Annotated in this window: 92 protein-coding genes, 13 tRNA genes, 1 other RNA gene, 1 pseudogene and 1 riboswitch; of the genes and pseudogenes, 49 read left to right on the top strand and 58 right to left on the bottom strand. The window is 72.2% G+C overall.

The features are described from left to right. On the bottom strand, positions 1 to 2,065 hold a 2,065-nt coding region (locus ABZ937_RS32790), incomplete at its 3' end, for a PAS domain-containing protein (RefSeq protein WP_361697112.1). Between the two features lie 233 nt (positions 2,066 to 2,298). Then, entirely contained in the window at positions 2,299 to 2,769 is a 471-nt protein-coding gene (locus ABZ937_RS32785; protein ID WP_361697110.1) for an SSI family serine proteinase inhibitor, read from the bottom strand. A 169-nt stretch (positions 2,770 to 2,938) separates the two neighbouring features. On the opposite strand from ABZ937_RS32785, the gene ABZ937_RS32780 reads away from it, so the two are divergent. Continuing rightward, positions 2,939 to 3,029, top strand: a tRNA-Ser gene (locus tag ABZ937_RS32780). 205 nt (positions 3,030 to 3,234) lie between these two features. Further along, positions 3,235 to 3,307 (top strand) — tRNA-Arg (locus ABZ937_RS32775). Between the two features lie 99 nt (positions 3,308 to 3,406). Here ABZ937_RS32775 and ABZ937_RS32770 read toward each other — a convergent pair. Then, a complete protein-coding gene (locus tag ABZ937_RS32770) occupies positions 3,407 to 3,655 on the bottom strand; it encodes a hypothetical protein (protein WP_361697108.1) in 249 nt (82 codons plus the stop codon). A 358-nt stretch (positions 3,656 to 4,013) separates the two neighbouring features. On the opposite strand from ABZ937_RS32770, the gene ABZ937_RS32765 reads away from it, so the two are divergent. Next, complete coding sequence (locus ABZ937_RS32765; protein ID WP_361697106.1) at positions 4,014 to 5,294, top strand: hypothetical protein; 1,281 nt, start codon at positions 4,014 to 4,016, stop codon at positions 5,292 to 5,294. Between the two features lie 4 nt (positions 5,295 to 5,298). On the opposite strand, the gene ABZ937_RS32760 is transcribed toward ABZ937_RS32765, so the two are convergent. After that, positions 5,299 to 5,790: a helix-turn-helix domain-containing protein gene (locus ABZ937_RS32760; RefSeq protein WP_361697104.1), complete on the bottom strand. Its 492-nt coding sequence runs from the start codon at positions 5,788 to 5,790 to the stop codon at positions 5,299 to 5,301. Positions 5,791 to 5,880: 90 nt separating this feature from the next. Here ABZ937_RS32760 and ABZ937_RS32755 point away from each other — a divergent pair, with 90 nt between their 5' ends. The 8 genes from ABZ937_RS32755 to ABZ937_RS32720 all read left to right on the top strand — a co-directional run bounded on the left by ABZ937_RS32755 (position 5,881) and on the right by ABZ937_RS32720 (position 15,371). Beyond that, positions 5,881 to 6,246: an HGxxPAAW family protein gene (locus ABZ937_RS32755; protein WP_361697102.1), complete on the top strand. Its 366-nt coding sequence runs from the start codon at positions 5,881 to 5,883 to the stop codon at positions 6,244 to 6,246. A gap of 88 nt (positions 6,247 to 6,334) precedes the next feature. Further along, positions 6,335 to 7,207: a DUF2797 domain-containing protein gene (locus tag ABZ937_RS32750; protein WP_361697100.1), complete on the top strand. Its 873-nt coding sequence runs from the start codon at positions 6,335 to 6,337 to the stop codon at positions 7,205 to 7,207. A gap of 95 nt (positions 7,208 to 7,302) precedes the next feature. Then, entirely contained in the window at positions 7,303 to 8,043 is a 741-nt protein-coding gene (locus ABZ937_RS32745; protein ID WP_361697098.1) for a response regulator transcription factor, read from the top strand. Next, positions 8,040 to 9,659 (top strand): HAMP domain-containing sensor histidine kinase, encoded by a 1,620-nt coding sequence (locus tag ABZ937_RS32740; RefSeq protein WP_361697096.1) that lies wholly within the window; start codon positions 8,040 to 8,042, stop codon positions 9,657 to 9,659. The genes ABZ937_RS32745 and ABZ937_RS32740 overlap by 4 nt, the downstream gene beginning before the upstream one ends. Positions 9,660 to 9,673: 14 nt before the next feature. Next, positions 9,674 to 10,987, top strand: a complete 1,314-nt coding sequence (locus ABZ937_RS32735) for a bifunctional glycosyltransferase family 2/GtrA family protein (RefSeq protein ID WP_361697094.1) — start codon at positions 9,674 to 9,676, stop codon at positions 10,985 to 10,987. Further along, positions 10,984 to 13,113, top strand: coding sequence for a glycosyltransferase family 39 protein (locus tag ABZ937_RS32730; protein ID WP_361697092.1), 2,130 nt, complete (start codon positions 10,984 to 10,986; stop codon positions 13,111 to 13,113). The genes ABZ937_RS32735 and ABZ937_RS32730 overlap by 4 nt, the downstream gene beginning before the upstream one ends. 49 nt (positions 13,114 to 13,162) lie before the next feature. Then, positions 13,163 to 14,560, top strand: coding sequence for an MFS transporter (locus ABZ937_RS32725; RefSeq protein WP_361697090.1), 1,398 nt, complete (start codon positions 13,163 to 13,165; stop codon positions 14,558 to 14,560). Positions 14,561 to 14,612: 52 nt separating this feature from the next. Continuing rightward, on the top strand, positions 14,613 to 15,371 hold the full coding sequence (locus tag ABZ937_RS32720) for a TetR/AcrR family transcriptional regulator (RefSeq protein ID WP_361697088.1): 759 nt from the start codon (positions 14,613 to 14,615) through the stop codon (positions 15,369 to 15,371). Here ABZ937_RS32720 and ABZ937_RS32715 read toward each other — a convergent pair whose 3' ends face one another. The 4 genes from ABZ937_RS32715 to ABZ937_RS32700 all read right to left on the bottom strand — a co-directional run bounded on the left by ABZ937_RS32715 (position 15,372) and on the right by ABZ937_RS32700 (position 19,863). After that, complete coding sequence (locus ABZ937_RS32715) at positions 15,372 to 15,845, bottom strand: PPOX class F420-dependent oxidoreductase (protein WP_361697086.1); 474 nt, start codon at positions 15,843 to 15,845, stop codon at positions 15,372 to 15,374. Between the two features lie 49 nt (positions 15,846 to 15,894). After that, positions 15,895 to 16,716 (bottom strand): YceI family protein, encoded by an 822-nt coding sequence (locus ABZ937_RS32710; protein WP_361697084.1) that lies wholly within the window; start codon positions 16,714 to 16,716, stop codon positions 15,895 to 15,897. A gap of 104 nt (positions 16,717 to 16,820) precedes the next feature. Next, positions 16,821 to 19,355, bottom strand: a complete 2,535-nt coding sequence (locus ABZ937_RS32705) for an MFS transporter (RefSeq protein WP_361697082.1) — start codon at positions 19,353 to 19,355, stop codon at positions 16,821 to 16,823. Between the two features lie 13 nt (positions 19,356 to 19,368). After that, complete coding sequence (locus ABZ937_RS32700; protein ID WP_361697080.1) at positions 19,369 to 19,863, bottom strand: MarR family transcriptional regulator; 495 nt, start codon at positions 19,861 to 19,863, stop codon at positions 19,369 to 19,371. A gap of 207 nt (positions 19,864 to 20,070) precedes the next feature. On the opposite strand from ABZ937_RS32700, the gene ABZ937_RS32695 reads away from it, so the two are divergent. Further along, complete coding sequence (locus tag ABZ937_RS32695) at positions 20,071 to 20,265, top strand: hypothetical protein (RefSeq protein WP_361697078.1); 195 nt, start codon at positions 20,071 to 20,073, stop codon at positions 20,263 to 20,265. Positions 20,266 to 20,268: 3 nt separating this feature from the next. Here ABZ937_RS32695 and ABZ937_RS32690 read toward each other — a convergent pair whose 3' ends face one another. The 9 genes from ABZ937_RS32690 to ABZ937_RS32650 form a co-directional block, all read right to left on the bottom strand. Further along, complete coding sequence (locus ABZ937_RS32690; protein ID WP_361697076.1) at positions 20,269 to 21,030, bottom strand: hypothetical protein; 762 nt, start codon at positions 21,028 to 21,030, stop codon at positions 20,269 to 20,271. 70 nt (positions 21,031 to 21,100) lie between these two features. Next, the gene (locus ABZ937_RS32685) at positions 21,101 to 22,042 is read right to left on the bottom strand and encodes an RNA polymerase sigma factor SigF (RefSeq protein WP_361697074.1); all 942 of its coding nucleotides are present in this window, start codon (positions 22,040 to 22,042) and stop codon (positions 21,101 to 21,103) included. Positions 22,043 to 22,388: 346 nt separating this feature from the next. Then, positions 22,389 to 23,225: an RNA polymerase sigma factor SigF gene (locus ABZ937_RS32680; RefSeq protein WP_361697124.1), complete on the bottom strand. Its 837-nt coding sequence runs from the start codon at positions 23,223 to 23,225 to the stop codon at positions 22,389 to 22,391. A 176-nt stretch (positions 23,226 to 23,401) separates the two neighbouring features. After that, positions 23,402 to 23,695, bottom strand: a complete 294-nt coding sequence (locus tag ABZ937_RS32675) for a Dabb family protein (RefSeq protein WP_361697072.1) — start codon at positions 23,693 to 23,695, stop codon at positions 23,402 to 23,404. Positions 23,696 to 23,705: 10 nt separating this feature from the next. Further along, the gene (locus ABZ937_RS32670) at positions 23,706 to 23,885 is read right to left on the bottom strand and encodes a hypothetical protein (protein ID WP_031164587.1); all 180 of its coding nucleotides are present in this window, start codon (positions 23,883 to 23,885) and stop codon (positions 23,706 to 23,708) included. 189 nt (positions 23,886 to 24,074) lie between these two features. Beyond that, positions 24,075 to 24,159: transfer RNA gene (locus tag ABZ937_RS32665), tRNA-Ser, on the bottom strand. Between the two features lie 45 nt (positions 24,160 to 24,204). Further along, the gene (gene tadA, locus ABZ937_RS32660; RefSeq protein WP_361697070.1) at positions 24,205 to 24,636 is read right to left on the bottom strand and encodes a tRNA adenosine(34) deaminase TadA; all 432 of its coding nucleotides are present in this window, start codon (positions 24,634 to 24,636) and stop codon (positions 24,205 to 24,207) included. Between the two features lie 59 nt (positions 24,637 to 24,695). Further along, the gene (locus tag ABZ937_RS32655; RefSeq protein WP_361697122.1) at positions 24,696 to 25,223 is read right to left on the bottom strand and encodes a hypothetical protein; all 528 of its coding nucleotides are present in this window, start codon (positions 25,221 to 25,223) and stop codon (positions 24,696 to 24,698) included. Between the two features lie 303 nt (positions 25,224 to 25,526). Next, positions 25,527 to 25,772 carry a hypothetical protein gene (locus ABZ937_RS32650; RefSeq protein ID WP_361697068.1) on the bottom strand — a complete coding sequence of 82 codons (246 nt, stop codon included), beginning with the start codon at positions 25,770 to 25,772 and terminating at the stop codon, positions 25,527 to 25,529. A gap of 95 nt (positions 25,773 to 25,867) precedes the next feature. Between ABZ937_RS32650 and upp the strand changes: the two genes are divergently transcribed. Beyond that, positions 25,868 to 26,503: a uracil phosphoribosyltransferase gene (upp, locus tag ABZ937_RS32645; RefSeq protein WP_361697065.1), complete on the top strand. Its 636-nt coding sequence runs from the start codon at positions 25,868 to 25,870 to the stop codon at positions 26,501 to 26,503. A gap of 28 nt (positions 26,504 to 26,531) precedes the next feature. Here the strand turns inward: upp and ABZ937_RS32640 are convergent, their stop codons facing one another. The 7 genes from ABZ937_RS32640 to ABZ937_RS32610 form a co-directional block, all read right to left on the bottom strand. Beyond that, complete coding sequence (locus tag ABZ937_RS32640; protein ID WP_361697120.1) at positions 26,532 to 27,143, bottom strand: LytR C-terminal domain-containing protein; 612 nt, start codon at positions 27,141 to 27,143, stop codon at positions 26,532 to 26,534. Between the two features lie 122 nt (positions 27,144 to 27,265). Continuing rightward, positions 27,266 to 27,562, bottom strand: a complete 297-nt coding sequence (locus ABZ937_RS32635; protein ID WP_004943146.1) for a type II toxin-antitoxin system VapB family antitoxin — start codon at positions 27,560 to 27,562, stop codon at positions 27,266 to 27,268. Positions 27,563 to 27,720: 158 nt separating this feature from the next. Continuing rightward, the gene (locus ABZ937_RS32630; RefSeq protein ID WP_361697063.1) at positions 27,721 to 27,846 is read right to left on the bottom strand and encodes a hypothetical protein; all 126 of its coding nucleotides are present in this window, start codon (positions 27,844 to 27,846) and stop codon (positions 27,721 to 27,723) included. A 53-nt stretch (positions 27,847 to 27,899) separates the two neighbouring features. After that, on the bottom strand, positions 27,900 to 28,223 hold the full coding sequence (locus tag ABZ937_RS32625) for a hypothetical protein (RefSeq protein WP_361697061.1): 324 nt from the start codon (positions 28,221 to 28,223) through the stop codon (positions 27,900 to 27,902). A 94-nt stretch (positions 28,224 to 28,317) separates the two neighbouring features. Further along, positions 28,318 to 29,013, bottom strand: coding sequence for an HdeD family acid-resistance protein (locus ABZ937_RS32620; protein WP_361697059.1), 696 nt, complete (start codon positions 29,011 to 29,013; stop codon positions 28,318 to 28,320). A 90-nt stretch (positions 29,014 to 29,103) separates the two neighbouring features. Next, positions 29,104 to 29,679, bottom strand: a complete 576-nt coding sequence (locus ABZ937_RS32615) for an HhH-GPD-type base excision DNA repair protein (RefSeq protein ID WP_361697057.1) — start codon at positions 29,677 to 29,679, stop codon at positions 29,104 to 29,106. Between the two features lie 63 nt (positions 29,680 to 29,742). Further along, entirely contained in the window at positions 29,743 to 30,465 is a 723-nt protein-coding gene (locus ABZ937_RS32610; protein ID WP_361697055.1) for a siderophore-interacting protein, read from the bottom strand. A 78-nt stretch (positions 30,466 to 30,543) separates the two neighbouring features. Between ABZ937_RS32610 and ABZ937_RS32605 the strand changes: the two genes are divergently transcribed. The 4 genes and pseudogenes from ABZ937_RS32605 (at position 30,544) to ABZ937_RS32590 (ending at position 35,266) form a co-directional block, all read left to right on the top strand. Continuing rightward, positions 30,544 to 32,673 carry a penicillin acylase family protein gene (locus tag ABZ937_RS32605; RefSeq protein WP_361697053.1) on the top strand — a complete coding sequence of 710 codons (2,130 nt, stop codon included), beginning with the start codon at positions 30,544 to 30,546 and terminating at the stop codon, positions 32,671 to 32,673. Beyond that, a complete protein-coding gene (locus ABZ937_RS32600; RefSeq protein WP_361697051.1) occupies positions 32,666 to 33,253 on the top strand; it encodes a GNAT family N-acetyltransferase in 588 nt (195 codons plus the stop codon). The genes ABZ937_RS32605 and ABZ937_RS32600 overlap by 8 nt, the downstream gene beginning before the upstream one ends. A gap of 10 nt (positions 33,254 to 33,263) precedes the next feature. Continuing rightward, a pseudogene (locus ABZ937_RS32595) lies at positions 33,264 to 33,377 on the top strand (SDR family oxidoreductase); the annotation flags it as partial. Positions 33,378 to 33,511: 134 nt separating this feature from the next. Next, positions 33,512 to 35,266, top strand: coding sequence for a copper resistance protein CopC (locus tag ABZ937_RS32590; protein ID WP_361697118.1), 1,755 nt, complete (start codon positions 33,512 to 33,514; stop codon positions 35,264 to 35,266). A 429-nt stretch (positions 35,267 to 35,695) separates the two neighbouring features. Here the strand turns inward: ABZ937_RS32590 and ABZ937_RS32585 are convergent, their stop codons facing one another. After that, the gene (locus tag ABZ937_RS32585; protein WP_361697049.1) at positions 35,696 to 35,917 is read right to left on the bottom strand and encodes a hypothetical protein; all 222 of its coding nucleotides are present in this window, start codon (positions 35,915 to 35,917) and stop codon (positions 35,696 to 35,698) included. A 425-nt stretch (positions 35,918 to 36,342) separates the two neighbouring features. Continuing rightward, positions 36,343 to 36,430: transfer RNA gene (locus ABZ937_RS32580), tRNA-Ser, on the bottom strand. A 96-nt stretch (positions 36,431 to 36,526) separates the two neighbouring features. Here ABZ937_RS32580 and ffs point away from each other — a divergent pair. From ffs to ABZ937_RS32550, 6 genes are all read left to right on the top strand, one after another. Then, an RNA gene (gene ffs, locus ABZ937_RS32575) (signal recognition particle sRNA small type) lies at positions 36,527 to 36,625 on the top strand. A 54-nt stretch (positions 36,626 to 36,679) separates the two neighbouring features. Continuing rightward, positions 36,680 to 39,016, top strand: coding sequence for a DNA polymerase III subunit gamma and tau (locus ABZ937_RS32570; protein ID WP_361697047.1), 2,337 nt, complete (start codon positions 36,680 to 36,682; stop codon positions 39,014 to 39,016). A gap of 185 nt (positions 39,017 to 39,201) precedes the next feature. Further along, the gene (gene purD, locus ABZ937_RS32565; protein WP_361697045.1) at positions 39,202 to 40,461 is read left to right on the top strand and encodes a phosphoribosylamine--glycine ligase; all 1,260 of its coding nucleotides are present in this window, start codon (positions 39,202 to 39,204) and stop codon (positions 40,459 to 40,461) included. A gap of 290 nt (positions 40,462 to 40,751) precedes the next feature. Next, positions 40,752 to 43,091: a hypothetical protein gene (locus tag ABZ937_RS32560; protein ID WP_361697043.1), complete on the top strand. Its 2,340-nt coding sequence runs from the start codon at positions 40,752 to 40,754 to the stop codon at positions 43,089 to 43,091. A 208-nt stretch (positions 43,092 to 43,299) separates the two neighbouring features. Continuing rightward, positions 43,300 to 44,766: a N,N-dimethylformamidase beta subunit family domain-containing protein gene (locus ABZ937_RS32555; RefSeq protein WP_361697041.1), complete on the top strand. Its 1,467-nt coding sequence runs from the start codon at positions 43,300 to 43,302 to the stop codon at positions 44,764 to 44,766. 71 nt (positions 44,767 to 44,837) lie between these two features. Next, entirely contained in the window at positions 44,838 to 45,737 is a 900-nt protein-coding gene (locus ABZ937_RS32550; RefSeq protein WP_361697039.1) for a phosphoribosylaminoimidazolesuccinocarboxamide synthase, read from the top strand. 67 nt (positions 45,738 to 45,804) lie between these two features. On the opposite strand, the gene ABZ937_RS32545 is transcribed toward ABZ937_RS32550, so the two are convergent. From ABZ937_RS32545 to ABZ937_RS32510, 8 genes are all read right to left on the bottom strand, one after another. After that, a tRNA-Gly gene (locus ABZ937_RS32545) sits at positions 45,805 to 45,880 on the bottom strand. Positions 45,881 to 45,903: 23 nt separating this feature from the next. After that, positions 45,904 to 46,518 carry a response regulator transcription factor gene (locus tag ABZ937_RS32540; protein ID WP_361697037.1) on the bottom strand — a complete coding sequence of 205 codons (615 nt, stop codon included), beginning with the start codon at positions 46,516 to 46,518 and terminating at the stop codon, positions 45,904 to 45,906. Beyond that, positions 46,515 to 47,792 (bottom strand): histidine kinase, encoded by a 1,278-nt coding sequence (locus tag ABZ937_RS32535; RefSeq protein ID WP_361697035.1) that lies wholly within the window; start codon positions 47,790 to 47,792, stop codon positions 46,515 to 46,517. The genes ABZ937_RS32540 and ABZ937_RS32535 overlap by 4 nt, the downstream gene beginning before the upstream one ends. After that, positions 47,774 to 48,553 carry an ABC transporter permease gene (locus ABZ937_RS32530; RefSeq protein WP_361697033.1) on the bottom strand — a complete coding sequence of 260 codons (780 nt, stop codon included), beginning with the start codon at positions 48,551 to 48,553 and terminating at the stop codon, positions 47,774 to 47,776. The genes ABZ937_RS32535 and ABZ937_RS32530 overlap by 19 nt, the downstream gene beginning before the upstream one ends. Then, entirely contained in the window at positions 48,550 to 49,488 is a 939-nt protein-coding gene (locus tag ABZ937_RS32525; RefSeq protein ID WP_361697031.1) for an ABC transporter ATP-binding protein, read from the bottom strand. The genes ABZ937_RS32530 and ABZ937_RS32525 overlap by 4 nt, the downstream gene beginning before the upstream one ends. Positions 49,489 to 49,663: 175 nt before the next feature. Beyond that, positions 49,664 to 49,736: transfer RNA gene (locus tag ABZ937_RS32520), tRNA-Gly, on the bottom strand. Positions 49,737 to 49,816: 80 nt separating this feature from the next. After that, positions 49,817 to 49,888 (bottom strand) — tRNA-Gly (locus tag ABZ937_RS32515). Positions 49,889 to 50,053: 165 nt separating this feature from the next. Continuing rightward, positions 50,054 to 50,371 (bottom strand): Lsr2 family protein, encoded by a 318-nt coding sequence (locus ABZ937_RS32510; RefSeq protein ID WP_014673610.1) that lies wholly within the window; start codon positions 50,369 to 50,371, stop codon positions 50,054 to 50,056. A 310-nt stretch (positions 50,372 to 50,681) separates the two neighbouring features. Here ABZ937_RS32510 and purS point away from each other — a divergent pair, with 310 nt between their 5' ends. From purS to purM, 8 genes are all read left to right on the top strand, one after another. Further along, the gene (purS, locus tag ABZ937_RS32505) at positions 50,682 to 50,945 is read left to right on the top strand and encodes a phosphoribosylformylglycinamidine synthase subunit PurS (RefSeq protein WP_361697029.1); all 264 of its coding nucleotides are present in this window, start codon (positions 50,682 to 50,684) and stop codon (positions 50,943 to 50,945) included. Continuing rightward, positions 50,942 to 51,622 (top strand): phosphoribosylformylglycinamidine synthase subunit PurQ, encoded by a 681-nt coding sequence (purQ, locus tag ABZ937_RS32500; RefSeq protein ID WP_361697027.1) that lies wholly within the window; start codon positions 50,942 to 50,944, stop codon positions 51,620 to 51,622. The genes purS and purQ overlap by 4 nt, the downstream gene beginning before the upstream one ends. Beyond that, a complete protein-coding gene (gene purL, locus ABZ937_RS32495) occupies positions 51,619 to 53,877 on the top strand; it encodes a phosphoribosylformylglycinamidine synthase subunit PurL (protein ID WP_361697025.1) in 2,259 nt (752 codons plus the stop codon). Before purQ ends, purL begins: the two co-directional genes overlap by 4 nt. 214 nt (positions 53,878 to 54,091) lie before the next feature. Further along, positions 54,092 to 54,850 (top strand): sterol carrier family protein, encoded by a 759-nt coding sequence (locus ABZ937_RS32490; RefSeq protein WP_361697023.1) that lies wholly within the window; start codon positions 54,092 to 54,094, stop codon positions 54,848 to 54,850. A 45-nt stretch (positions 54,851 to 54,895) separates the two neighbouring features. Next, positions 54,896 to 55,342 carry an META domain-containing protein gene (locus ABZ937_RS32485; protein ID WP_361697021.1) on the top strand — a complete coding sequence of 149 codons (447 nt, stop codon included), beginning with the start codon at positions 54,896 to 54,898 and terminating at the stop codon, positions 55,340 to 55,342. Between the two features lie 17 nt (positions 55,343 to 55,359). After that, positions 55,360 to 55,482, top strand: coding sequence for a hypothetical protein (locus tag ABZ937_RS32480; RefSeq protein WP_361697019.1), 123 nt, complete (start codon positions 55,360 to 55,362; stop codon positions 55,480 to 55,482). A gap of 61 nt (positions 55,483 to 55,543) precedes the next feature. Beyond that, entirely contained in the window at positions 55,544 to 57,073 is a 1,530-nt protein-coding gene (gene purF / locus ABZ937_RS32475; protein ID WP_361697017.1) for an amidophosphoribosyltransferase, read from the top strand. Between the two features lie 34 nt (positions 57,074 to 57,107). Next, positions 57,108 to 58,175 carry a phosphoribosylformylglycinamidine cyclo-ligase gene (purM, locus tag ABZ937_RS32470; RefSeq protein WP_361697015.1) on the top strand — a complete coding sequence of 356 codons (1,068 nt, stop codon included), beginning with the start codon at positions 57,108 to 57,110 and terminating at the stop codon, positions 58,173 to 58,175. A 78-nt stretch (positions 58,176 to 58,253) separates the two neighbouring features. On the opposite strand, the gene ABZ937_RS32465 is transcribed toward purM, so the two are convergent. Both ABZ937_RS32465 and ABZ937_RS32460 read right to left on the bottom strand, forming a co-directional pair. After that, complete coding sequence (locus tag ABZ937_RS32465; RefSeq protein ID WP_361697013.1) at positions 58,254 to 58,511, bottom strand: DUF3073 domain-containing protein; 258 nt, start codon at positions 58,509 to 58,511, stop codon at positions 58,254 to 58,256. Between the two features lie 288 nt (positions 58,512 to 58,799). Then, positions 58,800 to 59,906, bottom strand: coding sequence for a Glu/Leu/Phe/Val dehydrogenase dimerization domain-containing protein (locus ABZ937_RS32460; RefSeq protein WP_361697011.1), 1,107 nt, complete (start codon positions 59,904 to 59,906; stop codon positions 58,800 to 58,802). 200 nt (positions 59,907 to 60,106) lie between these two features. Here ABZ937_RS32460 and ABZ937_RS32455 point away from each other — a divergent pair, with 200 nt between their 5' ends. Further along, on the top strand, positions 60,107 to 60,949 hold the full coding sequence (locus ABZ937_RS32455) for a hypothetical protein (protein WP_361697009.1): 843 nt from the start codon (positions 60,107 to 60,109) through the stop codon (positions 60,947 to 60,949). A gap of 518 nt (positions 60,950 to 61,467) precedes the next feature. Further along, a complete protein-coding gene (bldC, locus tag ABZ937_RS32450) occupies positions 61,468 to 61,674 on the top strand; it encodes a developmental transcriptional regulator BldC (protein ID WP_003949541.1) in 207 nt (68 codons plus the stop codon). A 431-nt stretch (positions 61,675 to 62,105) separates the two neighbouring features. Here the strand turns inward: bldC and ABZ937_RS32445 are convergent, their stop codons facing one another. From ABZ937_RS32445 to ABZ937_RS32400, 10 genes are all read right to left on the bottom strand, one after another. Then, positions 62,106 to 62,297 (bottom strand): DUF6274 family protein, encoded by a 192-nt coding sequence (locus ABZ937_RS32445; RefSeq protein ID WP_361697007.1) that lies wholly within the window; start codon positions 62,295 to 62,297, stop codon positions 62,106 to 62,108. A 300-nt stretch (positions 62,298 to 62,597) separates the two neighbouring features. Next, positions 62,598 to 62,672, bottom strand: a tRNA-Asp gene (locus ABZ937_RS32440). 94 nt (positions 62,673 to 62,766) lie between these two features. Further along, the gene (gene hrpA, locus ABZ937_RS32435; RefSeq protein ID WP_361697005.1) at positions 62,767 to 66,711 is read right to left on the bottom strand and encodes an ATP-dependent RNA helicase HrpA; all 3,945 of its coding nucleotides are present in this window, start codon (positions 66,709 to 66,711) and stop codon (positions 62,767 to 62,769) included. A 68-nt stretch (positions 66,712 to 66,779) separates the two neighbouring features. Continuing rightward, on the bottom strand, positions 66,780 to 67,091 hold the full coding sequence (locus tag ABZ937_RS32430) for a hypothetical protein (RefSeq protein WP_361697003.1): 312 nt from the start codon (positions 67,089 to 67,091) through the stop codon (positions 66,780 to 66,782). 72 nt (positions 67,092 to 67,163) lie between these two features. Beyond that, the gene (locus tag ABZ937_RS32425) at positions 67,164 to 68,786 is read right to left on the bottom strand and encodes a carboxypeptidase-like regulatory domain-containing protein (RefSeq protein ID WP_361697001.1); all 1,623 of its coding nucleotides are present in this window, start codon (positions 68,784 to 68,786) and stop codon (positions 67,164 to 67,166) included. Between the two features lie 131 nt (positions 68,787 to 68,917). Next, positions 68,918 to 69,604: a histone deacetylase gene (locus ABZ937_RS32420; protein WP_361696999.1), complete on the bottom strand. Its 687-nt coding sequence runs from the start codon at positions 69,602 to 69,604 to the stop codon at positions 68,918 to 68,920. Positions 69,605 to 69,702: 98 nt separating this feature from the next. Continuing rightward, positions 69,703 to 69,776 (bottom strand) — tRNA-Phe (locus ABZ937_RS32415). A 24-nt stretch (positions 69,777 to 69,800) separates the two neighbouring features. After that, positions 69,801 to 69,875: transfer RNA gene (locus ABZ937_RS32410), tRNA-Asp, on the bottom strand. Between the two features lie 36 nt (positions 69,876 to 69,911). Next, positions 69,912 to 69,984, bottom strand: a tRNA-Glu gene (locus ABZ937_RS32405). A gap of 80 nt (positions 69,985 to 70,064) precedes the next feature. Beyond that, positions 70,065 to 71,648: a metallophosphoesterase gene (locus ABZ937_RS32400; RefSeq protein ID WP_361696997.1), complete on the bottom strand. Its 1,584-nt coding sequence runs from the start codon at positions 71,646 to 71,648 to the stop codon at positions 70,065 to 70,067. 83 nt (positions 71,649 to 71,731) lie between these two features. Here ABZ937_RS32400 and ABZ937_RS32395 point away from each other — a divergent pair, with 83 nt between their 5' ends. From ABZ937_RS32395 to ABZ937_RS32375, 5 genes are all read left to right on the top strand, one after another. Then, positions 71,732 to 72,082, top strand: a complete 351-nt coding sequence (locus ABZ937_RS32395) for a metallopeptidase family protein (protein WP_240869980.1) — start codon at positions 71,732 to 71,734, stop codon at positions 72,080 to 72,082. Positions 72,083 to 72,232: 150 nt separating this feature from the next. Further along, positions 72,233 to 72,775, top strand: a complete 543-nt coding sequence (locus tag ABZ937_RS32390) for a hypothetical protein (RefSeq protein ID WP_361696995.1) — start codon at positions 72,233 to 72,235, stop codon at positions 72,773 to 72,775. Between the two features lie 247 nt (positions 72,776 to 73,022). Further along, positions 73,023 to 75,191, top strand: a complete 2,169-nt coding sequence (locus ABZ937_RS32385; protein ID WP_361696993.1) for a DEAD/DEAH box helicase — start codon at positions 73,023 to 73,025, stop codon at positions 75,189 to 75,191. Between the two features lie 106 nt (positions 75,192 to 75,297). Beyond that, positions 75,298 to 76,809, top strand: a complete 1,512-nt coding sequence (locus ABZ937_RS32380; RefSeq protein ID WP_361696991.1) for an amino acid permease — start codon at positions 75,298 to 75,300, stop codon at positions 76,807 to 76,809. 99 nt (positions 76,810 to 76,908) lie between these two features. Then, positions 76,909 to 76,981: transfer RNA gene (locus ABZ937_RS32375), tRNA-Lys, on the top strand. 106 nt (positions 76,982 to 77,087) lie between these two features. Here ABZ937_RS32375 and ABZ937_RS32370 read toward each other — a convergent pair. Both ABZ937_RS32370 and ABZ937_RS32365 read right to left on the bottom strand, forming a co-directional pair. Further along, positions 77,088 to 77,666 (bottom strand): TetR family transcriptional regulator, encoded by a 579-nt coding sequence (locus ABZ937_RS32370; protein ID WP_361696989.1) that lies wholly within the window; start codon positions 77,664 to 77,666, stop codon positions 77,088 to 77,090. 76 nt (positions 77,667 to 77,742) lie between these two features. Continuing rightward, positions 77,743 to 78,405: a TetR/AcrR family transcriptional regulator gene (locus tag ABZ937_RS32365; RefSeq protein WP_361696987.1), complete on the bottom strand. Its 663-nt coding sequence runs from the start codon at positions 78,403 to 78,405 to the stop codon at positions 77,743 to 77,745. Between the two features lie 123 nt (positions 78,406 to 78,528). Here ABZ937_RS32365 and ABZ937_RS32360 point away from each other — a divergent pair, with 123 nt between their 5' ends. Both ABZ937_RS32360 and ABZ937_RS32355 read left to right on the top strand, forming a co-directional pair. After that, the gene (locus tag ABZ937_RS32360) at positions 78,529 to 79,143 is read left to right on the top strand and encodes an NAD(P)H-dependent oxidoreductase (protein ID WP_361696985.1); all 615 of its coding nucleotides are present in this window, start codon (positions 78,529 to 78,531) and stop codon (positions 79,141 to 79,143) included. Positions 79,144 to 79,154: 11 nt separating this feature from the next. Beyond that, positions 79,155 to 80,687 (top strand): DHA2 family efflux MFS transporter permease subunit, encoded by a 1,533-nt coding sequence (locus ABZ937_RS32355; protein WP_361696983.1) that lies wholly within the window; start codon positions 79,155 to 79,157, stop codon positions 80,685 to 80,687. On the opposite strand, the gene ribA is transcribed toward ABZ937_RS32355, so the two are convergent. Next, complete coding sequence (gene ribA / locus ABZ937_RS32350) at positions 80,684 to 81,310, bottom strand: GTP cyclohydrolase II (RefSeq protein ID WP_361696981.1); 627 nt, start codon at positions 81,308 to 81,310, stop codon at positions 80,684 to 80,686. The two genes, ABZ937_RS32355 and ribA, sit on opposite strands and share 4 nt — an antisense overlap. Positions 81,311 to 81,408: 98 nt before the next feature. After that, on the bottom strand, positions 81,409 to 81,921 hold the full coding sequence (locus ABZ937_RS32345) for a MarR family transcriptional regulator (protein WP_361696979.1): 513 nt from the start codon (positions 81,919 to 81,921) through the stop codon (positions 81,409 to 81,411). A gap of 64 nt (positions 81,922 to 81,985) precedes the next feature. Here ABZ937_RS32345 and ABZ937_RS32340 point away from each other — a divergent pair, with 64 nt between their 5' ends. Then, positions 81,986 to 83,119 carry a dihydrofolate reductase family protein gene (locus ABZ937_RS32340; RefSeq protein ID WP_361696977.1) on the top strand — a complete coding sequence of 378 codons (1,134 nt, stop codon included), beginning with the start codon at positions 81,986 to 81,988 and terminating at the stop codon, positions 83,117 to 83,119. Between the two features lie 49 nt (positions 83,120 to 83,168). Here the strand turns inward: ABZ937_RS32340 and ABZ937_RS32335 are convergent. Continuing rightward, a tRNA-Met gene (locus ABZ937_RS32335) sits at positions 83,169 to 83,242 on the bottom strand. 310 nt (positions 83,243 to 83,552) lie between these two features. Continuing rightward, a riboswitch (cyclic di-AMP (ydaO/yuaA leader) is annotated at positions 83,553 to 83,721 on the top strand. Positions 83,722 to 83,728: 7 nt separating this feature from the next. Between ABZ937_RS32335 and ABZ937_RS32330 the strand changes: the two genes are divergently transcribed. Both ABZ937_RS32330 and ABZ937_RS32325 read left to right on the top strand, forming a co-directional pair. Further along, complete coding sequence (locus tag ABZ937_RS32330) at positions 83,729 to 84,793, top strand: M23 family metallopeptidase (RefSeq protein ID WP_361696974.1); 1,065 nt, start codon at positions 83,729 to 83,731, stop codon at positions 84,791 to 84,793. A 73-nt stretch (positions 84,794 to 84,866) separates the two neighbouring features. Beyond that, positions 84,867 to 85,811: an aldo/keto reductase gene (locus ABZ937_RS32325; protein ID WP_361696972.1), complete on the top strand. Its 945-nt coding sequence runs from the start codon at positions 84,867 to 84,869 to the stop codon at positions 85,809 to 85,811. A 17-nt stretch (positions 85,812 to 85,828) separates the two neighbouring features. Here the strand turns inward: ABZ937_RS32325 and ABZ937_RS32320 are convergent, their stop codons facing one another. From ABZ937_RS32320 to ABZ937_RS32305, 4 genes are all read right to left on the bottom strand, one after another. Further along, positions 85,829 to 87,133 carry a PrsW family intramembrane metalloprotease gene (locus ABZ937_RS32320; RefSeq protein WP_361696970.1) on the bottom strand — a complete coding sequence of 435 codons (1,305 nt, stop codon included), beginning with the start codon at positions 87,131 to 87,133 and terminating at the stop codon, positions 85,829 to 85,831. A gap of 42 nt (positions 87,134 to 87,175) precedes the next feature. After that, a complete protein-coding gene (gene trmB, locus ABZ937_RS32315) occupies positions 87,176 to 88,003 on the bottom strand; it encodes a tRNA (guanosine(46)-N7)-methyltransferase TrmB (protein ID WP_361696968.1) in 828 nt (275 codons plus the stop codon). Positions 88,004 to 88,057: 54 nt separating this feature from the next. Further along, the gene (lhgO, locus tag ABZ937_RS32310; protein ID WP_361697116.1) at positions 88,058 to 89,275 is read right to left on the bottom strand and encodes an L-2-hydroxyglutarate oxidase; all 1,218 of its coding nucleotides are present in this window, start codon (positions 89,273 to 89,275) and stop codon (positions 88,058 to 88,060) included. Positions 89,276 to 89,431: 156 nt separating this feature from the next. Further along, positions 89,432 to 90,856 (bottom strand): MFS transporter, encoded by a 1,425-nt coding sequence (locus tag ABZ937_RS32305; RefSeq protein ID WP_361696966.1) that lies wholly within the window; start codon positions 90,854 to 90,856, stop codon positions 89,432 to 89,434. A 723-nt stretch (positions 90,857 to 91,579) separates the two neighbouring features. Between ABZ937_RS32305 and ABZ937_RS32300 the strand changes: the two genes are divergently transcribed. Then, positions 91,580 to 93,655 carry an asparagine synthase-related protein gene (locus ABZ937_RS32300; RefSeq protein WP_361696964.1) on the top strand — a complete coding sequence of 692 codons (2,076 nt, stop codon included), beginning with the start codon at positions 91,580 to 91,582 and terminating at the stop codon, positions 93,653 to 93,655. Positions 93,656 to 93,820: 165 nt separating this feature from the next. Then, positions 93,821 to 97,150 carry a BTAD domain-containing putative transcriptional regulator gene (locus ABZ937_RS32295; RefSeq protein WP_361696962.1) on the top strand — a complete coding sequence of 1,110 codons (3,330 nt, stop codon included), beginning with the start codon at positions 93,821 to 93,823 and terminating at the stop codon, positions 97,148 to 97,150. On the opposite strand, the gene ABZ937_RS32290 is transcribed toward ABZ937_RS32295, so the two are convergent. Together ABZ937_RS32290 and ABZ937_RS32285 are read right to left on the bottom strand one after the other, a co-directional pair. After that, the gene (locus ABZ937_RS32290; protein WP_361696960.1) at positions 97,137 to 99,026 is read right to left on the bottom strand and encodes a sigma-70 family RNA polymerase sigma factor; all 1,890 of its coding nucleotides are present in this window, start codon (positions 99,024 to 99,026) and stop codon (positions 97,137 to 97,139) included. The genes ABZ937_RS32295 and ABZ937_RS32290 overlap by 14 nt on opposite strands. A gap of 264 nt (positions 99,027 to 99,290) precedes the next feature. Beyond that, a complete protein-coding gene (locus tag ABZ937_RS32285) occupies positions 99,291 to 100,037 on the bottom strand; it encodes a helix-turn-helix domain-containing protein (protein WP_361696958.1) in 747 nt (248 codons plus the stop codon). A 373-nt stretch (positions 100,038 to 100,410) separates the two neighbouring features. Here ABZ937_RS32285 and ABZ937_RS32280 point away from each other — a divergent pair, with 373 nt between their 5' ends. The 3 genes from ABZ937_RS32280 (at position 100,411) to ABZ937_RS32270 (ending at position 104,446) form a co-directional block, all read left to right on the top strand. Then, a complete protein-coding gene (locus ABZ937_RS32280; protein WP_361696956.1) occupies positions 100,411 to 101,793 on the top strand; it encodes an NAD(P)/FAD-dependent oxidoreductase in 1,383 nt (460 codons plus the stop codon). Between the two features lie 131 nt (positions 101,794 to 101,924). Beyond that, complete coding sequence (locus ABZ937_RS32275) at positions 101,925 to 103,577, top strand: ATP-binding SpoIIE family protein phosphatase (RefSeq protein ID WP_361696954.1); 1,653 nt, start codon at positions 101,925 to 101,927, stop codon at positions 103,575 to 103,577. Positions 103,578 to 103,642: 65 nt separating this feature from the next. Next, positions 103,643 to 104,446, top strand: coding sequence for a methyltransferase domain-containing protein (locus ABZ937_RS32270; RefSeq protein ID WP_361696952.1), 804 nt, complete (start codon positions 103,643 to 103,645; stop codon positions 104,444 to 104,446). 14 nt (positions 104,447 to 104,460) lie between these two features. On the opposite strand, the gene ABZ937_RS32265 is transcribed toward ABZ937_RS32270, so the two are convergent. After that, on the bottom strand, positions 104,461 to 105,726 hold the full coding sequence (locus tag ABZ937_RS32265) for an MFS transporter (RefSeq protein WP_361697114.1): 1,266 nt from the start codon (positions 105,724 to 105,726) through the stop codon (positions 104,461 to 104,463). 134 nt (positions 105,727 to 105,860) lie between these two features. Here ABZ937_RS32265 and ABZ937_RS32260 point away from each other — a divergent pair, with 134 nt between their 5' ends. After that, on the top strand, positions 105,861 to 106,409 hold the full coding sequence (locus ABZ937_RS32260; protein ID WP_361696950.1) for a MarR family transcriptional regulator: 549 nt from the start codon (positions 105,861 to 105,863) through the stop codon (positions 106,407 to 106,409). Positions 106,410 to 106,777: the final 368 nt, after the last annotated feature.

Raw genomic sequence — 106,777 nt, 5'->3', positions numbered from 1 at the left:
CATCAGGCGGCGCATGTCGGCCGCGTCGGCTGGCTGCATCAGGCTCAGCAGCCGCTCCTTGTCGTCCTCGGGCAGTTCGGAGAGCAGGTCGGCCGGGCCGCCCACGGCGCCGCCCGGTCCCGCCGGACGCGTTCTCCGCGGCCTCGGCCGGAACCGCGGCAGCCTCCTCGGCGGGCGCGCCGGCCCGCCGCCGGCGCCGGCCGGTCGGCATGGGCGCCTCACTCTCGCCGGAGTCGCCCGCGCCGGGCACCTCACTCTCCAGGAAGGCGTCCGTGGAGGCCCGCCGGGCCCGCCGCCGGCCGCCGGCCTGCTCGGCCGCGCCGGAGTCGTCCGCGGCGGCCTCACCGGCGTCCGGGGCCTGCGGGGCGCCGGCGAGGGCGGGAAGCTGCGAGGCGACCGCGCCCGCTCCGCCGCCGAGCGGCACTTCGAGGACGTACGCGCTGCCGCTCATGCCCGGCACCTCGTGCGTCTGCAGCACGCCCCCGTGGGCCCGCACGATCCCGCGCACGATCGGCTCGTGCACCGGGTCTCCCCCGGCGTACGGCCCGCGTACCTCGATCCGGGCGACCTCGCCGCGCTGGGCGGCGGCGACCACGACGGTGTTGTCCAGGTAACCGCCCGCCGAGACGGGCGTGTTGCCGGTGGCGTCGACCCCGGCGACGTCCGCCACGAGATGCGCGAGCGCGGTGGCGAGCCGCTGCGGGTCGACCTCGGCCTCGATGGGCGGCGCGTGCACGGCGAACTGCACGCGCCCCGGCCCGATCAGCTCGACGGCCCCGTCCACACCGGCGGCGACGACGGCGTCCAGCATCACCTTCGTACGGGTGATGTCCTCGCTGCCCGCGTCCAGCCGCTGGTAGCCGAGGACGTTGTCGATGAGGGTGGTGATCCGCGCGTACCCGGCGGACAGGTGGTGCAGGACCTGGTTGGCCTCGGGCCACAGCTGCCCGGCGTCGTCCGCCGCCAGCGCGGACAGCTCGCGGCGCAGCTCGTCCAGCGGCCCGCGCAGCGACTGCCCGAGCAGGGTCAGCAGCTGCTCGTGCCGCCCGGCGAGGGCCTCGTACCGGTCCTTCTCCCGCTCGGCGAGCGCGGCGTACCGCTCCTCGCCGGCCGCCAGCTCCTCCGCCTGCTTCTCGCGGAGCTCCTCCAGCTCGGTGACGTGCTGCTGGCGCAGCGCGGTCAGGTCGGAGGCGTGCTCCTCGGAGAGCCGCTCCAGCTCCTCGGCGTGCGCCTTCTCCAGCGCCTCCTTCTCCTCGACCAGGGAGTCGAACGGCCGCCGGTCGGTGAAGGTCATCACGGCGCCGACGAGCTGGTCCCCGTCGCGCACCGGCGCGGTGGTCAGGTCGACCGAGACCTTCTCGTCGCCCTTGGACCACAGCACCTGCCCGCGCACCCGGTGCTTGCGCCCGGAGCGCAGGGTGTCGGCGAGCGGCGACTCCTCGTACGGGAACGGCGAACCGTCGGCCCGTGAGTGCAGCACCAGCGTGTGCAGCTCCTTGCCGCCCAGCTCACCGGCCCGGTACCCCAGTATCTGGGCGGCGGCCGGGTTGACGAGGACGATCCGCCCGTCGGTGTCGGTGCCCACGACACCCTCGGCCGCGGCCCGCAGGATCATCTCGGTCTGCCGCTGCGAGCGGGCCAGCTCCGCCTCGGTGTCGACGGTCCCGGACAGGTCCCGGACCACGAGCATCAGCAGCTCGTCACCGGTGTAGCCGTAACCGTCGTACGCCTGCTGCCCGTTCTCCAGGTTCGCGCTGGTGACCTCGACCGGGAACTCGCTCCCGTCGGTCCGCCGCGCGACCATCCGGGTCGGCTTGGTCCGCCCGGTGGGATCCATGTGGTCGGGCCGTCGCATGGACCCGGGGATCAGTCTGGAGTCGAACTGGGGCAGCAGATCGAGCAGCCCACGCCCCACGAGAGCCGTGCCGGGCGCCTCGAAGGCCTCCAGCGCGATGGTGTTGGCGTTGACGACGGTTCCGTTGGCGTTGACCAGGACCAACGCGTCCGGCAGAGCGTCGAGTATGGCTGCGAGGCGAGCAGCGCCTCGGGATGGCCTGCTGCTCACGAGACGCCTTCCTCCCTGTTACCGCACCTTGCCGACCGCTCGGGCCATCTTGCCAACCGGCCCGCGACGTGTCACGCGAGGGAGTCTAAGGGCACGGGTTGCGCTCGCGACGCCGGATGAGAGGGAGGTCCCACGAGGAAGTGACGCCGAACGCGTGACCGCATGCCCCGGCTCCCCGATACCTCCGCCGGACCTTTACGGAACCAGTGCGTCCGCCACGATCCCGCTGCCGCCTACGCCGACCCGTCCAGCTTCGGCAGCAGAGGCACCATCCGGTCCCACCGTCCGACCGCGCACCCGTCGCTGCGGTCGTACGAGGCGTCGACCGGGCGCCCGGCCCAGGTGCCGGTGACCCGGGCGGTGGCCGGGCCGCCGTAGAGCATGGTGCAGGTGGTGCCGGGGGCCGCCGGCGCGAAGGGATCCCGGCCCCACCGCGTGTGCGAGTCGAGCGCCCGGCAGGCCCCGGCGGCATCCCAGTGCCGGCCGGCACTGGGATGGCAGTACACCTCGTACGTCCCGTCCAGCTCCGCTCCGGCGTGCCGGACCACGACGGTGAGGTGATCACCCCGATCCTCGGGCCGGACGGGCGGCGGCAGGGCGCCGGCCGCGGCGGCGGGCACGGCGGAGAGCGGGGCGAGGGAGCCGGCGGCGGCGAGGGACGCCACGAGGAGGCGCCATCCGGCGCCGGGCAGGACAGAGACCATGCCCGGTCCAACGCGGAACCCCCCGAGACGTTGCGCGCCCCGCCGGACGGCGAAGCCCTTTGCCCTGTGACCCGCCTGCCTAGTACCGTGGGGGGCGATTGGTGACAGGGCACCCGCCTGTGTCATCATCTGCACGCACCACTCGCGCGCTCGCGTGAGCGGTTGTGCTGGAGGCGTCGCCTAGTCCGGTCTATGGCGCCGCACTGCTAATGCGGTTTGGGCCTTAAAGCCCATCGAGGGTTCAAATCCCTCCGCCTCCGCACCGATCCCGAAGCCCCGGTCCCCAGGACCGGGGCTTCGGCGTTCCCCGGACCTCGGTGCGTTCCACCCCCGCCTTCGGCGTTTTCGCAGGTCACAAGGGGTGTGCGGATCGGATTTCACATGACGGCGGCAGTCATGTAATGTTCTTCCTGTCGCCGCGAGCGGGCCGAAAGGGCCGGGAGCGGGGGCAAAACAAAAGAACAAGCACTCGTAGCTTAACGGATAGAGCATCTGACTACGGATCAGAAGGTTGCAGGTTCGAATCCTGCCGAGTGCACACCGAGCAAAGACCCCGCACCTATCAAGGTGCGGGGTCTTTGGCATCCACTCCTGACATGAACACAAGCAGCCCCTGAGGGCCGGCTACCGGACGCGGCTAATAACCATGGCCACAGTCGGAGCCGATGTCGGTGTACTGGGCGCCGGGGTTCCCCTCGCCGTTCAGCAGGTTGCCGGCGAGGCCGTTGAGAACGCCCACTTCACCGAGGATGTCGATGTTCATGTCGTGGGACTTGCACCCGCCGCCACCCATCACCGCTGCCTGGGCGGGGGAGGCACCCGAGCCTATGTAGCTGAGACCGGCGACGATCGCGGCCGCGACAGCGGCCTTCTGCACCTTGCGCATTTCTCCTCCTCGGGTCGGCTGAGCGCACTGTCATAAGATCCACTTCGCGCTCATTTCGGAGGTTAGTGCCGCATTCCCGGCAGCGCTCATCGTGGGCGCCATCCGGGGGCCCCGCGGCGCAATCGGGCTACGGAGACCGGCTCGGACCCCCCTGGCCGGAGGCGCCGCGCCGCCGTGGACGCGTTGCGGGGGGCCCGGGGCGGAGCGAGACTGGGCTGGCGGCTGCGTCCCAGGGGGCGCCGGGCGCATGGACCCGGTCCGGGGCCCGCGTCCTCCTCCTCGACCTCCCTCAGCGTGTTTCACCGCAGGGACGCCTTCTCTCCGCCGCTTCCGCTACCCATGGACGGAGGGCGCCTTCATGCAGCGTGCCCGTGCCCCTTGGCGAACTCTGAAAGCATCCGCCCTGGCCTGGCTGGGGGCCCTCACCGTGCTGGCCGCGCCGTCGGCCGCCGCGGACGCTCCCGTGCGGTCCGGTACGAGCGCGGCGGCGCCCGAGGTCTCCTGCGCGTGGCCGGCCGTGGTCAGGCCCGGCAGGCTGAACATCGCCTTCCCCGAGACCAACGCGACGTACTGGATGACGCCCTACCGGCTGGGCCGGGGAGAGAGCATCGTGGCGGAGGGGACGTACCCGTCCGCGCGGTTCACCTCGCTCACGGCCTACGACGCCACGGGCTCGCCCGTCGACTCCCTCGCCGACCACCAGATCGCGCCGGATCCGGGCAGCAGGAATCCGTTCGCCGTCGCGGACGCGGGGACGAACCCGGCGCAGCACCGCTACCGGGTCACGCTCAAGACCGGCGTCGCGGCCGGCTCCGGCGGCAACACGCTGGCCGCCACCGCCAGGAGCGCCGGCTCCGGAACCGGGTGGCTGGTGCTGAGGATCTACGTGCCGGACAAGGACTCCGACCCGACGGGCGGCGTCCCGCTGCCCACGCTGACCAGGCAGCGGCAGGGCAGCAGCGCCGGGGCCATGGCGACCTGCCCCCGGGCCGACGCGGCCAAGGGTCCCGCGGGCCCGGTCGCCACCGCGCTGCGGGACGTGGTGAAGAAGTACGCGCCCGCCGGGGGATTCGAGGGATGCGGGACGTCGACGGCGAGCGCGCCGGGCTTCGCGCTGCCCAACAAGGTCGGCGGGCTGTTCCCCAACCCGTACAACAAGTACCTGTGCACGGAGCTGAAGCACGCGTCGGGCCGCGTCGCCGTCATCCGCGGCAAGGCGCCCACCTTCCCCGACACCACCAACGGCCAGTCCGTGCTCACCGCGACGCAGGTCAGGTACTGGTCCCTCTGTCAGAACCAGGTCCAACTCCCGTACCCCGTCAGCTCCTGCGCGGCCGACTTCCAGACCGCCCGGGACAGGGACGGCCGCTACACCTACGTGGTGTCCACGGCACAGGACCGTCCCGCGAACGCCACGACGAAGGACGGGGTGACATGGATCGACTGGGGTCCCACCGACGTCACCAGCGTGCTCATCCTGCGCAACATGCTTCCGGCGCAGGACTTCACGCACGCGGTCCAGGACGTCAGGAAGGGTGACGACCCGGCGAAGGCGATGGGCGACTACTACCCGACCATCGCCTACTGCACCAAGGACGCCTTCGCCAAGGGCGGCCCGGACGCCTGCTCGGGCGGCTGAGCGTTCAGCACTCCTCGTCCGGGTCGTTCCGGTTCAGCTTCTCCAGGTACTCGTGGGCCAGGCCGGTGGCGCGGGTGAACCAGTCGGTGATGACCGCCAGTTCCTCCGGGGAGTAGTCGGAGAACAGGGCCGTCAGGCGCCGGTAGTGACCCGCGTACACCGCCTCCACGCGGGTGACGGCGGCCGGTACGGCGGCCACGCGGACCCGGCGGCGGTCCGTGGGGTCGGGGCGGCGGGTGACGTAGCCGGCGCGTTCGAGACGGTTGAGGATGCCGGTCACCGCGCCCGTGGTGACATGGGCGCGGGCCGCGAGGTCGCCGGCCGTCAGCAGCTCGTCGCCCGCCTCCAGGACGAAGGCGAAACAGGTCAGGTCGGTGACGTTCAGGCCCAGTCGCCGGGCCAGCTCCTGCTGTCCGATCAGGTGGGCGGCGATGAGGTGGTCCATCGCCGACAGCGCCTGGGCCGGAGTGGCGGGCGGGCGCGGCGTGCCGTGCATCTTTCGGAATCCCTTAGCTCGTGAGATATTCGGGTGGTAAATTTCTTACCCCGTGAGGGAACTAGGGTTTCGTCCCCTGGAGGCGGCACCATGAGTCTGTACGACGAGGGTCACACGATCGCCGGCTGGACCGGCTTCGGCATCGCGGCCGTGGGCAGTGGCGTGGTGGGGCTGGGGGTGTGCGCGGCCTCGCTGCCGCTGGTCGTCGGCGGGCTGGCGGTCGTGGCGGTGAGCGTCCTGGTGACCTGGGTCCTGCATCTGTCCGGCTGGGGCAAGCCGCCCGGGGTACGGCCGCGCGACCAGTGGGGCATGCGGATCCGCGACGCCCGGGCCCGGGAGGGGCACACCGGGTGCGTCAGCTGCCGGCTGGCGGGCCGGGGGCGGCGGATGGGGGTGCCGGTCCCGGTGCCGGGGGCGGTTCCTGCCGAGTCGATCCCGCTGTCCCCTGTCGAGTGAACGAGCTTTCTTCAACGGCTGCACCAAGCCCGGGTGCGAACCCTTCCCGCATCCCCACTGTCAGACCCGCCCCGTACCCTCACGAGTGATGGCTCAGGTATGGAAGTGCTCCGGGCTGCGCTGGTCGGCGGGCGGTCCGGTGCTGGAGTGGGACGGTGGGCGGCGCAGTGCGCTGCCCCGGGGGAAGCGGGTCGCCTTCGCCGTGCCGGAGGGCGGCGTGCGGACGTGCGTGGGGGCGCGCGGGCATGCCTGTGCGGTGCGGGCGGTCGTGCCGGGGCGGAGTACGGGGGCCCGGTGCGAGGAGTGCGCGCGGCTGGACCGGGCGCACTCCGTGGCCGCCGACACGATCGCCGACGACCCGCGGCCGTACCGGGTGTATCTGGCGTGGTTCGGGCCGGGGATGGTCAAGGTGGGGATCACCGCCGTCGAGCGGGGGCCGGCGCGGCTGCTCGAACAGGGTGCCGTCTGTTTCAGCTGGCTCGGCACCGGTCCGCTGATGGCCGCGCGGCGCACCGAGGAGCTGCTGCGCGCCGCGCTGGACGTGCCGGACCGGATCCCGTACGCCGAGAAGCGGGCGGTGCGGTCGGCGCTGCCCGAGACGGAGGACGAGCGGACCGCCGAGATAAGGGCGTTGCACGCGCGGGCCGTCGTACTCGGCGGGTGGCCCGAGTCGTTGGCCCGGGAGCCGTGTCAACCAGTCGATCATGTCGAGAACTTCGGCCTCTCGCGCGTACCGGCCGCCGTCGGTGACGTCGCCGAGCTCGTCCCGGGCGGGGCGGTGAGCGGTGAACTGGTCGCGGCCGCCGGGCCCGATCTCCATCTGGCGGTCGGCGGTCGCGGGGTCGTCGTCCTCGACACCCGGCTGATGACCGGCTGGGAGCTGGTGCCGGCGGAGGCGACGGCGGGCGAATGCACCTTCCCCGTCCGGGAGTTCAGGAGGGTGCCGGACGGGCTGTTCTGAACCCAGGGGTTTCCTGAGCGGCGCCTGTGTGTTTCTCAGGGAATTCACAGATTCGTGAAAGCGTGTTCTCAGAGGACGCCGACAGGGTGTCCACCATGACCACGACCTCGCCCCAGGGGCGCACCGAACTGCTGAGGCCGGACGGGAGCCCCGTCCGCGTGCTTGTGGTGGACGACGAGCTGTCGATCACCGAGCTGCTGAGCATGGCTCTTCGCTATGAGGGCTGGCAGATCAGGAGTGCGGGGGACGGGCACGGGGCGATCCAGACGGCCCGTGAGTTCCGGCCGGACGCCGTCGTGCTCGACATGATGCTGCCGGACATGGACGGGCTGACCGTGCTGGGCCGGCTGCGCCGTGAACTGCCGGACGTGCCCGTCCTGTTCCTGACCGCCAAGGACGCCGTCGAGGACCGGATCGCCGGGCTCACCGCCGGTGGCGACGACTACGTCACCAAGCCGTTCAGCCTGGAGGAGGTCGTCGCGCGGCTGCGGGGGCTCATCCGCCGGTCCGGTGCCGCCGACCGGCGGTCCGACTCCGTACTGGTCGTGGGCGGTCTGACCCTGGACGAGGACAGTCACGAGGTCTCGCGGGCCGGGGAGTCCATCCACCTGACCGCCACCGAGTTCGAGCTGCTGCGCTTCCTCATGCGCAATCCCCGGCGGGTGCTCAGCAAGGCGCAGATCCTGGACCGGGTCTGGTCGTACGACTTCGGCGGGCAGGCCAATGTGGTCGAGCTGTACATCTCGTACCTGCGGCGGAAGATCGACGCCGGGCGGGAGCCGATGATCCACACCCGGCGTGGGGCCGGTTACCTGATCAAGCCCGCCGCGTCATGAGCGGACGACGACGGCCGCGTCCGCGCAGGCGCCGAGGCAGGCAGCCGCGCACCCTGCGGACGCGGCTCGTCGTCGCGTCCGTGGTGCTGATCGCCGTCGTGGGCGCGGTGATCGGCACCGTGACCACGCTGGCCCTGCGGTCGCATCTGTACGCGCAGCTGGACGGCGGGCTGCACGAGGCCGCCCGGCGCGTGTCCGGCGACTTCGGCCCACCCGGCCAGGGCAAGACCGGCCTGCCCGGAGCCCAGCAGAACGGCCGGGCCGACGGGGAGACGAAGCTCTCCGAGTTCGTCGTCCACGGCCCGCAGCCGCAGTACACGATCGTCGCCAAGGTCCGCAGCGGCAGCGCGGCCGAGGGCAAGGTGGGCTACAAGTCCACCGACACCCTCCAGATGAGCGCCAAGTCCCTCGGCCGCGCCCAGCTGGCCGTCCTCGACTCCGTCGTACGGGACCGGAAACCGCACACCGTGGACGTCCCGGGACTCGGGTCCTACCGCGTCGAGTACGCCTCCGGCCCCGGCGGCGACTACTACGTCGGCTTCCCCACCACGGAGACCGACGGCACCATCAACGCGCTGATCCTCATCGAGGTCAGCGTCACCGTCGCCGGGCTCGTCGCCGCCGGTATCGCCGGCACCGTCATCGTCGGCGTGGCCACCCACCCCCTCCGCAGGGTCGCCGCCACCGCCACCCGGGTCTCCGAAATCCCGCTGCACACCGGTGAGGTGAAGCTGAGCGAGCGGGTGCCGGAGGCGGAGTGCGACCCGCACACCGAGGTCGGCCAGGTCGGTGCCGCGCTCAACCGCATGCTGGACCATGTCCACGGCGCCCTGCACGCCCGGCAGCAGAGCGAGATGCGGGTACGGCAGTTCGTGGCCGACGCCAGTCATGAGCTGCGCACCCCGCTCGCCTCCATCCGGGGATACGCGGAACTCACCCGGCGCGGCCGCGAGCAGGTGGGGCCCGACACCCGGCACGCGCTCGGGCGGATCGAGTCCGAGGCCGGGCGGATGACCCTCCTGGTGGAGGACCTGCTGCTGCTCGCCCGGCTCGACGCCGGACGCCCGCTCCAGTTCGAGCACACCGATCTCGTCCCCCTCGTGGTGGACACGCTCAGTGACTCCCGCGCGGCCGGCATGGACCACAACTGGCGGCTCGACCTGCCCGACGAACCGGCCCTGGTCTCGGCGGACGCGGCACGGATCCAGCAGGTGCTGGTCAATCTGCTGGGCAACGCCCGCAAGCACACCCCGCCCGGTACGACGGTCACCGCGCGCGTGCAGCGGCGCGGGCCGTGGATGTGCGTCGACGTGGAGGACAACGGGCAGGGCATTCCGCCGGAGCTGCTGCCGCACGTCTTCGAGCGGTTCGCCCGGGGGGACTCCGCGCGGTCCCGCGCCACCGGGTCCACCGGGCTGGGGCTCGCCATCGTGCACGCCGTCGCCGCCGCGCACGGGGGTGCCGTGACCGTGGAGAGCGTGCCCGGCCGCACCGTGTTCACCGTGCGGCTGCCCGCGCTCGCCCCGGCCGTCCCCGGGCCGGCATCCGCAAGGGACCGGCCATCGCACTCACAGGCGCAGCACAGTGCCACCACATGGGTGCGACAGGGCGCCTGACGAGAGTCGGTGCCATGCGAACCGACACTTCTCCCGGCACCCTGCCGGCGCGGGAGCACCTCCCGGCCACAGACGCCGGTACGCCTGTCCTGGACGTAGTGATCCCCGTCCACAATGAGGAGAAGGACCTCCAGCCGTGCGTCCGCAGACTGCACGAGCACCTCAAGCGCACCTTCCCGTACGCGTTCCGCATCACGATCGCCGACAACGCGTCCACGGACACCACCCCGCTGGTGGCGGCGCGGCTGGAGGCGGAGGTCCCCGAGGTCTCCCACTTCCGTCTGGAGCAGAAGGGGCGGGGGCGGGCGCTGCGGACCGTGTGGTCCGCGTCCGAGGCGCCGATCCTCGCCTACATGGACGTCGACCTGTCCACCGACCTCAACGCCCTGCTGCCGCTGGTGGCGCCGCTGATCTCCGGCCACTCGGACCTGGCGATCGGCTCCCGGCTCGCCCGCACCTCCCGGGTCGTCCGAGGCCCCAAGCGGGAGTTCATCAGCCGGACCTACAACCTGATCCTGCGCGGCTCGCTGCAGGCCCGCTTCTCGGACGCGCAGTGCGGCTTCAAGGCGATCCGGCGGGACGTGGCCCAGGTGCTGCTGCCGCTGGTGGAGGACACCGGCTGGTTCTTCGACACGGAGATGCTGGTCCTCGCCGAGCGGGCGGGCCTCAGGATCCACGAGGTGCCGGTCGACTGGGTCGACGACCCGGACTCCACCGTGCACATCGTGAGGACGGCCACCGACGACCTCAAGGGCGTGTGGCGGGTCGGCAGGGCCCTGGCCACCGGTTCGCTCCCGCTGGACCGGCTGGCCCGGCCCTTCGGTGACGACCCGCGCGACCGCGAGCTGCCCGACGTGCCCAAGGGGCTGGCCCGCCAGCTGGTCGGCTTCTGCGTGGTCGGCGTCCTGTCCACCCTCTTCTACCTGCTGCTGTACAGCGCCTTCCGGCAGTTCACAGGGTCGCAGTGCGCCAACGCCCTCGCGCTGCTGGTCTCGGCCGTAGCCAACACGGCCGCCAACCGGCGGCTCACCTTCGGGGTGCGCGGCCGGGGCGGCGCGGTACGGCACCAGGCGCAGGGCCTGGTCGTCTTCGGCATCGGCCTCGCCCTGACCAGCGGCTCGCTCGCGGCCCTGAACGCGGCCACCGACACCCCGGCGCACTCCACCGAGCTGGCGGTGCTGGTCGCGGCCAACCTCGCGGCGACCGTGCTGCGGTTCCTGCTCTTCCGCGCCTGGGTCTTCCCGGACCGGGACGAGACCGTCGCCGGGCGGTCGCACGAGCAGCCGTACCAGACCACTCAGTTCCGCCACCCGGGGGATGCCCGATGACCGCAACGCAGTACGACCCGCCGATGACGGCGCCCCCGCGGTCCCCCGCGGCCGGTGAGCCGAGGCAGCCGTTCGCGCGCCGAGTGTGGCGCGGCCGGCCCGAGGACCCCCGCTGGGCGCGCCCGGCCCTCCTCGGCCTGCTGACCGCCACCCTCCTGCTCTACCTCTACAACCTCAGCGCCTCCGGCTACGCCAACTCCTTCTACTCGGCGGCCGTCCAGGCGGGCAGTACGTCCTGGAAGGCGTTCTTCTTCGGCTCGCTGGACGCGGGCAACGCCATCACCGTCGACAAGCCGCCGGCCTCGCTGTGGCCGATGGAACTGTCGGTCCGCGTCTTCGGCCTGAACTCGTGGGCGATCCTCGCGCCCGAGGTGCTGATGGGCGTGGCGACCGTCGCCGTCGTGTACGCGGCCGTGCGCCGCCGGTTCAGCCCCGTGGCCGGTCTGATCGCGGGCGCGGTGCTCGCGCTCACCCCGGTCGCGGCGCTGATGTTCCGGTTCGACAACCCGGACGCCATGCTGGCCCTGCTGATGGCGGTGGCCTGCTACCTCGTCGTCCGGGCGGTGGAGGACGGCCGTACCGGGTGGCTAGTGTGGGCCGGGGCCGCGATCGGCTTCGCGTTCCTCGCCAAGACGCTCCAGGCGTTCCTGATCCTGCCGCCGCTGGCCGTCGTGTACGCGGTGTGCGCGCCGGTGCCGCTGGGGAAGCGGTTCGGGCAGCTGGCCGCGGCGACGCTCGCGCTGGTCGTCTCGGGCGGCTGGTGGGTCGCGATCGTCGAGCTGTGGCCCGCTTCCTCCCGCCCGTACATCGGCGGCTCGCAGAACAACAGCTTCCTGGAGCTGACCTTCGGCTACAACGGTTTCGGCCGCCTGAGCGGCGACGAGACCGGCAGCGTGGGCGGCGGCGCCGGCGCGGGCGGCACCGGCAGATGGGGCGAGACCGGCTGGGACCGGATGTTCAACTCCGAGATCGGCGGCCAGATCTCCTGGCTGCTGCCCTCCGCCCTGATCCTGCTGGTCGCCGGCCTGGTCGCCACACGCAGGCTCGGGCGGACGTCCGTCACCCGCGCCTCGTTCCTGGTCTGGGGCGGCGCGCTGCTGATGACGATGATCGTCTTCAGCTACATGGCGGGCATCTTCCACCAGTACTACACCGTGGCCCTCGCCCCCTACCTGGCGGCCGTGACCGGCATGGGCGCCGGGCTGCTGTGGGAGCGGCGGCGGGAGCCGTGGGTGGCGGTCACGCTCGCCGCGTCCGTGGTCGCGGCGGCGGTCTGGGGGTACGTCCTCCTGGGCCGGACCTCCGCCTATCTGCCCTGGCTGAAGTGGGTCGTCCTCGTCGGCGGCCTGGTCGCGGCGTTCGGCCTCGTCTTCGCGGGCCGGATCTCCCGTCAGCTTGCCCTCGGGGCGGCGGCGGTGGGCCTCGTGGCCGCGCTGGCCGGTCCCACGGCGTACACCCTGAGCACGCTCCAGGTAGGTCACACCGGTTCGATCGTCACGGCCGGTCCGGCGGGCGCGAGCATGATGGGCGGCCGGGGCGGGGGTCCCGGCGGCGGTGGCGGCATGCGGGGCGGCTTCGGCGGCGGCATGCCCGGTGGGCAGGGGCAGCAGAACCAGCCGGGCAACGGTTTCCCCGGTGGCGGCGGGATGCCGGGCCAGGGTCAGCAAGGCCGGCAGGGGCAGCAGAACGGCAACGGCTTCCCCGGCGGCGGCCGGATGGGCGACGGCGGTACGGGCGGAGGCGCCGGCGGCGCCGGCGGCCTGCTGAACGGCGCGAGCGTGTCGGCCGAGGCCGAGAAGCTGCTGGAGAAGGACTCCGGGAAGTACACCTGGGTCGCCGCGTCCGTCGGCTCCCAGAACGCGGCCGCCTACCAGCTCGCCACGGGCGACCCGGTGATGGCGATCGGCGGCTTCAACGGCACCGACCCGTCCCCGACGCTCGCCCGGTTCAAGAAGTACGTGGCGGAAGGGAAGATCCACTACTTCATCGCCGGCGGCGGCATGGGCGGGGGCGGCGGCACCAGCGGTACGGCCTCCTCGATCAGCTCGTGGGTCGAGAGCACCTTCAAGAAGGTCACGGTCGGTTCGGCCACCTTCTACGACCTCACACAGAGGAAGACCAGCTGACGGAAAACCGTGTTGTACACCGTATAGCTAGCGCTATACGGTGTACGGCATGTCTGCTTCCCCGGCCCAGCCGCAGGGCCATCCCCAGCGCTGGCTGATTCTCGGCGTCATCTGTCTCGCGCAGCTCACCGTGCTGCTCGACAACACCGTCCTGAACGTGGCCATCCCCTCGCTCACCCGCGAGCTGCACGCGACGACCTCCGACATCCAGTGGATGATCAACGCATACTCCCTGGTGCAGTCCGGCCTGCTGCTCACCGCGGGCAGCGCCGCCGACCGCTACGGCCGCAAGAAGATGCTGATCACGGGGCTCGCCCTGTTCGGCGTCGGTTCGCTCGTGGCCGGACTCGCCGGCAGCACCGGCCAGCTGATCGCCGCACGGGCCGGCATGGGCATCGGCGGCGCGCTGCTGATGACCACCACGCTGGCCGTGGCGATGCAGATCTTCTCCCCCGAGGAGCAGCCGAAGGCGATCGGCATATGGAGCGCCGTCAACGCGCTGGGCTTCGCCGGCGGCCCGCTGATCGGCGGCTTCGTGCTCGACCACTTCTGGTGGGGCGCGATCTTCCTGATCAACATGCCGGTCGCGGCGCTGGGCCTGGTCGCGGTGGTGATCCTCGTACCCGAGTCCAAGAACCCGCGCGGAGACCGCCCGGACCTGGTGGGCGCGGTGCTGTCCACCATCGGCATGGCCTCGCTCGTCTACGCGATCATCTCCGGGCCGGGGCACGGCTGGACGTCGGCACGGGTGCTCGGCACGGCGGCCGTGGCGGTGGTCGTGCTGGGTGCCTTCGCCTGGTGGGAGAGCCGGGTCGACGAGCCGATGCTCGACATCCACTTCTTCCAGGACCGGCGGTTCACCGGTGCGGTCGCCGGGGCCGTGCTCATCGTGTTCGGTATGGGCGGCGCGCTGTTCCTGCTGACGCAGCACCTGCAGTTCGTGCTCGGGTACGAGCCGCTGGAGGCCGGTCTGCGGACCGCTCCGCTGGCGCTGACGGTGGTGGTGCTCAACTTCAGCGGGCTGTCGGCGAAGTGGTCGACGCGGATGGGCACGCCGGCCTCGATCGCGCTGGGCATGGTGCTCATGTCCGGGGGCCTGGTGTCCATCGCGGAGGTGGACTCCGGGGGTTACGCGGGGACGCTGCTCGGGCTGCTGCTGATCGGCGCGGGCTGCGCGGTCGCGAATCCGGCGATGGCGCACGCCATCATGAGCGCGATCCCTCCGGAGAAGGCGGGGGTGGGGGCCGGTCTCAACGGCACGCTCGCCGAGTTCGGCAACGGGCTCGGTGTGGCCGTCCTGGGTGCTGTGCTCAGCTCTTCCGTGGCGTCGGGGGAGTCCTTGTCCGCCGGACTGGGGGCTGGTCAGCTGGTGGGGGCCGTCGCCGTGCTGCTCGGTGGGTTCGTGGCAGCGGGGTTGCTCCGGCGGGCGGAGCGGGTGTCCGCCTAGCGGCTCGTCCTAGCATCGTGAGAAGCGATCCGGGTGACAGGAAGGTGCGCCGGTGACGAAGGCAGCAGGTCGGTCGGCGCGGGACAGCGTGTGGCGGGAGGGCAGGCCCCGCCGCGGCGGGCGCAGTGGGCAGCCGTCCGGGCTGGACCGGGAACGGATCACCGAGGCGTCCGTGCGGCTGCTGGACGCCGAGGGGCTCGCCAAGTTCTCCATGCGGCGGCTGGCGGCCGAGCTGGACGTCACCGCGATGTCCCTGTACTGGTACGTCGACACCAAGGACGACCTGCTCGAACTCGCCCTGGACGCGGCCTTCGCCGAGCTGCGGCTGCCCGACCCGGAGAACGCGGACGAGGACTGGCGGGAGCAGCTGCGGGCGCTGGCCACGGCGTACCGGGAGCTGCTGGCCCGGCACCCCTGGCTGTCCCCGCTGGCCGGCCGCTTCCTCAACATCGGCCCGAACGCGCTGGCGTTCTCCCGGGTGGTCCAGCGGGTCGTCCGCCGGGCGGGGCTGCCCGCGCACGGCGTGACCGGGGCGATCGCGGCCGTCTTCCAGTTCGTGTACGGCTTCGGGACGATCGAGGGGCACTTCTTCGCGCGGATCGCGGACACCGGGCTCAGCCCCGACGAGTACTTCGAGCAGGCCATGTCCGTCGTGGACGAGGTGCCCGGGACCGCCGACGTCATGAAGGAGTCCAAGGACCTGATGGCGGCCCGCGGCGGTGACACGGTGACCGAGATGCTGGACCGCGACTTCACCTTCGCCCTGGACCTGCTGATCGCCGGCATCGAGGCGATGGTCGCCCGCGGCTGACTACCCCTCGTCCGCCACGAGCCGGGCCGGGAAGCCGCCGGTGGCCACCGGCCCCCACCGCTGCGGGGTCACCCGGATGATGGACTTCCCCTGCTTGACCATCGCCGCGCGGTACTCGTCCCAGTCGGGGTGCTCGCCGGCGATGTTGCGGTAGTACTCGACGAGCGGTTCCACGGAGTCGGGCGTGTCGATGACCTCGGCCGTGCCGTCGATCTGGACCCAGGGGCCGTTCCACTCGTCGCTGAGGACGACCAGGCTGACCCGGGTGTCGCGCTTGGCGTTGCGGGTCTTGGCCCGCTCGGGGTAGGTGGAGACGACGATCCGGCCCGCGTCGTCCACGCCGCAGGTCAGCGGCGACGCCTGCGGCGAGCCGTCGGCCCGGCGGGTGATCAGCAGGGCGCGGTGACGGGGTCGTACGAAGTCCAGCAGCTCGTCCAGCGATACACGGGTGTTGGTAGCGATGTTCGGTGCCATGGGGGCAGCCTAGGGGCAGCGGGTGCCCCCGTGGCTGACCCTGCCGTGCCTACGCCTGGGGCAGCGAGTCGCCCTGTACCGCCTGGATGTCCAGCTCCACCTTCAGCGTCGTACCGATCGCGGCGATGCCGGCCTGGAGGACCTGGTTGTAGTTCATCGCGAAGTCCTCGCGGTGCAGTTCGGCCGTCGCCCGGAACGCGGCCCGGGTGCCGCCCCAGGGGTCGGCGCCGCTGCCGAGGTAGGCGAGGTCCAGGTCCACCGGTCGTACGACCCCGTGCAGGGACAGCTCGCCGTGCACCGTCCAGCGGTCGGAGCCGGCGGGGGTCAGTCCCGTGGAGCGGTACGTGATCTCCGGGTGCCGCTCGACGTCGAGGAAGTCCGCGGAGCGCAGGTGGGTGTCGCGCATGCCGTTGCCGGTGTCGATGGACGACGCCTGGATCACCGCCTCCACCCGGGACTTGGCGATGTCGTCGGGCGCGATCTCGACCGAGCCGCCGAACTCCGTGAACCGGCCGTGCACGCTGGAGATCCCCAGGTGCTGGGCGACCGCGGCGACGGAGGAGTGCGCCGGGTCGATGGTCCAGGGGCCGGGCGGCGGCAGCTCGGTGCCGCCCTGCCGGGCCAGCGTCACGGTGCCGACCTCGGCCCGGCCGCCCGCCGTGACGATCGCGGAGGAGGCCGCGGGGGCGTAGCCGACGGCCGTCACGATCACCGTGTACGCCCCCGGGGCCAGCTCGGTGGTGTCCCGTACGGTTCCCTCGGTGTCCGTCTCGGCCCGCAGCACCTGCGTACCGGTCATGTCGGTCACCGTGACGACCGCGTGCGACACGGCCCACCCGTCCCGGGTACGGATCTTCGCGGTCAGTCCCATCCCGTTTTCTCCCTGCAAAATCTTATAAATCGGTCGTATGAGACCGGCCCGCGGCGGGCGCGCCCTCCGCTCAGGGCGCGCGCCGCCACGGGCCGGGGTGTGAACTACTCGCCGGGGTGGGCGAGTTCGATGTCGTGGCCGTCGACTCCGGGGCCGGTCACGGTCAGCGCGGTGGCCACCGGCGGGTAGCCGGTCGCGATGACGGTGTACTCGCCGCCGTCCAGGTCGGTGAAGGCGTACGCCCCGTCCGTGCCGGTGGTGGCGGTGCCGACCACGTTGCCCGCCTGGTCGACCAGGGTCACCCGGGCGTCGGCCAGCGGACCGTGCGGGGCCCGGACGACACCCTGGAGCAGGGCGCCGGCGTCCAGGTCGACCTCGACGCGGGTGACGCCGGTGGCGCCGACCTCGACCGGCAGGGCCCGCGGCCGGAACCCGCTCGCGTTGACCGCGACGGTCACCGTGCCCGGCACCAGGTCGGTGAGGGCGAAGTCGCCCTGCTCCCCGGTGGCGGCGGTGGCCAGCAGGTCACCGCGCACATCGGTGACGATCACCATGGCGTCCTTGACCGGCAGCGCGCTCCCGGCCGCCCGGACCACACCGGTCAGCCCGCTGGTGCCGCTGAGCAGGATGTCGTACGACAGCGGTTCCCCGCCCACCACGACGGTGGAGGCCTGCGGCTGGTAGCCGTCGGCGGAGGCGATCAGGACGTAACTGCCGGTGCCGGGCGCGTCGAGCGCGTAGGAACCGTCGGCCTGGGCGACCGAGCGGCCCAGCTGGCGGCCGGACAGCGAGATCAGGGTGACCGCGGCCTGCGGGACCGGGGCGCTCTCGGCGCCGCGGACGAAGCCGTGCACCGGGGTGCCACCGGAGGTGCCGGGCTCCGCCACCGTGGCGACGGCCGTCATCGGCAGGGTGGCCGTGGCGGCGGCCTCGGTGCCGTCCTGCGTGGTCATGACCGGGGCGGCCCAGCTCGGGACCTCCTCCGCGGCGGGGGCCTCGGCGGCGGTGGCCTGAGCCTCGGCCGGGGCCTCGGCGGGGGCGTCGCCGTCGGCGGACTGCGCGAGTGCGCCCTTGGTCTTCAGCGGGACCTCCTTGATGAACAGCGTGATCAGGAAGGCGACGGCGGCGAGGCCGCCGGCGATGAAGAAGACGTCGGCGATGCCGTGGCCGTAGGCGCTCTCCATCAGCGTCCGGATGGGCGCCGGGAGCTTGTCCATGTCCGGGATGGTGTCGGTCGAGCCCGAGCTGCCGGCCAGCGCCTGCTGGTACTTGGGGCTCAGGGCGGAGACGCCGTCCTCGACGTAGTGCGTGATCCGGCGGGACATCACGGCACCCAGCGCGGAGACGCCGACCGCACCGCCGAGGGAGCGGAAGAAGGTGACCGTGGAGCTGGCCGAGCCGAGGTCGGACGGCGCCACCTGGTTCTGCGTGGCGAGCACCAGGTTCTGCATCATCATGCCGATGCCGAGACCCAGCAGGACCATCCAGATGGCCATCTTCCAGTACTCGGTGTCGTAGCGGAGGCCGCCGAGCATCATCAGGCCGGCCGTCACCAGCACGCCACCGCTGACCAGCCAGGCCTTCCAGCGGCCGGTGCGGGTGATGAACTGACCCGAGACGGTCGAGGAGACGAACAGACCGCCGATCATCGGGATGGTCATGATGCCCGACATGGTCGGGGACTTGTCGCGGGCCAGCTGGAAGTACTGGCTGAAGAACACCGTGCCGGTGAACATCGCGACACCGACGAAGAGCGAGGCCAGAGAGGCCAGCGTGATCGTGCGGTTCCGGAACAGGCGCAGCGGGATGATCGGCTCGCTCGCCCTGGACTCGACGAGCACGAACAGCAGGCCGAGGACGATCGAACCGCCGACCATCGCGTAGGTCTGCCAGGACAGCCAGTCGTACTTGTCACCGGCGAAGGTGACCCAGATCAGCAGCAGGGAGACGGCGGCGGAGATGAGGCTGGCGCCGCCCCAGTCGACCTTGACCTCCCGCTTGACCACGGGCAGGTGCAGGGTCTTCTGCAGCACGATCAGCGCGATGATCGCGAAGGGGACACCGACGTAGAAGCACCAGCGCCAGCCCAGCCAGGAGGTGTCGGTGATGACACCGCCGAGCAGCGGGCCGCCGACGGTGGCGACGGCGAAGGTGGCCCCCAGGTAGCCGGAGTAACGGCCCCGCTCGCGCGGGGAGATCATGGCCGCCATGACGATCTGCGCCAGGGCGGACAGACCGCCGACGCCGATGCCCTGGACGACACGGCAGGCGATCAGCATGCCGGCGTTCTGCGACAGGCCGGCCGCCATCGAGCCCAGGACGTAGATGACCAGGGCTATCTGGACGAGGGCCTTCTTGCTGTACAGGTCGGCGAGCTTGCCCCACAGGGGAGTGGCCGCGGTCATCGACAGCAGGGCGGCGGTGACCACCCAGGTGTAGGCGGACTGGCCGCCCCCCAGGTCGCCGATGATCTCGGGCAGGGCGTTGGAGACGATCGTGGACGACAGGATCGCCACGAACATGCCGAGCAGCAGCCCGGACAGGGCCTCCATGATCTGCCGGTGCGTCATCGGGGCGTGGCCTGTGCCTCCCCCGTGCTTGGCGTGAGCCCGCACACCGGCTGGTGTGGTCGTTGCCATGGGCTTCCTTTGCTTACGTGCTTGCGGGTGTACGGGTGGTCTCTTCGACTACGGGGGCGGGCAGCCTGAGCGGCGCGGACCGGCAGTCGCCGAAGGACTCGCGCAGGCGGCTCATCAGCCGGATCAGCTGGGCGACCTCCTCGTCGGTCCAGTCCGCCAGCCGCTCGGCGAGCAGATGCGTGGTCCGCCGGGACAGCTCGTCCAGCTGCGCCAGACCCGCGGGCGTCAGGCGCACGATGCGCGAGCGCTTGTCCGCGGGGTCCGGGTGCCGCTCGATCCAGCCGCGCGCGGCGACGTGCGCGACATGCCGGCTGGTCACCGACATGTCCACGGCGAGCAGCTCAGCGAGCTTGCTCATGCGCATGTCTCCGTGGCGGCCGAGCAGGGTCAGCACGGCCGCCGAGCCGGCCGGGCAGTCGGGCGGCAGGATCCGCCCCAGGTCCCGTTTCACGGCTCCGACGGCACTGAGCTGACGCGCCAGCTCTTCGAACTGCGCCTGCTCGGCCATCACACCTCCCGTATTCGTTGCTTGGGGCAACCATAGATCTGTTTGGTTGCTGAAGGCAAACAAATCGGGGGGCGCTCGACGCAAAAACTTGGCAAAGGCAAGTATTGCGAACGTAAACATGCAGGTCGCTGCGGGTGGGCTGCCCCTGTCTGTCCCGGTGGCCCCCCACTTGGGACCCCCGGCCCGACTTCGCTAAGGTCTCGGGGCATGGCTAACACCCAGGGCCCCCAGGGCAATTACGACCCTGCCGGCAGCACCCAGATGTTCCGCGCGTTCGTCGACGAGGCTCCCCAGGGCCGGCAGCAGCAGGCGGCCTCCTCCGGCCCCCGGGTCGGTCTGATCATCGGGATCGTCGTGGCGCTCGCCGTGGTGGCCGGCGTCGCCTGGCTGGCGATGAAGTAGGGATCAGCCCCACTCGACGGAGACGTCCCGCGTCTCGATGTGCATGCCGAGCGGCACCCGCCAGGCATCGACGCACACCGTCCATGTGGGACTCCTGCGCGCGCCCGGCGCGAGCGGCACCGGCAGCCGGACGGTCGACTCGACCGTCGCCCAGTCGATGCCGAGCGCGCCGATGATGTGCGTCCCGAACGTCACCTCGCCCGAACGCACCGCCGTGCCTCCCGAGTTGTGGAAGCCGACGGTCACCTCCTGGCACCAGCGCCGGTCGGTGTCCTCGGTCGCCGGATCGCCCCAGGACAGATCGGCGGGCGCGGCGGGCGTCGTACGGCTGGGCGCCGGGCTGGGCGAGCCGGCCGGCGGAGTCGTACGACCGTCCGGGCCGCGGTCGGGTTCCGGAGTGCCCGGGGCGGGGGCCGTCCCGTGACCGGCGGGTGTGTGCTCTGCGGTCGGTGTCCCGGCGGCGGAGCCCGAGGCGGCCGAACCGTCCGGGCGGACCGCGGAGTTGCTCTCGCGCGGCGGCCTGCCGCTGCCGCTGTCGCGCTGCTTCTCCCCGTCCAGCGGTACCAGTGCCACCGACTCCGACGGGGTGACGGCGGCCGGACCGCCCTGGCCCGCGCCGACCGCGGTGTAGCCGCCGCCCGGACCGCCGCCCCCGCACGCGGCCAGCACCCCGCCCAGACAGACGACGGCCGCCGACGCTGCCGTAACGGCGCCTCGGCGGCCACGCGTCCATGTCGTCGTACGAAGCATCCCGGTACGAAGCATCCGGCCATGGTGGCTGACGCTCCGTCAGATAGGAAGCCTCAGGGGCTCAGTGCCTCATCACCTCGGTGCCTCAGTCCGAGATGAGCCCTTCGCGGAGCTGGGCCAGGGTGCGGGTGAGCAGGCGGGAGACGTGCATCTGGGAGATGCCGACCTCCTCGCCGATCTGCGACTGGGTCATGTTGGCGAAGAAGCGCAGCATGATGATCCGCCGCTCCCGGGGCGGGAGCTTGGCCAGCAGGGGCTTGAGGGACTCGCGGTACTCCACGCCCTCCAGGGCCGAGTCCTCGTAGCCGAGCCGGTCGGCCAGGGAGCCCTCGCCGCCGTCGTCCTCGGGGGCCGGTGAGTCGAGGGAGGAGGCGGTGTAGGCGTTGCCGACCGCGAGGCCGTCGACCACGTCCTCCTCGGAGACGCCGAGCACGGCGGCCAGCTCCGTCACCGTGGGGGAGCGGTCCAGCTTCTGGGACAGCTCGTCGCTGGCCTTGGTGAGGGCCAAGCGCAGCTCCTGGAGGCGGCGCGGGACGCGGACCGACCACGAGGTGTCGCGGAAGAAGCGCTTGATCTCGCCCACGACCGTCGGCATCGCGAACGTCGGGAACTCCACGCCCCGTTCGCAGTCGAACCGGTCGATCGCCTTGATCAGGCCGATCGTGCCGACCTGGACGATGTCCTCCATCGGCTCGTTGCGGGAGCGGAAGCGCGCCGCGGCGTACCGGACCAGCGGCAGGTTCAGCTCGATCAGGGTGTCCCGGACGTACGCCCGCTCGGGGCTGTCCTCGTCCAGCGCGGCCAGGCGCAGGAACAGCGAGCGGGACAGGGTGCGCGTGTCGATGTTGGCCGTGGCCGGCGCGGCCGGGACGGCCTCGGCGGCCGGGTCGGCAGCCGGGGACGGCACGGCTTCGAGGGCCGTGACGCCCTCGAAGCCGTCGAGGACGTCGAGAGCGTCGAGCTCCTTGGGCGCTGCCTCGCTCTTCGTGGGCGTCAGCACCTTCGAGCTGCCCTGGTCTGCGGACATGCCACCCCCTTTGGGTCGCGGGACGGTCGCGGCGGCGTTGTCTTTCGAGCAACGCAGCCTTCACCTGAATACCGGAGCCGGAGCCACGGCAAACGCGCTTCCCGCAGAATGTCACATGTCGGCAACGCGCTGTAGCGACATGTCGACACATGAGATCCGAATCGGCCCTGGAAAGAAGGGGTCTGACGGATATTCGGGTCCCAACTGTCGGCATCCGCCCTGGTGAGCGATTCGCTCGCGCCGGTTACCGCTCGATCGGGTTTGCGATGCAGTGCTGTTCGGGCCGTGCTTCCGTGCGCCCGCTATGCATCAGCCGAACGCCCGCTGTGCTTCGGTCCGTCGTCTGCTATGCGTCGATCCGATTTGCGGAGCGCAGCCGCTGGAAGCTACGGGCGAGCAGTCGGGAGACATGCATCTGGGAGACGCCGAGTTCCGCGCTGATCTGTGACTGGGTGAGATTGCTGTAGTAGCGCAGGAGGAGGATTCGCTGTTCTCGCTCGGGGAGTTGGACGAGGAGATGGCGGACCAGGTCGCGGTGTTCCACGCCGTCCAGGGCCGGGTCCTCGTAGCCGATGCGGTCGAGCAGGCCGGGCAGTCCGTCTCCCTCCTGGGCGGCCTCCAGCGAGGTGGCGTGGTACGAGCGTCCCGCCTCGATGCAGCTGAGCACCTCGTCCTCGCTGATCCGGAGCCGGTCGGCGATCTCGGCGGTGGAGGGCGAGCGGCCGTAGAGCGTGGTGAGGTCCTCCGTCGCGCTGTTGACCTGCACCCACAGCTCGTGCAGCCGGCGCGGTACGTGGACGGTGCGGACGTTGTCCCGGAAGTACCGCTTGATCTCGCCGACCACGGTGGGCATCGCGAAGGTCGGGAACTGCACGCCCCGGTCCGGGTCGAAGCGGTCGATGGCGTTGATCAGGCCGATGGTGCCGACCTGGACGACGTCCTCCATGGGTTCGTTGCGGGAGCGGAAGCGGGCGGCGGCGTAGCGTACGAGCGGGAGGTTCGCCTCGATCAGCGCTCCGCGTACCCGGTGGTGCTCCGGCGTGCCCGGGGTCAGCTCCTTCAGCTCGGTGAACAGCACCTGGGTCAGGGCACGCGTGTCGGCGCCACGGCGCTTCTCCGGGGCCGGCGGGGGCGGGGTGGACGCCTCTTCCTGGGGCGGCGCAGTACTGGCCGACACGGTCAACGCCACCTCTTCATCCGTCAATCATCGGTCAAAAGTGGTCATAGCATCACAAGAGATGTGCACTGTGTGCAAGCACCTCATAACGCCGTGTTGCGGTCAAATTCCAATAAGTTGGGCGCGTGGGATGCGCGAAAGCCCCCCGCCGGAACAGCGGGGGGCTTTCGGCGGAGCGTGGCTCAGATGTCGTAGTCGGCGATCACCCAGGTGGCGAACTCGCGCCACTGCGCGACGCCCGCCTGGTGGGCCGGGTGCTCCAGATAGCGCTTGAGGGCGTCGGCGTCCTCGACGGCCGAGTTGATCGCGAAGTCGTAGGCGATCGGGCGGTCGCTGATGTTCCAGCCGCACTCCCAGAAGCGCAGCTCCTCGATCTGGCCGCCGAGGGCCCGGAATGCCTCCACGCCCGCCACGACCCGCGGATCGTCGCGCTCGACGCCCTCGTTGAGCCTGAAGAGGACCAGGTGCCGGATCATGCGGTGTACCTCAGCTCTTTCCTCCGTTGGCGACCCAGGTCATGAAGTCGCCTATGGCCTTGGCCGCGTCCGATATGCCCTCGAAGCCTATCTGGACGTAGTCGGCCGCCTTGGCCGGGTCCGTGATGATCACGTACAGCGCGAAGACCACGAGCACGTACACGGCGATCTTCTTGGCGTTCACCGCCACCTCGGCCTCCCCAGTGCCAGTGCCCCAGAGGGCCCCCTGCTGCCGGCCGCGAGTGTAACCTTCGGGCCCTCGCGCCCGGCCAACAGCCCGCCGGTGACGGGCCGTTATGCCCGTCTTGGGGCCGGAACACGCGAAAAGGCCCCGCATATGCGAAAGGCCCCGCCGGTGTCGGCGGGGCCTTTCTGCAAGCGGTAGCGGAGGGATTTGAACCCTCGGTGACTTGCGCCACACTCGCTTTCGAGGCGAGCTCCTTCGGCCGCTCGGACACGCTACCGAGGGAGACCTTACAGCAAAGTCCGGCGATGTTTGAAATCGGTATTCACCGGTCCCGGAAGAACTCCGTGAGAACCCGGGCGCACTCCGTCGCGAGAACGCCCTCGATGACCTCCGGGCGGTGGTTGAGCCGTCGGTCGCGCACCACGTCCCACAGGGAGCCGGCCGCGCCCGCCTTCTCGTCCCGGGCGCCGTAGACCACCCGGTCCACCCGGGACTGGACGAGCGCGCCCGCGCACATCGTGCACGGCTCCAGGGTGACGACGAGCGTGCAGCCGGTCAGCCGCCACTCCCCGAGCCGGGCCGCCGCCCGCCGGATCGCCAGGACCTCCGCGTGGGCCGTGGGATCACCGGTGGCCTCGCGCTCGTTGTGCCCGGTACCGAGCACCGTCGTACCGTCCGGGGACAGCACGACGGCGCCGACGGGGACGTCCCCGCCCCGGACGGCCAGCTCGGCCTCCTCCAGGGCCAGCCGCATCGCGGCCCGCCAGGGGTCCCGTACCGGGTCCGGTGTGCCCCGCGGGTCCTGTGGCCGGGTCAGCGGACGGTCTCCAGCACCTCCGAGGCGCCCAGGGCCTCGGCGATCGCGTTCAGCGCGTCCTCGGCGTCCAGGGCGCGCAGCTCCTTCTCGCTGATGCCCAGGTCGTCCAGGATCTCGCTGTCGCCCACCGGGCTGTGCGGCACCGCGTCGGCGGCGGTCTCCTCCTCGTCGTCCTCGGACTCACCGTCCTCCGTGCCGTCGAGGTCCAGGGAGTCCAGGTCCGGGCCGTCGTCCGCGCCGGGCTCCCGGCCGAGCAGTTCGTCGGTGAGCAGCAGCTCCCCGTACGAGCTGCGCTGGGCGGCGGCGGCGTCCGAGACGTAGATGCGAGGGTCGTCCTCGCCGTCCACGCGGACTACACCGAACCAGGAGTCCTCCTGCTCGATCAGCACGAGCACCGTGTCCTCGTCGGGAGAGGCTTCCCGGGCCAGGTCGGCCAGATCCGACAGGGTCTCCACATCGTCCAGCTCTGTGTCGCTCGCTTCCCACCCGTCTTCGGTGCGCGCGAGCAGTGCGGCGAAGTACACCGTGACTCTCCCACTGGTCATAGGCGTGCCGGTTGGGGGTCCCCCCGGCGGAGGTACGTGGGCGGAGAGAGCCTGGGCTCCGAGCCCCACCCACTCGGAATCGTGGCAGAAACAAGACGCTCAGGGGACGTCTTCGGCTCCCTGTGTCTGGCTGTTTCGACCGCGGATCCGCGATCGGCTCAGCAGCGCGCTCATTGCCGCCACCTGCGGATCGTACGCGGCTTTTCCCCGCGCTCACGCACGCCCGCCTCGCCAACACCGGGGCGGGCGTGGATCTTCCGCTGCCGGAAAGGCCGCGCGGGACTACCAGCGGAACGTCCGCATACGCATCGCGTGGCGCAGCCGGGCGGCCTTCGCGCGCCGGGGCTGGACCCGGGCGCGCAGCTCGCGGGCCTCGGCGAGATCGCGGAGGAACTGGGCGCGCCGCCGGCGGCGCTCGGCCTCGCTCTCGGGCTTGTCGGGATCGGTCCCCGCGGACTTCGTCCGGCGGCCGGCCGGCGCGCCGGCGGGCCCGGAGGCGTCTGCGGGAAGGTCAGGCAGGTCAGACACGTCACACCACCCCAGTCCGTCCCTCCCACTTTCCCCCGGATGGCCGGTTTGACGCCAGCGTGAGGGTGACCCGCGGCGCAGGTACCGTTAGGGGCATGCGTCTCCATGTCGTCGACCACCCCCTGGTCGCCCACAAGCTCACCACGCTGCGCGACCAGCGCACCGACTCCGCGACCTTCCGGCGACTCGCCGACGAACTGGTCACCCTGCTCGCCTACGAGGCCACGCGGGACGTGCGCACCGAGGCCGTCGACATCCAGACACCGGTCGAGCGCACCACGGGCGTGAAGCTCGCCCGCCCGCGCCCGCTGGTGGTGCCGATCCTGCGCGCCGGCCTCGGCATGCTGGACGGCATGGTCCGGCTGCTGCCGACCGCCGAGGTGGGCTTCCTGGGCATGATCCGCAACGAGGAGACGCTGCAGGCGTCCACGTACGCCTCGCGCATGCCGGAGGACCTCTCGGGCCGCCAGGTGTACGTCCTGGACCCGATGCTGGCCACGGGCGGCACGCTGGTCGCGGCGATCCAGGAGCTGATCAAGCGCGGCGCGGACGACGTGACGGCGGTGGTCCTGCTGGCCGCGCCCGAGGGTGTCGAGGTCATGGAGCGCGAGCTGGCGGGGACGCCGGTCACGGTCGTCACGGCCGCCGTGGACGACCACCTCAACGAGCACGGCTACATCGTGCCGGGGCTGGGCGACGCCGGGGACCGCCTCTACGGGGCGGCCGAGTAGCGTTCCGTGCCCCGTCGGGGCGCGCCGCTCAGCAGTTCTTCTTCGTCGGTGCCGTCGGCTCCGGTGCTGTCAGAGCCGTCAGCGCCTGGTCGGCGGCAGGCTGCTTGGTCAGCCCCCTGAACCCGTCCCCCAGGATGAGATCGACGTCGGTCCCCTTGCGGGCGTCGGCACGCGGCTCCGCGCCGCCGAGCTGCGTGCCGAGCACGGGCAGCGAGGTGTCCTGGGCGGCGGCGGAGCCGAGAAGTATCCCCGTGCCCCTGACCTTCTTGTCGAACTGCTTGCTCGCGTTGCCGACCTTGCCGATCCTGAAGCCGCGCTTCCTCAGCTCGTCCGCGGTGCTCTTGGCGAGCCCGGTGCGCCGGGTGGCGTTGTAGACGTTCACGGTGATCTGCCCGGGCCTGGGCTGGGGCTTCACCTGGGCCGCCGGGGCCGCCGCCGTCTTGGTCCGGCAGCGGGCGGAGCCAGCTGCCGCGGGCTTGTCGCCGCCGCCGGTGAAGACGTCGATGAGCTGCAGGGTTCCCCAGCCGATCAGGCCGAGCACGGCGACGGACGCCACTACGGCGGCCACGAGCCTGCCGTGCCGTCGGGGCGGACGCATCCGGGGGTACTTGTCCCCCGTGATCCGGTACTGGCCGCCCATGCCAGGGGGAGTCAGCATGCTCATGGGCGCAGCGTAGTGCGCCCGAGCGGCGATGCCTATCAGATGATCAGTCGATGCCGCTCAGCGGAACCCGAAAGGGCCAACGGCCGTGTCGCGCCGGGTCAGTCGAGTTCGAGCACGCGCGCGTGCAGCACCTGGCGCTGCTGGAGGGCGGCGCGGACCGCGCGGTGCAGGCCGTCCTCCAGGTACAGGTCGCCCTGCCACTTCACGACGTGCGCGAAGAGGTCGCCGTAGAACGTCGAGTCCTCCGCCAGCAGGGTCTCCAGATCCAGCTGCTGCTTGGTGGTCACGAGCTGATCGAGGCGGACCGGGCGCGGCGCGACGTCCGCCCACTGCCGGGTGCTTTCCCGGCCGTGGTCGGGGTACGGCCGGCCGTTTCCGATGCGCTTGAAGATCACACGGAAAGCCTACCGGTCAAGACGTTCCGGGCGCAGCCATGGCGGCCGAGTGCGGCGCTGGAAAAGATAGATCAAAAGGGGCATACGGGCTACTCCGGGTGCAGGAGCTCCTCGGCGCCGCCCGGCGGAGGCGATGGTCCGCCCCCGCCGGGGTCCGCTCAGCGGTCCCGGTCCTCGGGTGCCCGCTGCTGCTGGGGTGTCCGCTGGTCCGGCTTCGACGCCGTACCGCGCCGGGCCTCCGCGCGCAGCAGGGCGCGCAGGACGGCGTAGGGATCCTTGGGCATGGCTGTGCTGCTCCTTGCGTAGTGCCGACTGACCTCGCGGGGACGCGGGTCTGTCAGCAGCGCAGGACCACCGTGCGCAGCAGGGGCATGGCGTACGGCACCCGCGGCGTGGCGGGGCACGGCCGGCCCGCCGGGCGAGCGGGCGCAGGGTCGGGGAGGGGGGCCGGGCGCTCGGGCGTGTCGGCCCGGTGGACGGTGCGCGCCGGTGGCCGCAGGGGCGTGTCGAGCACGTCGTGCTCGGCCGTCTCGGCGGCCACGACGGGGTCCGGGGCCACCGCCTGGGCATCCAGGTGGGCGCCGGGCACCCACAGGGCGAGGAGCAGCACGAGGACCCGTAGCCAGGTACGGCTCCGTGGCGTGCTCCTGCTCCTGCTCACCTCGTCTGTCTCCCCGGGGCGGGCGGGGAGGGCTGCACGCCGGGCGCGAGATACGCCCGCTCGGCGTACCCGCACGGCGCGCGGTTGACGGCGGTCACAGCGCCTGCGGCACCTGGCGTGCCCGGCGGCGGATGCCGAACGCGGTGACGATCTCCACGATGCCCACCGCGACCAGCCAGATCCCCGCGACGAGGGTCAGCACGGCGACCGACTCGAACGGAGAGTCGATCAGTACGATCCCGGCGACGAACGTGAGGACGCCGAGGAAGATCTGCCAGCCCCGGGCGGGCATCCGGGAGTCGGAGGCGGCGGCCACGGTCTGGGTGATCCCGCGGATCAGCCAGCCGATGCCGATCCACAGGGCGAGCAGCAGGATCGACTGCATGGGCCCGCGGAAGCAGAGCAGGCCGAGCAGGATCGACAGCGCGCCGCTGATGAAGGCCAGCACGCGCAGCGAGGTCGCCCGGTGCGTGCCGAACGCGGCCACCAGCTGCAGGATCCCGCTGTACAGCAGGTAGAGGCCGAACAGCACGCCGGCGGCGAGCAGGGAGGCGCCCGGCCAGATCAGCACCAGGACACCGAGGACGAGGGAGCCGATCCCGGTGACCAGGACGACCTGCCAGGCGGCCCGGGACAGGGCGTGCAGTGGCCCCTCGAAGGGCAGCTCCGGCTCATGGCGGGCGTGGGACGGCTCCGCCGTGGGCGGGCCGCCGGACGGCGCCGCCTCGTGGACGTACCGATCGTCGTACGCGCGGTCCCGCTCCGGGCCGCTGCTCGGTATATCGGTCATGTTCCATGCTGGGAACGAGGGGGAGCGGGCGGCCACTGGAGTACGCCGACCGGGTGACGGCGCCGTGCGCCCGGGGGCGCCTTCGCCGCCCTATTTCTTCTTGGCCGCCTTCATCTCCTGCTTGTGGGCGCGCACCCTGGCCAGCGAGTCGGGGCCGGTGATGTCGGCGACGGACCGGAAGGACCGCGGCTCGCCGTAGGCCCCGGCGGCCTCCCGCCACCCCTCGGGGGCGACCCCGAGCTGCTTGCCGAGCAGGGCCAGGAAGATCTGCGCCTTCTGCTTCCCGAACCCCGGCAGGTCCTCCAGCCGCCGCAGCAGCTCGGCCCCGCTGCCGACGCCCCGCCAGACCGCCTCCGCGTCCCCGTCGTAGTGCTCGACGAGGTACGCGCACAGCTGCTGGATGCGCTTCGCCATCGAGCCCGGGTAGCGGTGCACGGCGGGCTTCTCGGAGAGCAGCGCGGCGAAGGCCTCCGGGTCCATCGCCGCGATGTCGTGCGCGTCCAGGTCCGCGGCGCCGAGCCGGTCGGCGATGGTCCGGGGCCCCTTGAACGCCCACTCCATCGGGATCTGCTGGTCCAGCAGCATCCCGGTCAGCGCGGCGAGCGGGGAGCGTCCGAGCAGCGCGTCGGCCGGGGGATCCTGGGCGAGGTGCAGGGTGACGTCCATGGGTCGATGGTCCCGCGCGCCCGCCCGCTCCGCCCGCCCGGCCCGCGCACGCTCCCCGTCCGTTCAGCTCGCGCGCCAGTACCCCAGTGCGTGCACCCGCTGCTTCGGCACGCCCAGTTCCTTGCGGACGTAGGCCGCGAGCGTGCGGGTGGTCGCGGTGTCGCAGGCGATCCAGACATACGGCTGCGGGGTCCCGGCGAGTACGGCGGGCAGCTCGGCGCGGACCCGTTCCACCAGGTGGGCGCCCGCGTCCCGGCGCGGCACCGCGCGTATCTCGTGCCGGCCGGGCTCGGTCCGGCTGGGCAGCCCCGCCGGTTCCCCCTCGAACCAGACGGTCGCCGGGGCGGAACCCAGGGCGCCGAGCAGGGAGTTGATGGCGGGCAGCGAGGCCGGGTCGCCGATCGCGACGACGTGGGAGGGCGCGGGGTCGGGGTTCTGGAAGCCGGTGCCCTGCACGGTGGCCTCGATGGTGTCGCCGGGCCGCGCGGCCCGCGCCCAGTCGGAGGCCACGCCCTGGTGCAGGGCGAACTCCAGGCCGAAGGTGCCGGTGGCCGGGTCGGGGTCGACCAGGGTGTAGGCGCGCTGGTGCGGGCGGCCGTCGTCGGAGAACCACAGCCGTACCCACATCGTAGGGTGGACGCCGGTCGCGGCGAGCAGTCCGCCGTCGCGCAGCCGGAGCCGGCGGTAGTGCGCAGTGACGTCCTCGGCTTCGAGGACGGTCAGTTCGAAGTCCTTGGCACGCAGCAATCTGAGGACCGCGCCTTCCCAACCCCGCCCCTGCCCCATGACCCCTCCATCGCTCGCGTACGATTCCGCCACAGAAAACTTAGGCAAGGCTAACCTAAAGCATAGGGAGATCCCCGGGTGACCATCGAGATCTACCGCGACGCCTGGGGCATCCCGCACCTGAGAGCGTCCGGCATCCGCGAACTCGCCCACGCCCAGGGCCGGGTCACCGCCCACGACCGGGCCTGGCAGCTGGAGGTCGAGCGGCACCGCGCCCAGGGCACCTCCGCCGCCTTCCTCGGCGCCGGGGCCCTCTCCTGGGACGTCTTCGCCCGCCGGGCCCGGCTCGACGACACCGCCCGCCGCTGCTTCGCCGCGCTGGAACGCCGGGACCCGGAGACGGCCGCGTGGGTACGGGCGTACGTCGACGGCGTCAACGAGGGCCTGGCCGCCGGTGCCCGCCGCGCCCCCGAGTTCGCGCGCAGCGGGCTCACCGCCGGCCGCTGGCAGCCGTGGACACCGCTCGGGGTCTGGCTCGGCACGCACATCCTCTTCGCCGGCTTCCCGGCCAAGCTCTGGCGCGAGCAGGCGATACGGCACCTCGGCCCCGAGTCCGTCGGCCTGTTCGCCACCGACGGCCCCGGCACCGCGGGCAGCAACGGCTGGCTCGTCACCGGCGAGCGCACCGCCACCGGCCACGCCCTCATCGCCGGCGACCCGCACCGGTTCATCGAGGACCCCGGTGTGTACCAGCAGATCCGCCTCTCCTGCCCCGAGTTCGACGTCGTCGGCCTGGCCGTACCCGGTGTCCCCGGCATCGCCCACTTCGGCCACACCGGCACGGCCGCCTGGGCCATCACCAACGCCATGGCCGACTACCAGGACCTCTACCGCGAGCGGCTCCGCCGCACCGGCGCGGGCATCGAGGCGCTGGGCCCCGACGGCACCTGGCACCGGGCCACCCGCCACACCGAGACGGTGGAGACAGCGGGCGAACCCCCGCTGGAGATCGAGCTCATCGAAACGGAACGGGGCCCGGTGATCGCCGGGGGGCCGGAGGGGCCGGAGGGGCCGGCAGCGGACGCCGTGCAGCCGGGCGGAGGCGGAGCCGAGGCGTTGGCTCTGCGCTACCCGCCCCGGGTCACCGAAGACCTCGGCTTCAGCGCCCTCCTCCCCCTCCTCCGCTCCCGCACCGTCGCCGACATCGACCGCGCCCTGGACGCCTGGACCGAGCCGGTCAACGTCGTCCAGGCCGCCGACACCGCCGGAGGCACCCTGCACCGCGTCGCCGGCAAGGTCCCCGTCCGCGCCGACGCCAACCGCCTGCGCCCGGTCCCCGCCTGGGAACCCGGCCACGACTGGCACGGCACGCACGAGACGCCGTACGCCGACCCGGCCGCCGAGGACGGCATCGCCGTGATGGCCAACGCCCGCGGCCCGGCCACCCCGCTCGGCGTCGAGTTCGCCCCGCCCCACCGCGCCGCCCGCATCCGCGCCCTGCTCGACGCCCGCCGTACCTGGACCGCCGACGGCATGCCCGCGATCCACACCGACACCCACCTGGGCTCCGCCGCGGCCCTCCTCGACCGCCTCGCCGCCCTCACGGACCTCGCCCCCGCCGCGGCGGCCCTCCGCGACCGCCTGCTCGCCTGGGACCGCCGCATGGAGGCGGACAGCACCGACGCGACGGTGTACGCGGCGGTGCGCGGCGCCGTCGTACGCCACCTCGCCGCGCACCCGGTGTTCGCCCCGCTCACCACGCCCCCGGCCTACCCGGACGTCCTGCTCCCCTGGCTGGCCCTCGCCCCCCGCATCGGCTTCGCCCTCGAACACCTCCTGCGCGCCGAGGACCTGTACGGCATCGACCGCGCCGCGGCCGTCCGCGCCGCCCTGGAGGAGGTCGCCGCCGCACCGCCCACCGGACCCTGGTCGGCCGCCCACCGCCTGGCCCCCTGGCAGGCCCTCCCGGCGGACCCGCACACCGGACCGGACGAGCCCGGTCTCGCCGGCGACCACGACTGCGTGCTCTGCACGTCCGCCGTCCCCGGTCTCACCGACCGCGCCGCCCGCGGCCCCGCCGCCCGCTACGTGTGGGATCTGGCCGACCGCGCGGGCAGCCGCTGGGTGGTCCCCTTCGGCGCCGACGGCGTCCCCGGCGCCGCCCACCACCGCGACCAACTCCCCCTGTGGCTCAGCGGGGAACTGGCCCCGGTGATCACCGACTGGTCTCTGCTCACCCCCGAACCGACCGAGGAATCCGATGACTGACCTGCACGTCCAGCACGTCGACGGCTACGGCACCGTCCGCATCCGCCCCCTCGACCCGGAGGGCGACGCGGACGTGGTCCACACCTGGGTGAGCGACGAACGCGCCGCGTTCTGGGGCATGAACGGCCTCACCCGAGCCCAGGTCGCCGAGATCTACGCCCATATGGCCACGCTCGACACCCACCACGCCCACCTGGTCACCAGGGACGACGAACCGGCCGCCCTGTTCCAGACGTACGAGCCGTCCGCGGACCGGGTCGGCGAGTGCTACGACGTCCGCCCCGGCGACCTCGGCGTCCACCTCCTCCTCGCCCCCGCCGGCCCCGAAGGCCCGCTGCCCGGCTGGACGTCCGCCCTGCTGGCGGCGGTGACGACGTACGCGCTGCTGGTCCTGGACCGGCACCGGATCGTGGTCGACCCGGACGTACGCAACACCAAGGCGATCGCCCGCTTCGAACGCCAGGGCTTCCGTCGCGGCCCCGCCGTCGTCCTCCCCGAGATCGACCTGCCCGACGTGTACCTGCCCGAGAAGCACGCCCAACTCGCCTTCCTGGACCGGGCGGTAGCCTTCCCCGGGTGACGACGCCCGAAGAGCTGAGGACGTGGCCGACGCCTGTGTGTTCCTCGCCTCCCCGCTCGCCTCCTGGATCACCGGCCACGACCTGGTGGTGGACGGAGGTGTGACCGCCCGCCCGACCTGGTGAGCACACGGGCCGTTCCGCGCGTACCTGTAGGGAGGCACGGGCGCAGACGGGGACGGAGGCCGAGGGTGCTGCACGACGGACACCGGGGACCGCGACGACCGCACCGGCCGGCCCGGCTCACCAGGGCCGTACTCCTGCTCCTCCCCGCGATCCTGCTCGGCCTCCTCGTCGGCACGGCGACCCCCGCCTCGGCCCACGCCGTCCTGCGCGCCACGGACCCCGGCGACGGAACCGTCCTGCGCACCGCCCCCCGCCATGTCACCCTCGCCTTCTCCGAGTCGGTCGGCCTGCTGACCGACTCCTTCCGGGTCTACGACCCCCACAACCACCGCGTCCGCACCGGCCCCGCCGGCCACGCCTCCGGCCGCTCCGACACGGCCCGCGTCACCCTCCCCGCCAAGCTCGCCACCGGCACGTACACGGTCGCCTGGCGGGTGGTGTCGGCGGACAGCCACCCGGTGTCCGGCGCCCTCACCTTCTCGGTGGGCAAGCGCACGGCGACCGCGGTCGCACCGCCCCTCGAACGCACGGAGGACCCGGCCACCACGGCCCTCCACACCATCGCGCGCTACCTGGCGTACCTCTCCCTGGCTCTGCTCCTCGGCACCGCCGCCTTCGTGGCGTACTGCCGCCCGCCGACGACGGCCCACCTGCGCGCCCCCGCCCTGGCCGCCGCGGCCGTGCTCCTCACCACCACGACCGCCCTGTACCTGCTGCGCGCCCCGTACGAGGAGGGCACGTCCCCCACGACGGCGTTCGCCGTCTCCTCCCTGACCCACACGGCGACGACCCGCCCCGGCCTGCTCCTCCTGGCCCGCCTGGGGCTGCTGACGCTGGCGGCGGCCTGCGTGGCCCTGCTGCGGACCCGCCGCACCCGGCTCCCGCGCCGTGCCACCCTCGCGGCGGCCGGAGTCCTCGCCCTCGCCCTGTCCCTGACCTGGTCGGCGTCCGACCACGCCTCGGCGGGCATCCAGGTCCCGGTGGCGATCGTCTCGGCCACGCTGCACCTGCTGGCCATGGCGGCCTGGCTGGGCGGTCTGGCCGCCCTCCTGTGGACGCTGCGGCGCACCCCGGCACCGGCAGGGCTGCCGGCCACGGTCCCGGCCCGCTTCTCCCGCCTGGCGTTCGCCTCGGTGACGGTGCTGGTCGTGACCGGCGTCTACCAGTCCTGGCGGGGCCTCGGCTCCTGGCAGGCGCTGACGGACACGACGTACGGCCGCACCCTCCTGGCCAAGCTGGCGGCGGTCACCGCCCTCCTCCTCGCGGCGGCCTGCTCCCGCACGTTCACCGCCCGCCTGAGCCGGGCGGCGGCGACACCCGCCCCCGCCCGCGTCCCCGAGCCGGCCTCGGGCCCCCCGCTCCCCCCGGAGCGTCCCCCGGCCCCCGCCACGGCCGTCCCCCTGCACCTCCTGCGCCGCTCGATCCTGGCGGAGGCGACGGCCTCGGTGCTGGTCATGGCCCTGACCACGCTGCTGAGCAGCACCGTGCCGGGCCGAGCGGCCACGGAGCCCGTGCAGCCGGCCCTCCCGGCGACGACGGGCATCCCCACGGCCTCCGTCACCACGATCCCGTTCGACGTCGGCACCCCCGGCGGCCACGGCAAGGTCCAGATCACCCTGGACCCCGGCCGCGTCGGCACCACCTCGGTCCAGGCGGTGATCTACGGCCCCGACGGCGGCCTCTCCACGGTCCCCGAACTCCGCGTCACCCTCACGCTCCCGGCCCAGCGCGTGGGCCCCCTGGACACCAGGATCACGGACCGAGGCGGCTACTGGACCGCCGACAGCTTCACCATCCCCCTCCCCGGCACCTGGACCCTCAAGGCGACGGTCCGCGTGTCGGACGTGGACCAGGTGACGGTGTCGGCTCCGGTGCGGGTGACGCGGTAGCGGGAGGCGAAGCCTCGAAGGTGGCGACAAACGCCAGAGGGCCGGACCGCTTTCGCGGTCCGGCCCTCTGGGCTGGCGGCGCGCGTACAGGGCCGTCCACCTGCGTTCATGGGTGGGCTCTTCACCGCAGCACGGGAGACGGCCCGCGGCCAGTTGCCGGAGCCGCCGTCATTCGTGGACCTAGGCTGCCTTGGGCCGCGCCGCGCGTGGGCCCGAGGCGGGCTCCTGTGCGTCGAGTGGCAAGGCCTCGTCTTCCCCGAAGTCGGGGGCCTGGAAGGGGTTGGTCGTCGCCGGAGGCGGCGATGCCGCAGCGGAGCAGCGGGGTTGCCCTTCCAGGGCGGAAAACAGCGACGTCAGATCGATGAGAGGACTCTCTTTCGTTGCAGGTCCCTGAAGGGGCCTGGTGTGCCGTGACCGGGCACATCGGTCCTACAGTTTGGTCATCTTGCCGTACGGGCTCAAGATCCGCATTTGCGCCGAGCCGAAATCCACGAGCGCCGCGATTCCGTCCTCGATGCCGATGACTCGGCCGAGGCCGTACATGTCGTGTGTGACCTGGTCGCCCACGGCGAAGTGCTTGGGAGCAGGTGTGACCGGAGCCTTGAAGGGGCTGGTAGGCAGATGACGCTTCGGCGCAGCAGGCTTTGTCATGACTCAGTATGGGCCTACGTGTGTCCCGTTCGCTGTGGCCGTCGGCACAGATCCGGACGGGAACGACCGCTTCATGCCAGTGACCTGCGGTTTCGAGACCTGGTGAGGCGAAACTGGTCCGTGGGTCCCCATCACTGACCATGGCTGACCCCTGCATCTCGCACGGTTGTGGCCCGAACATCAGCCGACGGTAGTCAGCCACGTACAGCGATCAGAGCCACCGTCGTCGCTACGCCGCCCATCGCGGCCTGGATCGGCCCGGTCAGAGTGGGGCGCACGCGCACCAGTGCGCCGAGCACCAAGGCGTGACCCTTGACGAAGAGGCCGGGAACGTCCTGGAGGCGAGCTCAATACCTGTCCCGATGCCAACTGAGACGGACAAACGCCAGAGGGCCGGACCACTGAAGCGGTCCGGCCCTCTGGGCTGGCGGAGGATACGAGATTCGAACTCGTGAGGGGTTGCCCCCAACACGCTTTCCAAGCGTGCGCCCTAGGCCTCTAGGCGAATCCTCCGCCGGAAACATTACATGACCGAGGGGAGTGCTCGCGAACCCGTTCTCGCAGGCTCGCATCGGGTACAGCCCGCAGGCCGCCATCGGGTACTGTGGGCACAGCCCCTCACGCGGCGCTATCTGACTGAACTCCCCCAGGGCCGGAAGGCAGCAAGGGTAGGTCGGCTCTGGCGGGTGCGTGGGGGGCGCTTGCGTTCCCGGGGTCCGCGGGCGGAGCCCGTTGTCGGTGGGCCCCATTAACCTCGTATGCGTGTCGTCTCTCGCGCTGTACCGCCGCTATCGCCCGGAGACCTTTGCCGAGGTCATCGGGCAGGAGCATGTCACCGACCCGCTGCAGCAGGCGCTGCGGAACAACCGGGTCAATCACGCGTACCTGTTCAGCGGGCCGCGCGGCTGTGGCAAGACGACCAGCGCGCGCATCCTGGCCCGCTGTCTGAACTGTGAGCAAGGTCCCACACCGACCCCGTGCGGCGAGTGCCAGTCCTGCCGGGACCTGGCCCGGAACGGGCCCGGATCCATCGACGTCATCGAGATCGACGCGGCCTCTCACGGTGGTGTGGACGACGCCCGTGAGCTGCGCGAGAAGGCGTTCTTCGGCCCCGCCGCCAGCCGGTACAAGATCTACATCATCGACGAGGCCCACATGGTCACGTCGGCCGGCTTCAACGCCCTGCTGAAGGTCGTCGAGGAGCCGCCCGAGCACCTCAAGTTCATCTTCGCCACGACCGAGCCCGAGAAGGTCATCGGGACCATCCGGTCGCGGACCCACCACTACCCCTTCCGGCTCGTGCCCCCGGGCACCCTCCGGGACTACCTGGGCGAGGTCTGCCAGAAGGAGACCATCCCCGTCGAGGACGGCGTCCTGCCGCTCGTCGTGCGCGCCGGCGCCGGTTCCGTGCGTGACTCCATGTCCGTCATGGACCAGCTCCTCGCCGGTGCCGGCGCGGAGGGTGTGACATACGCCATGGCGACCTCCCTCCTCGGCTACACCGATGGTTCCCTGCTCGACTCGGTCGTGGAGGCCTTCGCCACCGGAGACGGAGCCGCCGCCTTCGAGGTCGTCGACCGCATCATCGAGGGGGGCAACGATCCGCGCCGCTTCGTCGCCGACCTGCTGGAGCGCCTGCGGGACCTGGTGATCCTCGCCGCCGTGCCGGACGCCGTCGAGAAGGGGCTCTTCGACGCCCCGGCCGACGTCCTGGAGCGCATGCAGGCCCAGGCCGAGACGTTCGGCGCGGCCGAGCTGAGCCGCGCCGCCGACCTGGTCAACGAGGGCCTGACCGAGATGCGCGGCGCCACCTCGCCGCGCCTCCAGCTGGAACTGATCTGCGCCCGCGTCATGCTCCCCGCCGCCTACGGCGACGAGCGGTCCGTGATGGCCCGTCTCGACCGCCTGGAGCGCGGCGTGGGCTTCTCGGGCGGCGCCGGCGCGCCGGCCATGGGCTACGTCCCGGGCCCCGAGGCCCACGGCGGCGCCCTCGCGCCCGGCGGGGCGTCCGTTCCGCCCGGTGGGGGGCCCGCGGCAGCCCGTGCGGCTGTCCGGGCCACGGGTGCGCCGGGTGCCCCGGCGGGTGTTCCGGCGGCGGGCCCGAGTGCCCCTGTCGAGCCGGCTCCGGCCGCCGCTCCGGGGCCCGCTCCCGCTCCTCCGGCGCCTACGACACCCGCTCCTGCCCCGGCCCCGGCCGTTCCGGCAGCTCCTGCGCCCGCTGCTCCCGCGGCCCAGTCCCCGGCCCCTGCGGCCCCCGCCCCCGCCCCCGGCGCCTGGCCCACCGCCGCCCCCGCCGGCAGTGGCCGGCGGCCCGGTGGCTGGCCCACGGCGGCCGCTCCCGCGGGCGGCCAGCAGGGCCAGGGCCAGGGCCAGGGTCCCGGTGGCCCCAGCGGCTCCGGCGGCCCCGGCCGAACGGCCCCAGCCCAGTCACCGCAGCCGAGCCAGCACGCGCCCGCGCCGGTCCCCGCCCCGGCCGCCCCCGTCGGCGGTCTCGACCCCCGCGCGCTCTGGCCGAACATCCTGGAGGCCGTCAAGAACCGCCGCCGCTTCACCTGGATCCTGCTCAGCCAGAACGCCCAGGTGACCGGCTTCGACGGCACCACCCTCCAGCTCGGCTTCGTCAACGCCGGCGCCCGCGACAACTTCGCCGGCAGCGGCAGCGAGGACGTGCTGCGGCAGGCGCTGGCCGAGCAGTTCAACGTGCAGTGGAAGATCGAGGCGGTCGTCGACCCGTCCGGCGGCGGCTCCGCCCCGGCCCCGGGCGGCTCCTCCGGCTACGGCGGAGGCGGCGGCTACGGCGGCTCTCCCGCCGGCGGCTACGGCAGCACCCCCGGCGGTGGCTACGGCGCCCCGGCCGCACCCCGCCCTGCGGCCTCCCAGCCGGCCCCGCAGGCGCCCGCCGCGCCCCAGGGCGGCGCCCCGGCGGCGCCCGCACCGGCCTCCCGGCCGGCCGCCGCCTCCGAGCCGCCGCCCGTCGCGCCCGAGGACGACATCCCGGAGGACGACGACCCCGATCTCGACGAGTCGGCCCTGTCCGGCCACGAGCTGATCGTGCGGGAGCTGGGCGCGACCGTGGTGGAGGAGTTCTCGAACGAGTGAGGAGCCGGTAGGAACGGGGGAGGAGCCGGGTGCGGGCGCACGGCGTCCGTGCGCGGCTTCCGGAGACGGGCTTCCGGAAATCGGCTTCCGGAGATCGGTTCCGGGAGACGCGAACGGCCCTTTTGGAGGAACATCCGACAAACCCGGGCCCCGGTCTTCGGTGACCTTGCCATTAGGCTGACCCCGTGAAGGTCCTCGTCATCGGCAGCGGCGCCCGCGAACACGCCCTGTGCCGCTCCCTGTCCCTCGACCCCGACGTCACCGCGCTGCACTGCGCCCCCGGCAACGCCGGCATCGCCGAGGTCGCCGAGCTGCACCAGGTCGACGCGCTCGACGGCGCCGCGGTGACCGAGCTGGCCACCGTTCTCGGTGCCGAGCTGGTCGTCGTCGGCCCGGAGGCCCCGCTGGTCGCCGGTGTGGCCGACGCGGTCCGCGCGGCGGGCATCCCGGTCTTCGGCCCCTCCGGCCAGGCCGCGCGGATCGAGGGCTCCAAGGCCTTCGCCAAGGACGTCATGGCGCGGGCGGAGGTGCCGACCGCCCGCTCCTACGTGTGCACCACCGCCGAGGAGGTCGCCGAGGCCCTGGACGCCTTCGGCGCCCCCTACGTCGTCAAGGACGACGGCCTCGCCGCCGGCAAGGGCGTCGTCGTCACCTCCGACATCGAGGCCGCCAAGGCGCACGCCGCCGGCTGCGAGCGCGTGGTGATCGAGGAGTTCCTCGACGGCCCCGAGGTGTCCCTCTTCGCCATCACCGACGGCGAGACCGTCGTCCCGCTCCAGCCCGCCCAGGACTTCAAGCGCGCCCTGGACGGCGACGAGGGCCCGAACACCGGCGGCATGGGCGCGTACTCGCCGCTGCCGTGGGCCGACCCGAAGCTGGTCGACGAGGTGCTGGAGACGGTGCTGCAGCCGACGGTGGACGAGATGCGCCGCCGGGGCACGCCCTTCTCCGGGCTGCTCTACGCCGGCCTCGCGATCACCTCGCGAGGGGTCCGGGTCATCGAGTTCAACGCCCGTTTCGGCGACCCGGAGACCCAGGTCGTGCTGGCCCGGCTGAAGACGCCGCTGGCCGGTGTCCTGATGGCCGCCGCCACCGGCAACCTCGCCGACCTGCCGCCCCTGCGCTGGAGCGAGGACGCGGCCGTCACGGTCGTCGTCGCCTCCCACAACTACCCGGACACCCCGCGCACCGGCGACCCGATCACCGGCCTGGACCGGGTGGCCGCCGAGGACGCCCCGCACGCGTACGTGCTGCACGCCGGCACCAGGCGGGACGGGGACGCGGTCGTCAGCGCGGGCGGACGTGTGCTGTCCGTCACGGCCACCGGCGCGAACCTGGGCGAGGCGCGCGAGCGGGCGTACCGGGCGGTGGGCCGGATCGGCCTTGACGGCTCGCAGCACCGCACCGACATCGCGGCGAAGGCGGCGCGGACCGCTCAGGCGTGACACCGGCGGGCTGAAAGCCCCGGTCGCGCGCACCCTCGTACCCGATCAGGCCCCGGAGAGAATCCGGGGCCTGATCTTTGCTTTCTGTCACCCAGCTCTGACCAAAGCCATTCCATCGAGTGAGCAATCGGCTATCCGGCTGACGTGGGACTGGGCCCCAACTAGGGTGCCGCGCAAGCGTTCCGGCACTTGGCCCACCGGCATTGCGATGTCAGTGGCGGGTGCCACAGTGGGGGAGTGAGCAAGACCAGGGCTGCACGCGATCGGCGGGGAGGGGGCGAGGTCGGCACGTGAGCGGAATCGGTGTGGAGGCGGGTGCGCAGGCCGCGCGCTCCCGGGCCCTCGCCGTGCTGCGGGTCCGGGGCCGGGCGCTGGCCGTGGCCCTGCTGCCCGCGGGCGCCGCGGTGATCCTGCTGACCGGCGCCTCCACCGGCCATCTCGTCGGCCGGGGCTGGGACGCCGCCCGCTGGACGGTGGGCGTGCTCGCGGTGCTGGTGCTGCTGGCCGCGGCCGGTATCGGCGTGGTCGTGGCCCGGTCCCGCCCCGCGATGAGCCCCACGGTGCCGATCCCGGAGGAGTCCGCCCCGGACCTGTACCGGATGGTGCGCGACCTGGCCGACCGGCTGGACGTGCCGGCCCCCTCGGCCATAGCGCTCACCCCGGACTGCGACAGCTGGCTGGAGGACCGTACGCACTCGGCGCACGGCCCGCCCCCGCGTCCGGCGCCCGACGAGATAGCGGGCCCGGGCCGCCGCCGGACCCCGGTCGCACCGGTCCTGGTCATCGGCTCACCGTTCCTGTGGTGGATGCGCGTCGGCGAGCTGCGCGCGGTCCTCGCCCCGGTCGTCGCGGGTACGGGCCCTTCGGCGCACCCGGACATAGCCGCCGCCCGCCGCTTCGTGCGCGGACTGGACGCGGCCGTGGCCGTCGCCTCGACACCGGGCCGCTGCCCGCTGACCCGCGGGGTGTGCGCGGCCCTCGGCTGGGTGGCCCGGCTGTTGCTGCGGGGCTGCCGGGAGCATGCGGCGCAGATGGAGCGCGGGGTCGCGGCGGCGGCGGCCGAGCGCGCCCAGGCGGTCGACTACGGCCTGCGGATCGTCGCCCAGGAGCAGGTCGGGCTGGCCTACGCGGGCTGGGACCGGCTGCTGACCAGGGTCGCGCTGCCCGCCTGGCGGATGGGCCGCTGGCCGTCCCGGCTGGACGCGGGCGTAGTGGCGGCGCTGACCGAGCTGTCCCGCCGCGACCGGCTCGCCGAGGGCTTCGCCTCCCGGCTGGGCGAGCGCCCCGCCTGCGACCTCCTGGAGGAGCCCGGCGTGGTCGACGAGGCCGCCTCCCTCCTCGCCGCCCGTCTCTTCCACGGCGGTCCGGCCGAGTCCGGCCCCGACTGGGCGCCCGTGGACTGGCAGGCGTATCCGGAGGAGGTCGTGGACCGCACCTGGCGCGCCGACGCGGCCCGGCTGCACCGCGTCCTGGACTCCTTCGGCGTCCGCCTCTCCCCCGACCCCCGGCATCCCGACCCCGGCGGCCCCACCTTGGCCCGCCTCCTGGACCACCTGGCAGAACCGACGAGCCTCACCCGCACTCCCGCCACCCCAGAGCCACCGGAAACTCCACCCACCACCCACCCCAACAGCCCCACGCCGCCCGACACCACCACCACAGCCCCCACCGGGGCCGCCCCCGGCGGTGCCGCACTGGCCGAGACCGCCTCCAGTGAGACCGTTCCAGCCGAGGCTGTCCCCACGGAGGCTGCGCCGGCCGGGCTGGGCTCCATGGACGCCGCTTCGGCCAGGTCTGCCTCCAGCGAGGCCGCTTCGCCCGAGGCTGTCCCCAGCGGGGCCGCCTCCTCCGAGGTCGCCTCCAGCAAAGCCGCTCCGGCTGGGGCTGTCCCCAGCGGCGCCGCTCCAGCCGAGGGCGCCCGCACCGACGTTGCGCCGGCCGAGGTTGCCCCCACGGACGCTGCACCGGCCGGGGCTGGCCCCACGGACGCTGCGCCGGCCGGGGCTGGCCCCACGGACGCTGCGCCGGCCGGGGCTGGCCCCACGGACGCTGCGCCGGCCGAGGTCGGCCCGACAGACGCCGCTTCGGCCAGGGCTGCCTCCAGCAACGCCGCTCCGGCCGAGGCTGTCCCCAGCGAGACAGTCCCCACCGACACCACCCTTCCCGACCCCGCCCCCGGACGCAGCCTCTGGCCCCCCTACGACGACGAAGAGGACGCTGATCCTGCCACCGAGCGGAGTGCCGCGCTTGCTGCTGGGCTGAGTGCTGAGCTGGCTCGGGAGGAGGCTGCCGGGCCGGATGACGGGGCGGCTCGCCGGAGTGCCGAGAGGGCCCTGTGGGACGACTGCGACGGCGTGTTGCCGCCCTTCCCGCTGCACCCCCAGCGCACCGCCCGCGAGCTGCTCGCCGATCACGTCACGGCGATGGTGTGCTGCGCGGCTGTCGACACCGCCGGCGCGGTCCCCGCCCTGGACTGGCTGGACGGGCCGTCCCTGCTGCTGGGCGGCGAGCGGGCCGCGGATCTGACGCCCAAGGTCCTCAGCCTGATCGAGAAGGGAGACCCGGGCCCGCTGCGCGAATGGCTGGCCCGGTCAGGAATACGCCCCGAGAAACCCGTGCGGCTCGTCTGACCCCCAGGAACCCGCCGTACCCGCAGTAACGGAGAGGCGACTTCCACTTAAGGCCAATTCGCAACGAAACGTGACCGAGCCCGTGCGTTATGTGATGTGCTGGGATCGACCAGGCCTTTGGCAAAGGCACGCGACATACGACAGCACAGCGAGAACAGCGAGCACCACCGAGACAGACACGGGGGCATGAGGGAGGGGAGCGACCACCATGGCCTCGGACCACATTCGCCGCTGGGAGTCCGGAGCGCTCGCACACGCCGTCACGGACCCCTTCGGTCAGGGCCCGGTGCCCTGGCTGCGCGGCAGTGAGACCTACTACGACGACGCCGGTCATGTCGTGCCCTGGTACGTGGACCCGGGCCCGCAGGCGCCGCGCGCGGCCGGCTCCGGCCCCCGCTCGGCCGACGACGTGCACCGCCAGATCAAGGGCTTCACCGCCACCGGCGCGGTAGCGCCCGGCGAGGCGATCGACTTCCACATCACGGTCGACCCGCCGCAGGAGTTCAGCGTCGACATCTACCGCATCGGCCACTACGGCGGCGACGGCGCGGCCAAGATCACCACCAGCCCCCGGCTCTCCGGCATCGTGCAGCCCGCGCCGCTGACCGCCGACCGCACGGTCTCCTGCCACCACTGGTGGCTGTCCTGGCGCCTCCAGGTGCCCTCCTACTGGAGCATCGGCGCCTATGTGGCCGTCCTCACCACCGCCGACGGCTACCGCTCCCACGTGCCGTTCACGGTCCGCGACGACCACCCCGCCGACCTGCTCCTGCTGCTGCCGGACATCACCTGGCAGGCGTACAACCTCTACCCGGAGGACGGCCGCACCGGCGCCAGCCTCTACCACGCCTGGGACGAGAAGGGCCGCCTCCTCGGCGAGGCCGACGCGGCCACCACGGTCTGCTTCGACCGCCCGTACGCGGGCGCGGGCCTGCCCCTGCACGTCGGCCACGCCTACGACTTCATCCGCTGGGCCGAGCGCTACGGCTACGACCTCGCCTACGCCGACGCCCGCGATCTGCACGCCGGCCGCGTCGACCCCACCCGCTACCGGGGCCTGGTCTTCCCCGGCCACGACGAGTACTGGTCGGTGCCGATGCGCCGGGCCGTCGAGGACGCCCGCGACCGCGGCACCTCGCTGGTCTTCCTCTCCGCGAACACCATGTACTGGCAGGTGGAGCTGGGCCCGTCCCCGTCCGGCGCCCCGGACCGGCTGCTGACCTGCCGCAAGCGCAAGGGGCCGGGCCGGCCGGTGCTGTGGCGGGAGATCGACCGGCCGGAGCAGCAGCTGGTCGGCATCCAGTACGCGGGCCGGGTGCCCGAGCCGCACCCGCTGATCGTCCGCAACGGCGGCCACTGGCTGTGGGAGGCGACCGGAGCCCAGGAGGGCGACGAGATCGACGGCCTGGTCGCCGGCGAGGCCGACCGCTACTTCCCGCGCACCCCGCTGCCGGAGCACGACGAGCGCATCCTGCTCGCCCACTCCCCCTACACGGACAACGACGGCGCCCTGCGCCACCAGGAGACCTCGCTCTACCGGGCCCCCTCCGGCGCCTGGGTGTTCGCCTCCGGCACCTTCGCCTGGTCCCCGTCCCTGGACCGCCCCGAACACGTGGATCCCCGCATCCAGCGGGCCACGGCGAACCTGCTGGACCGCATCTGCAAACGCGACTGACCCCTGGTCGTACCCCGATCACCCGCATACGGGAGAATCGAGGCACTTGGACAGAGCCACGGGGAGGAACCGTGTCCGGATTCGTAGAAAAGCCCGAGCCGATCGAGGTTCCGGGCCTGGTGCACCTGCACACCGGAAAGGTGCGCGAGCTGTACCAGAACGAGGCGGGCGACCTCGTGATGGTCGCCAGCGACCGCATGTCCGCCTATGACTGGGTGCTGCCCACGGAGATCCCCGACAAGGGCCGTGTCCTCACCCAGCTCTCCCTGTGGTGGTTCGACCAGCTGCGCGACCTGGCCCCGAACCACGTCCTCAGCACCGAGCTGCCCGAGGGCGCCCCGGCCGACTGGGCGGGCCGCACGCTGATCTGCAAGTCCCTGAAGATGGTCCCGGTGGAGTGCGTGGCCCGTGGCTACCTCACCGGCTCGGGCCTGGCCGAGTACCAGGAGTCCCGGACCGTCTGCGGCCTCGCCCTCCCCGAAGGCCTCGTCGACGGCTCCGAACTGCCCGCCCCGATCTTCACCCCGGCCACGAAGGCCGAGGTCGGCGAGCACGACGAGAACGTCTCCTACGAGGAGGTGGCCCGTCAGGTCGGCGCGGAGACCGCCGCCCAGCTGCGCCAGGCCACGCTCGCCGTGTACTCGCGGGCCCGGGACATCGCCCGGGACCGGGGGATCATCCTGGCCGACACCAAGTTCGAGTTCGGATTCGAGGGCGACACGCTCGTCCTCGCCGACGAGGTCCTCACCCCCGACTCCTCCCGCTTCTGGCCGGCCGACCAGTGGCAGCCGGGCCGCGCCCAGCCGTCGTACGACAAGCAGTTCGTCCGCGACTGGCTGACCTCCGCCGAGTCGGGCTGGGACCGCAAGAGCGAGCAGCCCCCGCCGGCGCTGCCGGAGCGGGTGGTGGAGGCGACCCGGGCGAAGTACGTGGAGGCGTACGAGCGGCTGACGGGCACCAGCTGGGCATGACACGCCAGGCCCCCGGGGAACCGGGGGCAACGCGAGAAGCCCCCGGCCGGAACCGGGGGCTTCTCCATGGAGCGGACGACGAGGCTCGAACTCGCGACCTCAACCTTGGCAAGGTTGCGCTCTACCAACTGAGCTACGTCCGCACTGCGCTGCTGCGCGAGAGCAACTATACCCAACCTCGCTCCCGTGCGAGACGCACTGCCGCATGACGATTTTCGGCGCCGAGCTTCGTGACGGCCGAGGACAGGTAGTTCCGCACGGTCCCCGGCGACAGCGCGGCCCGCTCGGCGATCTCCGTGACCGGCGCCCCGTCGGCCGCCAGCTCCAGCACCTCGGCCTCCCGCGCGGTCAGCGGCGAGTCCCCGGCGGAGATCGCGTCGGCGGCCAACTCCGGGTCGACGTAGCGGTTTCCGGCGTGCACGGTCCGGATGATCTCGGCGAGCCGCTGTGCGCTGACCGTCTTCGGGACGAACCCGCGCACACCGGCCGCGAGCGCCCGTTTCAGATGCCCGGGCCGCCCGTGACCGGTGACGATCAGTACCTGGCAGCCGGGCAGTTCGGCGCGCAGGGATGTGGCGACCTTCACACCGTCGGCGCCCGGCATCTGGAGGTCCAGGACGGCCACGTCGGGTGCGTGCGCCCGGGCCATCGCCAGCGCCTCGGGTCCGCTCGCCGCCTCCGCGACGACCAGCAGATCGTCCTCCAGCGAGAGCAGTGCGGCCAGCGCACCCCGGATCAGATGCTCGTCGTCGGCGAGCAACAGCCGTACCTGGCTGCTCATGCGATGACTCCACTCACTTTCTGCATCAAGGGCACCTCCGCCACCACCCGGAACCCGTCCTCCCCGACGGTCCCCGCCTTCAGCGTGCCGTCGACCGCGGCCAGCCGCTCCCGCAGTCCGGCGAGTCCGGAACCCCCACCCCCGTCGGGGGTTCCGGACGCGCCGTCGTTCTCCACCGTGAGCACCACATGCCCCTCAAGTACCGTCAGTGCCACGGTGCATCGCCTGGCATCCCCGTGCCGCAGCACGTTCGTGGTGGCCTCCCGCACCACCCAGCCGAGCGCGGACTGCACCCCGGCAGGCAGCCCCGCGGCCTCCGCGCGGACCTCGCAGTCGATCCCGGCCGCAGCCAGCACGCCCTGCGCCCCGGCGAGTTCGACCCCGAGGTCGGCCTCCCGGTAGCCGCGTACGACCTCTCGCACCTCCCGCTGCGAATCCTGGGCGATGCGCTGCACCTCGATCATCTGCTCCACCGCCTCCGGCCGCCCCCGCCGGGCCAGTTGCACGGCCAGCTCGCTCTTCAGAGAGATCACGGAGAGGTTCCGCCCCAGCACGTCGTGCAGATCCCGCCCGAACCGCAGCCGCTCCTCGGCGACGGCGAGCCGGGCCTCGATCTCCCGCGCGCGTTCCGCATCCCAGACCACGGAAAGGGTCCAGGCGCCGCAACGGGCGGCCAGCCAGGAGAAGCTCGCGGAGAAGACGATCACCGTGCCCGTGGCGAGGGTGCCGAGACCGCTGGGGCGCCCGATCGCGACGGCGGCCGTGATCAGTGCCGCGAGGGCAGCGCTGCGGCGCAGGAACACCGTGAGGGGCACGGTGAACGCGTACGGCAGCCCGAACGGCACGAGTACGGCCCCGATCATGAACCGGATGCCGAGCGGATCGGTGGCGCCGGCCGCGGCGAGCGCCACGGTCAGCGCGAGCGCCAGGCCGAGCAGGGCGGCGGGAGCGCGCATGGCACGCGGCGGCAGTTCGGCGCGCCCGAGGTAGTGGTCGACCGCGGGCCGGAGAACCCGGTGCGCGGCCACGCACTGCAGCAGGTCCACGAGGGCCAGCAGCCCGCCGAGCGCCATCGGCACAGGCCGCCGCTCGAGCCCGCCCACGAGCGGCAGGAGCAGCCAGGTGAGCGGGAACGTCCAGACGGTGGCGTGCCAGGTGGCCATCGACTGCAGCTCGACCCGTTCGGCCTTGCTGCGATCCCGCCAGTACCGCTGCTGCCACCGCCGTATCCGCCCGACCATGTGCTCCCCCGTGCTCAGCGTCGCGGTTCCCACCGGAACCGCCGCCGTACAGCAAACACCGCCACCACGGTCCAGGCCAGCGCGGTCGCGACGGCGCCCAGCGCCTCGTACGCGCTCAACTGGCCGGTCCAGCCCGCCCGGACCAGCCGGATCGCGGGGGAGAGCGGGAGGAGTTCGCAGACGGAGGCGACCTTCTCCGGCATCAGCTCGGTGGGGAACGTGATCCCGGAGCCGGCCATCGACACGAACACCAGGGGCAGCGCGGTGACCTGGCCGCTCTCCACGGTCCGGGTGAAGGACGCGGTGAGCGCGGCGAGGGCGGCGCTCAGCACCAGCCCGGCCAGCAGCCCCAGCAGGATCAGATACGGCGCCTTCGGTGCCCCGGTGTCCAGCAGCACCGCGCAGCCGACGCACAGCAGCAGCGCCTGGCCGAGGCCCACGCAGACGGCCGGCAGGGCCGTGCCGGTGAGGATCTCGGCGTCCGAGAGCTCGCCGGTGCGCAGCCGCTTCAGGACGAGTTCCTCGCGGCGGGCGACGTAGGCGTTCACCAGGGAGGTGTAGACGGCGAACAGGAAGGAGAAGCCGATCGCGGCCGTCATCATCACCGCGCCGACGGTCAGCCCCTCCTTCTTCAGGTCCAGCTGGTCGATGGCGGGCCGCACGCTGAAGGGCAGGGCGAGCGGCATGACGAGCGCGGTGAACACGACACCGCGGTTGCGGCCGAGCAGGGCCAGCTCGGCCCGGGCCAGGGCGCGCAGCCGGCGGCCCGCCGGTGCCCATGCGACGCTGCTCATGCCATGACCTCCTGCTGCTGGGCGATCCCGAGGAACGCCTCCTCCAGCGAGGCCGAGCGGACGTCGAGCCCGCGCAGTTCGACGCCGGCCCGCTCGGCCCAGACGAGGACGGCGGTGGCGGTCCGCTGGAGTTCCAGGGTGCGCAGCCGTACGACCCGGCCGTCCAGCTCGTGCCCGCAGACGCCGAGGTCGGCGAGCGGCGGCAGATCGCCGGGGAAGTACCCGGCGGGCAGTTCGAAGGACATCCGGGAGGGGCGGCCGGCGGTGACCTCGGCCGGTGTGCCGGAGGCGGCGATCAGACCGTCGTGCAGGATGGCGAGCCGGTCGGCGAGCCCTTCGGCCTCCTCCAGGTAGTGCGTGGTGAGCAGCACGGTCGTGCCCGCGGCGCGCAGCTCGCGCACCAGCGCCCAGGTGTCCCGGCGGCCCTCCGCGTCGAGTCCGGTCGTCGGCTCGTCCAGGAACAGCACCTCGGGGTCGCCGAGCAGCGCGAGCGCCAGGTCGAGGCGCCGCCGCTCGCCGCCGGACAGCTGCTTGACCCGCACCCGGTGCTTGTCCGCGAGCCCCACCCGCTCCAGCACCTCGGCCTCCGGCCGTGCCCCGCTGGTGCAGCCGGCCCACATCCGGGCGGTCTCCGCGACGGTCAGCTCGGCGGGGAAGCCGCCTTCCTGGAGCATCACGCCGGTGCGGGGCCGTACGGCGGCGCGTTCCCGGTAGGGGTCGTGGCCGAGCACCCGGACCCGGCCGCCGGCCGGTGCCGCGAGTCCTTCCAGCAGTTCGACCGTCGATGTCTTTCCGGCGCCGTTCGTGCCCAGCAGGGCGAAGATCTCACCGCGTGCCACGGAGAAGGTGATTCCGCGTACGGCCTCGAACCCGCCCCCGTAGACACGCCTGAGGTCGGTGACCTCGATCACGTGCTCGTGTCCCTGGATGTCCATGCCTTCAGCGTCCCGTCGGCGGGACCCGCCGGGCAGTGCGCGGTGTCATCACTCGGCATGACAAATGTCAGAGCCGGTGGAGCGGGACAACTGAGGGACCAACTGCGGGGCAACTGCGGGACAAACTGCGGACAACGAAAAGACCCCGGTCCAGTGGACCGGGGTCTCATTCCCGAGCGGACGACGAGGCTCGAACTCGCGACCTCAACCTTGGCAAGGTTGCGCTCTACCAACTGAGCTACGTCCGCACTGCTCCCGATCGGCTCCCACCGATCGGTGCGAACACCAGCCTACCTGATCCACAACAGTGGTCGTGTCGGCGGTGCAGAGCGGGTGACAGGAATCGCACACTGCGCCTTCCCCCTGGAAGGGGGATGTTCTGCTACTGAACTACACCCGCATGTCCTCGGGATCCGGCCTTTCGGCCTCGCCCCTCGGCGTGTCCCAGACATTAGCTGATCAGCAGGGGGGTAGCGCAAGTCGGCTTCCCTCGTGCCCCTTATGCCCCAAGTGCACGGCCCTCAGGGTCCGGTGACGGACCCTGAGGGCTCGCCCCTTCGCGGGCTCACTGGGCGGCGCTGAACGCCTCGTAGACCTTCTTCGGGATGCGTCCGCGGGCCGGCACGTCCATCTTGTTGGCCTGGGCCCAGGCGCGGACGGCCGCCGGGTCGGGGGCGACCTCGGTCTGCTTGTACGCCTTGCCGGACCGTGACCGCTTGCGGCCGGCCTCGACGTAGGGCGCGAGCGCCTTGCGCAGTTTCTCGGCGTTGGATTCGTTCAGATCGATCTCGTACGACTTGCCGTCGAGTCCGAAGGCGATCGTCTCCGCCGCTTCCGAGCCGTCGATGTCGTCAAAGAGAGTGACCACGACCTTTTGCGCCACGAATATCGGTCCCTTCGTGCGGCACGTCGTTACAGCTCAACGCCGACGACATGCCGAGTATCGGCTATTGCCAATTCATTTGTACAGTGCCCGGCAATGCAAAGTGAAGCCCGACTAAATCCGTCCGCGTGTCCGGGTGCAATAGGTGTAACGGACGGACCGTGGAACTTTCCCAGAACTTTTCACCGGTGTGCGGCTTCGACACCCGATCGTGATGCGCCTCACGTACTTTCCTCCAACTCTACCCGCGTAGAAATTTTGTACGGGTAGTCTGAAGGGACCTGCTCAGCACCACACACCGGGAGTGCCAGTGGCACGCGTCGTAGTCGACGTCATGCTCAAGCCGGAGATCCTCGACCCCCAGGGCCAGGCGGTCCAGCGTGCGCTGCCGCGCCTGGGTTTCGACGGGATCTCGGACGTACGTCAGGGAAAGCGTTTCGAACTGGAAGTTGACGGGCCGGTTGACGAGGCCGCGCTCGCCCGCATCCGCGATCTTGCGGAATCCTTCCTCGCCAACACCGTGATCGAGGACTTCACGGTCCGGGTCGATGAAGTCGCGGAGGCGGCGAAGTGACCGCTCGTATTGGCGTCGTCACTTTCCCGGGGAGCCTGGACGACCGGGACACCCAGCGCGCGATCCGTCTCGCGGGCGCCGAACCGGTCGCCCTGTGGCACAAGGACAAGGACCTCAAGCAGGTCGACGCCGTGGTGCTGCCCGGCGGTTTCTCCTATGGCGACTATCTGCGGGCCGGGGCCATCTCCCGGTTCTCGCCGGTGATGGAGACCGTCATCGAGCAGGCGAAGGCCGGACTTCCGGTCCTCGGCATCTGCAACGGCTTCCAGGTCCTCACCGAGGCCCACCTCCTCCCGGGCGGCATGCTCGGCAACGACCACCTCCACTTCATCTGCCGCGACCAGAAGCTGCGGGTGGAGAACGCGGAGACCGCCTGGACCGCCGACTACCGCGCCGGCCAGGAGATCCACATCCCGCTGAAGAACATGGACGGCCGGTACGTCGCCGACCAGTACACGCTGGACAAGCTGGAGGCCGAGGGCCGGGTCGCCTTCCGGTACCTGGACTTCAACCCGAACGGCTCGCTCAACGACATCGCCGGCATCACCAACGAGGCCGGGAACGTCGTAGGCCTCATGCCGCACCCGGAGCACGCCGTGGAGCCGCTCATCGGCACCGGCCGCACCGACGGCCTCCCCTTCTTCACCTCGATCCTCAAGAAGCTGGTCAACGCATGAGCCGGACGCCTCTGGACACGGTCGAGCACGCGGCCGCGACCCCCGACGTCGAGCTGCCCTGGGCCGAACTCGGCCTGAAGAAGGACGAGTACGAGCGGATCGTGGAGATCCTCGGCCGCCGGCCCACCGGCGCCGAACTCGCCATGTACTCGGTCATGTGGTCCGAGCACTGCTCGTACAAGTCCTCCAAGGTCCACCTGCGCCAGTTCGGCGAGAAGGCGCCGCAGAGCGACGCGCTGCTCGTCGGCATCGGCGAGAACGCGGGCGTGGTCGACGTCGGTCAGGGCTACGCCGTGACCTTCAAGGTCGAGTCGCACAACCACCCGTCGTACGTCGAGCCCTACCAGGGCGCGGCCACGGGTGTCGGCGGCATCGTCCGCGACATCATCGCGATGGGCGCGCGCCCGGTGGCGGTCGTGGACCCGCTGCGCTTCGGCGCCGCCGACCACCCCGACACCAAGCGCGTCCTGCCGGGTGTCGTCGCCGGCATCGGCGGCTACGGCAACTGCCTGGGCCTGCCCAACATCGGCGGCGAGGTCGTCTTCGACGCCTGCTACCAGGGCAACCCGCTGGTCAACGCCGGTGCCATCGGTGTGATGCGGCACGAGGACATCCACCTCGCCAAGGCCTCCGGCGCGGGCAACAAGGTCGTGCTCTACGGCGCCCGGACCGGCGGCGACGGCATCGGCGGCGCCTCGATCCTCGCGTCCGAGACCTTCGACGACGCCAAGCCGAGCAAGCGCCCGGCGGTCCAGGTCGGCGACCCCTTCCAGGAGAAGCTCCTCATCGAGTGCACCCTGGAGGCGTTCCGGGAGAAGCTGGTCGTCGGCATCCAGGACCTGGGCGCGGCCGGCCTGTCCTGCGCCACCTCCGAGCTGGCCTCGAACGGCTCCGGCGGCATGCGCGTCACCCTGGACGACGTCCCGCTGCGCGACTCGACCCTGTCTCCTGAGGAGATCCTCATGAGCGAGTCGCAGGAGCGCATGTGCGCGGTCGTGGAGCCGGAGAAGGTCGACCGCTTCCTGGAGATCTGCGAGAAGTGGGACGTCATCGCCACCGTCATCGGTGAGGTGACCGACGGCGACCGCCTGGAGATCTACTGGCACGGCGGCAAGATCGTCGACGTCGACCCGCGGACCGTGGCCCACGAGGGCCCGGTGTACGAGCGTCCGTACGCCCGCCCCGAGTGGCAGGACGCGCTCCAGGCGGACGACGCGAACAAGCTGCCGAGGCCGTCGTCGAGCGAGGAGCTGAAGGACCAGGTCCGGAAGCTGGTGGCCTCGCCGAACCAGGCGTCGAAGAAGTGGATCACGTCCCAGTACGACCACTTCGTGCAGGGCAACACCGTCCTCGCCCAGCCGGAGGACTCCGGCATGATCCGCGTGGACGAGGAGAGCGGCCTCGGCGTCGCGATCGCCACGGACGGCAACGGCCGCTACGCCAAGCTCGACCCGTACGCGGGCGCCCAGCTGGCCCTGGCCGAGGCGTACCGGAACGTGGCGACCACGGGCGCCAAGCCGCTCGCGGTGTCGGACTGCCTGAACTTCGGCTCCCCCGAGGACCCGGCGGTGATGTGGCAGTTCGCCGAGGCCGTGCGCGGTCTGGCGGACGCCTGCCAGCAGCTGGGCACCCCGGTCACCGGCGGCAACGTCTCGCTCTACAACCAGACCGGCGAGGTCGCCATCCACCCGACCCCGGTGGTGGCCGTGCTCGGCGTGATCGACGACGTCGCCCGCCGCACCCCGGTCGCCTTCCAGGAGGAGGGCCAGCTGCTCTACCTCCTCGGCGACACCCGGGAGGAGTTCGGCGGCTCGGCCTGGTCCCAGGTGATCCACGACCACCTCGGCGGTCTGCCCCCGCAGGTCGACCTGGAGCGTGAGCGCCTGCTGGCCGAGATCCTGATCTCCGCCTCCCGCGACGGCATGATCGACTCCGCGCACGACCTGTCCGACGGCGGTCTGATCCAGGCCGTGGTCGAGTCCGCGCTGCTGGGCGGCAAGGGTGCGCGTCTGGTCGTACCCGACGGGCTGGACGCCTTCACCTTCCTGTTCTCCGAGTCGGCCGGGCGCGCCGTCGTCGCCGTGCCGCGCTCGGAGGAGGTCCGGTTCAACGACATGTGCGGTGCGCGGGGCCTGCCGGCCACCCGCATCGGTGTCGTGGACGGTGACGCCGTAGAGGTCCAGGGCGAGTTCTCACTGCCCCTCACCGAGCTGCGCGAGGCCCACGAGGCCACGATCCCGGCGCTGCTGGCGTAAGCGGTCGCACGACCCCGGAAGGCCCGCCCACCGACACGGGCGGGCCTTCGTCGTGCCGCCACGGGTTCCTTCGCGGGCCGTGCCGGCACGCTCTCGGGCAGGCGCAGGGCCGGCAGCAGGCACAGAGCACCGGCGCGGGCGCCCTGCCGCGGATCGAGGCACCCGGTCGAAACCGGCCTGAAGGACTGCGCGGGCAGGGCATAGGCTCACCGCCATGCCACCGGCCAAGAAGCGTGCCCGCAGCTACGACCCCGGCAGGACCCGAGCCGCGGTCCTCGCTCAGCTCGGCAACGTGCGGGAGGCCGTCGGCGGCCTCGCCCCCGAGCAGCTCGGCGACCGGACCGTACGGGACCTGGTCGCGCACATCGGCGGGGCGGTCACCGCCGTCCACCGGGCCCTGGACCTCCCCGCCCCGCCGAAGCAGAACGTCACCCTGGCCGAGTGGCCGCTCTCCGCCGGGCTCCACGCCGCCGGCGCCGACGACGTCACCCCGGACCTCGACGCCTACCTCACCGACGTCGACCACAGCCTGCGCGCCCTGCTCGACGCCCACCCCGGCAGCCGGCTGCTGGAGACCGGCGCGGGCGCCCTGCCGCTGGACGACTACCTGGTCACCCGTGCCGTCGAACTCGTCGTCCGCACCGACGACCTCAACGCCGCCGTCCCCGGTCTGGACGTGCCGTACGACCGGCAGGCCCTGGCCGCCGCCACCCGGCTGCTCGCCGACGCCCTCGCCGCGAAGGCGCCCGGCGGCTCCACTGAGGTGCGGGTGCCGCCGTACGCCGTCGTGCAGTGCGTCGAAGGCCCCCGGCACACCCGCGGCACCCCGCCCAACGTCGTGGAGACCGACCCGCTGACCTGGCTCCGGCTGGCCACCGGCCGCCTGGCCTGGGCGGACGCCGTTGCGGAGGCGAAGGTCAGTGCGAGCGGGGAGCGCTCGGACATCGGGGGCCTGCTGCCGGTCATGTCCTGACGGAGCCTGACGGAACCGGTGGCCCGGCCCGACCGTCGAATCCGTATGAAACGGCACAAGCAGCGCATGCTCCTGGCGGCGGCCTCCGTGCTCGTCCCGCTCACGCTGGCCTGTGGCAGCGGCGAGGGCGCGCAGGCCGGGCAGCCCGTCACCGGAATCGACTGGCGGGTCGACAGCCTCACCGCCGCCGACGGCACCACCCGGCACGCGCCCGCCGTCGCCCGCATCCGCATCGGCACGGACGGCATGGCCACCGGAAACCTCGGTTGCAACCGGTTCAGCGCCCGGGCCACCGTGGCCGGCGACCGGATCACCATCGGCGACCTCCGGGCCACCAAGATGGCCTGCGCCCCGGCGCGGATGGACTTCGAGCGCGCCCTCGCCCGCACCCTCACCACCGGCACGCTCACCGCCCGTGTCGACGACGGGAAGCTGACGCTCACCGACGGCGACGGCGACCTCGTCCGCCTCAGCCGCGGCGCACCCGAATGATGTGCGACACCTCACTCATGCCTGCGGACAAGAGGTCCAAGGGCGCGGCCCGCAGCGCCGCCGCCCGCCGCCCGGACCGCCCCGACAAGTCGCTGACCAGGGAAAACGGAGAATCCACCAAGGTGATCGGAAAGCCCTGATCCGGCAGGGCCCCGTATCCCCAATTCGGACCAGTGGTCGATCTCGCCTACACTCGGTGGCGTGCCACGTGGTGACGGTCGACTCAATCACGATCTGCTTCCCGGCGAGAAGGGCCCCCAGGACGCTTGCGGCGTCTTCGGCGTCTGGGCTCCGGGTGAAGAGGTCGCAAAGCTCACGTACTTCGGGCTCTACGCCCTCCAGCACCGGGGTCAGGAATCCGCGGGAATCGCGGTCAGCAACGGCTCCCAGATCCTCGTCTTCAAGGACATGGGCCTGGTCTCCCAGGTCTTCGACGAGACCTCGCTCGGTTCGCTCCAGGGTCATATCGCGGTCGGACACGCCCGCTACTCGACCACCGGCGCCTCCGTGTGGGAGAACGCCCAGCCGACGTTCCGTGCCACCGCGCACGGCTCGATCGCGCTCGGCCACAACGGCAACCTGGTCAACACGGCGCAGCTCGCCGAGATGGTCGCCGACCTGCCGAACGACAACAACAGCCGCTCCACCCGGGTCGCGGCCACCAACGACACCGACCTGCTGACGGCCCTGCTCGCCGCCCAGGTCGACGAGGACGGCAAGCCGCTGACCATCGAGGAGGCCGCCCACGCGGTCCTCCCGAAGGTCAAGGGCGCCTTCTCGCTCGTCTTCATGGACGAGCACACCCTCTACGCGGCCCGCGACCCGCAGGGCATCCGCCCGCTGGTCCTCGGCCGGCTGGAGCGCGGCTGGGTGGTCGCCTCCGAGTCCGCGGCCCTCGACATCTGCGGCGCCAGCTTCGTGCGCGAGATCGAGCCGGGCGAGTTCGTCGCCATCGACGAGAACGGCCTGCGCACCTCGCGATTCGCGGAAGCGAAGCCCAAGGGCTGTGTCTTCGAGTACGTGTACCTGGCCCGCCCGGACACCGACATCGCCGGCCGGAACGTGTACCTCTCCCGCGTGGAGATGGGCCGCCGCCTGGCCAAGGAAGCCCCCGTAGAGGCCGATCTGGTCATAGCTACCCCGGAGTCCGGCACCCCGGCCGCCATCGGCTACGCGGAGGCCTCCGGTATCCCCTTCGGCAGCGGTCTGGTGAAGAACGCCTACGTCGGCCGGACCTTCATCCAGCCCTCGCAGACCATCCGCCAGCTGGGCATCCGCCTGAAGCTGAACCCGCTGAAGGAAGTCATCAAGGGCAAGCGCCTGGTCGTCGTCGACGACTCGATCGTGCGCGGCAACACCCAGCGGGCCCTGGTCCGCATGCTCCGCGAGGCGGGCGCCGCCGAGGTCCACATCCGGATCTCCTCCCCGCCCGTGAAGTGGCCCTGCTTCTTCGGCATCGACTTCGCCACGCGCGCGGAGCTGATCGCCAACGGCATGACCATCGAGGAGATCGGCACCAGCCTCGGCGCCGACTCCCTGGCCTACATCTCCATCGACGGCATGATCGAGGCGACCACGATCGCCAAGCCGAACCTGTGCCGCGCCTGCTTCGACGGCGAGTACCCGATGGAGCTGCCGGACCCGGAGCTGCTCGGCAAGCAGCTGCTGGAGACCGAGCTGGCCGCCGGTCCCGCCGCCACGGCCGCGGCCGACGCGATCCGTCGCCCGTAACACCCCGCAGTACGACACGAAAGCTCTCACAGTCATGTCTGAGACAACTGGTGCCAGCTACGCAGCGGCGGGCGTCGACATCGAGGCGGGCGACCGCGCCGTCGAGCTGATGAAGGAGTGGGTGAAGAAGACCCAGCGCCCCGAGGTCCTGGGCGGCCTCGGCGGCTTCGCCGGGCTCTTCGACGCCTCCGCCCTCAAGCGCTACGAGCGCCCGCTGCTGGCCTCCGCCACGGACGGCGTCGGCACGAAGGTCGACATCGCCCGCCGCATGGGCGTCTACGACACCATCGGCCACGACCTGGTCGCCATGGTCATGGACGACATCGTGGTGTGCGGCGCCGAGCCGCTGTTCATGACCGACTACATCTGCGTCGGCAAGGTCCACCCCGAGCGGGTCGCGGCCATCGTGAAGGGCATCGCGGAAGGCTGTGTGCTGGCCGGCTGCGCCCTGGTGGGCGGCGAGACGGCCGAGCACCCGGGTCTGCTGGGCGAGGACGACTTCGACGTCGCCGGCGCCGGTACGGGCGTCGTGGAGGCCGACCGGCTGCTGGGCGCGGATCGTATCCGTACGGGTGACACCGTGATCGCCATGGCGTCCTCCGGGCTTCACTCGAACGGGTACTCCCTGGTCCGCCACGTCCTGCTGGACCGCGCGGGCCTGGCCCTGGAGACGGAGATCGCGGAACTCGGCCGGAGCCTCGGCGAGGAGCTGCTGGAGCCCACCAAGATCTACTCGCTGGACTGCCTGGCGCTGACCCGCACCGCCGAGGTGCACGCCTTCAGCCACATCACCGGTGGCGGTCTCGCCGCCAACCTGGCCCGCGTGATCCCGGACGGGCTGCACGCCGTGGTCGACCGCTCCACCTGGGCCCCGGGCGCGATCTTCGACCTGGTCGGCACGACCGGGAACGTCGAGCGCCTGGAGCTGGAGAAGACCCTCAACATGGGCGTCGGCATGATGGCGATCGTGCCGGAGGAGTCCACCGAGGTCGCCCTCGCGACGCTGGCCGACCGGGGTGTCGACGCGTGGGTCGCCGGTGAGATCACCGAGCGCGGCGAGAAGACGACCGGTGCCGAGCTGGTCGGGGACTACGCGGCCTGATCCGGCGGGCGGTGCCCGTGCGGACAGCACAGAAACCGGTCGGTGGCTCTGCCACCGACCGGACTGGTCACTGCAAGGTCAAGCGCCGCGACGGTGCTGTTGGTGAGGATCGTTGTCGTCCTCTTCCTCGCCGTCGTCCTCGTAGAGGTCGGCGTAACGGGAGTAGAGATCGTCCTCGTCGTTCTCATCGTCCTCGAACGGCTCGCCGTTCGGCGGCTGGCTCGAAGTCGATGCGCCCAGTTCACTGGCCAGACGTGACAGGTCAGTCCCACCGCTGTTGTACTTCAGCTGGCGGGCGACCTTTGTCTGCTTGGCCTTGGCCCGGCCGCGCCCCATGGCTCGACCCCCTCGGTGACGGGGCTCGACGGCCCCAGAGTCTGACACGCGTTCATGATCCGGAACGGACCCTCCGTGGAGAGGCCGTCCGTAGGGCTTCCACGGTACCTGAGCCCGCGCCCATACGGTACGTCGCCCGCACCACGCGCGTGTGCCCAGGACCTTCGAGGCGCCCCGTCCTCGCTGGTCAGTGGCGATTTTAACCACTTATCGGGGAACGACCCGCCGGTGGAAGTGAGAGTTCTCTCTAAGTTCCCGCCGACGGGTACCGCTCATGTGTACGACTGACTAGCGCGCGACCCGGTTCCCCCGGGCCTCCGCCATCCGCTGCTCGGCGATCCGGTCGGCCGCGGCGGCCGGCGGAATCCCGTCATCCTTCGCACGTGCGAATATGGCCAGCGTGGTGTCGAAGATCTTCGACGCCTTCGCCTTGCACCGGTCGAAATCGAACCCGTGCAGCTCGTCGGCCACCTGGATGACCCCGCCGGCGTTCACCACGTAGTCCGGCGCGTAGAGGATCCCGCGGTCGGCGAGGTCCTTCTCCACACCCGGGTGGGCCAGCTGGTTGTTGGCCGCGCCGCAGACCACCTTGGCGGTGAGCACCGGCACGGTGAGGTCGTTCAGGGCGCCGCCGAGGGCGCACGGGGCGTAGATGTCGAGCCCCTCCACCCGGATCAGCGCCTCGGTGTCGGCGACCGCCGTCACCCCGGCCGGGTGCTGGTCGAGGATCCGCTGGACGGCGTCCGTACGCACGTCCGTGATCACGACCTCGGCACCCTCGTCCCGCAGGTGCCTCACCAGGTGGTGGCCGACCTTGCCGACGCCGGCGATGCCGACCTTGCGGCCACGCAGCGAGGGGTCGCCCCACAGGTGCTGGGCGGAGGCGCGCATGCCCTGGTAGACACCGAAGGCGGTGAGCACGGAGGAATCGCCGGCGCCGCCGTTCTCGGGGGAGCGGCCGGTGGTCCAGCGGCACTCGCGGGCCACGACGTCCATGTCGGCGACGTACGTGCCGACGTCGCAGGCCGTCACGTAGCGACCGCCGAGGGAGGCGACCATGCGGCCGTAGGCGAGGAGCAGCTCCTCGGTCTTGTCGCGCTCCGGGTCGCCGATGATCACGGCCTTGCCGCCGCCGTGGTCGAGACCGGCCATGGCGTTCTTGTACGACATCCCGCGCGCGAGGTTGAGGGCGTCGGCGACGGCCTCGGCCTCGGTCGCGTACGGGTAGAAGCGCGTGCCGCCGAGGGCCGGGCCCAGGGCGGTGGAGTGGATGGCGATCACGGCCTTGAGGCCGCTTGCGCGATCCTGACAGAGCACGACCTGCTCATGGCCGCCCTGGTCCGAGTGGAACAGGGTGTGCAGGACATCAGCAGGCGCGCCGGTTACGTCGGTCACTGTGGTGACTCCTGTGTACTAGCGGCGAGTGGGGTGCGGTCCCCGTACGGGTGGCGGGGAGCCGTGGCATGAGCGTAGAGCCTCGGCCCACTCACCATCCGCGCAGTGTTCAGGATCACTCTCCCGGGCCCGCTGTGCACGCATGACCATGGCACGATTTGCAGTGGTTTCGAGCCGGGTCCGTTGGGGAGGGAGCAGGCGTGCCGAAGGTGTCCTCCGTGGTCGTCCCCTATGCCGCGTACCTGCGCGTGTACGAGCCGCTGGGCGCCTTCCCGGAACCGGAGCGCAGCCACTGGGCGCGCTACGCCCGCCGCCCCGACCGCCCCTCCTACCAGGACGAACTGCGCCGGTCGCTGGCCGACTTGCTGCCCACCCCGCCGATCGCCGTGCCGGTCCACGAGAGCAGCGACGCCTTCGTGCTGGAGGTCGACGGGGTCGTCTGCGTGTGCCCCTGGCGGACCCGGCTGCGCGGCTGGCAGGCCCTGGACGAGCTGGCCGAGGAGCTGCCCGCGCCGGTGCTGGACGCGGTGCTGCCGCCGGTGGTGCGCCGCCAGGCCGCCCAGGACTACGAGCGCTGGCTCGCCCGCAACCCCGACGCCCGCCCGTGGATCCGCACGGCGACCTGGCAGGTGCCGCTGAACTGGTTCGTGCTGGTCTCCGACGAGGAGCGGCGGTACGACAAGGGGACCGCCGAGGTGCCCCCCGTGCTGCGCTACCGCACGCCGATGGTGCAGGCCCGGCGCCGGGTGGCCCGGGGCCTGCGCACGCTGAAGGACACCGTCGAGGAGGGCCCGCTGATCGACGGCCTGGTGGACGTCGGCCGCTGGCTGGAGGAGTTCCACCCGCGCTCGCTGGTCGAGCTGGACTACGGCGGTCTGGTGCATGTGCTGCCGGCGGGCGAGCTGGAGGGCGATCACTCGGCGGCGGACGTGGCGGCCGGGATCGAGGCGCTGCGCCGGGGGGACGGGGCGGCCGCCGGGGAGGCGTACGGGCGGCTGGTGGAGCGGTGGCGGGCGGTACGGGACAGACGTTCGGCGAACTGAGTGACGTACGTCACGGTCAAAACGGCGCCGGACGACGTACGTTCTACTCGCTTAGACCACCTGACGGGACGTTGGTCCCGATCTGGACTTTTGTCTCAAGGGTGATGGATGGCACTTACCCGGCTCTTGCGCCTCTTGCCATCCCTCGTGCCAAAATAGGACAAGGAGTCCGGGGAGGGCTCTGTCCGCCCAACTATGCTCGGCTGTGGGCGGATTCTCAGCATTGCACGCTTTGGGGGGTCTGGTGACTCCTGATCGTCCTGTGACTGATCGTCACAGTGGCGTGACTGTCCGCTATGGCATGGTCCATCGGCTTCCGCGGCTGATGACTACCTGGGAGGGCAATTCCATCGGTTTGGCCGACGCGGCTGGACAGATGGTGTAGTTGTAGTGCCGAGGACAAGCCGTTCGTCCTATAACCGACTCGACTCGCGTCCACCATTTCGGGCAACGCGGGTCAAGGTGCAGAATTTAGAGGAATGAACCGAGAAGGTTCGGTTCTCCCGAGGAGGCCGCTCATGACCGCTCGCACCCCTGATGCCGAGCCGCTGCTGACCCCGGCTGAGGTCGCCACCATGTTCCGTGTCGACCCCAAGACGGTCACGCGGTGGGCGAAGGCCGGCAAGCTCACGTCCATCCGCACGCTCGGCGGGCACCGCCGCTACCGCGAGGCCGAGGTCCGCGCTCTGCTCGCGGGCATCCCGCAGCAGCGCAGCGAGGCCTGAACAACTCCATAACCGGGCAGAACGGTCGGTCCCCCAACTGGCCGAGGCGCCCGGAACCCTAGCTCCAAGCGACGCGGGACCTGCCCCAACAGAGCCCTCGCCCGAGCCGAAGAGAACGTTGTAGGCAAGCGACACAGGGTGCGTCGTCGATCGCGCTGGACTCCGCCGGGTCCAGCGCGATCTTTTTTGTGCGCCCGCTTGTCGGAGTCTGGGGGGCCGTGTCGGAACGGCTGTGCGACACCTCTGGGAGCGGTGCAATTGCACATATTAAATTGACCCGTTGTAGGAGAGGGGTAAGTACCGCTGTTCACAAAACTCATGCGGTGACACCCGTCACATGCCGATCCGCTTGTTGCCCGTGGCATGTGTGCGCTATTGGCGGTGGACGCTCCAGCGTCCCCTGTACAGACGGGTGTTGGGGCCGCCGCCGGTCACGCGGTGCGAGGGCTTTCGCCCTCGACGGGCTCCTCGTCCGCCTCCTGGCCCCGCGAGCCGGCGTCCATCGCCAGCCGCAGGAGGTGGTGACAGATGGGGCAGTGGCGGGTCAGATGCCCGTAGGACGAGGCGGCCGACAGATGCGCCCTCAGAAGCGCTCGCGTCTCATGCCTGACCGATGCCGCCATACGCCACCTCCAGGAGCCCCACAGGGGGAACGAGCCCTGCTCCTTGGGTACCGACGGAATGTGACGCCGTCAAGGGCGCGAGCGGCTCCGCCGAGCCCCCTGGGAACGGCGGAAGGGCGCCCTTCTGAGGCCCGTGCGAGGCGGGGGTACGAGTGAGGCCCGCTGCCCCCTCGGGGTGCGGGCCTCGGTCGTCGTCCGGGATACGACTGAGGCCCGCACTCCCTTTCGGGCGCGGCCTCCGTCTTGGTGGGGATACGACTGAGGCCCGCACCCTCTCGGGCGCGGGCCTCACTCTCGATGCGGTCCTGACGGGATTTGAACCCGCGGCCTCCACCTTGACAGGGTGGCGAGCACTCCAAACTGCTCCACAGGACCAGGTTTCGCGGCGCTTGTTCGTGCGTTGCGCTGCGAGAAGGACTGTACAGGAGGTGGGGCCGCCTGGTCGAACTCACCCCCTGTACGCGAGCGATTACGGGACGGCCGCGTCGATCGCCTTCACGATCCGCTTGTCCGAGACCGGGTACGCCGTGCCCAGCGCGTGGGCGAAGTAGCTGACCCGCAGCTCCTCGATCATCCAGCGGATGTCCAGGACCGAGGACGGGACCGGGCGGCCCTTGGGGAGCTGCTCCAGGAGCCAGGCGTACTCGTCCTGCATCTCGTGGACCTTCTCCATGCGCGTGGTGTCCCGCTGCACGCTCGTCGGCATCTGCTGCAGGCGCCGGTCGGCGGCCACCATGTAGCGCATCAGGTCGGGCAGCCGCCGTATGCCCGCCCACGTGACGAAACCGGGCTTCATGAGGGCGTCCAGCTGCTTGCGGACGTCCGTCAGGTTCGCCAGCAGGACAGGGCTCCGTACGCCCTTCAGACGGCGCTCACAGGCCTGCCAGGCCGCGAGGACCTGCTGCACCTGCGCGACCGTACGGACCGTCGTGTCCACGATCTCCGCGCGCACCTTGTCGTACAGCTTCCGGTACGACTCCTCGTCCCACGCCGGGCCGCCGAAGTCCGCGATGAGCTTGTCCGCCGCGGCCATCGCGCAGTCGTCGAACAGGGCCTGGACCGAGCCGTGCGGGTTGGCGGAGAGGGCCAGCTTCTGGGCGTTCGTCAGCTTGTCCGAGGCGAACTTCGCCGGGTTCACCGGGATGTTGCGCAGGATCAGCCGGCGGGTGCCCTTCCACATGGCCTCGGCCTGCTCGGCCTCCGTGTCGAAGAGGCGGACCGAGACCGTGTCGCCGTCGTCCACCAGCGCCGGGTACGCCTTCACCGGCTGCCCGGCCCGGCGCGTCTCGAAGACCCGGGTGAGGGTCCCGATCGTCCAGTCGGTCAGGCCCTTGCGCTCCAGGGACTCGCCGCCCTCCCGGGACGCGGTCGCCGCCGCGGCCTGGGACAGGGCCTTGCGGGCCTTCGGCTTCAGGCGCAGCTTCAGCGCCTCCAGGTCCTTGTCCTCGGCCAGCTTCCGGCGCCGCTCGTCGACGATACGGAAGGTGATCTTCAGGTGGTCGGGGACCTTCGACCAGTCGAAGTCCTCCTCCTCGAAGGGGACGCCGACCATGCGCTTGAGCTCGCGGGCCATCGTGACCGTCAGCGGCTCCTGGAGGGGCACCGCCTTCTCCAGGAACGCCTTCGCGTAGTTCGGCGCGGGCACGTAGTTGCGGCGGACCGGCTTGGGGAGGGAGCGGATCAGCTCCGTCACGACCTCCGCCCGCAGGCCCGGGATCTGCCAGTCGAAGCCCTCGTCCGTGACCTGGTTGAGGACCTGGAGCGGGATGTGGACCGTCACACCGTCGGCGTCCGCGCCCGGCTCGAACTGGTACGTCACCCGGAACTTGAGGTTGCCCTGACGCCAGCTGTCGGGGTAGTCGGCCTTGGTGACCGCCTCCGCCGACTCCCGGATGAGCATCTCCCGCTCGAAGTCCAGGAAGTCCGGCTGCTCGTTCCGCTTCCGCTTCCACCAGGAGTCGAAGTGGGCGCCGGAGACGACGTGTTCGGGCACCCGCTGGTCGTAGAAGTCGAAGAGCGTGTCGTCGTCCACGACGATGTCCCGGCGCCGGGCGCGGTGCTCCAGCTCCTCGACCTCGCTGAGGAGTCTGCGGTTGTCGGCGAAGAACTTGTGGTGCGTGCGCCAGTCGCCCTCCACCAGCGCGTTGCGGATGAACAGCTCGCGGCTGGTCTCCGGGTCGATGCGGCCGTAGTTCACCTTCCGCTGGGCGACGATCGGCACGCCGTACAGCGTGACCTTCTCGTACGCCATCACGGCCGCCTGGTCCTTCTCCCAGTGCGGTTCGCTGTACGTCCGCTTGAGGAGGTGCCCGGCGAGCGGCTCCACCCACTCCGGCTCGATCTTGGCGTTGACCCGCGCCCACAGGCGGCTCGTCTCCACCAGCTCGGCCGACATCAGGAACTTCGGCTGCTTCCTGAACAGCGCCGAACCCGGGAAGACCGCGAACTTGGCGTTGCGGGCGCCCAGGTACTCGTTCTTGTTGCCCTCCTTCACGTCCTTCATGCCGACGTGGGAGAGGAGGCCGGCGAGGAGGGAGACGTGCACGCGGTCGGCGGGGGCGTCGTCCTCGTTGAGGTGGATGCCCATCTGCTTGGCGACCGTGCGCAGCTGGGTGTAGATGTCCTGCCATTCGCGGATGCGCAGGAAGTTCAGGTACTCCTGCTTGCACATCCGGCGGAAGGAGCTGGACCCGCGCTCCTTCTGCTGCTCGCGGATGTACCGCCACAGGTTGAGGTAGGCGAGGAAGTCGCTGGTCTCGTCCTTGAAGCGGGCGTGCTGCTGGTCCGCCTGGGCCTGCTTGTCGGCGGGGCGCTCGCGCGGGTCCTGGATGGACAGCGCGGCGGCGATGACCATGACCTCGCGGACACAGCCGTTCTTGTCGGCCTCCAGGACCATCCGGGCCAGGCGGGGGTCGACGGGCAGCTGGGCCAGCTTGCGGCCGGTGTCCGTGAGCCGCTTGCGGGGGTCCTTCTGGGCCGGGTCCAGGGCGTGCAGCTCCTGGAGCAGCTGGACGCCGTCGCGGATGTTGCGGTGGTCCGGCGGGTCGATGAAGGGGAACTTCTCGATGTCGCCGAGGCCGGCCGCGGTCATCTGCAGGATGACGGAGGCCAGGTTCGTCCGGAGGATCTCCGCGTCCGTGAACTCCGGGCGGGCGAGGAAGTCGTCCTCGGAGTACAGGCGGATGCAGATGCCGTCGGACGTACGGCCGCAGCGGCCCTTGCGCTGGTTGGCGCTGGCCTGGGAGACCGGCTCGATGGGCAGCCGCTGGACCTTGGTGCGGTGGCTGTAGCGGCTGATCCGGGCGAAGCCGGGGTCGATGACGTACTTGATGCCGGGGACGGTGAGGGAGGTCTCGGCGACGTTGGTCGCCAGAACGATCCTGCGCCCGGTGTGCGGCTGGAAGACCCGGTGCTGCTCGGCGTGGGACAGCCGGGCGTACAGGGGGAGGATCTCCGTGAACCTGTACTTCTTCTTCTCCAGCGCGTCCGCCGTGTCCCGGATCTCCCGCTCTCCCGAGAGGAAGACGAGTATGTCGCCCGGGCCCTCGGCCTGGAGTTCCTCCACCGCGTCGCAGATGGCCGTGATCTGGTCGCGGTCGGCGTCGTCCGCGTCCTCTTCGAGGAGGGGGCGGTAGCGGACCTCCACCGGGTACGTCCGCCCGCTGACCTCGATGATCGGGGCGTCGCCGAAGTGCCGGGAGAAGCGCTCCGGGTCGATGGTCGCCGAGGTGATGACGACCTTCAGGTCCGGCCGCTGGGGCAGCAGCTGGGCGAGGTACCCGAGCAGGAAGTCGATGTTGAGGGACCGCTCGTGGGCCTCGTCGATGATGATCGTGTCGTAGGCGCGCAGCTCGCGGTCGGTCTGGATCTCGGCCAGCAGGATGCCGTCCGTCATCAGCTTGATGAAGGTGGCGTCCGGGTTCACCTGGTCGGTGAACCGGACCTTCCAGCCGACGGCCTCGCCGAGCGGGGTGTTCAGCTCGTCCGCGACCCGCTCGGCGACGGTACGGGCGGCGATCCTCCGCGGCTGGGTGTGCCCGATCATGCCGCGCACGCCCCGGCCCAGCTCCACACAGATCTTGGGGATCTGCGTGGTCTTGCCGGACCCGGTCTCACCGGCCACGATGACGACCTGGTGGTCACGGATGGCGTCCGCGATCTCGTTCTTCTTCTGGCTGACCGGCAGCTGCTCGGGGTAGGTGACGGCCGGCACGCGGGTGCGTCGCTCGGCCATCCGGTCCTCGGCGTGGCCGATCTCGGTCTCGATCTCGGTGAGGACGGCGGCGCGGGCTTCCGGCTTACGGATCTTGCGCGCGCCCTCCAGCCGCCGGCCGAGCCGGTGCGCGTCGCGCAGCGACAGCTCGGTCAGACGGGGGGCGAGGGTGCCGAGGGCGGGGGCGGGATGCGTAGACATACGCGGTCCAGGATCTCACCCCATCCAAAAATCACGCGAATGATTTGACCGGGGGCGGCGGACACAACCTAGGGGGTGTGCTGAGCCGGCGGGGTGGCTTCCGGGTGCCTGCGGGCCGGGCCGTCGCCGAGGGCGATCGACTTCGCGGTGTTGGAGACGGCCTTGATGCCCAGGTAGGCGGTGGTCAGGCTGCTGACGGCGGTGAACGCGGCGGTGAGGATGCCGACGATCACCGCTTTGTCCCCGTCGAGCTGCCACACCCCGAAGATCGCGACTCCGGCGATCGCGAGGTTGCTGATCACGACCGCGAGCAGCCCGTACCGGGCCCGGTCCTTCTCCAGCTCGGTGTCCCGAACGGCCCTGGCCTCGTCCCGGCTCATGTCTCCCCCTGGCGCCGCGCACCACGCGCGATCAGCCTGAACGTAGCGCTGACCGGGCGTGGTGCCAAGGCGTCATCGCACGTCGACGTAGTCCTCCGTGCCACTGCCGACGAAGTGCTTGCTGTCGGGGTACAGGTGGACCGGCACCCAGGTGCCGTCCTGCCGGGCGGTGAAGCCCTTGCTGAAGGATCCGCTGCTCGTCGTGGTGACCGTGGACATCAGGTACCAGCTCGTGGCGCCCTTGGGCCGGAAGAGGATCTGGACCTTCTTGCCGCCGTACGCCTTCCAGGTGCTGGAGCCGACCGGGCGCTCCTGGAGCACACCCTTGACGGTGATCGTGCGGCCCTTGGTCACCGGCTCCGGCGACGCGTTCGCGTCCTTGATCCGGGTGAGGGCGCGGTTGCGGCGCAGGCTGTTGCTGGTGGTGCCCTTGATGTCCTTGGTGGTGGACCCGGCGTACCGCAGCCGCCAGTAGCCGTCCGTGTAGCCGGGCACCTTGTCGGCGGTGAACTGGGAGCCGAAGCCGACCTTCACGGTCTTCTTCGTGGTCCAGCCGGTCTTGCCGTCCGGCGAGTACTGGACGTCCACGCTGGCCTGGTCGTTGACGTCACGGCCGATCAGGTCGAGCGTGCCGGTGACCTTCAGCTGCGCGTACTTGTCCAGCGACGCGGTGAAGCCGGAGAACTTCGTCGTCGCGGTGACCGCCACGGTGACATCGGCCGTGCTGTGCTGCGCGAACGGGGTGTACGACGTGAAGGCGATCTCATAGACGCTCTTGCTGCCGTACGGGGTCCGGACGAAGGAGAAGTGGCCGTCCGCGTCGGTGGTCGCCGCGACCGGACTGCAGGTGGTGCACTCCTTGTAGTCCATCTCCAGCGGGATGCCGGCCAGCGGCTTCCACTCCGCGCCGTACTGGTACTGGAGCGTGCCGGTGACGTTGATCTTCTCGCCGGTGGTGACGTGGAAGCTGCTCTTGTCGAGGACCATCCGGGTCGGCGCGGCCGCCGGCCAGACCTGGACCGCGGGGGCGGTGGCGAAGCCCAGGGCGCCGTTGTAGTCGGCGGAGACCCAGCCGGCCTGCCTCAGCTGGTGCGGGACGGAGAAGTGGCCGGCGTCGTCCGTGACGGCGGTCGCCTCCCCGCCGCCCCCGTCGAACGACAGGTCCACGGTGGCACCGGGCAGGGGCACGGTCTCCCGGGTGCTGGGGTCGCGGACGACCATGTCGCCGCCGGCCGTGATCGTCTGGTGCTCGATGTCCGGCTCGTCCGGTGTGACGGAGAAGCCGCTGAAGACGGGCTGCTTCTGGTAGTGCAGCGTGCCCGCGTTCTGCTGGGCGGTGGTCTCGCCCGAACCGTCCACGGCCTCGACGTCGACCGTGTAGTCGCCGAGGGTGTCCAGGTGGATGGGCTTGGACGCCCAGACGGCGTCCCAGGGGCTGGACTCGTACCGCTTCGTGAAGTCGGTGATCGTGGCCACCGGCTCGTCGGTCTCGCTGCTGCCGGCCGGGCGGAGCTTCGCGACGAGCTTGCTGACCTGGCCGCTGTAGTTGAGGCGCACGTCGAGCACCGACCAGTCGGCCTGGTCGCTGTACGCGTCCTTGACGGTCGGGCCTGCGGCGTGGGCGGTGCCGGGTATGGCGAGCGTGGCGACCAGAACGGCGCCGGCCGTCACCAACCCTCTGGAGATCTGTCTCAAGTACCCCCCTCAGGGTCTCTGGACGACGAAAACCCCCCTCCGGTCGAGCGGGAGTGGGGGGTTCTCGCCAAATGTGGCCTGATCGTACTGGTCGCCGATGGTCCGGAACAGTGCCTTCCAGGGAGCGGTGCTCAGCCGGGCCGGTGCTTGTCCGGGCCCGTACCGAGAAGGGCGGTGATGTCCTGCGGCGACCAGTGGTCCGTGGCGCCGGGGCAGGCCGCGACATAGGAGGCGACCGCGTCCATGTCCCAGGCGCCGGCCGAGAGTAAGCCGGTGGCCAGGAAGCGCACGTAGGCGGCGGAGGGTCGGACCCACGGCACGTCGTTGATTCCCCAGGGCGCCGTGAAGGTCAGGACGGGCAGGCCGTCCACCTGGCCGGCGCAGACGAGCGTTTCGTAGCGGCCTTCGCCGAGCACGGCACGCCCCCGCTGGAGTACGTCCGTCAGGTCCAGGTCGATGCCCGGCGACCGGTACATCTCCTGAGCGGCGATGTCGGCGAACTGGTCGCTGGTCACCAGGTGCGCCCGGGCCAGCACCCGCCCGCTCGCCCGGGGATCGTAGAAGGCCCTGCCCCCGCCCCACACGGGCGATTCGGTGGCGAAGTACATCGCGCCGGTCAGCTCCACGGGGATCGACCGGGTCGGCATGGCCGGGTTACGGCATCCCGGGTGCTCCCTCGCCGCGCCGGGCAGGCGCCCGCCCTTGATGTAGGCGGCGAGGCGGTCCAGGTGCATGTTGGTGCCGTAGGACGTGTACCAGATGCGCTCGGGGTGCCGATCGAGCGGCAGGGCCGGGTCGATGCTGGGTAATGCCTTCACCAGGTCTGCTCCGTGGGCGTACCGGTCGGCGGGCAGGGCACGAGAAAGCCCCTCTCCAGCGAGGCTGGAGAGGGGCTCGGCCCTGGTCAGGGCGGTTGTGGCTGGGGCCGGGGTCGAACCGGCGACCTTCCGCTTTTCAGGCGGACGCTCGTACCAACTGAGCTACCCAGCCACGGTGTTTCACGTGAAACACCAGCGGTCCTGACGGGATTTGAACCCGCGGCCTCCACCTTGACAGGGTGGCGAGCACTCCAAACTGCTCCACAGGACCAAGCGTGTGTGCAACAGTGTCGCACACGGTATTGCGTGCCCCCAACGGGATTCGAACCCGTGCTACCGCCTTGAAAGGGCGGCGTCCTAGGCCGCTAGACGATGAGGGCTATCGGCCCGCCTGGGCGCTTCTCAGCGCGTCGGGGACGTGAGAAGCATATGGGATGGCGAGGGGTATCGCCAAAACGGTTTACGGCGAGCTGGTGCCCTGGGTGGACGAGGGGGTGCCGGGGGAGGGGGAGGGTGAGCGCGTGGCGCCGCCGGCGCCGGGCTGGTTCTCGTCCGCCAGATGGCGGCTGACCTCGGCCGTCGTCAGGCCCAGGCCCCCCAGCTCGATCGCGTCCCAGGCCTGCAGCCTGCGGCTGTCCCGGTCGAAGTACAGGATCGATGCCTCGATCGGCGCCGGGTACTTGTGCTCCACCGCACGCAGCCCGCTGCCGCCGGTCGAGCCCTCCATGCGCAGCCGGGTGCCGTACGGCAGCATCTCCGTCCCCTCGTGATGAAGATGACCGCAGAGCACCAGCGGCACCTCGCCGTCGGTCCCCCGCGCGGCGGACGGCTCGTGCGCGACCGCCACGTCCACGGGGGTGCGGGCCGCCTGCTGGTCGCGCAGCGCGCTGGCCAGCCGGGCGCCCGCCAGCTCCTCGGACGCCTCGCCGCCCGGCACCACCGAGCGGTCGGGAGTGAACTGCGGATCTCCGATGCCCGCGAACCGCAGACCCGCCACCGTCTCCGCCCGGCCGTCGTCCAGGACGTGCACGTTCCTCATGCGTTCCAGGTAGCGCTGGGTGGTCCGGGAGTCATGGTTGCCGCGCACCCACACGTACGGCACGCCCAGGTCGCGGATCGGGTCCAGGAAGCCGTTCTCCGCCGCCGTGCCGTGGTCCATCGTGTCGCCGGAGTCGACGATCACATTCACCTGGTACTGCTCCACCAGCGAGTCGATGATCTTCCAGCTCGCCGGGTTGAGGTGGATGTCCGACACGTGCAGGACCCGGATGGTGGAGGGGTCCGGCTGGTAGGCGGGGAGGGTGGACGTGGCGTCGTAGAGCCTCGTCACGTTCGTCACCAGGCGCGCCAACTCCTTCTGGTAGACGTCGAATTCCGTGACGATGCTGCGGGCGTTGCCGACCACGGACGGCGCGGAGCTGAGCAGCCCGGAGAACCTCGGCTCCAGGACCGACTTCGGGTTCCAGGTGGCGTACGCCGTGCCGCCCGAGGCGGCCAGCAGGGCCAGCGCCAGCCCGCCGGCGGCCAGGGCCCGGCGCGGGCGGCGGTAGACGGCGAGGCCGAGGGCCGTGGCCCCGGAGACCACCGCGACGCCGGACCGTACGGCCAGGTCCAGCGTGCCGTGGGCGACGTCCCGGGCGACCTCGTCCTGCAGCCCGGAGATCCGCTCGGGGTGGTCGACGAGTGCCTGTGAGCGGAGCGGGTCCAGCTGGTCGACGTTCACGTCCAGGCGGACCGGCGCCGCATGGCTGTCCAGGGTGAGCGCGCCCAGCGGGGACACGTTGATCTTCGTGCCGCCGGTGAGGGAGGGGCGCAGCGCCATCGTCGTGTCCATCGGGCCGACCGGGGCCCGGACGTCGCCGACGACCAGCAGGCCCAGCCAGGCGCCGACGAGGACGACCGCGACCAGGCCCAGGGCGCGCAGCCAGGGGCGGGGGCGGGCGGCCAGTTCCAGAGCGGGGAGCGGGCGGGTGCGGGCGCGGCGGATGTGGTTCGAGGTCCGGTTCGGCAGGGTGCTCAGGGCTGCGAAGGGGACGCGGGCCATTGGTCCCGTATGCCCATGTCCCGGCGCGGATATGCGACGGTTCGGCACTCTCGTACGGGCCTTCCGTACCGGACAATGACCATGTGCTGGAGATGACGCGCGAGGAGTTCGAGGAACTGGTCGCCGAGGCGCTCGACCGGATCCCGCCGGAGCTGACACGGCTGATGGACAACGTCGCGGTGTTCGTCGAGGACGAACCGCCCGCCGACGATCCCGAGCTGCTCGGGCTCTACGAGGGGACACCGCTGACCGACCGGGGCGAGTGGTACGCGGGCGTCCTGCCGGACCGGATCACCGTCTACCGGGGGCCGACGCTCAGGATGTGCGACAGCCGGGAGGACGTCGTCGCGGAGACCGAGGTGACCGTGGTGCACGAGATCGCCCATCACTTCGGGATCGACGACGCACGGCTGCACGCGCTCGGGTACGGCTGAGAGCGGGTGCGCCCACGGCCGGGCGCTGCGGCCGGGTGCGGCCGGGCGGCGATGCGTGCGGGGCGGCGATGCGTGCGGGGCGCGTGTCCTCTTGCGGGCGGCGGGAGTTGGGGAGGTTGACTCCTTTCCTTGCCCCCGGAGGTGGCCGCCGTGCGCCCCTTGTACGTACCCGTCCGCCTCGCCGTCACGGTGCTGGCGGTCACCGCCGCCGCCGGCTGCGTGAACGTGGGCGACGACGCGGGCCCGGCCCGGCCCGCCCACTCGGCGGGGCAGCGCGGCGGCGAGGCACCCGACGGCGGCCCGGTCCAGGGCGTGGGCGGCTTCGCCGGCGAGGGCGGTGCGGTCGGCGACGGCAAGCACGGTCACGGCGGCAAGAAGAAGCGCGGGGAGTCGGCCTCGGCGTCCGCCACCCCGGCGGGCGCGGGCAGCGCGTCGGCGGCGCCGGGCAAGCCCGGGAAGCCGGGCGGCAAACCGGGCAAGCCGGGGAAGACCGTCCCGCCCGAGGACCCGGCGCCGACCGAGGAGCCGCCGACGCCCCCGGCCAGCTCCGCCCCGCCCGAGCCGCCGCCCTCCACCCCGCCGCCGCCCGTCTCCGAGCCGCCGTCGGCCGAGCCGTCCTCGTCGGCGCACGAGGAGACGGGACCGCAGCTGGTGCAGCGGGAACCGGCGCCCGCGGCGGGCGTGGCGGCGTGATCGGAGAGGCGGCCGGCTCCGTGCGCAGAGGATGCTGAGCTGGGCTTATGCAGATCGGTTTGCCTTGGGGGGTGGTAGGTGCGTATGGTGGTAGATCGTTTGATCCCATTTGCCCGGCGCCACCACAGAGCGCGCCGTGTGGCGCGTACTCTCCCTTGCCGTGGCGGACCGCATTGAGGCGGTCGTAATGCGACTCACGGAGTTGACGGGCGCGTGCCGAAGAGACTCCGGAAGGTTTCGCATTCGCATGTCCGTGTCCAGTACTGACCAGATCGTCGTGTCCGAGAACGAGAACGAGCTCGTTGACGTGACGACCGAGGTCACCGAGGCCCCCGAGGCCGCTGACACCACCCCCCAGATCACCTTCGCCGACCTCGGCCTCCCCGAGGGCATCGTGCGCAAGCTCGCACAGAACGGCGTGACGACCCCCTTCCCGATCCAGGCCGCGACCATCCCGGACGCCCTGGCCGGCAAGGACATCCTCGGCCGTGGCCGCACCGGCTCCGGCAAGACCCTCTCCTTCGGTCTGCCGACCCTGGCCACGCTGGCCGGCGGCCGCACCCAGAAGCACAAGCCCCGCGCGGTCATCCTCACCCCGACCCGTGAGCTGGCCATGCAGGTCGCCGACGCCCTCCAGCCGTACGGCGACGTCCTCGGCCTGAAGATGAAGGTCGTCTGCGGCGGCACGTCGATGGGCAACCAGATCTACGCCCTGGAGCGCGGCGTCGACATCCTGGTCGCCACCCCGGGCCGGCTGCGCGACATCATCAACCGCGGCGCCTGCTCCCTGGAGGACGTGCAGATCGCCGTCCTGGACGAAGCCGACCAGATGTCCGACCTGGGCTTCCTGCCCGAGGTCACCGAGCTGCTCGACCAGGTCCCGGCCGGCGGCCAGCGCATGCTCTTCTCCGCGACCATGGAGAACGAGATCCAGACCCTGGTCGACCGCTACCTGAACAGCCCCGTCTCCCACGAGGTGGACGCGGCCCAGGGCGCGGTGACGACCATGTCGCACCACATCCTCATCGTGAAGCCCAAGGACAAGGCGCCGGTCACCGCCGCGATCGCCTCCCGCAAGGGCCGCACGATCATCTTCGTCCGCACCCAGCTGGGCGCCGACCGTGTCGCCGAGCAGCTGCGCGAGTCCGGCGTGAAGGCCGACGCGCTGCACGGCGGCATGACCCAGGGCGCCCGGACCCGCACCCTGGCCGACTTCAAGGACGGCTACGTCAACGTCCTGGTCGCCACCGACGTCGCCGCCCGCGGTATCCACGTCGACGGCATCGACCTCGTCCTGAACGTCGACCCGGCGGGCGACCACAAGGACTACCTGCACCGCGCCGGCCGCACGGCCCGCGCCGGCCGCACCGGTACGGTCGTCTCCCTCTCCCTGCCGCACCAGCGGCGCCAGATCTTCCGCCTGATGGAGGACGCCGGCGTCGACGCGGCCCGCCACATCATCCAGGGTGCCGGTGCCTTCGACCCGGAGGTCGCCGAGATCACCGGCGCCCGCTCCATGACCGAGGTCCAGGCCGAGTCCGCGGGCAACGCCGCCCAGCAGGCCGAGCGCGAGGTCGCCCAGCTCACCAAGCAGCTGGAGCGCGCCCAGCGCCGCGCGACCGAGCTGCGCGAGGAGGCCGACCGGCTGGTCGCCCGGGTCGCCCGCGAGCGCGGCGAGGACCCGGAGGCCGCGGTGGCCGAGGCCCAGGCGACGGCGGCGGAGGAGCTGGCCGTGGCCGAGGCGCCGGCGGAGCGCGAGACCGAGCGCGAGGAGCGTCCGGCGGCTTCGGCGCCGTACGAGCGCCGGGAGCGGCGCGAGCGTGGCTTCGAGCGCCGCGACGACCGGGGTGAGCGGGGCGAGCGCCGTCCGTTCGACCGTGACCGGGACCGCGATCGTGGCTTCGACCGTCGTGACGACCGTGCCGGCCGTGGTTTCGAGCGCCGGGACGACCGGGGTGGCCGCTCCTTCGAGCGCCGCGACGACCGGGGTGACCGGGGTGACCGCCGTCCGTTCGACCGGGACCGCGATCGTGACCGTGGCTTCGACCGTCGTGACGACCGTGCCGGCCGTGGTTTCGAGCGCCGGGACGACCGGGGTGGCCGCTCCTTCGAGCGCCGCGACGACCGGGGCGACCGGGGCGAGCGCCGTCCGTTCGACCGTGACCGCGGTGGCCGTTCCTTCGATGACCGCGGTGGCCGTTCCTTCGAGCGCCGCGACGACCGGGGCGGCTTCCGCCGGGACGAGCGCGGCGGGCACCGGGGCAGCGACCGTCCGTTCAACCGCGACCGCCGCGACGACCGCCCGGGCTTCCGCTCCGGCGGCCACGACCGCCCCTACGGCCGTCGTGACGACCACCGTGGCACCGGCTCCTTCGGACGCCGCGAGGACAAGCCGCGCTGGAAGCGCAACGGCTGACGCCGAGTGAGGCATCGGGAAGGGCCCGTACGACACTGTTCGTACGGGCCCTTTCCCGTACCCGAGTGGCGCATATCACACCCCCGCCGAGGGAATTGCTGGGGGCATGACAGATGACGCGAGAGTGAGCGGACAGCGGGGAGCGTCCGGCCTGTCGGACGAGGAACGGCTGGCCCAGCTCGGCTACACCCAGGTCCTCGCCCGCCGAATGTCGGCGTTCTCGAACTACGCCGTCTCCTTCACGATCATCTCGGTCCTCTCCGGCTGCCTCACGCTCTACCTCTTCGGCATGACCACCGGCGGCCCCGCCGTGATCACCTGGGGCTGGGTGGCGGTGGGCCTCATGACGCTGTTCGTGGGCCTGTCGATGGCCGAGATCTGCTCGGCGTACCCCACCTCGGCGGGCCTGTACTTCTGGGCGCACCGGCTGGCGCCCCCGCGGTCGGCGGCGGCCTGGGCGTGGTTCACGGGCTGGTTCAACGTGCTGGGCCAGGTGGCGGTGACCGCGGGCATCGACTTCGGCGCGGCCTCCTTCCTGGGCGCCTACCTGAACCTCCAGTTCGGCTTCGAGGTGACCCCGGGCCGCACGGTCCTGCTGTTCGCGGCGATCCTCGTCCTCCACGGCCTGCTGAACACCTTCGGCGTCCGGATCGTGGCGTTCCTGAACAGCGTGAGCGTGTGGTGGCACGTGCTCGGAGTGGCGCTGATCGTCACCGCGCTGGCGCTGACCCCCGACCACCACCAGTCGCCGGCGTTCGTCTTCACCGAGTTCGTCAACCGGACGGGCTGGGGCAGCGGCCCGTACGTGGTACTCCTGGGCCTGCTGATGGCCCAGTACACCTTCACCGGCTACGACGCCTCCGCCCACATGACCGAGGAGACGCACGACGCGGCCACGGCGGGCCCGAAGGGCATCGTCCGCTCGATCTGGACCTCCTGGATCGCCGGCTTCGTCCTGCTCCTCGGCTTCACGTTCGCCATCCAGTCGTACGACGAGGAGCTGGCCTCCCCCACGGGCGCCCCGCCGGCCCAGATCCTCCTGGACGCGCTCGGCGCGACCACCGGCAAGCTCCTCCTCCTGGTGGTGATCGGCGCCCAGCTCTTCTGCGGCATGGCCTCCGTCACCGCCAACAGCCGCATGATCTACGCCTTTTCGCGGGACGGCGCGCTGCCCTTCTCCCGTGTCTGGCACACGGTCAGCCCGCGCACCCGTACCCCCGTGGCCGCGGTCTGGCTGGCCGCCCTCGGCGCGCTGGCCCTGGGCCTGCCCTACCTGATCAACACGACGGCCTACGCGGCGGTGACGTCGATCGCGGTCATCGGCCTCTACATCGCGTACGTCATCCCGACCTTCCTCCGGGTCCGCAAGGGCGCCGCCTTCGACCGCGGACCCTGGCACCTGGGCCGCTGGTCGGGTGCGATCGGGGTCGTCTCGGTGGCCTGGGTGCTGGCGATCACGGTCCTCTTCATGCTGCCGCAGGTCTCCCCGGTCACCTGGAAGACCTTCAACTACGCCCCGGTGGCCGTCCTGGTCGTCCTCGGCTTCGCGACGACCTGGTGGCTGGCGTCGGCCCGCCACTGGTTCCTCGCCCCCACTCCCATCCCGGCCGAAATCTGACCATCCCGCCCCTCCCGACCGGTCCGACGTGGCCGTGTCCCCGATACCCGATCGGCGACACGGCCTCGTCCGGCTATGCTCGGACAGGCAACATCGCCTGGGCCCTTAGCTCAATTGGCAGAGCAGTGGACTTTTAATCCATTGGTTGTGGGTTCGAGTCCCACAGGGCCTACGGTTCCGCAGGCGGGCTCTATGCCCTCTGACCTGCTGCGCAGCGCCCGGGTCGGCTTCGGCCGACTCGGGCGCTGCTTCGTTTTCGGGGGTGCGGCGGGTCTGGCTCAGCCCTCCCGCACGATCCGCTCCACCGCCGCCGTCACCAGCTCGTCCCGTTCCTTCTCCGAGAGGACGTCCGGAAGGGTGAGCTGCTCGACGATCAGCCAGTTCAGGGCGAGGTAGAGGAGTTTGACGGCCGTGGCGTCGCCGGGGAGGCCCGAGGCCTCGTGGTAGGCGACGTTGGCGGCGAGGTCGGCGCGGACGCGTTCGGTGAGGATCGTGCGCAGTTCCGGGCGGCGGGTGGCTTCCAGGCGCAGCTCCAGCAGGGCGAGGTAGCCGGTGCGGAAGGAGGCGATGCGGCCGACGAGTTCACGCATCAGCTGCGCGTACGTCTCCCGGTCCCGGGGCGCGGTCCGCTGGCGCTCGTAGGTCGCCTCGTCGGGCTGGAGGCGTTCGTAGACGCGGGCGCCGGCCTGGGTGAGCAGGTCGTCGCGGCTGCCGAAGTAGTTGGACGCGGTGCCGGTGGGTACGGCGGCCTCGGCGTCCACCGCCCGGAAGGTCAGCCCTCGCGCGCCCTCCCGGGCCAGTACCTCGATCGCCGCGTCGACGAGTGCCGCGCGCCGCTGGTCGTTCCGTCTCACCATGGGTCTCGGCTCCGGGTGCGAGGGGGTCCGGTCATCACTCCGGGCAGAGTACTGCATGTGGAGTGGTATGTCGTGCCTACGCCTGTGCCGCCTCGTAGGCCCGGAGGAACGCGCTCACCCCGGCCCTGAGCAGACGGTCGGTCTCCGGTTCCGGCAGGGGCAGGACGCCGTAGTGGGTCGTCTGGATGATCCGGTGCGAGATCAGGGCCGTGAAGTGGCTCGCCGCCAGGGACGCGTCGCCGTGGAGGTTCAGCAGGCCGGCGGCTTCGAGATGGGTCATCGCCTCGGTGAGGGCCCGGCCGACCGGCGCCGGGCCGGCCTCGTGCCAGGCCGTGAGGACCTCGGGCGGTACGTGGTCGGCCTCCGCGTGGATGTGGCGGACCAGGGCGAAGTGGTTGGCGTAGTCGGTCATGAGCCGGTGGAAGGCGCGGGCCAGGGCGACCAGATCCCGTTCCAGGTCGCCGGGGTGCGGCGGGCGCTCCGGGTCCAGTACGGCGTGCAGACGCGCCAGTTGGGCGTCGCGGACCTCGCTCGACGTCCAGGTCACGACCGTCTGGAAGAGCTGCGCCTTGCCGCCGGGGAAGTGGTTGTAGAGCGTGCGCGTGGAGACGCCGGCCGCGGCGGCGAGCGCGTCGACGGAGGCGCGGGCGTAGCCCTCCCGGCCGAAGACCGTGCAGGCCGCGCTCGCGATGTCCATCTGCTTCTGCAGCTTGCGCGGTGACTCGTTCGTGTGGCCCACGCCTGCCCCTTCCCTTTGCGACCAGCCAACTCTAACTGACTTACAACGCTCGTTGTAGTTTTTACAACGAGCGTTGTACCTTGCTGGTGTTCAGAAGAGTTCGCAGAAAAGAGGGGGACAGCTGTGTCCGCTACCGATGTCCGTGCCGCTGAAGACCGTCCGCTCCGCGTCGCCGTCATCCTCGGCAGCGTGCGCGAGGGGCGTCAGGGGCGCGCCGTCGCCGACTGGTTCCTCGCCACCGCCGCCGACCCGGGCCTGGAACTCGACGTCGTCGACCTCGCCGAGGTGGACCTGCCGCTGGTGCTGCCCGGCTGGGGCGGGACGCCGAGCCCCGAGACCGTCGCCGCGCTGCGGGACGTCTCGCCGCGGCTCGCCGCCGCCGACGCGTTCGTGGTCGTCACGCCCGAGTACAACCACAGCTTCCCGGCCGCCCTGAAGAACCTCATCGACTGGCACCAACGCGAGTGGCAGGCCAAGCCGGTCGGCTTCGTGTCGTACGGCGGTCTCGGCGGCGGCCTGCGCGCGGTCGAGCAGCTCCGGCTGGTCTTCGCCGAGCTGCACGCCGTGACCGTGCGCGACTCGGTCAGCCTGCACGGTCCGTGGTCCGGCCTCGGCGAGGACGGTGCCCCGCGCGACGCCGACGTGTGTGCGGGCGCCGCCAAGGGCATGCTCGGCCAGCTCGCCTGGTGGGGCCGGACCCTGCGCACCGCGCGCACCGAGCGTCCCTACGCGGGCTGAGGCGGCCGGAGATGAACACCTTCCGCTCTGCCGGGTCCGGCCGTCGCGCTCAGCCGGCTGCTGACGCGGCCACGACCCCGGCTCTGGATGCCGACGCGCTCCTGGCTCCGGCCGCCACCGAGGTCCCCGCCCCGGACGCCACAGAGGGCCCGGTATCCGCTTCCGCCACCCTCACCGCCCTCTACCGCATCGTCACCGTCGTGGTCCTCGGTACCACCATGTCCGTGCTCGACATGACCATCGTCAACGTCGCGCTGCGGCACCTCTCGGAATCCTTCGGGGCGCCGCTGGAGACCATCCAGTGGACCGCTACCGCCTACACGCTCGCGCTCGCCGCGGTCATCCCGGTCGCCGCCTGGGCGATGGGCCGGATCGGTGCCAAGCGCACCTACACGCTCGCGCTCGCGCTGTTCACGCTGGGCTCCCTGCTCGCCGCCTGTGCCTGGGACGCGGCCAGCCTGATCGCGTTCCGCGCGGTGCAGGGGCTGGGCGGCGGGCTGCTGCAGCCGGTCGGCATGGCGATGGGCATGCGGGTCGCCGACCGGGCCCGCCTCGGCCGGGCGATGGCCCTGCTGGGGCTGCCCATCCTGGTCGGCCCGGTCGCAGGACCGGTGCTCGGCGGCTGGCTGGTCGACGCCGTCTCCTGGCACTGGATCTTCCTGATCAACCTGCCCGTCGGCGCCCTGGCCCTGCTTCTCGCGGTCCGCCTGCTGCCCAAGGACGCCCCGGACGCCCGAGGTCCGCAGCCGCCCCGGCTGGACGTCCCCGGCGTGCTGATGCTCTCGCCCGGCCTGGCCCTGCTCCTGTACGGCCTGTCCCGCGGCGGCGAGCGCGGGGACTTCACGGCCCCCGGCGTACTGGTGCCGACGCTCGCCGGTGCCCTGCTCGCGGCGGCTTTCGTACGGCGGGCGCTCGCCGTCCGCTGGCCGCTGCTGGATCTGCGGCTGCTGCGGGACCGTACCTTCGCCGCCGGTATCGGCACGCTCGCCCCGTTCACCTGCGGCTACTTCGGGTCGATGCTGCTCGGACCGCTGTACTGGCAGCAGGAGCGGAGCCTGAGCGCGACGGCGGCCGGGCTGCTCGGCGCGCCGGCCGGGCTCGTGGTCGGGACGACGATGCAGATCGCGGCCCGGCGGATCGACAAGGCGGTACCGCGCCGGCTGGTCGCGGCCGGGTGCGCGGTGGGCGCCCTCGGCATGGTCCTGCTGGCCTGGCAGACCGGTACGGCCGAGGTCGCGCCCTGGCGGATCGTCGCCGCGGGCATGGTGATGGGCGTCGGCGCGGGCATGACGCTGATGCCCACGATGACCACCGCCACCCGCGACCTGCCCGCGGACCGGCTGCCCGGGGCGAGCACCGCGCTGAGCATCAACGCCCAGCTGGCCGCGTCGGTCGGTACGGCCCTGCTGTCGGTGGTGCTGGGCGCGACGGGCCCGGACCCGGCCGGCTTCCGGCTCACGTACGCCGTGGCGGCCGCGCTGCTCGCCCTCGGCGCCCTGTCGGCGCTCCGCCTCCCGGGCCGGCCCGCGGGGGCGAGGAGTTAGCCGGCCGTCAGCTCGGCCAGCGGCAGCGTGTGCTGGGTCTGGAGCACCTTGGCGCGCAGGTAGCGGACGTTGTGGGCCGTGGTGAAGACACCGGTCGGCACCCGGTCCCGTACGGCGACCCCCAGCGTCCGCAACTGCGCGGCCTTGTCGGGGTTGTTGGACAGCAGGTCCAGCTCTGTGATGCCGAGGGCGGCGAGCATCTGCGCGGCGGCCGTGTAGTCGCGGGCGTCCTCCGGGAGCCCGAGGGCGGCGTTCGCAGCATAGGTGTCGAGCCCCTCGTCCTGGAGGGCGTACGCGTCGAGCTTGTTGTAGAGGCCGATGCCCCGGCCCTCCTGGCGCAGGTAGAGCAGGACGCCGCCGCGGTCGGCGATGCGCTCGACGGCCTCGCGCAGCTGCGGCCCGCAGTCGCAGCGGGCCGAGCCGAAGACGTCACCGGTCAGGCACTCCGAGTGCAGGCGCACCAGCGGGACCTCGCCGGGTTCGCCGAGGACGACGGCGAGGTGCTCCTGGCCGTCGGTGAGGCCGTGGAAGGTGACGAGCTCCGCGTCGACGCCGTAGCCGTCGGCGAAGCGCAGCGGTACCCGGACGCGTGCGCGCGGGGTGGCGTCGGGGATGTCGGGCATGCGGGTCCCTCCGGGACAGATGCTTCAGATTTGAAGCAGTGTTTCGCACGGACCCTACCCCATGCTTAAAAGTTAAAGCAATCAGCTCGGGCGAGTGACTACGGCGAGCAGGGCGAACGGCGCCGCCACGGGACGTCACCCGCCCCGGACTCCTCGGCATCCCCCAGCAGCCCGCGCGCGATCCCCGTACAGATCTCCTCCAGCTGCCCGACCTGCTCCGGGGTGAGCCGGTCGAACACCGAGGCGCGCACCGCCTCGACGTGCCCGGGTGCCGTACGTTCCAGTACGGCCATCCCCTCGTCCGTCAGCACCGCGAGCGAACTGCGCTTGTCCCGGCGGCAGTCCTCCCGGCGCACCAGCCCGTCCCGCTCCAGCCGGGTCACCGCGTACGTCAGCCGGCTGCGCGTGATCTTCAGTGTCTCGGCGAGATCGGTCATGCGCAGCCGCCGGTCGGGGGCCTCGGAGAGGTTGGCCAGCACCGTGTAGAACAGGTGCGGCATGCCACCCTCCTGCTGGAGCTGCCGGTCGATCGCGTCCTCCAGGAGGCGGGAGGCGGCGATGTAGGCGCGCCAGGCGCGCTGCTCCTCGGGGCTGAGCCAGCGGGTCGTCATGCCGCCAGTGTAGGTTTGTTTCAAACTTGAACCAAGCCGTCCGCCGCCGGAAGAGAGCGCGCCGATGCCCCTGCCGTACGTCCTGCTGTCCGCCGCCGTCTCCCTCGACGGCTACCTGGACGACACCGGCCCCGAGCGGCTCCTGCTGTCGAGCCCGGCCGACTTCGACCGGGTCGACGAGGTACGGGCCTCCGTCGACGCCATCCTCGTCGGCGCCGGCACGATCCGCGCCGACAACCCCCGCCTGCTGGTCAACTCCGCCGAGCGGCGCGCGGCCCGCACGGCGGCGGGCAAGCCGGAGTACCCGCTGAAGGTCACCGTGAGCGGCTCCGGCGACCTCGACCCCGGGGCCAACTTCTGGCACACCGGCGGCGAGAAACTCGTCTACACGACGGACAAGGGCGCCGGACCCGCCGCCCGCCGCCTCGGGCGCACCGCCGACGTCGTCCCGCTCGGCCCCGCCCTGGACTGGCGGGCCCTGCTGGAGCATCTCCACGACGTGCGCGGAGTCGGGCGGCTGATGGTCGAGGGCGGCGGCACGGTCCACACCCAGCTCCTCCAGCAGGGCCTCGCCGACGAACTCCAGCTCGTCCTCGCCCCGCTGTTCGTGGGCGACCCCGCGGCCCCGCGCCTCTTCGGACCGGGCGCCTACCAGGGCGGACGTCTGCGCCTGCTCGACACCCGGCGGATCGAGGACGTCGTCCTCATGCGCTACGCGCCCACGGCCCCCGGCACCGGCCCGCTGCCCACCGCCGCCGACCGCCACTGGCTGCGCACCGCCTGTGACCTCGCCGCGCTGTGCCCGCCCTCGGAGACGGCGTTCAGCGTCGGCGCGGTCGTGGTCGCCGCCGACGGTACGGAGCTGGCCCGGGGCCACTCGCGCGAGGGCGCCGATCCCGTGGTCCACGCGGAGGAGGCGGCCCTCGCGAAGATCGGCCCGGCCGATCCCCGGCTGGCCGGTGCCACGGTCTACAGCAGCCTGGAGCCCTGTGCCCGCCGCGCCTCCCGGCCCGCGCCCTGCGCCCGGCTGATCCTGCGGGCCGGGGTACGCCGGGTGGTCACCGCCTGGCGCGAACCCGACACGTTCGTCGCCGCGGCCGACGGCACGGGCGTCCTGACCGCCGCGGGCGCCCAGGTCGTCGTGCTCCCGGAACTGGAGGCGCTCGCCAAGGCGCCGAACGGGCATCTGCTCGGCTGACAGCACTCAGGGCCCGGAATCCGATGGATTCCGGGCCCTGAGTCTTCAGTAGCGGGGACAGGATTTGAACCTGCGACCTCTGGGTTATGAGCCCAGCGAGCTACCGAGCTGCTCCACCCCGCGTCGTTGTGTCACCAGCATACGTCATGCGGAGGGGTGCTTGCACACCCGCTTTCTTGCGCCCCCGTGATCATCACCGAAGGTGACCGGATGGACGCCCTCCGCATAACGCCTGAGTCACCATCAAAACCTTCAGTGACTACTGAACGCTCCCGCATCCCGGTCAACTCGCCCGGTTTGACGGGGTAATGGCGCATAGCTCCGCCGTCAAAATCGTGAATGATCAAGCCGAACGGGCTTGGAAAGTCACTGGCGGGTCTATTAACGTTCGATAACGCAGCGCGGTCGTCCCAGCCGTCACAAGAGGCGGCTCCGTGCGCACGCGCCGAATCCCGCAAGGGAGCCGGGGAACCACCACCCTGGGGTGAATCACGCAGATACCGCCGTGAACTCACGGAGTCCACGACCGGTATACGCGCGTAGGAGACCTTCCTGCTCCGAACCCGTCAGCTAACCCGGTAGGCGGAGGAAGGAAAGGAGCACGCCCGCGTGGCGTCCAACCGGCCTGTCCCCGAAGCCCCGTTCATACCGGCACAGCGCGACACCGAGACCTTCGGCTACGACGCCTACCGCGCCGAAGAGGGCCCCTGGGAGGAGTGGAACCCCACCGCGGACTCCGTCGCCCCGGTCCGCGGCCGGCACCGCGTCGCCAAGCAGCGAGGCGGCCTCGCGCGCAGCTCCACCGTCCTCGGCGTCGGCGTCATCGCCGCGGTCGGCGCGGGCGGCATGGCCAGCGCCCACACCGGCAAGCCGCCGGTCTCGATCTCCCTGCCCGACCTGCCCTCCGTCGGCTCCCTCTTCGAGGACGGCTCCGACTCCCAGCCGGCCGAGGCCGCGACGACCACGCTGAGCGGTGTCGGCACGACCGCCGCCGACGCCGAGGACGGCGACGCGGGCGAGGCCCTGCGCAACCGGATCATGGCCCAGGCCGAGCAGCAGCAGAGCCAGGCCGAGAGCAAGGCCACCGCCACCGTGCTCGCCGCCGCCGAGAAGCAGACCGCCGACGCCGCCGCCAAGGCCGAGAAGGAGGCCGCCGCCAAGGCCGCCGCGGCCAAGGAGGAGGCGGAGGACGCCGCCGAGAAGGCCGCCGCGAAGGCGAAGGCCGAGGCCGCCGAGAAGGCCGAGGCGGAGCGGCTGGCCAAGCTGGCCAAGCAGTACACGCTGCCGACCTCCTCGTACACGATCACCTCCACGTTCGGCCAGGCCGGCTCGATGTGGTCCTCCGGCTACCACACCGGTCTTGACTTCGCCGCCCCCACCGGCACCCTGATCAAGGCCGTCCACAGCGGCACGATCACCGAGGCGGGCTGGGCCGGCGCCTACGGCTACCGCACGATCCTCACCCTGGACGACGGCACCGAGCTGTGGTTCTGCCACCAGTCCTCGATCAGCGTCTCCGCCGGCCAGAAGGTCTCCACCGGCGACGTCATCGGCCGCGTCGGCGCCACCGGCAACGTCACCGGCCCGCACCTGCACCTGGAGGTCCACCCGGGCGGCCAGGCCACCGGCATCGACCCGATGGCGTGGCTGCGGGGCAAGGGCCTCAACCCCTGACAGCCGGGCGTTCGGCCGGAATTCGACGCCGGCGGCGGGATGCGATCGTCCCCCGCCGGCGTTGACATGACGTATGACGTCACTTCGTAAACTCGGCTCTTCCGATCTTGAGGTCTTCCCGCTCGCGCTCGGCGGCAACGTCTTCGGCTGGACCGCCGACGAGGCCACCTCCTTCGCCGTCCTGGACGCCTACGCGGCGGCCGGCGGCAACTTCATCGACACCGCCGACGCCTACACCGCCTGGATCGAGGGCAACCAGGGCGGCGAGTCCGAGACGATCATCGGCAAGTGGGTCAAGGCGCGCGGCAACCGCGCCGATGTCGTCATCGCCACCAAGGTCAGCCAGCACCCCGAGTTCCAGGGCCTGTCCGCCGCCAACATCAAGGCAGCCGCCGACGCCTCCCTGCGCCGCCTGGGCACCGACCACATCGACCTCTACTACACCCACTTCGACAAGCCCGAGGTGCCGGTCGAGGAGATCATCGGCGCGCTGGACGAGCTGGTGAAGGCCGGCAAGGTCCGGCACATCGCCGCCTCCAACATCACCGCCGAGCGCCTGCGCGAGTCCCTCGACTTCTCCGACCGCGAGGGCCTCGCCCGCTACGTCGCCCTCCAGCCGCACTACAACCTGGTCTCCCGCGACACCTACGAGGGCCCGCTGCAGGACCTCGTCGCCCGCGAGGGCCTGTCCGCCGTCCCGTACTTCGCGCTCGCCATGGGCTTCCTCACCGGCAAGTACCGCCCCGGTACGACCGTCGACAGCGCCCGCGCCGGCCGGGCCCAGGAGTACGCGGAATCCGAGCGCGGCCAGAAGGTCCTGGCGGCCCTCGACGAGATCGCCGCGGCCCATGAGGCCCCGCTGGCCACGGTCGCCCTGGCCTGGCTCGCCGCCCAGCCGACGGTCACCGCCCCGATCGCCTCGGCCCGCACGGTGGAGCAGCTCCCGGCCCTGCTGGGCGTGGCGGACCTCAGGCTGACGGATGCCGAGCTGGCGAAGCTGACGGAGGCGTCGGCCTAGTCAGCCAGTTCTCGGGGCTACGTCCGGTACGGGTTGTACGCGGGGTACGGAGCCGTCGGCCAGCCGTACCCGTACGGCACCGGCCCCGCGTACACCGGCCGTACCGGCGCGGCCGTCCGTGCCGCGTACTCCAGCGCGGGCCGGGCCACGGTCCTGCGCTTCCACAGCTCGTCCAGCAACTCCCGCTCCCGTACGACGAAGTCGGCCCCGGCCCTCCCCGTGCGCCCCCGGTGCCGCAGGAACGCCAGCGAGGTGGCGTACGCCTCGTACCGCGCCACCTCCCGTGCCGCCGGGCGACCATGGTGGTGCCGGGCGTAGTCCCGGGCCATCCGCCGCGCCCGCATCGAGGAGAGCGCGAACGGCTCGGCCGGCCCCAGCCACCCGGCCAGCACATACGCGGGCAGCTCCGCCCGCACGGTCCGCAGCTCCCGCTGCCGCGTCCAGATCGCGAGCCAGGTCAGCAGCCCGAACGCGGGCACCATGAAGCCGGCGTAGACGGCGAAGAAGCCGTACTCGCCGAAGGTGGAGGAGCCGTTCCAGAAGGCGTGCATGCTCATCGCGAGCAGCAGCCCGCACACCGGCAGCAGAACCCGCCGTACATGCTGCCGCTCGGCGGACAGCGCGGCGATGCCGAAGCCGATGCCGGTGAGGACGGTGAACAGGGGGTGCGCGAACGGGGACATCACGATGCGCACGAAGAAGGTGGCGGCGGTGACGGAGGCGATGCCGCGGTCGCCGGTGAGCTGGTCGGTCCCGAAGGCCGTACCGAGGTAGAGGATGTTCTCGGTGAACGCGAACCCGGTGGCGGTGACCCCCGCTATCACCACGCCGTCCACGATCCCGGTGAAGTCACGTCTGCGGAAGAGGAACACCAGCAACACGGCGGCGGCCTTGGCGGACTCCTCCACGATCGGTGCTATCACCGTGGCGCCGAGGGTGTCGGCACTGGCCGGATCCGCGGTCGAGGTGGCGATCCACCGGGTCGCGAAGCTGTTGGCCACGATGGCTATCAGCGCGGCGGCACAGGCGCCCCAGGCGAAGGAGAAGACCAGGTTCCGCCAGGGGCCCGGCTCCACCCGGTCCAGCCACCGGAAGGCGGCTATCAGCCAGGGCACGGGCAGCACGGCGAGACCGAGCCCGACGAGGAACCCCTCCGTGCCGGTCTGCCGCCGCACGAGCGCCAGGATGACCAGGCCGGACAGCGCCAGCAGGCTGCTCAGTGCTCCGTACCGCACCCACCTGCGCTGCCACCAGTGCGGGTGGCGGAGCACACCGTCGCCGGGGCTCGGGGGACAGGTCGGAAACGGAGGACTGGTGGCCACGGCATCGACCCTAACGGTGACGGGACGAGGGGCTGGAGCGGATTATCGGTCCTGGCTGTGCGGTACGCGCCGGAACAGCAGATCGTTCACCACATGACCCTTGTCCAGTCCCTGCCCCTCGAAACGGGTCAGCGGCCGGAACCGGGGGCGCGGCGAGAAACCGCCGTCCGCCTGGGTGTTCTCGAAGTCCGGATGCGCGGTGAGCACGTCCAGCATCTGCTCGGCGTACGGCTCCCAGTCGGTCGCGCAGTGCACGAGCGCGCCGGGCTTCAGCCGGGTCGCGGCGAGCGACAGGAACTCGGGCTGGATCAGCCGCCGCTTGTGGTGCCGCTTCTTGGGCCAGGGGTCGGGGAAGTAGACGCGCAGCCCGTCCAGCGCGTCGGGGCGGAGCATCTCGCGGAGCAGGATGATCGCGTCGCCGTTGCCCACGCGGACGTTGGACAGGCCGTTCTGGTCGGCGAGATTGAGCAGATTGCCCTGGCCCGGGGTGTGCACGTCGACGGCCAGGATGTTGGTGTCCGGGTCGCCCGCGGCCATCTGCGCGGTGGCCTCGCCCATCCCGAAGCCGATCTCCAGCACCACGGGACGGTCGTTCCCGAACAGCTCGCCGAGGTCGATCACCCGCTGCCCGTCGATGTCCAGTCCCCACTGGGGCCACAGCCGCTGCAGCGCGTCGGCCTGCCCGGCCGTCACCCGGCTCCGCCGCGGCTGGAAGCTCCGGATCCGCCGCTCGAAGTGGGACCCGGCGGGATCGGCCTTGGGCCCGTCCGGGAACCGCGGCTCCCCCTTGGCCCGGGTGTGCCGAACGGACACACCGGGGGTGTGGGAGGCCGGGGAGGGGGCTTCGGAGGCGTTGAGAAAGTCAGACACAGTAAGACAGATTTTACGGCGCCCGCCGGCACCGGACGGAGCGCCGGTGCCGCCCTACAGCGAACCGAGCAGCGAGAGCACCCGGCGCCCCACCTCCCGCCCGATGGGCAAGGACGCCGTGGCGGCCGGCGAGGGCGCGTTCAGCACGTGCACCGCCCGCGCGCCCTCCCGGATCAGGAAGTCGTCCACCAGCGTCCCGTCCCGCAGCACCGCCTGCGCCCGCACCCCGGCGGGCGCCCGCACCAGGTCCGAGGCCTCCGCCGCGGGCAGCAGCCTCCGCACGGCCTCCAGGAACGCGCCCTTCGACACCGAGCGGTGCAGCTCACCCGCGCCGTACCGCCAGTGCCGCCGGGCTATCGCCCAGGATCCCGGCCACGCCACCGTCCCGGCCAGCTCCCGGGGCCGTACGACCCCCCAGTCGTACCCCTCCCTGGCCAGCGCCGGCACCGCGTTGGGGCCGATGTGCACGCCTCCGTCGATCCCGCGCGTCAGATGCACCCCGAGGAACGGGAACGCCGGGTCCGGCACCGGATACACCAGCCCCCGCACCAGCTCCGGCCGCGCCAGCTCGTAGTACTCCCCGCGGAACGGCACGATCCGGACCTCGGGCTCGTCGCCGGCCAGCCGGGCCACCTCGTCGCAGTACAGCCCCGCGCAGTTCACCAGCACCCGGCCGCGGACCACGTCCCCGGCCGCGGTGAGCACGGCCACGCCCCGGTCGGCCCGCCGGTCCACACGGACCACCCGGGCGCCGTACCGGATGTCCGCCCCGGACGCGCGCGCCAGCTCCCGCGCCACGCCCACGAAGTCGCACACCCCCGTCGTGCCGACGTGTATGGCGGCGAGGCCCCGCACCTCCGGTTCGTACTCGATGATCTGCGCGGGTCCCAGCTCCCGCACCGGAATGCCGTTCTCCCGGCCGCGCTGCACGAGCGCGTGCAGTCGCGGCAGCTCCTCCCGCTCGGTGGCGACGATCAGCTTGCCGGTGACGGCGTGCGCGATGCCGTACTCGGCGCAGAACTTCACCATCTCGGCGGCGCCCCGCACCGCGTACCGCGCCTTGAGCGAGCCCGGGCGGTAGTAGATCCCGCTGTGGATCACCCCGCTGTTGCGCCCCGTCTGGTGCCGGGCGGGCCCGGACTCCTTCTCCAGCACGGTCACACGCGTACCCGGCGCGGCCCGCGTGATCGCATAGGCCGTCGACAGCCCGACGATCCCCCCACCGACCACGAGCACGTCGCAGTCATACGCACCGACCCGCACCTGCACCACCTCCGCCATCGATAGTGCACTGCGCCACTGACAGTGCCTTCAAACGCCGGTCGGGGGCGGCGCCCCGAAAGGGGCACGGGGAACTGCGCGAGAGACCACGACGAAGCCGCAGCCACCGAAGCACAGCAACCCGGCAGACGCCGAAGCGGCGCGGCCCTACGCCGGCGCCATCAGAAGCGGGCGAGCCCTCTCCCGCAACTCCGCCACCCGAGGCTCGTCCCCGTACGGCTCCAGCCGATGCAGAAGATCCTTCACGTACTCCGTCGTCCGCGCCGAAGAGATCCGCCCGGCCACCTCCACGGCCCGCACCCCCTGCTCGCATGCCGCGTCCAGGTTCCCGGACTCCAGCTCGGCCACGGCGGATACGACCAGCCGCAGCCCGTGCGACCGCACGAACTCCTCCGTCGGCTTCGACAGGGCCTGCTCGGTGAACCGCCGGACCTGCCGAGGTGCCTTCAGATCGCGGTAGCACTCCGCGGCGTCCGCGGCGAACCGGTCATACCCGTAGAAACCGAGCCAGGAGGGATCGTTGTCACCGGGACGGGACCGCTCCAGCCACCCCTCGGCCGCCTTCAGCGCCGCACCCGCCGCCTGCGCGTCCCCCGCCCGCGCGTGGGCCCGTGCCTCGACCAGCCGGAAGAAGCTCATGGTGCGGGCGGTCGCCAGGCCCCGGTTCCGCTCCAGGGCGGCCTGTGCCAGATCGACCCCCTCGTCCCCGAAGCCCCGGTACGTCGCCTGGAGCGACATGGAGGCCAGCACATAGCCCCCCAGGGGGACGTCCGCCGCCGCGCGCGCGAGCCGCAGCGCCTGGATGTAGTACCGCTGCGCGGCCTCCTGCTGCCCGGTGTCGAAGGCCATCCAGCCGGCGAGCCGGGTGAGCTCCGCGGAGGCCCCGAACAGGGCGCGGCCGACCTCGTCGGAGTAGGAGCCGAGCAGCAGCGGTGCCGCCTCCACCCGCAGGCACTCCGGGACCATCGACGAACGCCAGTCCCCGCCGCCGTACTTGGAGTCCCACCGTCTGGCGTCCTCGGCGGCCTCCCGCAGCTTCCGCACATCGCTGTGGCCGACTTTGATCGGTGCGCCGGAGCCCTCGGCGGAGCCCGCCTCCCGCGCGACCGAGCTGTCGGCGGGGGTTATCAGCCACCGTGAGGCGGGCGTTGCGTATGCGCTCACTGCGAACGACCCGGCGAGGGACTGCCAGATGCCGCCGGCGCCCGCCCGGCGGCCGGCGAGGTCGAGGCGGTACAGCTCCGTCGCCGACTTCACCGCCTGGCCCACGTCTCTCGGGAAGGCGAGCCCCACTTCGGGCGCGGGATCCGCGTCCGCCAGGCCGATCTCGTGGAGCGGCACCGGACGGCCCAGCTTCTGACCGATGGCGGCGGCGATGAGGTGCGGCGCCGCACCCTGCGGCACCATGCCCTTCGACACCCAGCGCGCCACGGACGTCTTGTCGTAGCGAAGCGTCAACCCGCGTTGGGCGCCAAGGTCGTTGACGCGTCGGGCGAGTCCCGCGTTGCTGATTCCCGCGAGGGCGAGAACGGCGCCGAGTTTTTCGTTCGGCCCGCGTTGCTCCCTGGACATGCGCCACCCCTCGACACAGACGGCTGCCGCGCTGGCATAACCACGCGGCATTCGTAAACCCAGCGTAGTTCGCCGCATCCCAAGCGTTAAGGGGCATTGTTCCGGATGGCGGGATTGTGGTCCGTACGGAAGTACGGCCCTGTACGCACCGTGCACGGGCTGTCGCCGCGTGCCCCGGTGCGTGTGGCCGTGCGCCCGTCCGTGCGCTCTTCTCCGGCCACCGGGGGAGCGGTTCCATGGCATCTGCGTGGGTCGGCCCGCTGTACTGGATCCAGTGGGCTGGGGGACACCGCCACCTTCATCCCCGCGGGTGGCGGACCGGTCCGGGAGGCGTCATCCGCCTCCCGGACTGTGCGCGTGTGTGGGCGGCCGGACGCTCCGCGAGCCTGTACGGAGCGTGCTCATATCCGGTGCCCCGCCAAGTATTTGGCCGAAAATCGCCCCAGTTCGATGCGGCGATGTGCCGCTCCGACCATGCAACTTGAGGGCGCTAAGGGCGTTTTGGGGGAGCGCATTGGGGGCGCATTCGCGCCGCACCCTTCGGGCGCCGTCCCGGCCGGGACCACCCCGCACCCGTCGGCCGCCCGTCAACTCCCCTCGCTCGCCACGCGAACTTCCCTCGATCGAAGGCGGCGCCACCACACCTCTCCCACGTGCCCTTCATGGCAGCATGGGGTCCGGTTCGTACGGTGCACTGGTTGTCCACAGCCTGTGGAGGCGTCGATGCGGTGGTTGGTGGGTTGGAGCAGCACCGCCGCGGGCTCCGCAGGGATCGGCTCCGCGGGCGCCGTCGGGTACGACGGGGAGACCCTGCACCCGGTCGGCTCCCAACTCCTGTGGGGCGACCCGGATCCGCTGTGGGCCGTCGGCGACTGGCGCCCGGACGAGGTGCGCGTGGTGCACGCCGACGGGCAGAACCGGATCGCCGTCCTCGGCATCTGCGGCGCCTCCGACGAGGAGCTGCGCCGCGGGCTGTTCACCGCGCGCGGGGGCGCACTGCGCCATCTGACCACCTGGCCCGGCAGCTACACGGCCGTCGTCCAGGCCGGCCGCCGCATCACCGTCTGCGGCGATCTCGCGGGCGCCCGCCCGGTGTTCCACACCCCCTGGGCCGGCGGCACGGCCTACGCCACCGCCGCGCTGCCCCTCGCCGACCTCATCGAGGCCAACCTCGACTTCACCCACCTCGCCGCCCTGCTCGCCGCCCCGGACGTACCGGCCGCGCTGCGCGACACCACCCCGTACGACGGCGTACGGCGGATCCCGCCGGGGCATGCGCTGGTGCTGCGCGCCGGAGCGCGCGAGATCGCCGGGTACGAGCCCGTCGCCTCCCTCGCCGTGGCCGCGCCCCCGACCGAGCCCGACCGCGCCGTGGACGCCGTACGGGACGCCCTCGTGGAGGCGGTCCGCACCCGGCTGTCGGCCCCCCGGCACGTGCCCGACCTGGACCCCGGACCGGTGCCCGGCATGGGCCCCGCCGAGCGGCGGGCCGCGCGCGGGATGCCGGTCCCCGGCATCGGCGCCGACCTGTCCGGCGGACCCGCCTCCGGCACGCTCGCGCTGCTGGCCGCCGGGCTGCCCGGCAGACCCGGCACGCTCCTCGGCCACGGCACGGGCGCGGGCGAACGCTTGCTCGCCGTCACGTTCAACGATCTGGCCGTGGCCGGCCGCGAGGCCGAACTCGAACGCGCCGGCGCCCTGGCCGCGGGCCCCCGCCTGCACCACGTCGTGGTCACCGGCGGCGAGGAGACCCTGCCGTACGCCGACCTCGACGGCCCCCTGACCGACGAACCGGGCCCCTCCCTGGTGCTCGCCGCCCGGCACCGTGCCCGGCTCGCCGCCGGCAGCGCCGACCACTTCACCGGCCACGGCGCCCGCCAGGTCCTGGACGCCCACCCCGCGCGCCTCGCCGACCTCCTGGTGGACCGCAAGCGGCGCCACCTGGTCCGGCCGGTCGCCGCGCTCGCCCGCGCGGACGGCTCGGTGCTGGTCCCCGCGCGCGTGTACGGCGCGGCCCGGCGCCTCGCCCGTACCCCCTACCGGGTGGGCCTGGAGGTGCTGGCCGAGCGCCTGATGCGGCGCCGCTTCGAGGAGCCCAAGGGGGCGGTCGGCGCGTCCCTCGCCGCGCTGACCTGGGCCAGACCTGGGCCGGCCGCCCGGTGGCTGACGGGGGAGGCACTGGCTGAAGTATCGGTTCTGCTCCAGTCGGAGGCGGACCGCTCCGGAACCGGCGTGCAGCGCCCCGGCGACTACCGCGCGCGTGCGGCACTCGCCCGGCACGCCGCCGACCTCCGCGTCCTGGAACAGGCCGCGGAGGTCCGCTCCCAGCGGCTGCACGCGCCGTTCCTCGACAACCAGGTCGTCCGCGCCTGCCGCGACCTCCCCGAGGCCCTGCGCGTCCAACCGGGCGCCCGCTCCTCGATCCTGCGTACGGTCCTGGAGGGCGCCGGCGTCACCGACCTCCCGCCCGGCTGGGGCGCCCCCTCCCACGCCTCCACGGCGGCAGCCGCGCGCGCGGGCCTGCGCCTCGCCGCCGACCCCCTCCAGGACCTCTTCGCGACGCCTCTCCTGGCCGACGCCGGGCTCGTCGAGGCCCGCGTCGTCCGCAAGGCCCTGCGAGCCGCGGCGGCGGGCGACCCCCTCCCGCTGGACGGCCTGGCCGACCTCATCTCCCTCGAACTCTGGCTGGGCCGCCTCCTCGCCCGCCGAGGCACATGCTGGACAGGCACCCCGACCCGCTCCCGCGCGGTCCCTTCGGGGATCCAACCAAGAAGAGGCGCACTGACCTCCGGCACGTGAGCCCGGCCGACTACGGGCGGCCGTCGATCCAGCGGCACCCCGCCGGCGCGGGCGAGCGACCCGAACTCCCTCAGCCGCAGCACGCCGTGCCTCGTCGGCGCCGGCAAGCGACCCCCGTTCGAAAACCCCCGTGCCGCATCCCCCACCCACCGCGACAATGACCAGGTGCGGTACCGAATCCTGGGCGTAACCCAAGCAGCAGACGACCAGGGCACCCCCGTACCCATCGGAGGCCAACGCCTCCGCACACTCCTCGCCGCCCTCGCCCAGCGTCCGGGCCGCACCAGCACCCCCGACACCCTCATCGACGAGATCTGGTCGGACGACCCGCCCCAGGACGCCCCCGCCGCCCTCCAGGCCCTCGTCGGCCGCCTCCGCCGTATCCTCGGCCGGCACACCATCGCCTCCACCCCGGGCGGCTACCGCCTCGAAGCCACCGAGGCCGACGTCGACCTCCACGTCTTCGAACGGCTCACCCGCACCGGCACCACCGCCCTCGCCGCCGGCGACCCGGCCACCGCCCACCGCACCCTCACCGAGGCCCTGTCCCTCTGGTACGGCCCGGCCCTCGCCGACCTCCCCGACCGGACCGCCGCCACCCGCCCGGAGGCCCTGCGCCTGGAGGCGACCCGCGCCCGCGCCGCCGCCGCCCTCGCCCTCGGCCGCGCCCGGGAGGCCGTACCGGAATTGCGGGAACTGACGGCTGCGCATCCGTACGACGAGCCCCTGCGCGTCCTCCTCATCCGCGCCCTTCGGGACACCGGCCGCCCGGCCGACGCCCTCGCCGCCTACGAGTCCGCCCGCCGCACCCTCGCCGACACCCTCGGCACCGACCCCGGTCCGGAACTGAAGGCCCTGCACGCGTCGTTGCTGCAACAGGAACACCCGGAGGGCCAGGGCCCTCGGCCCCCCGCCCGACCCCCCGAGCGCACGGGGAATCTCCGCCCCCGCCTGACGTCCTTCGTCGGGCGGGAACCAGAGCTCACGGCCATTCGTTCCGACATCGCCAGCGCCCGCCTGGTCACCCTCACCGGACCAGGCGGCTCCGGAAAGACCCGCCTCGCCGAGGAGGCCGCCGCAGGCCTCCCCTCGGCCTGGCTGGTCGAGCTGGCCCCGCTCGACCGGCCGGAGGCGGTGCCCGGCGCGGTGGTCAGCGCGCTCGGTCTGCGCGAGACCGTGCTCCTGACCAACGAGCTGGGCACCCCGCAGGCCGACCCCACGGTCCTGCTGATCGAGTACTGCGCCCCGCGCAGCCAACTCCTGATCCTTGACAACTGCGAGCACGTCATCGGCGCGGCAGCCGCCCTCGCCGAGACCCTCCTCACCCGCTGCCCCGGGCTCACGATCCTCGCGACCAGTCGTGAACCCCTGGGAGTCCCCGGTGAGTCGGTGCGCCCGGTCGAGCCCCTCGTCCCGGAGCAGGCGCACCGCCTGTTCGCCGAGCGGGCGAAGGCCGTCCGTCCCGACGCCGACGCCGTGCTGGGCGACACCGCGGCCGTGGCGGAGATCTGCCGCCGCCTGGACGGGCTGCCGCTCGCCATCGAGCTGGCCGCGGCCCGGCTCAGGCTGCTGACGCCCCGGCAGATCGCCGACCGCCTCGACGACCGCTTCCGCCTGCTCACCTCCGGAAGCCGCACGGTCCTGCCCCGCCAGCAGACCCTGCGCGCGGTCGTCGACTGGTCCTGGGAGCTGCTGGACGAGCGGGAGCGGACGGCACTACGCGAGCTGTCGGTGTTCGCCGGCGGCTGGGACCTCACGGCGGCCGAGGCCGTGTGCACCGGCCCGGCGGCGGACCTGATCGGCGCCCTGGTCGACAAGTCCCTCGTCGTCGCCGCCCCGCACGACCCCGACGGCACAGGCACCGGCTCCGGCACCGGCTTCGGAGCCGGCATGCGCTACCGCATGCTGGAGACCATCCACGAGTACGCCACCGAGCGCGCGGCCGAGGTCCCCGGCCTGCGCGCGGCGGCCGAGCGCCGCCATCGCGCGTGGGTGCGGTCACTGGTGGAGGAGGCGGAGCCACAGCTGCGGTCGGCGGCCCAGCTCCCCTGGTTCTCCCGCCTGGAGACCGAGCTGGACAACATCCGCGCGGGCCTGGACCGCGCGGTGCGCGCGGGCGACGAAGCGGAGGCGGGCGCCGTCGTCCTGGCCATCGGCTGGTTCTGGTGGCTGCGCAACCACCGCCAGGAGGCGGTGGCCTGGGTGAGGCTGGTGCTCCGCCTGGGCATCGCCCTGGACGCCCTGCCCGAGGGCGCGCCGCCCGAGGAGCTGACGGCCCGGGCGGAGTCCGCCGACCCGGTGGGCGCCCTCCTCGCCGAACCCGAGGGCCGGGCCGGGCATCCGCTGGACGAGCTGCGGATGGACCTGCGCATGCTCGACCTGTTCCTGACCTCCGAGTCGGGCGCGGAGAACCTCGCGGCCGACGAGCGGGCCCCGCGGTACATCGCGCGCGTGCGGGCCGCCTACGAGCGCGGCGGTCCCCGGGCCGCCCGGCTCCCGGGCATCGTCTGGCCCCTGACCGCCTACTACCTGGGCGGCCCGGTGGACGTCCGCCCGGACCTGACGGCATCGGTCGCCAACGCACGCCGGCACGGCGGCGACTGGGAGGTCGCGGTCGCCCTGATGTACCGCGCGCACGTGGTCGTCGACTCGCCGGGCAACCTCCAGGGCGTGGACGAGGACCTGGCCGAACTGCGGATGCTCAGCCGCCGCGTCGGCGACCGCTGGATGCGCGCCCAGGTGTGCAGCGCGGCCGGCGAGGCGGCCATGGCGCGGGGCCGGTTCGACGAGGCCCGTAGCGAGTACGAGGAGGCGCTGCGCCTGGCCTACGAGGTGGGCGCGTACGCCGAGTCGCCGTTCCTGATGGCCCGGCTCGCCGAGATCTCCTTCCGCTCCGGCGACCGGGAGGCCGCGCTGGCCGCCCTGGACGAGGCGGGAACGGCAGCCGACCGGTACGCGGTGCCGGAGTCCCGGGCCTTCGTGCTGCTGCTGCGCGCCCACATCGCCCTGCGCGACGGGCGGACCGCCCATGCCCGCGAGCTGTACGAGGCGACCCGCGCCGCGGTGGGGGACGGCACCCCGCCCCCGCAGTTCGTCGCGGCTCAGCGGATGGTCGAGGCGCTGCTCGCGGCCGACGAGTCGGGCCCGGCGCACGGGGTGCCGATCGTGGCGGACGCCCTGCGCGAGGCCGTGGACCACCGGTGCGCCGAGGTGATCACCGCAGGTCTGGTGGACGTGGGGGCCGGACTGCTGGCCCGGCTCGGCGATCTGCCCGGCGCGCTCCGGCTGTTCGCCGCCGCGGACCGGTGGCGCGACGGCTGCCGGCGGCCCGAGCCGGAGCGCGGCGAGGCCGCCCGGGTGCGGGCCGGCGCCCGCGCGGCACTGCGGGCCGACCGCTACGCCGCCGAGTGCGCGCGGGGCGCCGCCCTCGCCGTGCCGGACGTCCTGCGCGAGCTGGACACCGCGGGACGCCGGAGGCTGTCTACCGGCAGGTGAACCGGGACTCCGCCCAGTCCGCCAGCGCCGCCCGGTCGATGGCGTTGCTGTGCGGTTCGACCACGAGCCGTACGGTCTTGCGCCCGGTGAGGTTCACATGGACGGGGACGGCCTGCTCGCGGCCCTTGACCATGCCGGACTGCCACAGCGGGGCCCCGTCGGCGTAGACGGAGAAGGAGACCTTGCCGAGCCCGAGGGTCATGTCGTCCACGCCCGCCAGTGCGTCGTACGCGGTGCACTGCCGGTTGAGGGCGATGGTGACGGAGGACTCGCCGTGGACGGTGGCCCCGCCCTCGTAGCGCGTCCCGCCGATCGACATGCCGTACCGCTGCCACACCCAGCTGCTCGCGCCGAGGGCGATCTCGGGCTCGGTGCCGTCGCCGTTGGCGTCGAAGCGCAGCTCGCTCAGCTCGTAGACGGCGGGCGTCGGAGGCGGGGTGGGTGGGGGTGTCGGGGTCGGAGTGGGCGTGGGCGTGGGGGTCGGCTTCGGTGTGGGAGTCGGTGTGGAGGTGGGAGTCGGTGGAGGGGTGGGCGTGGGGGGCGGCTCGGGGACCACGGCCACGGGTGCCACAGAGGTCACCGGCGTCACGGGTGCCACGGGTGCCACGGGCCGCACAGGCTTCGGCGCGGGCTTCTGCTTCTTCGGCGGTGCGGACGCCGGTGACCCCGGCTGCACGATCGGTGTGGACGGCGACGGCTCGGCGACCTCCTTCGCCGGATGGCTGTCGTTCGCCAGGGCCAGCGCGACCGCGGCGGCGGCCACCGCGACGACACCGGCCGCGATGCCGGCCTTCACCGGCGCCCCGAGCCCTTCGGAGACCGCGGCTCCGCTCGCGCCGCCCGCGCCGCCGGACGACCCGGTGGCCGTGGCGGCGGCCCCGGCGGCCCCGACCCCGGCGCTGCCGGCCACGATCCCGAGCGCCTTGGCGTACCCGGCGGCCCCGAACCAGCCGATGACCGCGACCGGGACGACGCCGGGGATACCGCTCGCGACCTCTTCGATCTGCGCCGCCGCGAGCCGGCACCTGGCGCACTCCTCCAGGTGCTTGCGCAGCCCCCGTTCGGCCCGGACGCGGAGCTTGCGGCGGGCGTAGGTGCCGAGTTGGTCGGCGTAGCGGGCGCACTCCTCGTCATGGGTGAGGCTGGCGCTGACATGGGCCTGGAGGTAGGCCTGCTTCAGTCCCTCGCGCGCGCGGCTGGCGAGCACCCGGGTGCCGTTGGCGTCCAGCCCGAACAGGACGGCGACCTCACTCGGGGACTCGTCCTCCACCTCGGTGTGCCACAGCACGGCCTGCCAGCGCTCGGGCAGCGAGCGGAAGGCCTGCATCGCCATGGACTGCTCGGCCTCGTGCATGGCCCGCACGTCGACGGACGCGGTGTCGTAGGCCGTCTCCGTGGACCGGGTGGCGTGCTGGGCGAAGACCGCGAAGTCGTCGACGAGCTGCTCCCGCCGGGCGGACTTGGTCCAGTGCGCGGCGACGCGTCGTACGGAGGTCAGCAGATAGGCGCGTACGGCGTGCTCGGGCCCGGATCCGCCGCGCACGGCCTGCAGCATCCGTGCGAACACCTCGGCGGTGAGGTCGTCGGCGGTGTGCCCGTCCCGGCAGCAGGTGCGCGCGTACCGGCGCACCGCGTCGGCATGCCGGCGGTACAGCTCCTCGTAGGCGGAGTCGTCACCCCCGCGCATCCGCTCGATCAGTTCACCGTCGGCGGCCGGCGTCTCCCGGGGCGGCGGCAGCACGCTTCCCTCGCGCTGGGCCGGAACACTGGAGGAAGCCGGGCGCCCGCCTTGCTTCGGTACGTGGGGTGAGGTCAGACCACGAGGCTCCGCGTCCCCGTCGTCACCGCGTGACTCGTCCCACCCGTCAACGCTCATCGCGGAAAGCCCCCGACACCGGCCCAGCCCAACCCGTCACCGGCTCAGAGTGCCACAAGGCCTTTCACCCAAGGCCCCCTCCGCACACCCCATCCACTCATCCGAGCGGACTTGCCCACACACCCCGAACCCCCCCGAGGCACCCGCGCCCGCCGACGGCGAACGCGGCCCACGAGGGCCACCCGCACCCGACCGCGAAAGCCGCACGGTGGATGCGGGTGGGCGAAACGAGGATCCTGGCGAAGGCGAAGCCTAGGCAGCGGCCTACGCCGGCCGGGACCGCAGTCCCTCCAGCAGGATGTCCAGCAACCGTGCCGACGCCGCCGCCTGCTGCGCCGCATCCGGCAACGAGGGCGCCGCCGTGGCGATCACCAACAGCACGTCGGCCACGGACACATCCGCCCGCAGCTCACCCGCCGCCCGCGCCCGCTCCACCAGCTGCCCGACCACGTCGAGCAGCGCCCCGGCACCGGCGTCGTCGGCCACCACCGCGGTCTCGTCCGACACCAGCCGCAGCTCACCACCGCCCGGCTGCACCCGCTGCTGAGGCACCCGAGCCTCCTCGGCGGAACCGGCGGAGCCGACCCGCAGCACCTGCGGCGGCAGCAACCGTCCCGCCCCCGACGCCACGGACGTGCGCAGGAACCGGGACAGCGCCGACCACGGCTCGTCCTCCTGCCCGAGCGCCGCCCGCGCCTGCTCCGTCAGCCGCGCCGTCTCCTCCTCCGCGATCCGCCGGACCAGTACGTCCTTGCTGGGAAAGCGCCGGTACACCGTGCCGACCCCGACCCGGGCGCGCCGCGCCACGTCCTCCATCGGCGCGCCGTACCCCAGCTCGCCGAACACCTCACGCGCCGCACGCAGCACGTGCTCCAGATTGCGCTGTGCGTCCACCCGCAGCGGAGTCGTCCGCGCGGCGTCCGCGCGTCCGTTGCCCACCGCCGCGGTCATCGTCTTGCCGCCGGGCGCGATGGCGGCCGCAGATGCCCAATGCGTGTCCTGAACATGCATGTGTTTCCCCCGGTAATGACGTCTCCCCCCGGAGACTCTCCCCTGAATCCGGGGTGCGCGGAACTGGCATCGGTCCCGACCGGAACCGCCCGTCGCGGATCCCGTCGACCACATTCCCTACACCCCGTCGACACACGAACATAGTTGAGAGGGAGTCAATTCAGAAGGGGCAGGTTCCGCACAGTGCGCCCCCCGATCGGAGTACGGGGCGTGTACGTCCCGATTGCCGCCCTTCGCCCCCTGTCGCCCGCCCCCGCTGACCTGCCCCCTTTCGTCCTGCACGGACACCGCGGCCGGCCCCCCGCACACCCGCCCGCCGGTCACACAAATTGCCGGGGCTGTGGACAAACACCAGCGCCGGGTGCGTCATGGGATGGTGAAGGAACGTGCGCGCATTCTGGTTGTCGGCGGCGGCTACGTCGGGATGTACACGGCCCTGCGCCTCCAGCGGAAGCTGAAGGCCGAGCTGAGGAGGGGCGAGGTCGACATCACTGTCGTCACTCCCGACCCCTACATGACGTACCAGCCGTTCCTCCCGGAAGCCGCCGCCGGCTCGATCTCCCCGCGCCATGTGGTCGTACCGCTGCGCCGCCTCCTGGACCGCTGCCACGTCGTCATCGGCGAGGTCACCTCCATCGACCACGCGACGCGCACCGCCGCCGTCAGCACGCTCGCCACCGCCGAGGAGGAGGGCAGGCCCGCCGAACTCCTCGGCTACGACGAACTCGTGCTCGCCCCCGGATCGGTCTCCCGCACCCTGCCCATCCCCGGCCTCGCCGAGTACGGCATCGGCTTCAAGACCGTCGAAGAGGCCATCGGCCTGCGCAACCACGTCATCGAACAGATGGACATCGCCTCCTCCACCCGCGACCCCGCGATCCGTGACGCCGCCCTCACGTTCGTCTTCGTCGGCGGCGGCTACGCCGGCGTCGAGGCCCTCGGCGAACTGGAGGACATGGCCCGCTACACCGCGCGCTACTACCACAACCTCCGCCCCGAGGACATGAAATGGATCCTCGTGGAGGCCACCGGCCGCATCCTCCCGGAGGTCGGAGCGGAGATGGGCCGCTACACCGTCACCCAGCTGCGCCGCCGCAACATCCAGGTACTGCTCGACACCCGGCTGGAGTCCTGCGCCGACCGCGTCGCCGTACTCAGCGACGGCCAGCGCTTCCCGACCCGTACGGTCGTCTGGACGGCCGGCGTCAAACCGCACCCGCTGATCGCCGCCACCGACCTGCCGCGCACCGACCGCGGCCGGCTGAAGTGCACCGCCCAGCTCACCATCGACGGTACCGAGCACGCCTGGGCCGCGGGCGACGCCGCCGCCGTACCCGACGTCACGGCCGCCGAACCCGGCACCGAGACCGCCCCCAACGCCCAGCACGCGGTCCGCCAGGCCAAGGTCCTCGGCGACAACATCGTCCGCTCCCTGCGCGGCGAGCCCCTCCAGACGTACGCCCACGCGTACGTCGGCTCGGTCGCCTCCCTCGGCCTGCACAAAGGCGTCGCGCAGGTCTACGGGCGCAAGCTGAAGGGCTACCCTGCCTGGTTCATGCACCGCGTGTACCACCTCAGCCGGGTGCCCACCTTCAACCGCAAGGCACGGGTGTTCGCCGAATGGACCCTCGCCGGGCTCTTCAAACGGGAGATCGTCTCGCTCGGTTCGCTCGAACATCCCCGAGCGGAGTTCGAACTGGCGGCCGGTGGAAAGCCTCCTCACAGCCCCTCGGACGACCCGAAGGGGTCTTCCTGACCGGACCCAGGAACTCCATGGACCGCCGATGCGTCTGACCGGTGTCGCCGCGGCCCGCTCCCTGCCAGACTGCCCCACGTCCTCGGACGGGCCACCTGCCCGCCCACCGCACCCACGAGGCTTTCCCCACAGTGAACTTCACGCGCTGGAGCGCCCGGCTCCCCGGAACGCAGCGCCGCGCCGCCGCGCGGACCGAGACCCCGGTCTCCCCGGACCGGCGGGGGGAAGGCTCCGTGCCCGCGGCCCGCGCCGAACCGCCCGCAGACGACAGACCCCCGGTGCCCGCCGTCGACGAACTGCCGGCGCGTGACGTCCTGGACCGCGTCCCGGCCCTCGTCGCCCTCGTCCACGGCCCCGACCACCGCATCGCCTACGTCAACGACGCCTACACCGCGGCCTTCGGCGCCCGCGCCACCGGCGCGGCCGCCCGCGAGGCCCTGCCCGAACTCGCCGAACTGGGCCTGCTCCCGCTGCTCGACCAGGTGCTGCGCAGCGGCAAGCCCCGCACGCTGAAGTCGCGCAAGGCTGTCGACGGCCGCTCGTACACCTTCACCTGCACGCCCGTCGCGGAGGACGGCGACCGCGATGCCGGCGTGCTGGTCTTCGCCACGGACGTCACCGACCACGCCGAGGCCGCCGAACGCCTGCGCGCCAGCGAGCGCCGCCAGCGCGAAACGGCCGTCACCCTCCAGCGCTCCCTGCTCCCGCAGGAACTGGAGCAGCCCGACGACCTGCGCATCGCCGCCACCTACCTGCCCGGCGGCACCGAGGCCGCGGTCGGCGGCGACTGGTACGACGTGATCACCCTCGGCGGCGGCCGGACCGCCCTGGTCATCGGCGACGTCATGGGCCGAGGTGTCCGCGCGGCGGCCGTCATGGGCCAGCTCCGCACGGCCGTCCGCGCCTACGCCCGCCTCGACCTGCCCCCGCACGAGGTGCTCCAGCTCCTCGACGGCCTCGCCACCGAGATCGACGCCAACCAGATCGCCACCTGCGCCTACGCCGTCCACGACCCGAACGAGGGCCGCCTGGTGTACGCGTCCGCGGGCCATCTGCCGATCCTCGTCCGCGACGAGAGCGGCGCGGTCTCCCGCGCCGACGAACCCACCGGCCCGCCGCTCGGCACCGGCGGCTGGATCCACGCCTCCGGCTCCATCGCCCTCGGCCCCGGCGCCACGGCCGTCCTCTACACCGACGGCCTGGTCGAGCGCCGCGACGCCGACCTGGACGAGGGCATCGCCGCGCTCGAACGCGCCCTCGCCGGCGCCACCGGCACCCCCCAGGTCGTCTGCGACCGCCTGGTCCGCTCGGCCGGCGTCACCGCCGACCACGACGACGACGTCGCCGTCCTCGTCCTCCAGCACCCGGCCCGCACGGGCCCCGACGGCGACCTCTTCCGCAACGCGGCCCTCGAACTCCTCGGCGGCGTCGAAGCCGCCCCCCGCGCGCGAGCCTTCGCCTCCGGCGTCCTCACCAGCTGGCGCTTCCCCGCCGAGCTGCACGACCTCGGCGTCCTCGCCACCAGCGAACTGGTCGCCAACAGCCTCCAGCACGGCACCCCGCCCATGCGGCTCAGACTCCGCCGCACCGACCGCCGCCTCATCGTCGAGGTCACCGACGGCGACGACCACCTGCCGAGGCGCCGCCGCGCCGAGCCCGGCGACGAGTCGGGCCGGGGCATCGCCATCGTGGCCACGATCGCCTCCAGCTGGGGCAGCCGCCGCACCCCGGGCGGCGGCAAGGCGGTGTGGTGCGAGTTCGTCCTGCCGAAGGCAAAGCACTGACCGGCCGCCGTACCGTCCCGCGCGGCACACGGCGATGAGCCGCATCCGGTGTTAGAAGCTCAGCCATGGCACACGGACACCACAGCAGTGCAGGTCCCGAGGGCTACGACACCCACAACGCCCCGATCATGGGCCCGTTCGTGGCCGAGCTGCTGGACGCGGTGGACCTCGGCCCCGGAGCCGTCGTCCTCGACCTGGCGTGCGGCACGGGCTTCGCCGCCCGCGCCGCGGCACCCCTGGTCGGCCCCACCGGCCGGGTCTTCGGCGCCGACATCGACGCGGACATGATCCGGGTGGCCCGGGACCGCCACCCCCGCCTCTACCCGGACATCGAGTTCACGGTGGCCCCCGCCGACCACCTGCCGTACGACACCGCCGCCTTCGACGCGGTCGTCTGTCAGCAGGGCGTCCAGTTCTTCCCCGACCTCGCCGCCCCCCTCACGGAGACGGCCCGGGTCACCCGCCCCGGGGGCCGCTTCGCCGCGACCGTCTGGGCCCCCGTCGACCGCCAGCCCTACTTCCTCGCCCAGCAGCGAGCCGTCCAGCGGTACGGAGGCCCCGACGCGGCCCGCTACTTCACGCGGGCCTTCACCACCACCGCCGAGCAGCTCACCACCGCCCTCGACACGGCCGGCTACCGCGACACCGCCCACCGCGAGGTCACCTTCGGCATCACCCTGCCCCCACTGGACGAGTACGCCCACGCCCACCTGTCCGCCCTCTGGGGCGGCCTGCTCAGGGAGGCCGGCGGCGAGGAAGCCCTCAGCCGCGCGGCCGACCTGGTCCGCGACGAGTTGGCCACCCACCTCGCCGCAGACGGCACGACGACCCTGCCCTTCACCGCGGTCCTGGTCACAGCGACCCGCTGACGACAGCGGAGCGCCTACGCCTCCGCCGCCACCGGCTCGGCCGGCGCCCCGCCACGCCTGACCACCCGGGTCCCGCGCGCCAGCCACGGCCGGTCCTGTACGGCGGTGAGCTGCCGGCCCAGCCGCAGCGCCAGGTAGGTGATCCCCAGCGAGAACAGCAGGAAGGTCACGACGTACGGACCGTGCAGCGAGGCACCCAGGGGGCCGCCCACCGCCGGGCCGACCGCCAGCGCCAGCTGCTTGACCAGCGCGAACGCCGAGTTGTACTGCCCGGCCATGCCCTCCGGCGCCAGATCGGCGACCAGCGGCGCGACCGTCGGCGACAGCATCGCCTCACCCAGCCCGAACAGCGCGTACGTCGACACGAACGCGGCCGTGGCCATCTCCTGGCTGCCGTGCCCCAGCCCCGCGTACCCGGCGGTCAGCCAGGCCACGGCCCAGATCAGGCCGACCGCGGCGATGACCCGGGACCGGCGGCGCCGCTCCACGAGCCTCAGCACGGCGAACTGGGCGACCACGATCATCAGGGTGTTCGCGGCCAGCGCCGTACCCAGAGCGGACGTGGATATCCCGGCCGCCTCCACGCCGTAGGCGCTCAGCCCCGACTCGAACTGGCCGTAGCAGGCGAAGAAGAGCACGAAGCCCAGAACGCACAGCTGCACCATCGCCCGGTTCCCGAGCAGCTGCTTCCAGCTGCCCTTCGCCGACCGCGCCGGCGCGTCCTCGATCCGCGGCGAATGCGGCATCCGTACCGTGGCCATCACCACGACCAGCAGCAGGAACATCGCCGCCTCGATCGCGAACAGCAGGGTGAACGAGGACACGCGCGTGGTGTCGACGAGATGGCCGCCGATGAGGCCACCGACACCGAGGCCCAGGTTCTGCAGGAAGAACTGCGTCGCGAACGCACGCGAGCGGGTGTCCGCCGAGGAGCAGTCGACGATCATCGTCGCCAGCGCCGGCTGCATCACGGCCTGCCCGGCACCGAGCGCCGCCGCGGACAGCAGCACCGTCGCGGCACTGCCCGCCAGACCGAGGCTCAGCGCGCCCAGAGCGGCGGTCACCAGGGCGGCGAGCAGGACCGGCAGCGGGCCGCGCCGCACGATCGCCCGGCCGGCGAACGGCAGCACGATCAGCGCGGCCACGGCGAAGACGGCGAGCACGAGTCCCGCCGTCATGGCTCCCAGACCCCGCACCTGCGCCACATAGACGTACAGGTAGGGGACGGTGAAGCCGAGCCCGAACGCGCTGAGTGCGTTGCCCACGTGGATCCGGCGCATCGCTGCGCCCATCGCCCTGGTCACGTTCACCTCTCTCACTAGTTAAGTCTGAAGACTTCAAAGCTAAAGTTCGAAGCTAAAGAGTACACAGTCAAGGACTTCAAGGCAAAGGGGTCGCGTGCGATACTGCGGACATGGCCGACACCCCCGGCATCACGGAGCCGACACTCGAAGAGCAGATCGCGGCGTACCAGCGCGAGTTCCGCGACCTGGATCCCCAGGTCGAGAAGATCGTGTCGGCGCTGTCCCGGCTGAACCGCCGTATGAACGTCGCGTACGGCCGCCAGACCGGCGCCCTCGGCATCAGCAACGCCGAGTGGGAGGTCCTCAAGGCGCTGGTCCTCTCCGGCGCCCCCTACCGGATGGGTCCCAGCGACCTGGCCAAGCGGCTCGGCCTCACCCCCGCCGCGATGACCCACCGGATCGACCGCATGGTCGCCGAGGGACTGGTCACCCGGGAGCGCGACGAGTCCAACCGCGTCCGGGTCATCGTGGAGCTGACCCCGGAGGGTCGCGAGAAGTGGCTGGAGGCCATGCGCCTGGCGACGGTCTTCGAGGAGGACCTGCTCCAGGACCTCACCCCCGCGGAGCGCGCGGTGCTCGGCGAGGTCCTGACCCGGCTCCTGCGCAGGGTGGAGCACGCCCAGCCGGACGCGGGCGGCCGGCTCAGCGACCTCGACTGAAGCGGTCATAAAAGATCTTGACAGCAGGGTGTTGACACGCCCCTGCCCGCTCCGTAAAGTTCTTCGGGTTGCCGCGGAGCCGTAACGGTTCTTCGACAGCACCTCAGCCGCCGCAGGCGGCACCCCTCACACCACAGCACGATCCCCCAATCGGGTTGATTTCGGCGCGCCCGAATTCAATTCGAATAGGGACTCGGCGGTCCGATTGGGAATCGCCGGGCGGATCCGCTAAGGTTTGAGACGTCGGAACGGCCCAACGGCCCGGAAGACAAGCCCCCCTGACTGGGAGTCAGACGCCGAAAGGATCTGATAGAGTCGGAACCGCCGGAAAGGGAAACGCGAGAGCGGGAACCTGGAAAGCACCGAGG

Origin of the sequence: Streptomyces sp. NPDC046727 (assembly GCF_040645635.1) — a bacterium.
In the GTDB taxonomy this organism is placed as follows: domain Bacteria; phylum Actinomycetota; class Actinomycetes; order Streptomycetales; family Streptomycetaceae; genus Streptomyces.
This window is presented reverse-complemented; position numbering and strand designations above follow the sequence as displayed.

Excerpts from the sequence above, each read along its gene's own strand:
- ABZ937_RS32785 (WP_361697110.1), bottom strand. The coding sequence starts at position 2,769 with ATGGTCTCTGTCCTGCCCGGCGCCGGATGGCGCCTCCTCGTGGCGTCC.
- ABZ937_RS32770 (WP_361697108.1), bottom strand. The coding sequence starts at position 3,655 with ATGCGCAAGGTGCAGAAGGCCGCTGTCGCGGCCGCGATCGTCGCCGGT.
- ABZ937_RS32765 (WP_361697106.1), top strand. The coding sequence starts at position 4,014 with ATGCAGCGTGCCCGTGCCCCTTGGCGAACTCTGAAAGCATCCGCCCTG.
- ABZ937_RS32760 (WP_361697104.1), bottom strand. The coding sequence starts at position 5,790 with ATGCACGGCACGCCGCGCCCGCCCGCCACTCCGGCCCAGGCGCTGTCG.
- ABZ937_RS32755 (WP_361697102.1), top strand. The coding sequence starts at position 5,881 with ATGAGTCTGTACGACGAGGGTCACACGATCGCCGGCTGGACCGGCTTC.
- ABZ937_RS32750 (WP_361697100.1), top strand. The coding sequence starts at position 6,335 with ATGGCTCAGGTATGGAAGTGCTCCGGGCTGCGCTGGTCGGCGGGCGGT.
- ABZ937_RS32745 (WP_361697098.1), top strand. The coding sequence starts at position 7,303 with ATGACCACGACCTCGCCCCAGGGGCGCACCGAACTGCTGAGGCCGGAC.
- ABZ937_RS32740 (WP_361697096.1), top strand. The coding sequence starts at position 8,040 with ATGAGCGGACGACGACGGCCGCGTCCGCGCAGGCGCCGAGGCAGGCAG.
- ABZ937_RS32735 (WP_361697094.1), top strand. The coding sequence starts at position 9,674 with ATGCGAACCGACACTTCTCCCGGCACCCTGCCGGCGCGGGAGCACCTC.
- ABZ937_RS32730 (WP_361697092.1), top strand. The coding sequence starts at position 10,984 with ATGACCGCAACGCAGTACGACCCGCCGATGACGGCGCCCCCGCGGTCC.
- ABZ937_RS32725 (WP_361697090.1), top strand. The coding sequence starts at position 13,163 with ATGTCTGCTTCCCCGGCCCAGCCGCAGGGCCATCCCCAGCGCTGGCTG.
- ABZ937_RS32715 (WP_361697086.1), bottom strand. The coding sequence starts at position 15,845 with ATGGCACCGAACATCGCTACCAACACCCGTGTATCGCTGGACGAGCTG.
- ABZ937_RS32710 (WP_361697084.1), bottom strand. The coding sequence starts at position 16,716 with ATGGGACTGACCGCGAAGATCCGTACCCGGGACGGGTGGGCCGTGTCG.
- ABZ937_RS32705 (WP_361697082.1), bottom strand. The coding sequence starts at position 19,355 with ATGGCAACGACCACACCAGCCGGTGTGCGGGCTCACGCCAAGCACGGG.
- ABZ937_RS32700 (WP_361697080.1), bottom strand. The coding sequence starts at position 19,863 with ATGGCCGAGCAGGCGCAGTTCGAAGAGCTGGCGCGTCAGCTCAGTGCC.
- ABZ937_RS32695 (WP_361697078.1), top strand. The coding sequence starts at position 20,071 with ATGGCTAACACCCAGGGCCCCCAGGGCAATTACGACCCTGCCGGCAGC.
- ABZ937_RS32690 (WP_361697076.1), bottom strand. The coding sequence starts at position 21,030 with ATGCTTCGTACCGGGATGCTTCGTACGACGACATGGACGCGTGGCCGC.
- ABZ937_RS32685 (WP_361697074.1), bottom strand. The coding sequence starts at position 22,042 with ATGTCCGCAGACCAGGGCAGCTCGAAGGTGCTGACGCCCACGAAGAGC.
- ABZ937_RS32675 (WP_361697072.1), bottom strand. The coding sequence starts at position 23,695 with ATGATCCGGCACCTGGTCCTCTTCAGGCTCAACGAGGGCGTCGAGCGC.
- tadA (WP_361697070.1), bottom strand. The coding sequence starts at position 24,636 with ATGCGGCTGGCCCTGGAGGAGGCCGAGCTGGCCGTCCGGGGCGGGGAC.
- upp (WP_361697065.1), top strand. The coding sequence starts at position 25,868 with ATGCGTCTCCATGTCGTCGACCACCCCCTGGTCGCCCACAAGCTCACC.
- ABZ937_RS32640 (WP_361697120.1), bottom strand. The coding sequence starts at position 27,143 with ATGGGCGGCCAGTACCGGATCACGGGGGACAAGTACCCCCGGATGCGT.
- ABZ937_RS32630 (WP_361697063.1), bottom strand. The coding sequence starts at position 27,846 with ATGCCCAAGGATCCCTACGCCGTCCTGCGCGCCCTGCTGCGCGCGGAG.
- ABZ937_RS32620 (WP_361697059.1), bottom strand. The coding sequence starts at position 29,013 with ATGACCGATATACCGAGCAGCGGCCCGGAGCGGGACCGCGCGTACGAC.
- ABZ937_RS32615 (WP_361697057.1), bottom strand. The coding sequence starts at position 29,679 with ATGGACGTCACCCTGCACCTCGCCCAGGATCCCCCGGCCGACGCGCTG.
- ABZ937_RS32610 (WP_361697055.1), bottom strand. The coding sequence starts at position 30,465 with ATGGGGCAGGGGCGGGGTTGGGAAGGCGCGGTCCTCAGATTGCTGCGT.
- ABZ937_RS32600 (WP_361697051.1), top strand. The coding sequence starts at position 32,666 with ATGACTGACCTGCACGTCCAGCACGTCGACGGCTACGGCACCGTCCGC.
- ABZ937_RS32585 (WP_361697049.1), bottom strand. The coding sequence starts at position 35,917 with ATGACAAAGCCTGCTGCGCCGAAGCGTCATCTGCCTACCAGCCCCTTC.
- ABZ937_RS32555 (WP_361697041.1), top strand. The coding sequence starts at position 43,300 with ATGGCCTCGGACCACATTCGCCGCTGGGAGTCCGGAGCGCTCGCACAC.
- ABZ937_RS32540 (WP_361697037.1), bottom strand. The coding sequence starts at position 46,518 with ATGAGCAGCCAGGTACGGCTGTTGCTCGCCGACGACGAGCATCTGATC.
- ABZ937_RS32530 (WP_361697033.1), bottom strand. The coding sequence starts at position 48,553 with ATGAGCAGCGTCGCATGGGCACCGGCGGGCCGCCGGCTGCGCGCCCTG.
- ABZ937_RS32525 (WP_361697031.1), bottom strand. The coding sequence starts at position 49,488 with ATGGACATCCAGGGACACGAGCACGTGATCGAGGTCACCGACCTCAGG.
- purL (WP_361697025.1), top strand. The coding sequence starts at position 51,619 with ATGAGCCGGACGCCTCTGGACACGGTCGAGCACGCGGCCGCGACCCCC.
- ABZ937_RS32490 (WP_361697023.1), top strand. The coding sequence starts at position 54,092 with ATGCCACCGGCCAAGAAGCGTGCCCGCAGCTACGACCCCGGCAGGACC.
- ABZ937_RS32485 (WP_361697021.1), top strand. The coding sequence starts at position 54,896 with ATGAAACGGCACAAGCAGCGCATGCTCCTGGCGGCGGCCTCCGTGCTC.
- ABZ937_RS32480 (WP_361697019.1), top strand. The coding sequence starts at position 55,360 with ATGCCTGCGGACAAGAGGTCCAAGGGCGCGGCCCGCAGCGCCGCCGCC.
- purM (WP_361697015.1), top strand. The coding sequence starts at position 57,108 with ATGTCTGAGACAACTGGTGCCAGCTACGCAGCGGCGGGCGTCGACATC.
- ABZ937_RS32465 (WP_361697013.1), bottom strand. The coding sequence starts at position 58,511 with ATGGGGCGCGGCCGGGCCAAGGCCAAGCAGACAAAGGTCGCCCGCCAG.
- bldC (WP_003949541.1), top strand. The coding sequence starts at position 61,468 with ATGACCGCTCGCACCCCTGATGCCGAGCCGCTGCTGACCCCGGCTGAG.
- ABZ937_RS32445 (WP_361697007.1), bottom strand. The coding sequence starts at position 62,297 with ATGGCGGCATCGGTCAGGCATGAGACGCGAGCGCTTCTGAGGGCGCAT.
- hrpA (WP_361697005.1), bottom strand. The coding sequence starts at position 66,711 with ATGTCTACGCATCCCGCCCCCGCCCTCGGCACCCTCGCCCCCCGTCTG.
- ABZ937_RS32430 (WP_361697003.1), bottom strand. The coding sequence starts at position 67,091 with ATGAGCCGGGACGAGGCCAGGGCCGTTCGGGACACCGAGCTGGAGAAG.
- ABZ937_RS32400 (WP_361696997.1), bottom strand. The coding sequence starts at position 71,648 with ATGGCCCGCGTCCCCTTCGCAGCCCTGAGCACCCTGCCGAACCGGACC.
- ABZ937_RS32385 (WP_361696993.1), top strand. The coding sequence starts at position 73,023 with ATGTCCGTGTCCAGTACTGACCAGATCGTCGTGTCCGAGAACGAGAAC.
- ABZ937_RS32380 (WP_361696991.1), top strand. The coding sequence starts at position 75,298 with ATGACAGATGACGCGAGAGTGAGCGGACAGCGGGGAGCGTCCGGCCTG.
- ABZ937_RS32370 (WP_361696989.1), bottom strand. The coding sequence starts at position 77,666 with ATGGTGAGACGGAACGACCAGCGGCGCGCGGCACTCGTCGACGCGGCG.
- ABZ937_RS32355 (WP_361696983.1), top strand. The coding sequence starts at position 79,155 with ATGAACACCTTCCGCTCTGCCGGGTCCGGCCGTCGCGCTCAGCCGGCT.
- ribA (WP_361696981.1), bottom strand. The coding sequence starts at position 81,310 with ATGCCCGACATCCCCGACGCCACCCCGCGCGCACGCGTCCGGGTACCG.
- ABZ937_RS32345 (WP_361696979.1), bottom strand. The coding sequence starts at position 81,921 with ATGACGACCCGCTGGCTCAGCCCCGAGGAGCAGCGCGCCTGGCGCGCC.
- ABZ937_RS32340 (WP_361696977.1), top strand. The coding sequence starts at position 81,986 with ATGCCCCTGCCGTACGTCCTGCTGTCCGCCGCCGTCTCCCTCGACGGC.
- ABZ937_RS32325 (WP_361696972.1), top strand. The coding sequence starts at position 84,867 with ATGACGTCACTTCGTAAACTCGGCTCTTCCGATCTTGAGGTCTTCCCG.
- ABZ937_RS32305 (WP_361696966.1), bottom strand. The coding sequence starts at position 90,856 with ATGTCCAGGGAGCAACGCGGGCCGAACGAAAAACTCGGCGCCGTTCTC.
- ABZ937_RS32300 (WP_361696964.1), top strand. The coding sequence starts at position 91,580 with ATGCGGTGGTTGGTGGGTTGGAGCAGCACCGCCGCGGGCTCCGCAGGG.
- ABZ937_RS32290 (WP_361696960.1), bottom strand. The coding sequence starts at position 99,026 with ATGAGCGTTGACGGGTGGGACGAGTCACGCGGTGACGACGGGGACGCG.
- ABZ937_RS32285 (WP_361696958.1), bottom strand. The coding sequence starts at position 100,037 with ATGCATGTTCAGGACACGCATTGGGCATCTGCGGCCGCCATCGCGCCC.
- ABZ937_RS32280 (WP_361696956.1), top strand. The coding sequence starts at position 100,411 with ATGGTGAAGGAACGTGCGCGCATTCTGGTTGTCGGCGGCGGCTACGTC.
- ABZ937_RS32270 (WP_361696952.1), top strand. The coding sequence starts at position 103,643 with ATGGCACACGGACACCACAGCAGTGCAGGTCCCGAGGGCTACGACACC.
- ABZ937_RS32265 (WP_361697114.1), bottom strand. The coding sequence starts at position 105,726 with ATGCGCCGGATCCACGTGGGCAACGCACTCAGCGCGTTCGGGCTCGGC.
- ABZ937_RS32260 (WP_361696950.1), top strand. The coding sequence starts at position 105,861 with ATGGCCGACACCCCCGGCATCACGGAGCCGACACTCGAAGAGCAGATC.